This window comes from Bifidobacterium sp. ESL1133 (genome assembly GCF_058107325.1).
In genome coordinates this window covers 1-115343 of the sequence record NZ_JBYLUI010000004.1, presented here as the reverse complement: position 1 = coordinate 115343, position 115343 = coordinate 1, and the positions used below count along the sequence as shown (strand labels likewise).

At 57.6% G+C, this 115343-nt stretch carries 94 protein-coding genes, 3 tRNA genes, 1 rRNA gene and 1 pseudogene; 35 read left to right on the top strand and 64 right to left on the bottom strand.

Features of this window, described 5'->3' with window-relative positions:
* Window positions 1-25: 25 nt before the first annotated feature.
* Window positions 26-931, bottom strand: a pseudogene (locus AC3B5A_RS05215) (ABC-F family ATP-binding cassette domain-containing protein); the annotation flags it as partial.
* A 129-nt stretch (window positions 932-1060) separates the two neighbouring features.
* Window positions 1061-1726, bottom strand: coding sequence for a DUF4097 family beta strand repeat-containing protein (locus AC3B5A_RS05210; protein WP_489799400.1), 666 nt, complete (start codon window positions 1724-1726; stop codon window positions 1061-1063).
* A gap of 375 nt (window positions 1727-2101) precedes the next feature.
* Between AC3B5A_RS05210 and AC3B5A_RS05205 the strand changes: the two genes are divergently transcribed.
* Window positions 2102-2716: a PadR family transcriptional regulator gene (locus AC3B5A_RS05205; protein ID WP_489799398.1), complete on the top strand. Its 615-nt coding sequence runs from the start codon at window positions 2102-2104 to the stop codon at window positions 2714-2716.
* A 42-nt stretch (window positions 2717-2758) separates the two neighbouring features.
* Here the strand turns inward: AC3B5A_RS05205 and AC3B5A_RS05200 are convergent, their stop codons facing one another.
* Both AC3B5A_RS05200 and AC3B5A_RS05195 read right to left on the bottom strand, forming a co-directional pair.
* Window positions 2759-3478: a type 1 glutamine amidotransferase gene (locus AC3B5A_RS05200; RefSeq protein WP_489799396.1), complete on the bottom strand. Its 720-nt coding sequence runs from the start codon at window positions 3476-3478 to the stop codon at window positions 2759-2761.
* 383 nt (window positions 3479-3861) lie between these two features.
* A complete protein-coding gene (locus tag AC3B5A_RS05195; protein WP_489799394.1) occupies window positions 3862-5376 on the bottom strand; it encodes an MFS transporter in 1515 nt (504 codons plus the stop codon).
* 556 nt (window positions 5377-5932) lie between these two features.
* Here AC3B5A_RS05195 and AC3B5A_RS05190 point away from each other — a divergent pair.
* From AC3B5A_RS05190 to AC3B5A_RS05180, 3 genes are all read left to right on the top strand, one after another.
* Window positions 5933-7825: a cysteine--tRNA ligase gene (locus AC3B5A_RS05190; protein ID WP_489799392.1), complete on the top strand. Its 1893-nt coding sequence runs from the start codon at window positions 5933-5935 to the stop codon at window positions 7823-7825.
* 45 nt (window positions 7826-7870) lie between these two features.
* On the top strand, window positions 7871-9544 hold the full coding sequence (ffh, locus tag AC3B5A_RS05185; RefSeq protein WP_489799390.1) for a signal recognition particle protein: 1674 nt from the start codon (window positions 7871-7873) through the stop codon (window positions 9542-9544).
* Between the two features lie 158 nt (window positions 9545-9702).
* Entirely contained in the window at window positions 9703-10896 is a 1194-nt protein-coding gene (locus AC3B5A_RS05180) for an endonuclease/exonuclease/phosphatase family protein (RefSeq protein WP_489799388.1), read from the top strand.
* 19 nt (window positions 10897-10915) lie between these two features.
* Here the strand turns inward: AC3B5A_RS05180 and AC3B5A_RS05175 are convergent, their stop codons facing one another.
* From AC3B5A_RS05175 to AC3B5A_RS05150, 6 genes are all read right to left on the bottom strand, one after another.
* Window positions 10916-11554 carry an ABC transporter ATP-binding protein gene (locus tag AC3B5A_RS05175; RefSeq protein ID WP_489799386.1) on the bottom strand — a complete coding sequence of 213 codons (639 nt, stop codon included), beginning with the start codon at window positions 11552-11554 and terminating at the stop codon, window positions 10916-10918.
* A 157-nt stretch (window positions 11555-11711) separates the two neighbouring features.
* Window positions 11712-12395 carry a hypothetical protein gene (locus AC3B5A_RS05170; RefSeq protein WP_489799384.1) on the bottom strand — a complete coding sequence of 228 codons (684 nt, stop codon included), beginning with the start codon at window positions 12393-12395 and terminating at the stop codon, window positions 11712-11714.
* On the bottom strand, window positions 12392-13099 hold the full coding sequence (locus tag AC3B5A_RS05165; protein WP_489799382.1) for a hypothetical protein: 708 nt from the start codon (window positions 13097-13099) through the stop codon (window positions 12392-12394). The genes AC3B5A_RS05170 and AC3B5A_RS05165 overlap by 4 nt, the downstream gene beginning before the upstream one ends.
* Window positions 13089-13964, bottom strand: coding sequence for a hypothetical protein (locus AC3B5A_RS05160; RefSeq protein ID WP_489799380.1), 876 nt, complete (start codon window positions 13962-13964; stop codon window positions 13089-13091). Before AC3B5A_RS05160 ends, AC3B5A_RS05165 begins: the two co-directional genes overlap by 11 nt.
* A gap of 78 nt (window positions 13965-14042) precedes the next feature.
* A complete protein-coding gene (locus tag AC3B5A_RS05155; RefSeq protein WP_489799378.1) occupies window positions 14043-14447 on the bottom strand; it encodes a DUF2712 domain-containing protein in 405 nt (134 codons plus the stop codon).
* A gap of 305 nt (window positions 14448-14752) precedes the next feature.
* Window positions 14753-15763, bottom strand: a complete 1011-nt coding sequence (locus AC3B5A_RS05150) for a LacI family DNA-binding transcriptional regulator (protein ID WP_489799377.1) — start codon at window positions 15761-15763, stop codon at window positions 14753-14755.
* 211 nt (window positions 15764-15974) lie between these two features.
* Between AC3B5A_RS05150 and AC3B5A_RS05145 the strand changes: the two genes are divergently transcribed.
* The 6 genes from AC3B5A_RS05145 to trmD all read left to right on the top strand — a co-directional run bounded on the left by AC3B5A_RS05145 (window position 15975) and on the right by trmD (window position 22529).
* A complete protein-coding gene (locus AC3B5A_RS05145; RefSeq protein WP_489799375.1) occupies window positions 15975-17360 on the top strand; it encodes an SLC45 family MFS transporter in 1386 nt (461 codons plus the stop codon).
* A 157-nt stretch (window positions 17361-17517) separates the two neighbouring features.
* A complete protein-coding gene (locus AC3B5A_RS05140) occupies window positions 17518-19824 on the top strand; it encodes a glycoside hydrolase family 31 protein (protein WP_489799373.1) in 2307 nt (768 codons plus the stop codon).
* Between the two features lie 295 nt (window positions 19825-20119).
* Complete coding sequence (rpsP, locus tag AC3B5A_RS05135; protein ID WP_489799371.1) at window positions 20120-20590, top strand: 30S ribosomal protein S16; 471 nt, start codon at window positions 20120-20122, stop codon at window positions 20588-20590.
* 2 nt (window positions 20591-20592) lie between these two features.
* The gene (locus AC3B5A_RS05130) at window positions 20593-20826 is read left to right on the top strand and encodes an RNA-binding protein (RefSeq protein WP_489799369.1); all 234 of its coding nucleotides are present in this window, start codon (window positions 20593-20595) and stop codon (window positions 20824-20826) included.
* Window positions 20823-21509: a ribosome maturation factor RimM gene (gene rimM, locus AC3B5A_RS05125; RefSeq protein ID WP_489799367.1), complete on the top strand. Its 687-nt coding sequence runs from the start codon at window positions 20823-20825 to the stop codon at window positions 21507-21509. Before AC3B5A_RS05130 ends, rimM begins: the two co-directional genes overlap by 4 nt.
* A 159-nt stretch (window positions 21510-21668) precedes the next feature.
* On the top strand, window positions 21669-22529 hold the full coding sequence (gene trmD / locus AC3B5A_RS05120; RefSeq protein WP_489799579.1) for a tRNA (guanosine(37)-N1)-methyltransferase TrmD: 861 nt from the start codon (window positions 21669-21671) through the stop codon (window positions 22527-22529).
* A 252-nt stretch (window positions 22530-22781) separates the two neighbouring features.
* On the opposite strand, the gene AC3B5A_RS05115 is transcribed toward trmD, so the two are convergent.
* The 3 genes from AC3B5A_RS05115 to AC3B5A_RS05105 all read right to left on the bottom strand — a co-directional run bounded on the left by AC3B5A_RS05115 (window position 22782) and on the right by AC3B5A_RS05105 (window position 26696).
* Window positions 22782-23390, bottom strand: coding sequence for a nitroreductase family protein (locus AC3B5A_RS05115; protein WP_489799365.1), 609 nt, complete (start codon window positions 23388-23390; stop codon window positions 22782-22784).
* Window positions 23391-23516: 126 nt separating this feature from the next.
* Window positions 23517-24110, bottom strand: coding sequence for a 16S rRNA (guanine(966)-N(2))-methyltransferase RsmD (gene rsmD / locus AC3B5A_RS05110; RefSeq protein WP_489799364.1), 594 nt, complete (start codon window positions 24108-24110; stop codon window positions 23517-23519).
* 51 nt (window positions 24111-24161) lie between these two features.
* Window positions 24162-26696: an ATP-dependent DNA helicase RecG gene (locus AC3B5A_RS05105; protein WP_489799362.1), complete on the bottom strand. Its 2535-nt coding sequence runs from the start codon at window positions 26694-26696 to the stop codon at window positions 24162-24164.
* 726 nt (window positions 26697-27422) lie between these two features.
* Between AC3B5A_RS05105 and AC3B5A_RS05100 the strand changes: the two genes are divergently transcribed.
* The 3 genes from AC3B5A_RS05100 to AC3B5A_RS05090 are packed head-to-tail and all read left to right on the top strand — an operon-like array spanning window position 27423 to window position 30884.
* Entirely contained in the window at window positions 27423-28250 is an 828-nt protein-coding gene (locus tag AC3B5A_RS05100; protein WP_489799360.1) for a (Fe-S)-binding protein, read from the top strand.
* Entirely contained in the window at window positions 28247-30181 is a 1935-nt protein-coding gene (locus tag AC3B5A_RS05095; RefSeq protein WP_489799358.1) for a LutB/LldF family L-lactate oxidation iron-sulfur protein, read from the top strand. Before AC3B5A_RS05100 ends, AC3B5A_RS05095 begins: the two co-directional genes overlap by 4 nt.
* 1 nt (window position 30182) lies before the next feature.
* Entirely contained in the window at window positions 30183-30884 is a 702-nt protein-coding gene (locus AC3B5A_RS05090) for a LutC/YkgG family protein (RefSeq protein WP_489799357.1), read from the top strand.
* A gap of 634 nt (window positions 30885-31518) precedes the next feature.
* Here AC3B5A_RS05090 and AC3B5A_RS05085 read toward each other — a convergent pair.
* From AC3B5A_RS05085 to AC3B5A_RS05035, 11 genes are all read right to left on the bottom strand, one after another.
* Window positions 31519-32250: a hypothetical protein gene (locus AC3B5A_RS05085; RefSeq protein WP_489799355.1), complete on the bottom strand. Its 732-nt coding sequence runs from the start codon at window positions 32248-32250 to the stop codon at window positions 31519-31521.
* Window positions 32251-32257: 7 nt separating this feature from the next.
* A complete protein-coding gene (locus AC3B5A_RS05080; protein WP_489799353.1) occupies window positions 32258-33490 on the bottom strand; it encodes an SPFH domain-containing protein in 1233 nt (410 codons plus the stop codon).
* 99 nt (window positions 33491-33589) lie between these two features.
* A complete protein-coding gene (locus tag AC3B5A_RS05075; RefSeq protein WP_489799351.1) occupies window positions 33590-34057 on the bottom strand; it encodes a hypothetical protein in 468 nt (155 codons plus the stop codon).
* A 34-nt stretch (window positions 34058-34091) separates the two neighbouring features.
* Window positions 34092-34667, bottom strand: coding sequence for a tetratricopeptide repeat protein (locus AC3B5A_RS05070; protein ID WP_489799350.1), 576 nt, complete (start codon window positions 34665-34667; stop codon window positions 34092-34094).
* Window positions 34668-34713: 46 nt separating this feature from the next.
* Window positions 34714-35409 (bottom strand): hypothetical protein, encoded by a 696-nt coding sequence (locus AC3B5A_RS05065; RefSeq protein WP_489799348.1) that lies wholly within the window; start codon window positions 35407-35409, stop codon window positions 34714-34716.
* A gap of 396 nt (window positions 35410-35805) precedes the next feature.
* Window positions 35806-36495 carry an L-ribulose-5-phosphate 4-epimerase gene (locus AC3B5A_RS05060; RefSeq protein ID WP_489799346.1) on the bottom strand — a complete coding sequence of 230 codons (690 nt, stop codon included), beginning with the start codon at window positions 36493-36495 and terminating at the stop codon, window positions 35806-35808.
* A 265-nt stretch (window positions 36496-36760) separates the two neighbouring features.
* Entirely contained in the window at window positions 36761-38119 is a 1359-nt protein-coding gene (locus AC3B5A_RS05055; protein WP_489799344.1) for an MFS transporter, read from the bottom strand.
* Window positions 38120-38443: 324 nt separating this feature from the next.
* A complete protein-coding gene (locus AC3B5A_RS05050; RefSeq protein ID WP_489760710.1) occupies window positions 38444-39394 on the bottom strand; it encodes a sugar kinase in 951 nt (316 codons plus the stop codon).
* A gap of 295 nt (window positions 39395-39689) precedes the next feature.
* A complete protein-coding gene (locus AC3B5A_RS05045; RefSeq protein ID WP_489760711.1) occupies window positions 39690-40541 on the bottom strand; it encodes an L-ribulose-5-phosphate 3-epimerase in 852 nt (283 codons plus the stop codon).
* Window positions 40541-41215 (bottom strand): 3-keto-L-gulonate-6-phosphate decarboxylase UlaD, encoded by a 675-nt coding sequence (locus AC3B5A_RS05040; RefSeq protein ID WP_489799342.1) that lies wholly within the window; start codon window positions 41213-41215, stop codon window positions 40541-40543. Before AC3B5A_RS05040 ends, AC3B5A_RS05045 begins: the two co-directional genes overlap by 1 nt.
* A gap of 1 nt (window position 41216) precedes the next feature.
* Window positions 41217-42206 carry a phosphotriesterase family protein gene (locus tag AC3B5A_RS05035; RefSeq protein WP_489760713.1) on the bottom strand — a complete coding sequence of 330 codons (990 nt, stop codon included), beginning with the start codon at window positions 42204-42206 and terminating at the stop codon, window positions 41217-41219.
* Between the two features lie 204 nt (window positions 42207-42410).
* Between AC3B5A_RS05035 and AC3B5A_RS05030 the strand changes: the two genes are divergently transcribed.
* The 4 genes from AC3B5A_RS05030 (at window position 42411) to AC3B5A_RS05015 (ending at window position 44826) form a co-directional block, all read left to right on the top strand.
* The gene (locus AC3B5A_RS05030) at window positions 42411-43379 is read left to right on the top strand and encodes a sugar-binding transcriptional regulator (protein ID WP_489799340.1); all 969 of its coding nucleotides are present in this window, start codon (window positions 42411-42413) and stop codon (window positions 43377-43379) included.
* 223 nt (window positions 43380-43602) lie between these two features.
* A tRNA-Ala gene (locus AC3B5A_RS05025) sits at window positions 43603-43675 on the top strand.
* A 36-nt stretch (window positions 43676-43711) separates the two neighbouring features.
* Window positions 43712-44059: a hypothetical protein gene (locus AC3B5A_RS05020; protein WP_489799338.1), complete on the top strand. Its 348-nt coding sequence runs from the start codon at window positions 43712-43714 to the stop codon at window positions 44057-44059.
* A 329-nt stretch (window positions 44060-44388) separates the two neighbouring features.
* On the top strand, window positions 44389-44826 hold the full coding sequence (locus tag AC3B5A_RS05015; RefSeq protein ID WP_489799337.1) for a TetR/AcrR family transcriptional regulator: 438 nt from the start codon (window positions 44389-44391) through the stop codon (window positions 44824-44826).
* Here AC3B5A_RS05015 and AC3B5A_RS05010 read toward each other — a convergent pair.
* The 3 genes from AC3B5A_RS05010 to AC3B5A_RS05000 form a co-directional block, all read right to left on the bottom strand.
* The gene (locus tag AC3B5A_RS05010) at window positions 44724-46025 is read right to left on the bottom strand and encodes an adenylosuccinate synthase (RefSeq protein ID WP_489760717.1); all 1302 of its coding nucleotides are present in this window, start codon (window positions 46023-46025) and stop codon (window positions 44724-44726) included. The two genes, AC3B5A_RS05015 and AC3B5A_RS05010, sit on opposite strands and share 103 nt — an antisense overlap.
* A 103-nt stretch (window positions 46026-46128) precedes the next feature.
* On the bottom strand, window positions 46129-47232 hold the full coding sequence (gene fbaA / locus AC3B5A_RS05005) for a class II fructose-bisphosphate aldolase (RefSeq protein ID WP_489799335.1): 1104 nt from the start codon (window positions 47230-47232) through the stop codon (window positions 46129-46131).
* A 73-nt stretch (window positions 47233-47305) separates the two neighbouring features.
* Window positions 47306-47701, bottom strand: coding sequence for a DUF3073 domain-containing protein (locus AC3B5A_RS05000; protein ID WP_489760719.1), 396 nt, complete (start codon window positions 47699-47701; stop codon window positions 47306-47308).
* Between the two features lie 143 nt (window positions 47702-47844).
* Between AC3B5A_RS05000 and trpS the strand changes: the two genes are divergently transcribed.
* Window positions 47845-48948, top strand: a complete 1104-nt coding sequence (gene trpS, locus AC3B5A_RS04995) for a tryptophan--tRNA ligase (RefSeq protein WP_489799333.1) — start codon at window positions 47845-47847, stop codon at window positions 48946-48948.
* A gap of 27 nt (window positions 48949-48975) precedes the next feature.
* Here the strand turns inward: trpS and AC3B5A_RS04990 are convergent, their stop codons facing one another.
* The gene (locus tag AC3B5A_RS04990; protein ID WP_489799331.1) at window positions 48976-49482 is read right to left on the bottom strand and encodes a gluconokinase; all 507 of its coding nucleotides are present in this window, start codon (window positions 49480-49482) and stop codon (window positions 48976-48978) included.
* Between the two features lie 118 nt (window positions 49483-49600).
* Here AC3B5A_RS04990 and AC3B5A_RS04985 point away from each other — a divergent pair, with 118 nt between their 5' ends.
* Window positions 49601-50461, top strand: coding sequence for an HAD-IIA family hydrolase (locus AC3B5A_RS04985; protein ID WP_489799330.1), 861 nt, complete (start codon window positions 49601-49603; stop codon window positions 50459-50461).
* A 496-nt stretch (window positions 50462-50957) separates the two neighbouring features.
* On the opposite strand, the gene metG is transcribed toward AC3B5A_RS04985, so the two are convergent.
* Complete coding sequence (metG, locus tag AC3B5A_RS04980) at window positions 50958-52826, bottom strand: methionine--tRNA ligase (RefSeq protein ID WP_489799328.1); 1869 nt, start codon at window positions 52824-52826, stop codon at window positions 50958-50960.
* Window positions 52827-53145: 319 nt separating this feature from the next.
* Here metG and AC3B5A_RS04975 point away from each other — a divergent pair, with 319 nt between their 5' ends.
* Both AC3B5A_RS04975 and AC3B5A_RS04970 read left to right on the top strand, forming a co-directional pair.
* On the top strand, window positions 53146-54051 hold the full coding sequence (locus tag AC3B5A_RS04975) for a hypothetical protein (RefSeq protein ID WP_489799326.1): 906 nt from the start codon (window positions 53146-53148) through the stop codon (window positions 54049-54051).
* Between the two features lie 339 nt (window positions 54052-54390).
* Window positions 54391-56208: an MFS transporter gene (locus AC3B5A_RS04970; RefSeq protein ID WP_489799324.1), complete on the top strand. Its 1818-nt coding sequence runs from the start codon at window positions 54391-54393 to the stop codon at window positions 56206-56208.
* A gap of 169 nt (window positions 56209-56377) precedes the next feature.
* Here the strand turns inward: AC3B5A_RS04970 and rsmI are convergent, their stop codons facing one another.
* The 6 genes from rsmI to AC3B5A_RS04940 form a co-directional block, all read right to left on the bottom strand.
* Window positions 56378-57319 (bottom strand): 16S rRNA (cytidine(1402)-2'-O)-methyltransferase, encoded by a 942-nt coding sequence (gene rsmI / locus AC3B5A_RS04965; protein WP_489760754.1) that lies wholly within the window; start codon window positions 57317-57319, stop codon window positions 56378-56380.
* 1254 nt (window positions 57320-58573) lie between these two features.
* Complete coding sequence (locus AC3B5A_RS04960; RefSeq protein WP_489799577.1) at window positions 58574-59716, bottom strand: glycoside hydrolase family 172 protein; 1143 nt, start codon at window positions 59714-59716, stop codon at window positions 58574-58576.
* A gap of 241 nt (window positions 59717-59957) precedes the next feature.
* Window positions 59958-60833, bottom strand: a complete 876-nt coding sequence (locus tag AC3B5A_RS04955; protein ID WP_489760726.1) for a carbohydrate ABC transporter permease — start codon at window positions 60831-60833, stop codon at window positions 59958-59960.
* A 237-nt stretch (window positions 60834-61070) separates the two neighbouring features.
* On the bottom strand, window positions 61071-62009 hold the full coding sequence (locus AC3B5A_RS04950) for a carbohydrate ABC transporter permease (protein WP_489760727.1): 939 nt from the start codon (window positions 62007-62009) through the stop codon (window positions 61071-61073).
* Window positions 62010-62165: 156 nt separating this feature from the next.
* On the bottom strand, window positions 62166-63479 hold the full coding sequence (locus AC3B5A_RS04945) for an ABC transporter substrate-binding protein (RefSeq protein WP_489799322.1): 1314 nt from the start codon (window positions 63477-63479) through the stop codon (window positions 62166-62168).
* 205 nt (window positions 63480-63684) lie between these two features.
* On the bottom strand, window positions 63685-64725 hold the full coding sequence (locus AC3B5A_RS04940; protein WP_489799320.1) for a LacI family DNA-binding transcriptional regulator: 1041 nt from the start codon (window positions 64723-64725) through the stop codon (window positions 63685-63687).
* A 486-nt stretch (window positions 64726-65211) separates the two neighbouring features.
* Here AC3B5A_RS04940 and AC3B5A_RS04935 point away from each other — a divergent pair, with 486 nt between their 5' ends.
* From AC3B5A_RS04935 to AC3B5A_RS04920, 4 genes are all read left to right on the top strand, one after another.
* Window positions 65212-69516 (top strand): RCC1 domain-containing protein, encoded by a 4305-nt coding sequence (locus AC3B5A_RS04935; RefSeq protein WP_489799318.1) that lies wholly within the window; start codon window positions 65212-65214, stop codon window positions 69514-69516.
* 99 nt (window positions 69517-69615) lie between these two features.
* On the top strand, window positions 69616-69870 hold the full coding sequence (locus tag AC3B5A_RS04930; protein ID WP_489760731.1) for a type II toxin-antitoxin system RelB/DinJ family antitoxin: 255 nt from the start codon (window positions 69616-69618) through the stop codon (window positions 69868-69870).
* Window positions 69863-70135 carry a type II toxin-antitoxin system RelE/ParE family toxin gene (locus tag AC3B5A_RS04925; protein WP_489760732.1) on the top strand — a complete coding sequence of 91 codons (273 nt, stop codon included), beginning with the start codon at window positions 69863-69865 and terminating at the stop codon, window positions 70133-70135. Before AC3B5A_RS04930 ends, AC3B5A_RS04925 begins: the two co-directional genes overlap by 8 nt.
* A gap of 244 nt (window positions 70136-70379) precedes the next feature.
* Window positions 70380-71087, top strand: a complete 708-nt coding sequence (locus AC3B5A_RS04920; protein WP_489760733.1) for a DedA family protein — start codon at window positions 70380-70382, stop codon at window positions 71085-71087.
* Window positions 71088-71289: 202 nt separating this feature from the next.
* Here the strand turns inward: AC3B5A_RS04920 and AC3B5A_RS04915 are convergent, their stop codons facing one another.
* A complete protein-coding gene (locus AC3B5A_RS04915; protein WP_489799316.1) occupies window positions 71290-72795 on the bottom strand; it encodes a DHA2 family efflux MFS transporter permease subunit in 1506 nt (501 codons plus the stop codon).
* A 411-nt stretch (window positions 72796-73206) separates the two neighbouring features.
* A complete protein-coding gene (gene rpmB, locus AC3B5A_RS04910) occupies window positions 73207-73401 on the bottom strand; it encodes a 50S ribosomal protein L28 (protein WP_489760736.1) in 195 nt (64 codons plus the stop codon).
* A gap of 558 nt (window positions 73402-73959) precedes the next feature.
* Between rpmB and AC3B5A_RS04905 the strand changes: the two genes are divergently transcribed.
* Window positions 73960-75192, top strand: coding sequence for a TetR/AcrR family transcriptional regulator (locus tag AC3B5A_RS04905; RefSeq protein WP_489760737.1), 1233 nt, complete (start codon window positions 73960-73962; stop codon window positions 75190-75192).
* Between the two features lie 163 nt (window positions 75193-75355).
* Here AC3B5A_RS04905 and AC3B5A_RS04900 read toward each other — a convergent pair whose 3' ends face one another.
* The 4 genes from AC3B5A_RS04900 to AC3B5A_RS04885 form a co-directional block, all read right to left on the bottom strand.
* Complete coding sequence (locus tag AC3B5A_RS04900; protein ID WP_489760738.1) at window positions 75356-76837, bottom strand: CPBP family intramembrane glutamic endopeptidase; 1482 nt, start codon at window positions 76835-76837, stop codon at window positions 75356-75358.
* 91 nt (window positions 76838-76928) lie between these two features.
* Window positions 76929-78113, bottom strand: a complete 1185-nt coding sequence (locus AC3B5A_RS04895; RefSeq protein WP_489799314.1) for a D-alanine--D-alanine ligase family protein — start codon at window positions 78111-78113, stop codon at window positions 76929-76931.
* A gap of 140 nt (window positions 78114-78253) precedes the next feature.
* A complete protein-coding gene (locus AC3B5A_RS04890) occupies window positions 78254-79249 on the bottom strand; it encodes an NAD(P)H-dependent glycerol-3-phosphate dehydrogenase (RefSeq protein WP_489799312.1) in 996 nt (331 codons plus the stop codon).
* A 102-nt stretch (window positions 79250-79351) separates the two neighbouring features.
* Entirely contained in the window at window positions 79352-80275 is a 924-nt protein-coding gene (locus AC3B5A_RS04885; RefSeq protein ID WP_489799311.1) for a lysophospholipid acyltransferase family protein, read from the bottom strand.
* Between the two features lie 38 nt (window positions 80276-80313).
* On the opposite strand from AC3B5A_RS04885, the gene AC3B5A_RS04880 reads away from it, so the two are divergent.
* Window positions 80314-80628 carry a hypothetical protein gene (locus AC3B5A_RS04880; protein WP_489760742.1) on the top strand — a complete coding sequence of 105 codons (315 nt, stop codon included), beginning with the start codon at window positions 80314-80316 and terminating at the stop codon, window positions 80626-80628.
* Between the two features lie 291 nt (window positions 80629-80919).
* Here the strand turns inward: AC3B5A_RS04880 and murA are convergent, their stop codons facing one another.
* The 6 genes from murA to AC3B5A_RS04850 all read right to left on the bottom strand — a co-directional run bounded on the left by murA (window position 80920) and on the right by AC3B5A_RS04850 (window position 87227).
* Complete coding sequence (gene murA, locus AC3B5A_RS04875; protein ID WP_489760743.1) at window positions 80920-82245, bottom strand: UDP-N-acetylglucosamine 1-carboxyvinyltransferase; 1326 nt, start codon at window positions 82243-82245, stop codon at window positions 80920-80922.
* 153 nt (window positions 82246-82398) lie between these two features.
* The gene (locus tag AC3B5A_RS04870) at window positions 82399-82677 is read right to left on the bottom strand and encodes an Lrp/AsnC ligand binding domain-containing protein (protein WP_489760744.1); all 279 of its coding nucleotides are present in this window, start codon (window positions 82675-82677) and stop codon (window positions 82399-82401) included.
* 256 nt (window positions 82678-82933) lie between these two features.
* A complete protein-coding gene (locus tag AC3B5A_RS04865) occupies window positions 82934-84070 on the bottom strand; it encodes a glycoside hydrolase family 172 protein (protein ID WP_489799309.1) in 1137 nt (378 codons plus the stop codon).
* Between the two features lie 84 nt (window positions 84071-84154).
* On the bottom strand, window positions 84155-84916 hold the full coding sequence (locus AC3B5A_RS04860; RefSeq protein WP_489760746.1) for a carbohydrate ABC transporter permease: 762 nt from the start codon (window positions 84914-84916) through the stop codon (window positions 84155-84157).
* 49 nt (window positions 84917-84965) lie between these two features.
* Window positions 84966-85889, bottom strand: a complete 924-nt coding sequence (locus AC3B5A_RS04855) for a carbohydrate ABC transporter permease (protein ID WP_489799307.1) — start codon at window positions 85887-85889, stop codon at window positions 84966-84968.
* A 57-nt stretch (window positions 85890-85946) separates the two neighbouring features.
* Window positions 85947-87227 carry an ABC transporter substrate-binding protein gene (locus AC3B5A_RS04850; protein WP_489799305.1) on the bottom strand — a complete coding sequence of 427 codons (1281 nt, stop codon included), beginning with the start codon at window positions 87225-87227 and terminating at the stop codon, window positions 85947-85949.
* A 293-nt stretch (window positions 87228-87520) separates the two neighbouring features.
* Between AC3B5A_RS04850 and AC3B5A_RS04845 the strand changes: the two genes are divergently transcribed.
* A complete protein-coding gene (locus AC3B5A_RS04845; protein ID WP_489760749.1) occupies window positions 87521-88555 on the top strand; it encodes a LacI family DNA-binding transcriptional regulator in 1035 nt (344 codons plus the stop codon).
* Between the two features lie 41 nt (window positions 88556-88596).
* On the opposite strand, the gene leuD is transcribed toward AC3B5A_RS04845, so the two are convergent.
* A complete protein-coding gene (leuD, locus tag AC3B5A_RS04840) occupies window positions 88597-89286 on the bottom strand; it encodes a 3-isopropylmalate dehydratase small subunit (protein ID WP_489760750.1) in 690 nt (229 codons plus the stop codon).
* Between the two features lie 96 nt (window positions 89287-89382).
* Window positions 89383-90786, bottom strand: a complete 1404-nt coding sequence (leuC, locus tag AC3B5A_RS04835) for a 3-isopropylmalate dehydratase large subunit (RefSeq protein WP_489760751.1) — start codon at window positions 90784-90786, stop codon at window positions 89383-89385.
* Between the two features lie 289 nt (window positions 90787-91075).
* Between leuC and AC3B5A_RS04830 the strand changes: the two genes are divergently transcribed.
* Window positions 91076-91840 (top strand): IclR family transcriptional regulator, encoded by a 765-nt coding sequence (locus AC3B5A_RS04830; RefSeq protein ID WP_489760756.1) that lies wholly within the window; start codon window positions 91076-91078, stop codon window positions 91838-91840.
* Between the two features lie 71 nt (window positions 91841-91911).
* On the opposite strand, the gene AC3B5A_RS04825 is transcribed toward AC3B5A_RS04830, so the two are convergent.
* The 4 genes from AC3B5A_RS04825 to gltX form a co-directional block, all read right to left on the bottom strand.
* A complete protein-coding gene (locus tag AC3B5A_RS04825; RefSeq protein ID WP_489760752.1) occupies window positions 91912-93324 on the bottom strand; it encodes a metallophosphoesterase family protein in 1413 nt (470 codons plus the stop codon).
* Window positions 93325-93497: 173 nt separating this feature from the next.
* A tRNA-Gln gene (locus tag AC3B5A_RS04820) sits at window positions 93498-93569 on the bottom strand.
* A 36-nt stretch (window positions 93570-93605) separates the two neighbouring features.
* Window positions 93606-93678: transfer RNA gene (locus tag AC3B5A_RS04815), tRNA-Glu, on the bottom strand.
* A gap of 352 nt (window positions 93679-94030) precedes the next feature.
* On the bottom strand, window positions 94031-95617 hold the full coding sequence (gene gltX / locus AC3B5A_RS04810; RefSeq protein ID WP_489799303.1) for a glutamate--tRNA ligase: 1587 nt from the start codon (window positions 95615-95617) through the stop codon (window positions 94031-94033).
* A 729-nt stretch (window positions 95618-96346) separates the two neighbouring features.
* Between gltX and AC3B5A_RS04805 the strand changes: the two genes are divergently transcribed.
* The 3 genes from AC3B5A_RS04805 (at window position 96347) to AC3B5A_RS04795 (ending at window position 99631) form a co-directional block, all read left to right on the top strand.
* Complete coding sequence (locus tag AC3B5A_RS04805; RefSeq protein ID WP_489799575.1) at window positions 96347-97381, top strand: ABC transporter substrate-binding protein; 1035 nt, start codon at window positions 96347-96349, stop codon at window positions 97379-97381.
* Between the two features lie 187 nt (window positions 97382-97568).
* Entirely contained in the window at window positions 97569-98372 is an 804-nt protein-coding gene (locus tag AC3B5A_RS04800; RefSeq protein ID WP_489799301.1) for an ABC transporter permease, read from the top strand.
* A gap of 125 nt (window positions 98373-98497) precedes the next feature.
* On the top strand, window positions 98498-99631 hold the full coding sequence (locus tag AC3B5A_RS04795) for a DUF805 domain-containing protein (protein ID WP_489799299.1): 1134 nt from the start codon (window positions 98498-98500) through the stop codon (window positions 99629-99631).
* A gap of 249 nt (window positions 99632-99880) precedes the next feature.
* Here the strand turns inward: AC3B5A_RS04795 and AC3B5A_RS04790 are convergent, their stop codons facing one another.
* The 3 genes from AC3B5A_RS04790 to AC3B5A_RS04780 form a co-directional block, all read right to left on the bottom strand.
* Window positions 99881-100807 (bottom strand): hypothetical protein, encoded by a 927-nt coding sequence (locus AC3B5A_RS04790; protein ID WP_489760865.1) that lies wholly within the window; start codon window positions 100805-100807, stop codon window positions 99881-99883.
* Between the two features lie 102 nt (window positions 100808-100909).
* The gene (locus tag AC3B5A_RS04785) at window positions 100910-101566 is read right to left on the bottom strand and encodes a histidine phosphatase family protein (RefSeq protein WP_489799297.1); all 657 of its coding nucleotides are present in this window, start codon (window positions 101564-101566) and stop codon (window positions 100910-100912) included.
* A gap of 73 nt (window positions 101567-101639) precedes the next feature.
* A complete protein-coding gene (locus AC3B5A_RS04780) occupies window positions 101640-102176 on the bottom strand; it encodes a GtrA family protein (RefSeq protein WP_489760870.1) in 537 nt (178 codons plus the stop codon).
* 205 nt (window positions 102177-102381) lie between these two features.
* Here AC3B5A_RS04780 and AC3B5A_RS04775 point away from each other — a divergent pair, with 205 nt between their 5' ends.
* From AC3B5A_RS04775 to AC3B5A_RS04765, 3 genes are all read left to right on the top strand, one after another.
* The gene (locus tag AC3B5A_RS04775) at window positions 102382-102729 is read left to right on the top strand and encodes a phenylpyruvate tautomerase MIF-related protein (protein ID WP_489799295.1); all 348 of its coding nucleotides are present in this window, start codon (window positions 102382-102384) and stop codon (window positions 102727-102729) included.
* A gap of 527 nt (window positions 102730-103256) precedes the next feature.
* On the top strand, window positions 103257-103499 hold the full coding sequence (locus AC3B5A_RS04770) for an AbrB/MazE/SpoVT family DNA-binding domain-containing protein (protein ID WP_489799294.1): 243 nt from the start codon (window positions 103257-103259) through the stop codon (window positions 103497-103499).
* Window positions 103496-103891 (top strand): type II toxin-antitoxin system PemK/MazF family toxin, encoded by a 396-nt coding sequence (locus AC3B5A_RS04765; protein WP_489799292.1) that lies wholly within the window; start codon window positions 103496-103498, stop codon window positions 103889-103891. The genes AC3B5A_RS04770 and AC3B5A_RS04765 overlap by 4 nt, the downstream gene beginning before the upstream one ends.
* A 66-nt stretch (window positions 103892-103957) precedes the next feature.
* Here the strand turns inward: AC3B5A_RS04765 and AC3B5A_RS04760 are convergent, their stop codons facing one another.
* The 8 genes from AC3B5A_RS04760 to rrf form a co-directional block, all read right to left on the bottom strand.
* Window positions 103958-105568 carry a formate--tetrahydrofolate ligase gene (locus tag AC3B5A_RS04760; RefSeq protein WP_489799290.1) on the bottom strand — a complete coding sequence of 537 codons (1611 nt, stop codon included), beginning with the start codon at window positions 105566-105568 and terminating at the stop codon, window positions 103958-103960.
* Window positions 105569-105626: 58 nt separating this feature from the next.
* Entirely contained in the window at window positions 105627-107246 is a 1620-nt protein-coding gene (locus AC3B5A_RS04755; RefSeq protein WP_489799288.1) for a C69 family dipeptidase, read from the bottom strand.
* A gap of 110 nt (window positions 107247-107356) precedes the next feature.
* Window positions 107357-107944, bottom strand: a complete 588-nt coding sequence (locus AC3B5A_RS04750; RefSeq protein ID WP_489799286.1) for a YbhB/YbcL family Raf kinase inhibitor-like protein — start codon at window positions 107942-107944, stop codon at window positions 107357-107359.
* 43 nt (window positions 107945-107987) lie between these two features.
* A complete protein-coding gene (locus AC3B5A_RS04745; protein WP_489799285.1) occupies window positions 107988-109139 on the bottom strand; it encodes a DNA polymerase III subunit delta' in 1152 nt (383 codons plus the stop codon).
* Between the two features lie 125 nt (window positions 109140-109264).
* Window positions 109265-109873 carry a dTMP kinase gene (gene tmk, locus AC3B5A_RS04740; protein ID WP_489799284.1) on the bottom strand — a complete coding sequence of 203 codons (609 nt, stop codon included), beginning with the start codon at window positions 109871-109873 and terminating at the stop codon, window positions 109265-109267.
* Window positions 109874-109962: 89 nt separating this feature from the next.
* On the bottom strand, window positions 109963-112941 hold the full coding sequence (topA, locus tag AC3B5A_RS04735) for a type I DNA topoisomerase (protein WP_489799282.1): 2979 nt from the start codon (window positions 112939-112941) through the stop codon (window positions 109963-109965).
* Window positions 112942-113044: 103 nt separating this feature from the next.
* A complete protein-coding gene (locus tag AC3B5A_RS04730; RefSeq protein WP_489799280.1) occupies window positions 113045-114832 on the bottom strand; it encodes a phosphatase PAP2 family protein in 1788 nt (595 codons plus the stop codon).
* Window positions 114833-115238: 406 nt separating this feature from the next.
* Window positions 115239-115343 (bottom strand): 5S ribosomal RNA (gene rrf, locus AC3B5A_RS04725); the annotation flags it as partial.

Here is a 115343-nt window from a genome sequence, read left to right as displayed (position 1 = left end):
CAGCCGTTTGGCTTGACGCCGTTGTTCCCTGCTCATGCTCGAAAATCTGGGTGACATCGGTCAGGTCAACCACCTGTTTGCCCAGCCTCGATGTCGCCATCTGCTGCAGCTCAAGCGTATTGCGCATCGGCGGCACATCGTCGATGAGCGCATGCGCTTGTTTCACGTGAAACTTTTGCTTTGTGGCGCGAGCCCGAGCGCCACGGGTCAGCCAAGCCAGCTCCTTGCGAGCCAAGTTCCGACGCCGTTCCTCACGGATATCAGCCTGCCGGTCGCGCTCCACTCGCTGGAGCATGTAGGCGCTGTAACCACCCTCGAACGGGTCGATCACCCCGTCGTGCACCTCCCACATCGACTCGCACACCTCGTCAAGGAACCAGCGGTCGTGGGTGACCAGCAACAGCGCGCCTTGCCCTTTGCCCCAGCGGTTTTTCAGGTGTTCGGCCAACCAGTGGATAGTGACGATGTCGAGGTGATTCGTGGGCTCGTCAAGTGCCAGAATATCCCAGTCCTTAAGCAGCAACCGGGTCAAGTCCACACGGCGGCGTTGGCCTCCGGACAGCGAGCCGACTGTGGCTTCCAGGTTCAGACCGCCCAGAAGTGCCTCCACCACATCACGCGAGCGTGTGTCGGCAGCCCACTCGTAATCCTCACGCCCGTCGAGCGCAGCTTCGCGCACCGTGGCATTGTCGTCGAGCGGATCACGCTGGTCAAGCATGCCGAAAGTAAGACCGCCGCGCCGACTCACCTTGCCGCTATCTGGCTGGCGAGCGCCGGAAAACAGCTGCAGCAACGTGGATTTGCCGTCACCGTTCTTGCCCACAATGCCGATGCGATCGCCTTCGTTCACGCCGATGGTAACGTCGGTGAAGATGGTCTTGGTAGCGAATTCCAGCGAAACGTGTTCGAATCCCAAATCAAAAGTAGGCATAATAAGTTCATGCTACCGCCAGAGCAGGGCATTGCGCTCTTGGGAGCAGGACAGAACTCGCGCTGCCCCTCGATAGGTGCAAGCCACGATATCAAGAGAGACAACGCGGCAGCAGCAGATAGAGCCATCCTAGCGAAGCTCCAGCCGCGAAGCATTGCCGACAATGGAATAGAAGGGCGAGCCCTGCCGATCACGGGTTACGGTACCGGTCAGACGCTCGGCTCCCAGAGCCACCGAGCCGTTATTCGATACCACGTGGTACCCGGCTGAAGGAGTGAAGCTGTCATGCAAGGCTATACGTGCCGAGGAGGCCGAGAGCTTGCACCGTTCCCGGACCCGCAGAGACCGGGAAACGATGCTGCTGGACACGCTCGAAATCGCTGCATTTACGCAGGAAACATGCTGCATCCGCAACGATCCGCCAGTTACCGAACAGCGAAAGGTGTCAACTTCAACGTCCTCGACATAGGCAGCTCCTGAAGACGCCTCCACATTCAAGATATGAAGCGGCTTGAACGCGGGCAGCGCCACCACCAAGGACGGGGTCGTCCACAACCACGAAATCGAAAGCTTTCCCTGCTGAGACCTCTTCTTCCAAACTGAAGTTTTCTGGGTTATAGTCATCTCATGCGAGTCGTTCACGGTTACTGTGAAGCAATCTGAAGCGCAAAAACGAAGATATATGCCTGGCTGATTGGATTGCTTCACCATCAGTCGCACGTCCCCTGTAGACACCGATAAAGAGTCAATCGTATCCAGTTCCATGAGCTTGCCGTATCGTTCCAATCCGAGCATGGTCCTACTTTCTCACTGTGACAGTTCAGGCAGCTGGCACACCTGCCCATTCATATCGGGGCCACTTATCATGGCATCTTTTGAGCGGCTCTGCACCTCAAATATGGAATTATCTGCCATATAACCTGCCCTTACTGCTTCACCAAACGGTCTAAGGCCGTTCCGTCGAGGTACGAGAATCGAACAAATCTAGTGGAAAGGACTCCATCCAAATGAGAAATCCTCACCTTTTAAAATAGGTAAATTTTACTATATAGGGAAACGCTTCCTTTGTCAACAAACTGGATAAGCTATAATTATTTTCTATCATTTTCCCTATTTGATGGAGCAGGTATGGGCGCGCGCGATACTAAACTACTCGTCCTTGGAGTGGTCATGCTCCGCGAGCCAACGTACGGGTATGAAATCGAGAAGGAACTCAAAGCCTGGAACGCGGACAGATGGGCCGGCGTGGCCCGCGCATCCATCTACAACCAGCTCAAACACCTGAGTAAAAGCGGGATGCTGCAATTCGATTCCACCAGCAAAACCGAAAACAGGCCAACGCAATACCGCTACCGCATCACCGACAAAGGCCGGCAAGAGTTTCTGGCATTGGTGCACGAAAAGCTCGACAATCCACAACCCCAACCCGGCGATCTCATGCCAGTGCTGTGCTTCATCCCCTACATCCCCGAAGAAGACGTGACGCGCGCCTGCCGCAGACGGCTACAGAACAACACAGCATTTCTCGAAGCATTTGACGATGCCATGGAAACTTGGTTTCCAACAGCCGCTTCTGATGCCTCGTACGATTCGGGCACCGCAGACACTCCGGGCGTCTCGAACACCTCAAACGCAACTGCGTCAAATTCCTATATCCAAGAAATCTTCCACTACGAAAAAGCCGCCATCATGGCCGAGACAGCGTGGCTGAAAGAATTCCTCAAACGGCTGCCCACCTACTACAGCAAAGCATCAAAAGACAAAACAACTACAGTCTCATCGTGAGGTTTCACCGGCACCCACACTGCACTGACGCCCACCTCACAGTCATTCCATCGACTGCGCGTAGGTACTGCAGCGCGTGGCGAAGGCTGAGAACACCTGCTCGGCAAGTGGCTGCACCTCGCAGTCATAGCGCGCAAAATCATCACGAATTTGCGCAATCTGCGATTTCTTGAGGTTTTCCGTCATCTTCGGCTCAGCAAGCCATTCATCCAGCAACGTTGCCGTGACTTCCATATGAAATTGGAATCCGATGGCTGTTTTGTAGCAAAACGCCTGATTCTTCGTGTGCTCGGAGCTGGCGAGCAGCTGCGCGCCTTCGGGCAGTGAAACCTTATCGCCATGCCAATGCAAGACATTCAGCTTCTTGTTCCACATCGAAAAGTAGTCATTGCACGCCACCTTACTGATGGGAGCAAACCCCAGCTCAGCATGCTTGGCGCGTTCCAGTTTCGCGCCTAACGCAGTAGCGATAATCTGATGCCCCAAGCACACACCCAGCACCGGCATACCAGCCTTTACCGCCCGGCGCACCATTTTCGCCTCGGTCTTCAACCCTGGATAGGTTTCCGTGTCGGCAGCCCCCATTGGCCCGCCCATCAGCACCAAACCTGAGAAATCGTTGACATCGCTGTCTTCCATAGCCTCATCTTGTACCAGGTTGACCGTTTGAGAATTCACCCCGTAGTCGTCGAGACTATCGAGAATTCTCCCCGGTTTCTCCCAAGGCACATGCTGCACAATAAGCACTTTCGCCGTCGTCATACTACCATTATGCCATTTTGTCTTGCCATAGCCTGTGCATGCACTCAATATTGACTCAAACAGTCATTTTCATCTACAAAACTGTCGCAGTACTTCAACCACAAATCCAGCCACGCACATCCCTCAAGTGCCATAACAGTCGCGCATGATCGAGCACGACAATCACCCCCAACCGCCCCATTCATTCGCCTCTTTTCTGCCATACCCCCAAAAATATCCCCGCAAACCGGAAATCTGACAGTCATATCAGCATCGCAGTCATTCAGTAGGGACGATTTCGTCAAACTGACACAACCCCAAAATACAGAAACGTTGCAATTCCGCCATTCTCATATTCTTCAATTGCCAAGATATCCCAAATCGTCCCTACTGAACGAAATATGTTATCTGCGCAGCGAGCGCATGAGCACTGCATACTGCACCACGAGCACTGCCAGCAACGCAGAGAACGCTAGCACTGCGCCATTTACGGTTCCAGCCGCCAGCGTCTTGGCACCAGCTTGCCCAGCAGCAAGCAGCGTGGCACTTACCGACGTGCCCACTGCCCCGGCAAACTGCTGTGCTGTATTGAAGAAGGCGTTGCCCATGCTGCGTTGCTTGCCATCAAGTCGGTTGAGACCTTCAGTCATCATATTGCCCATGCACAAGCCAGTGCCGAGCATGTACAGCATATACAATCCCAGAATGGCAGCGTCGCTCAGATGATGTCCCAATACCAAGAACAGCGCAACGGAAATTATCGACAGCGCAGGCCCAGCCACCAGCGGCGGCTTCGGCCCAAAGATATCGAGAATACGACCGCCGAGAGGCGCGAACACCGCACCAAGCAAGGCACCCGGAAGCAGGCACAAGCCTGACACAAACGCCGAACTGTCGTTGACCAGTTGCATATAGTTCGGCAGAATCAGAGACATGCCGAGAGACGTGGCCTGAAACAGGAAGTATGCGACAACAAAGCCAGCAAAGTGCAGGTTACGCAGCAGACGGACATTCAACAAAGGATGCTCGATCTTGAGCTGACGCGCAACAAACAGAGCCAACGCAATCACTGCTACCAGCAACGCTCCGCCCACAGTGAGGCTGAAGAACGACGTAGTGGACATCGAACTGAACCCAATGACGAATCCAGCAAAGGTAATGGCAATCAGCACGATGCTACCGGCGTCGAAATGCACCTGTCGCAGCGTACTGTGCTGCCTGATTGACAACACTCCCATCACCAAAGACACCACAACTACAGGAACAAGGAAAGCGAAAATAAACCGCCAACTCATGTTCGATACCACCACACCACCGAATGTGGGCCCAATCGCTGGGGCAACAGCGGTGATGAGAGTTCCCCAACCCATCATCACACCGATTTTCTGGGCGGGCACTTCTTCCAGAATAATGTTGAACATCAGCGGCAAAGCAATGCCGGCGCCCAACCCTTGCAGCGCACGCCCAGCCAAGAGCAGACCGAAGTTCGTCGCAAAAATGCACACCAGAAGCCCCGCTAAAAAGCACAGATTAGCAGTGATAAACAGCGATCTGGCAGTGAAACGCTCCTTGAAATTGGCGCTCAACGGCACCACTACGGAGGCCACCAGCAGGTAGATGGTGGTCATCCATTGCACCGTGTCGGTACTCACGTCGAATTCGCGCATAAGCGTTGGGAATGCAATGTTGGTGGCGGTTTCAACGACCACTCCAGAGAGCGAAAGCAGGCCGGAAGCGATGAAGGCAGCAAAGACTCTGCCGGGAATGCGGACTTTCTCGGGGATGCGAGCTTTCTCCGGATTGCCCGAAGGCGTCTGTGACGGATCGCACCTGCGCTCGGCCTGATTGAGTTGGGCTGAGCCGCGCGTCGCGCCTTGATTGGAGATATGACTCACGGTTTGGGTTAAGCCTTGACTCATTTCCCGGCTTGAACTGTGGTTCGCGTTTTGGGTTGATCCGTGGTTCGAGCCTTGATTTGAATAGGTAGGGTTGTGCTGTCCTTGAGAAGGGGATGGCATGAAATTCCTTTGAAATGAACGCACGCTGACTGCGGTGTTTGTCTCATCGCCAATCGGCGACAACGCGCAAAGCGTACGCATCACATGCTGCTCAGCGGTATAGACAATTTCACCGGTCACAGGCAATTCGCATATCCGGCCGAAGCGCTTGCATGGCCATTTTCATTCTGTGAGTACTTTTGTGCAAAACCTGCCCCTACTGCGCATTTGCTCGCAACCAAGATCGTTGAAATTCCGCCATTCTTGCATTTCATCACAATCCGAGCTGCTTGAAAAAGTACTCACGGAACGCAATCGAGGCGATTATCGTGCTGCCCGAAGCTTGGCGCACTGCGGATTGTCTGACAAACATCATAGGGTGGGATAATATTGCAAAAGCTCACAAACCGCGACATTTCAAGGTTTTAGAGCAATCACGATGCATCAGTACAGGGCATGAACAGATTGGCGGCGCGATATGACCTCACCAAAGCAGCACAGCAGCAGGGCACCTGAGCCAGCAAAGCCCGCCGGTGTATCGGAAAATTGCACCACCGAACTTCATCAAGACTCAGCAGTTGTCGGCAAGCATCAACATGATCACAGGCAGGCAGCCGAGAACTGCTCCATCGCCGCCCGACTGGCCGTCTACAACACGGCCACGCACAGCGTAGAGCCGTTCGAACCAATCGTGCCAGGGCAGGTAGGGATGTACGTGTGCGGCGCCACCGTGCAGAGCTCACCGCATATTGGCCACATCCGTGCAGGAGTAGCGTTCGATGTGGTTCGCCGTTGGTTGGAAAAGCTGGGATTCAAGGTCACCTTCATTCGCAATGTGACCGATATTGACGACAAAATCCTCACCAAAGCGCACGCTGCCGGGCAGCAGTGGTGGGAGCGCGCCTACATCTACGAGCGCGAATTCACGCACGCTTACGAAACACTCGGCGTGATGGCTCCTACCTATGAGCCGCGCGCGACCGGGCACATCGGTGACATGGTGGAGCTCATCGAACAACTCATCAACAACGGGCACGCTTACGTTATTAAGGATGCGGATGGCAAGCCGACCGGGAACGTGTTCTTCGACGTAGCCAGTTGGCCGCGCTATGGCGAGTTGACGCGGCAGAAACAGAACGATGAGACTCACGACGCGCGCCCGTCCGAAGGCAGCGATGCGAGCGCCATCAATATCCCGACTCAAGCGGCGCGGCATACCGATGCCGCAGAGACAGGCGCAGCGGCCGGCACAGACGCAAACGCAGAGGTTAACACCGACAGAGACGCTGACACTGCGATTACTGATCAAATGGGCCCGAGTGTGGATCGAGCAGGAAACGACCGCTACAACCCCGCAGATCCAGCCGACAACGTAGACGGCAAACGAGATCCGCGCGATTTCGCATTGTGGAAGGCCTCCAAGCCCAGCGACCCGGCGACCGCACGCTGGCAAACCCCGTTCGGCGAGGGGCGGCCGGGCTGGCATATCGAGTGCTCGGCCATGAGTCACCGCTACCTCTACAACCCTGCACAACCGAGCCAAAGCATGTTCGACATTCACGGCGGCGGGCTCGACCTGCGCTTCCCGCACCACGAGAACGAAATGGCACAGTCTTTGGCCGCTGGATGGGACAGCGCAAACGTATGGATGCATTCAGCCTGGGTGACGGCCAAGGGCGAGAAAATGAGCAAATCGCTGGGCAACGGGCTCTCCGTGCCGGCGGTATTGGCGGAACACTCAGCTTGGGTGGTGCGCTACGCGTTAGGAACCGTCCACTACCGTTCGATGCTGGAGTGGAGTGACCAGACTCTGGCCGAAGCGCAGGCGGCATATGAGCGCATCAATAATTTCACCACGAGAGCCGGCGAGGCGCTGTCCGCCCAGCCTTCTCGCGACGAGGTGGCAGCAGTAAGTGCCACGGAGCTGCCCGAGGACTTCGTGACTTCCATGAACAACGATTTCAGTATATCTGGTGCGACCGCAGCGATATTTAGCGCCATCCGCGAAGGCAATGCACAGATGAGCGAGCTTGCCGAAGCACAGGCGGCAGGTAAGAGCACAACCGACGTCCAAGGTAGGCTGCACGCCACACTGCTTTCCGTGCGCGCCATGCTTGATGTGCTCGGTCTTGACCCGCTCGCCGAACCGTGGGCAGCGGGGGCGCATGGTCAGTCCGATTCGGCGCAGGCGGACGGAGCAGCCACCGAACATGAGGTGCTCGACGCCATGGTGCACGATTCGCTCGATGCACGTTCCGCCGCACGCGCTGCCAAGAATTTCGAGGCGGCAGACCGCATCCGCGACTATCTGACCGCCAAGGGCATCACCATCGAGGACGGGCGTGACGGTTCCACGTGGAGCCTCAAGTAGCGGCTCCTAAACTTTTCCCGCGCGCCCGCTAGAATTGTGGACATTATGGCAGCATTTAGTTCTTTAACAGACAAGCTCTCTAATGCCTTCAAACACCTGAAGAGCAAGGGCAAACTTTCCGAGGCGGACATCGACGGAACGATCCGCGAGATTCGCCGTGCCCTGCTCGACGCCGATGTGGCGCTCGACGTGGTGCGCTCCTTCACTTCCACCATCCGCGAGCGCGCGTTGGGCACCGAGGTTTCCGAGGCGCTGAATCCCGCCCAGCAGGTGGTGAAAATCGTCAACGAGGAGCTCACCAACGTGTTGGGTGCCGGCGTAGATCGCCCGTTGAATTTCGCCAAGAACCCGCCTACTGTCATTATGCTGGCAGGCCTGCAGGGCGCCGGTAAGACCACGTTGGCAGGCAAGTTGGGCTACTGGCTCAAGGATTCGGGTCATACTCCTCTGCTGGTTGCTGCCGATTTGCAGCGCCCGAACGCTGTGACCCAGCTGGAAGTGGTCGGCGAACGCGCCGGTGTGCCGGTATATGCTCCCGAGCGCGGCGTGCAGTCAGCCGGCGGCGAGGCTGTAGCAACTCCGGGCAGCACGTCCGGCGACCCGGTCAAGGTGGCACGGGACTCCATCGCATTCGCCAATGAGAAGCTGTACGATACGGTCATCATCGATACTGCGGGTCGTTTGGGCGTAGACGAAGAGCTCATGGCTCAGGCGCGCAACATTCGCGACGCTGTCAACCCCAACGAAATTCTTTTTGTAATCGACGCCATGATCGGCCAGGATGCTGTCAAAACCGCGCAGGCGTTCGACCAAGGCGTGGACTTCACCGGCGTGGTGCTCTCCAAGCTCGACGGCGATGCACGAGGCGGCGCAGCACTCTCTGTGGCGAGCGTGACCGGCAAGCCGATTCTCTTCGCTTCCAACGGCGAAGGCCTGAAGGACTTCGAGGTGTTCCACCCCGACCGCATGGCTTCTCGAATCCTTGACATGGGCGATATTCTCACGCTCATCGAGCAGGCGCAGAAGGAATTCGACGAGCAGCAGACGCTCGAATCAGCCAAGAAGATGGCGCAGGGCACGTACGGTCTGGACGATTTCCTCGAGCAGCTACAGCAAGTGCGCAAGCTCGGCTCCATGAAGAGCATTCTGGGTATGATCCCAGGTATGGCTGCTCACCGCAAGGAACTTGAGCAGTTTGATGAGAGCGAAATTGACCGCACAGAGGCCATTATCCACTCCATGACTCCTGAGGAGCGGCGCGACCCGTCCATCATCGACGGTTCCCGCCGTGCGCGTATCGCCTATGGTTCAGGAAACACCGTGTCGACGGTCAACGGTCTGTTGCAGCGATTTGAGCAGGCAGCCAAGATGATGAAGCGGGTGACCAACAAGGCTTCGGGCGGTATCCCTGGCTTCGGCGGCCCTGCCATGGGCGGAGGCAAAGCCGGCAAGAAGGGCAAAAAAGGCAAGAAGGGCAAGTCGAAGTCCGGCAATCCAATGAAGCGCGAGGCTGAGGAAAAGGCGTTGCGCGACAAGCTGTCCGGCAAGGGCGGCAGCAAGTCCGGCGGTTCGGCGTTCGCCAAAAAGCAGGATCCGAATGGTCTGCCACCTGAGCTCCAGGAGGCTTTGGGAGCAGGGAGTGGCGGTCAAGGCTCGCAGAACGGCGTGCCTGATTTGCCGCCGAACTTCGGTGGTGGACTGTCGGGGCTGCTGGGCTGACCAGTGCCAGTTGCCGCTTATTCGCCGCGGTGACTGGCACGTGAATGCCGCCAGTCACCGCACGACCTCAAACACCTACTACTTCTACTTATTGGCTCATTCGTACTCGTCCGTGAGATGAGTCATCTCATCCTTTGCCTGACGGAAACGGAGTCGTCATGATTGCTTTGAATATCGTGACGGGTCTACTCGCCGTTTGGACGCTGCTACGTTTCCTGCCGGCGGGCTGGGACGGCCGTGCGCCACTGCCCTATTTCATCTCGTTTGTGCGGTTTCTGTGGATTCCGGCGGCGGTGTGCTTGGTGCTGGGCGCTGTCACCGGTAGCACCTTTGCTACGTTGCTCAGCGCGGGCATCATGGTGGTGATTGCCTTCGTAAATTCGCCGTGGCATCGCAGGCGGGTGTCTCGCGCAACAGGGCGCGGCATACAGCTAGATAGCGGGGCGCGATCGCACACTGACGGTACCGAGGCCGCAACTGAAACTGCAGATGCAACTGTACCTACAACTGGTAGTAGCAACAACAATGGCACCAACAGCGATGACGATAACAAGACCGCCTGCAAAACTGCTAATTGCCTGTCTGCCAAGCTCAACGTTATGACGCTGAACTGCCGCTTCGGCAAAGCTGATGCGGGGGCGATTGTCACTGAGGTTCGGGAACGAAACATTGCCGTGTTGGCGTTGCAGGAGCTCACTCCTGAACTGGTTCGCGCACTGGACGATGCTGGCTTGGCGCAGCTGCTGCCCTACCGTCAGCTTGGACGCCACCAAGCAAGCGACAACGGCGGATTCAACGGCATTTGGACTGTTGACAAACCCGAGGACTCTGCTGCGCGCAGCGACGATATTGAAGCTGCCGACACCCCGTACGCCCAGGTTGGAGGCATCACCTTCGTCAGCGCTCACCCCAAGTCCCCCATGCGTGGGTGTCGTGAGTGGTCGGCCGGCATCCGCGCACTGGGAACACTGGCAGAACAGCCATTCGCTGACCGCGGCACACCCGCAGCACATGACGTTGCCGCAAGAGATACCGGCATGGCCAGCCGCAACAAGACTTCTACTAGCGCTGCTGCCGCCACCGCCGTACCCGCAGCAGTGGTGATTATGGGCGACCTCAATTCAAGCCTGTCGCACCCCAGTTTCCGTGCTCTGCTGCGGTCCGGCTTTACCGATGCCGGACTGGCCGAACATCACCGCACTGTGGCCAGCTTCCCTGCTTGGCTGCGCTGGCCACGCCTCGAACTCGACCATGTTTTGGCGAGTGCGCCACTCATTCCCACAGATGCCATGGCCGTATCGGTCCCCGGCACCGACCATCTGGCGCTGGTGGCTCGCGTGCGGCGGCGATAATGTACCACCGGCAACCGTCTCACACTGATTTTGCGCTCAGCCGCCCGTCAGCCATGGCATAGAGACAATCGGCAATCTGGTTCAGCTCATCACTGTGATGCGAGGCGATGACGATGGTGCGCCCCAATTCTCGCTGATGACGCATCTCATCGAGGAACAAGGCTACGGAACGCTCATCCAAACCGTTAGTAGGCTCATCAAGCAGCACCAGATTCTGATGTTCCATCAGCGCCTGCACGATGGCTAGCTTTTGCCTCATACCCAACGAATATGCCTTGACTTTCTCGTTTTCATGCCCCTGCAACCCAAAGTGCTTCAGCAACCGTTCCACCTCTGCCTGGTCAAACGCCTTATTGATGCCGGCGAGGTACTCGAGATTCTGCATGGCAGTCTCAGACGTGACGAAACCGGGATTTTCGATGATTACTCCAACAGAATCCGGCAGCTTTTCGTTGAATTCTACTGGTTTATCACCAATGAGAACCTCGCCTTCATCAAGCCGTATGAACCCGCATATGGCTCTCAGCAGCATGGTCTTACCCGAACCGTTGGGACCAACAATGCCATAGATGTGACCGCGTTCGAATTTCGCGGAAACATTGGTGAGCACCGGCTTCTTCTTGATGGTTTTCGAAATATTATTGACTTCAACGTACATGATAATTCCTTTATCGATTGGTCATCTGTAGGATGACTCCTGTTTTTCTGGTTGACGCATGTCTACACGGGATGAAATGCACATACCGGGTTTGCATATGCTGTATCACGGAAACGACGGTGCGTAGTAAAGATGCCTACCTTCGCCGCATCCCTGCTCACTCAATTTCATAGCGGTTGAACACAATTGCATTGCCCACCACCAGCAGCACCGTGGCCCCAGCCAGTACCGGTACCCAAGCCGGCACCGCGCCTACCGTTGCGAACGCGAACCATTTGGTGAAATTCGGAACGGCAAGAAGCAAACCGTAGAGCAATGCCGCAACGAAATACCCTATGGCTCGATTCCCCAACAGATAGCCTGCGTTGGCAGTCAGCATGAGCACCAGAAGCGTCCATGCCGCACACACGGAGGATACCAATATCCGAGCAGTGTACGAACTTGGAAGAACCATAACGGCAATCACCGTCTGCAACCCGGTGAACACCAGGCAATAGACAATCACCAGCGCGAGATAGCGAACGAAATGCATGATGCCGCGGCGCGCACGAACGTAGACATAGTAGTCAGGCACACTCAAATACTCTGACATCTGCTCCAGAGGTATCGCGACGCCGCAGGCCATGAAGCCGATGGCGGCCGCATTGACCATCAGGTCTGGTACTCCGACATCTTTCGAGAGGTGGTACATGCCAATGAACACGCCATTGTTTTGCCCGGAGAGTACACCCGTGTAGAACTGGAATGTCAGCAGCGCCAGCAGAACGAGTATGAGCAAGCGAATACCGGTGCGCCCGCTCAGTTGCTGCCAGGCACGATGAACTTGATGCACGGCAATCACCCGACTTTGTCGATGTAGTCAAGCCGCTCAAACGCCGTCTGGTTTGCCAAAATCATCAGCAGCCCATATCCGACGAACGGCACGACCTGATCGAAGAGAACTTGCCTCCAGTCCATGCCGACGGGATACCAGAAGTAGTACAAGTAACGTCCCATGGTGCCTGGGAATGCCAGCAGAAACCAGCCTCCCAACACAAAAATGATGGTGATCCACGGTACGACCTGACCGAACGAAAACCCGAGATTGATCAATAACAACACGAGCAGCTGCACGGCAACACCCATCATCACCAGCTGAGCGAACACCATTATGACCACCGACCAGCATTTGGCAACGGCAGGATTGCCGAACACGGCAAATTCCATGACCGCGAACAGAACCGCGCCGAGGGCTGCTTGCAGCACTGAGACCACCAGCACCCACGCCATATTGACGGCCAGCTCTCGTTTGGGTTGCTGTCTCACACGTTCGAAAGCCGGATATTGCGTGCTGCCAGCGGCTTGCAGTATCAGTATGGACGGCAACCATCCTACTACGGAGGCTTGCCTCATGTACGTGTCGTAGTCACCGGCAAAATCGGACTGCTGAGAGAAGAAGAACGAAGCAACTGAATACAGAATCGCATATACCAGCGCCACGGCAACCACGATTTTCTTCAGATTCGAGGACCTTCGCAGCGGTGCCAATACCTCACTAACTGACATCGCACTTCCTTTCGACAAACACGCAAAGCCACGACAAGAACGCCAAACCCAACACGGTAATCACAAAACCAGTCGCACTGTAATTGCGGCCTCCCGTGGCGGATTGTGCAGAAGCGATATTCAAAAACGTAACATGACTAAGTTCATTGGGAACAGCCCCAAGCGTAATATCCGGCAGTGCCCACCAAACCAGACTGACAACAAATGGAATCAGCAACTCCACAAACCGCTTTTTGGTAAAGAAGGAAACTCCGACGGCAAGGGTAGCGAAAAGCCCTGAAATAAGGAATACCATTAGCAGTACAGTTACAATGAGCAGCACCTGATTAGTTTTATATACATCATATAACCACGTTTTTGAATCAATCAAAATATATCGATAACATCCAGCCGCTTTATACTCAGCTTCTGTCATATACGTAGCAGCATCAGGCGCGCAATCAACTCCATCAATGAATGTCATGTGCGGATCTCGTACAGCTGCCACAAGCAAGTTCAGCAGCAAAGGCATCGTACCTCCTATGCCACCAAGCAGAAAGCCAGAGATCATCGATCCTCGAAGCACTGAGTTTCTGCTTTTACGAGTATACAAACTATTGATTCGCCCCGTAAAACGCTCAATAGAAAAAACACTGCCACCAATCAGCGCTGCAAAGAATGGCAGCAGCAGTAAATATATAGGACCGGACGAGCCATCTCGACTGAATAGCATTACTTCACGCAGAAAAGTCGGGGCACTCGCCGTCGGCATGAATCCTGCATGCCAGTACGACCAATGGTTAAAGAAAATAAGCACAGCAGATGCTGCGATGATAATTAGTATGCGCACACTGAACAGATTACGAATAAGCTGTCGTTTTATCATTGCCCACATGTATCCTCATTCACCTCTCTTCTATAAAAGGTGCGCAGCTATTGAACATAGCTGCGCACCCCAGATACATCACACAGAGTCGGGGCTCCACACACCATATCCGGTGTAGCCATTCCCACTGTTACTTTGGGTTCGCATATGAACTTGCTTTCGCCCGTACCGCTCGTAAGTAAAATTACTTACTTTTCGAGCTTGCCCAGAAGTCATATAAACCGTTGCCGAAGATACATCCTCATTGTGATAGCCAAGCATCCATGCACGAACAGTCTTGTTAGCATACTGCGTGCGAATATACCCAGATGAGGCATCCTGCTTCTGCCGATTCGGAGTATCAACAGTATTCCAACCGCTTGTGGTCGCCGACCAGCCAGTATCACCATGATTGTTAGCCATCGCCGGAGCAGCGAAGCTGAACATGGAGACTACAATAGCGAGCGAGGCCATAGCCTTATGCTTTATATTCATAGTCTTCATTTTTATTCCTTTATTTCGTGAGTACACCCCACATTGCTGTCGGGTCCACTCATGTGTGGGCTCAGACAGACAAAACACAACTTTGTGCTATCCGAACAGCTCCTACAACAAGCCGGAGCTGTTAAGAGAATAACAAAATATTTCTCACAGAGCAAATATGTATATGAAAATAGCAAATATTTTTTTGCTTCCACATGCTTAAAATATATGCAAAATCAGCAATCTCGGCGCGACACGCCGACAAGCGTTGCAGACACAACGACAGCACTCTCCAACGCCGGCGCCCACCAAATATCACACGCCGCTCACGCCCTGCCACGTACTGCGGTTGACTCGCGCTCGATGACGGTAAAGGGCACGTAGTGCGGGAAATTGCCCTGCTCCCCCGCGGCAAGTATGTCGAATCCGTCTTTGCCCATGCGGTCAAAATCTTGGGTCACGCTGGTCAGACTCGGCCGCACCATATCTACCAGTTCCGTGCCGTCGAAGCTCATAACACTCAAGTCCAAAGGCACATTCAACCCCAGTTCCGACGCGCGGTTCATCGCTCCGAATGCCGTCAAATCACTGGCTCCGACGACGGCGGTCACGTCCATACCGGCCCCGCTATAGGCATCGACCGCCGCCACACCGTCCTCATACACGCACGTGCCGTACTGAATCCACCGCCCCTCAACAGCAAGACCGTGGTCCTTCATGCATTGCCGGTAGCCATCCACGCGCAGCCGTACCGCGCCTTGGTCGGGAATACCGGCAAGACCGATCGCCGTGTGCCCACGGGAAACAAGAAATTCGGTGGCTTCGTAGCCCATCTTAAAATTGTCGGAGGTAACGAATGGCAGCGCGTTGTCCACCACTGGGGCAGACAGCACCACGCACGGTATGCCAGAATCGTGCAGCATACGTACGGTTTGCTCATCCAGTTCCAGAGAGACCAGCGCCACCGCACGCACCGCACGTTCGACAGCTGCACGAATGGCACGCTGCTGAGCCTGGGAATCATTGTTACCTACATGAATGACGAACACATCCAAGTTGTGCTGTGCGGCCTTGGCTTCAATCTCACCCACAATGTTGGTGCCGAAGTTCGATTTGGTACTCGACATGACCACCGCGATGATATGACTTTCGCGCTGCACGAGATCGGAGGCGGCCATGTTACGCACATATCCCATGCTTTTGGCCGTTTGCTTTACCAGTTCCACCGTTTTATCATTGTGCTCGCCTCTGCCTGAGAGCGCTCTGGATATGGTGGCGGTTGAAAGGTGCAGCCTCTCGGCGATGTCCTTGATCGTAACTCGCGATCGCATTGCCATGCCGCACATCCCCTTGCAGTAAACGTTTCCTCATTAACCGGCTCTTCTCATGCTCATTCTAGTGAAGGGTCGTTATCTCACGAATGGCAGGGCGTCAACGCGCGGATCGGTAGCACAGCGGCAGAGTTGCGCATCGACAAAAAAGGAGTACAGTAATGCTCTGTAAACGTCTACGGTAGACGTTTACATTACCCACTTCCGAAGGAGCAACGTGGCCAATACACCATCGGCGACAACCCACGCCAAACATCATTCCCTACCTGACATCACCTCCAAAATGATGTTCGCCCTCACCTTTGGCTACTGCGGCGTCAATATGGCATTCTCGCTACAGACCTCACAGATGAGCCGTATTTTCCAAACCCTGGGTGCTGACCCCAACAAGCTCAGCCTCTTCTTCCTTCTGCCTCCGCTCATCGGCATGATCGTGCAGCCCATCCTCGGCAAATTCTCCGATTCCTTCTGGTCACCAAGATTCGGCCGCCGCATGCCCATACTGCTCGTCGCATCTCCGCTGGCCGCCATCGTCATGGTATTGCTGCCCAACTCGGGATCTCTGGGATTCGGCTTCGGTTCCACCGCAGCGCTGCTCTTTGGCGCGGTAGCTGTGGCCCTCATGGATTTGTCCAACAACGCCTGCATGCAGCCATTCCGCATGATCATCGGCGACATGGTCAATGAGAAGCAGAAAGACAAGGCCTGGAGCTGGCAGCAGTCCTTCAGCAACCTCGGCGGTGTGCTCGCCAACCTCTGCCCGTTCGTGCTCACCTGGCTGGGCATCGCCAACGTCGACCGCAAAGGCGTCGTACCCATGTCCGTGCGTCTCTCCTTCTACATCGCTGCGGTGGTGCTGCTCGTCACCTCGATCTACACCATTCTCTCCGTCAAGGAATACGATCCCGAGACCTACGCCGACTACCACAACTTCGACTATGAGAAGTCCAAGAAGACCCCGAAGAAGTCCTACTGGACGCTCATCAAGGAGGCTCCGGCCACCTTCTGGCAGGTCGCTGTCATCCAGTTCTTCGCCTACTTCGGCATCCAGTACCTGTGGACCTACGCTACCGGCGCCATCGCCAAGAACGTGTGGGGCACCTCCGACTCCTCCTCCGCAGGATTCCAAGCGGCAGGCAACTGGTACGGCATCCTCACCTTCGTGCAGTCCATCGTGGGCATCGTCTACGGATTCCTGGTGCTCTCGCGCACCAGCCAGTACAAGCGCAAGTTCTGGTACCGCGTGGGTCTGCTGTGCGGCGGCGTAGGCATGATTTGGACGGCGTTCTGCCACAACCAGTACATGCTCATCGGATCGTTCACCCTGATCGGCATCTGCTACCTGACCATGCACGCCGAACCGTTCGCTATCTTCACCACTGAAACCGACGGCGAAAACGACGGCGCTTACATGGGCCTGTTCAACATCTTCATCTGCCTGCCGCAAATCGCGGCCTCGCTCCTGAGCTTCATCATCTTCCCGCTCACCGGCAGCTCCATGCCCACCATGCTCGTCATCGGCGGTGTCTCCTGGTTGCTCGGTGGTGCTTTCATGGGCATTATCAAGGACACGAAGGCCAAGGAACTCGCTGCCAAGGAGTAAACCAAAGCCTGGCTCTGCGCCCTGCGGCTCATCCGCGTCGCAGGGCGCAGAGCCACCAGCGCGCGTGAACCCCCGTCCATAATCGATACGGTGTTCATAACACCGACGATTTCAATACACGACCATCCACACACTGCACATAGGAAAGAACACCATCATGCAGACATTGAAACAGGCCATCAGCGGCCAAACCATCTCCCTAAGCTGCGAAGAGGGAAACCTCGAGCTGACCATCCTCACCCCTGAAATCATCCGGGTTTTCCAGGACCGAGGCCGTCACACCAACTCCTATGCCATAGAGGGGGATAAAAGCCAACTCACCCAGTTCACCACCACCGACCAAGGCGATCACGTCGAAATTCGCACGGACGCGCTCCGGGTCAATGTGGATGCAGGATTCAACGTGGATGTTTACGACGCGGATGGCAACCCGCTCGTACTCACTCATCGGCAAGGTCGCGGTGAGACCATCAACAAGACGCTCGATGCCGGCCATCAAAGCATTGTGCGCGCCGAAGGTCATGAGGTCTCAGAGGTCGGTGCCGGAACAAGCGAATATTACGAAATCATCAACCAGCTGGATGCCGACGAACACTTCTACGGCTTGGGTGATAAAACCGGGTTCCTCGACAAGCGCGGCTACGAATACGACAACTGGAACTACGACGAGCCGCGCCCGCATATCGAAAGCTTCACCAACCTCTATAAGTCAATTCCCGTCCTGCTGGGGTTGAAGCGCGGCCATGCCTATGGCCTCTTCTTCGACAACACCTATCGCAGTCACTTCGACTTGGGCAAGGAAAACAACGGATACTACTTCTATTCAGCAGTGGACGGCAACCTTGACTATTACATTCTGGGCGGAGCCGACCTCAAATCCGTGGTCTCCAACTACACGTACCTGACCGGCCGCACACCCCTGCCACAGCGTTGGATGCTCGGCTATCAGCAGTCACGCTGGGGCTACTCGATGAGCCAAGAGCGCGTGGAAGAAATCGTCGACAAGTTCGCGCAATACCACCTGCCGTTGGAGGCTGTGCACTTCGACATCGACTATATGGACGGCTACCGTGTCTTCACTTGGGACACCGACAAGTTCAAAGACCCCAAAGGATTCCTTGCCGACCTTAAAAGCCGTGGCGTGCGCGTCATCCCGATTCTCGACCCGGGGGTCAAACAGGACGAAGACTATGAAATCTACCAAGAGGGGGTCAAGGAAGGCTACTTCGCCACTGATCCCAAGACCGGAGAAATCTACATCAACCGCGTCTGGCCCGGCAAGTCGGCCTTCCCGGCGTTCGGCGACGAACGCGTGCGCACATGGTGGGGCAAACACTGCAAGTTCCTGCTTGATACCGGCGCCGCCGGCATCTGGACCGATATGAACGAACCCGCCACATTCGACGGTGACATGCCCGAGGACGTGGTCATGAGCGACGAAGGGCAGCCCAGCGACCTGCGCCGCATGAACAACGTGTACGGGCACAACATGGCCAAGGCCACCTACGAGGGCATCCGCGCCGCGAGTGACCGGCGCCCGTACGTCATCACCCGCGCCGCCTACGCCGGCACGCAAAAGTATTCCGCCGTGTGGACCGGCGACAACCAAAGCCTGTGGCAGCATTTGCAGATGTCCGTTCCGCAGCTGAGCAACATGGGACTTTCCGGATTCGCCTACGTGGGCGCAGACATCGGTGGATTCAGCGCCGACTGCACGGCTGAGCTACTCACCCGTTGGATTGAGGCCGCCATCTTCAGCCCCATGCTGCGCAACCATGCAGCATTGCAAGTGCGCGACCAGGAGCCATGGGTATTCGGTGAGGATGTGCTGAACATCTACCGCGACTACCTGCATCTGCGCTACCGGTTCATCCCTTACCTCTACGACTGCTTCGCCGCCGAACAGCATGACGGCCTGCCCATCATGCGCCCGCTCGTGCTCAACTACGAGGATGACCCACGTACACGCACCTGCAATGATGAATACATGGTGGGAGACAAGGTACTCGTCGCCCCGGTGGTGAACGAAGGCCAGGTGTCCCGTGCGGTCTATCTGCCGCAGGGTGAATGGATCGACTATTGGAGCGGCGAGCGCCATACTGGCGGCCGCGATATTCTGGTCGACGCACCGCTGAATGTACTGCCATTGTTCATCAAAGCGGACAGTATGCTGCCCGTGGGACCGGTGGTGGAGCATTTGAGCGACGAACCGGATACAGCGATGACCTTCCGTCTCTTCGGCGATGCCGGCAGCACCAATCACTATCAGGACGACGGTTTCAGCTTCGGATACGAGGAAGGCAAATACAACGTCTACCACGTCGAAGCCGACAGCGACAATTCCAGTGTTACACTGACCCACCGCGGTTTCGAGCCGGTCTACCAGCAGGTCACACTGGAGATGCCCGGCAGCAGCCTCACCTTCTCCTGGGATGAGGGAAGCGCCTCATACGTCGCGCAATAGCGCAGTAACGCAATGATACAGTCGCAGTAGCGCCTCATCACACAATCGGCTGGTACGGTAAGCAAACCGTGCCAGCCGTTTGCTATGTTACGCAAACCGGCTCAGGCATTGCTATTGTCAGCAATCAACCCCTCAATTTGCACCGAATTTTCTATCCACGCTGTGCGGTATAGTGGAACGGTTATTCGTGGCTGGGCGGGCCCTCTCAAACCGTTCGACCCGAGGAACGCGCGAAGCAAGCCGTTGTGCCCCACACATTGGCGGATGTCGCATTGCATTTACAAGGAGAGCCGTTATGGCAACCAAGATTCGTTTGAAGCGCCTGGGTAAGAAGTTCTATGCCTTCTACCGCGTGGTCATCACCGATTCGCGCAACAAGCGCGACGGTCAGTCGATCGAGGAGATCGGCATCTACGACCCGAACAAGCAGCCTTCACTCATCCAGATCAACTCTGAGCGCGCACAGTACTGGCTGGGCGTCGGCGCACAGCCGAGCGACCCGGTCAAGAAGCTGCTGCAGATCACCGGTGACTGGCAGAAGTTCAAGGGCATCGATGGCGCCGAGGGCACGCTGAAGACCGCTGAAGCAGGTCCGGATGCCGCCGCTCGCGTCGAGGCTGTTGAAGCTCAGGCACAGAAGCTCAAGGCCGCCAACTCCGAGGCGAAGGCCAAAGCTGAAGCCGAAGCCGCCGCTCAGGCAGCTGAAGCCGAGCAGCCTGCAGAAGAGGCCTCTGAGCCCGCTGCAGAAGAGGAAAAGGCTGAGTAGTCATGCTCGAGCAAGCTGTGGAACACCTCATCACCAACATCGTGGATTTTCCCGATGATGTTTCGGTGAAGTCGCACACTAACGAGCGGGGCGAACTGCTCCGCGTGCGCGTCAACCCCGAAGATATCGGCCGAGTCATTGGCCGCAGCGGTCGCACAGCCAACGCCATTCGCACTGTAGTGCAGGCGCTGTCCGACCACAAGGTGCGCGTCGACATCATGGACGTGCGCCGGTGAGCGCGGCAAGTTCCCAGCGCAGCACAGACCCGCAGCAGCTCGACCTGCTGCGGGTCTGCCGTATCGGCCGCGCACAAGGCCTTAAGGGCGAGGTCACCGTGCAGGTCTTCACCGACGACCCGGAACGCCGCTTCGAACCAGGTGCGCAACTCTTTTCCAAAGATGGCGAGCACGAATATACTGTAGCGTCGTCTCGCACGTTCAAAAACCGCTGGATACTGCGGCTGGACGGCGTGAACAACCGCGACGCATCCGAAGCACTCAACGGTACCGAGCTCTATACCCCAGCCGACAGCCGTGAAGAGCTGGAGGAAGAAGACGCTTGGTACCCTAAGGACCTTATCGGCCTGACAGCAGTGCTTGCCAAAGATAATGCTGTGGGAGCGCCGGCCGGCCGCACGGTGGGTACCGTGGTTGATGTGATTGACGGCGCTGCACAAACACTGCTCAAAATCCGTCTCGCGCAGCCCATGCTTGAGCAAGCAGACGGCAGTTTCCTGCCTGAACCCGCGCAGCCTGCAGAGGATGCGGCACCAGCTCAATCCAAAGATGCGGCAAGCGCAAATGGACGCCGCGTAGCCACCGCCCTGGTGCCTTTCGTGGACGAAATCGTGCCTGACATCGACCTAGACGCGCGCACTCTCACCCTTGACCCGCCCGGAGGCCTGATTCCCGGGCTGTGATTGATGGGAAGGCAAAAGCCACTTCAGTCACTTACACCCTTGTTATGCTTTGCGCGCGCCATAGTGCAGCCTCTGCTTACAATTATCCTGCCGAGGCTTTGCTGGGCAATATAATCGTTTTCAATTTAGGGGACCAGAGTGACACACGAATCACGCGCTATGAACATTGACATCGTTTCCGTGTTCCCGGAGTATTTTGGTGCGCTCAGCTTGGGGCTGTTCGGCAAAGCGCAAGAGCGCGGGCTGGTCAACGTCACCACGCACAATCTGCGCGACTGGACTCACGACGTACATCACTCGGTCGATGACACTCCGGTCGGCGGTGGTGCCGGCATGGTGATGAAGCCGGAAGTGTGGGCCGAATGCCTCGACGAGCTGCTCGGACTGGAAGCGCACGAGTTTCATGCGCAACCAGACGTTGACGGCAATTCGGCCAGCATTGCCGCAACCGCTGCCGTCGTTCCCTCCTCTGACGCGGTGCTTATTTTCCCGAACCCCTCGGCACCGGTGTTCACCCAAGCCGACGCCACCGAACTGTCCCATGCTCAGCACCTTATCTTCGGCTGCGGCCGCTACGAAGGCTACGACGCCCGCATACCGCAGTATTACCGAGCTCAGGGCGTGGAAGTGCGCGAATATTCGATTGGCGACTACGTGCTCAACGGCGGCGAAGTGGCCACATCAGTCATGCTTGAGGCCATTACCCGGCTCATCCCTGAGTTTATGGGCAATCCGGACTCAATTGTTGAAGAGTCATACACCGGCGCGAATGCGCTGCTGGAACACAGGCAATACACCAAACCGGCAGTATGGCGCGGTATGGCAGTACCGGAAGTGCTGACCAGCGGCGATCACGGCAAGGTCGATCGGTTCCGCCGCGATGAGGCACTGCAACATACCAGCGATATTCGTCCAGACATTATCGAGCGACTTGACTGCAGCGAGCTCACTAAACCCGACCGTAAAACACTGATGGCACTCGGCTGGGAGGTCTCCGGAGCTCACCCCAAGCGCCTCTGATTGCTGATTCAGCGGCAATACTGATGGGTCCCACCGATGACCGTCATACTCTCATATGCGTTGTGACGGCTCTAAACGCAATTGCCGGAAGAACACCAAATACCACACCGCAACGCAACAACCACCACATCGCGCACCACAACAACGCAATGCACCGCAACACACCCAAACAACACAACACAAAAAGGGTGCCCACCCGCAGGCAGACACCCTTAATCGTGCAACGGTAAGCAGCAGGCCATACACCTCTAATTACAGGCCGCGCACCTTCACACGCTCGGCCACGTCAACGCGCTCAGGCATCTGAGCCTCAGCACCCTCGACGATGCCGCCGAACGGCATCTGAGCACCCAGCTTCCAGCTTGCCGGCAAAGTGAACGCGTCACGCACCGCATCGTCGATCAGCGGGTTGTAGTGCTGCAACGAAGCGCCGAGACCTGCCTCAGACAGCGCTGCCCACACGCTCAGCTCAAGCATGCCCAACGACTGCTCAGCGTAGGTCGGGAAGGACTCGGCGTAGCTGGGGAACTGCTCGGCGAGCTTGTTCGTGCCGTCAACGTCATCAAAGAAGAGCAACGTGCCGCGACCGGCCGCAAAGGAGTCGATCTTCGCAGAAGTCTTGGCAAACGCTTCTTCACTGGCGGCCACCTTGTGGAGCGCATCCTTGACGATGCCCCACAGCTTCTGGTTTTCCTCACCGAAAAGCAGCACCACTCGCTGGGTCTGCGAATTGAACGCACTCGGCGTGGCTACGGTGACGCGGTTCACCATGTCGGTGATCTCCGCATTGCTCAAATTGGACTCAGCATTCAACGCGTACTGCGAGCGGCGCGATTCCAGCGCCTTCACGAAATCGTTCATAGATAACTCCTCTATTCGCGGCCGAACCGCAACGTATGGTCTTCGCTTCGACCGGCGAGTGGCCGGGAGCGCATGGTGCCACCATAACCAGAGCACATGCGCCCGGCAAGGAAAAGGCCGCGATTTTCACCGAGAGGTGTTGTGATGTATGGCACACTCAATGAAGTACACGGCGGTTTCCCCATAGTCGCGCCGCTCGCTTATCTCCCAGCCTTCAGGCGGTGTGAGCGGTGCGGAACGGGTGGAACGCTCGATGATCATCATCGTGTCACCGTCTGCCGCACCGGCACCCACCAGAGCCGCCATGAGTGCATCACATGCCGAAGTTTCGAAGGCGTACGGCGGGTCGGCGAAAATAACGTCGAAAGCTGGGCCGTGGTAACTTTCCGCGAATCGTTCAGCCTTCTGCCTGCGCACTTGCGCCACCATGCCCGACTTCCATGATTGCTGGTGTTGCAACGACGAAAGAGTGCGAGACAACACTCCCCCTGCCGCACCGGCACTTTCCACCGACACCAGTTCCCGTGCTCCGCGGGAGAGCGCTTCTACGCCGAGCGCCCCAGTGCCCGCAAACAGGTCAAGCACCCGCGTATCGTCAAAAGCACCGCGGGCATCGAGCCGCGAGAAGATCGCTTCTTTGGTGCGATCGGTGGTAGGCCGGGTGCCAGGCTTGGCTTGGGGCAAGGCAAAACCTTTGAATCTGCCGGAAATAACACGCATATGGCCACTGTAACCGTTCTCCCGGCCAATGGTTGCACACACAGGATTCCATCAGCTGCTGAGAATCTGCGTTTCACCCCCTCGCGTGAAGTCCAAGACCGCGCCGGCTAGTTCAGGTTCACCGTTCAAGTCAGGGTTGGTTTCCAGCAATGTTTCTGCCGCAGCACGCGCGTCGGCGATAATCTTCGCATCTTTGACCACGCGCAGCAGCTTCAAGCCCGATTTACCGCCCGACTGACTGTCTCCGGTCACGTCTCCCGCACCGCGCAGCTCCAAGTCGGCCTGAGCAATCTGAGCGCCGTCAAGCGAATCACGAATCACGCCAAGCCGTTGTTCAGCGATACTGCCGGGCTCAGCTCGCGAAACCAAAAACGCCCAAGCATTGGTACCGCCGCGGCCCACACGACCTCGCAGCTGATGCAGTTGCGAAAGGCCGAACCGGTCGGCGTCGAAGATGACAATGCAGCTTGCCTGCGGCACATCCACACCAACCTCAATGACAGTAGTGGCTACCAGAATCTGCGTATCGCCGGCCTTAAAACCGGCCATGACCCGCTGCTTATCCTCGTCGGTGTCACGCCCTGTGAGCGTATCGAACGCAACGCCTTGGAATTGGGGCAGCGACGACAAGCGCGCCGCAATCTCACTGACCGCGTGCAGCGGCGGCTTGGGTTCGCTTTCTTCCCTCTCGTCCAAGTCCGCATCCACCTCAACGAAATCAGGCTCTTCCTCATCCTGATGCACAGAGGCACGCCGGCCGCGCTTCCTATCAGCCACACTGGCAGCCCCAACTCCCATGCTGCCAACCACCTCTGCCTGCGCCGCACGTTCCTCATCGGTTTCGATACGCGGGCAGACCACGTAAGCCCTCTCTCCTGCATTGATGCGCGCACGAAGATGAGCAAACATACGCGCCATAGTGGCATTGTCCGCCTCGGGCACCACCACTGTGCGAATCGGCTTGCGCCCCCCGGGCAGTTCGGTAAGCCAAGAAATCTCGAGATCGCCAAACCAGGTCATTGCAGCGGTACGTGGGATGGGGGTAGCAGTCATGACCAACAGGTGCGGAGTCTTCTCGCCCTTGGCTTTGAGAGCCTCGCGTTGCTCCACACCAAACCGGTGCTGTTCGTCGATGACGGCGAGCGCCAGGTTCGGCATCTGCACATGCTTTGAGAACGCAGCGTGCGTGGCGACGGCTATGCACGGTTCGCCGCTGGCCAGTTGCGCCAAGGCTTGGCGACGTTCGGTGAGTTTCATGCCTCCGGTGAGCAGCACCACCGGCACGTCTTGCTCACCATTGCCGCTGCCTGCGGCATCTTCACCGTCATCGCGCGCGCTGCCCTCATGTGCACTGCCTGCCATCGCTTGCACCAGCGCGGCGATGGTGTGCATATGCTGTTCGGCCAGAACCTGGGTGGGAGCCACGAGCACCGCTTGCCCGCCCGATCCCACGGCTTGCAGCATGGCAGCCAGAGCCACCACCGTTTTGCCGGAACCCACCTCGCCTTGCAGCAGCCGTTGCATCGGGTAGTCGCGCTGCATGTCTTCGCCCATCTCATCGATGACCTCGCGCTGCCCGGCGGTCAATGCGAACGGCAGAGAATCGATGAAACGCTCCCGCAGGCCGGTATTGGCGCACATAAACGCGTCAGCCTGCCGCGAGGCAAGCCGCGCCTGCAGCACGGAAACCTGTGAAACAAACGCTTCCTCGTAGCGCAAGGCCTCAAGACCTTCTCTGAACTGGCCGGTGGACTGCGGGTTATGCACGGCCGCGAAGGCTTGGGCACGGTGCAACATCCGACGTTCATCGATTATTGAAGCCGGCAGTACATCAGCAATGGCATCAGCGTCCTGCACCGTTTCAAGCATGCTGAGAATCGACTCATGAATGTGCTCACTGGAGATGCGGGAGTTGGCATGATAGACCGGGCGTGGGCGGCATACTCGCCCCAGCGCTTCTTCTTCGGTGTTTGCGTCGAACTTAAGATTCGAACCGCTGGCCGGCAGGGACGTGGCAGACATGGCACCTGCGGAGTCGAGCGTAAAAGCATCAGATTCATTTCCCTGCACAGTGCCCTGCCCCTTGGCCGCGCTGCCAAGTATGCCATCAAAAGCACCGGCACCGTCAGCATGCGGTGCGATGGTGAGGACTTCGGGGTGGGTGAATTGCAGTTGCCCGTTGAACTCACTGGGGCTGCCGGCCACCACCACATGCGATCCGCCCCGCAGCCGCGCACTCATCCAGTCCATATACGGCTTTTTATGAGAAAAGAACACCAGCCTCGCACTCGACGGCGCAACGTGACGAGAGGCGGCGAAATCCTCATCGCCCACGACCGCTTCCAGCCGGAAACCGCGTCTGCCCCCCATCGGCACCACGCGCACCATCTGCGTCACGCCGGCAAACGCCATAGCCTCCCCAGCACGCGCTTCCCTCACTGCACGTAGCGGTACCGGCTCAGTGACACGGAACGGATAATAGGTAAGCGCATCGCCCACACTCACTATGCCTAAAGCCTTGAGCGCGCTCACCCGCCGTTTGTTGGTGAGCAGCGAGGAAATCGGAGTGTCAAGCGAAGCGTCCATGCACCTATTGTATGGAGCAGACCGGTCTTATTGACGGCGCGAAGAGCGATGCCTACCGGCAGGGCTGCGATCCGCCCTCACTCAGCGCATCAGACACCACTGGGCGCACCGACACACCGCCTATCGGCGGTCGACCCACCAAGCGCACCCAACCCCCGCCTGCGCAGCACTCAACCCGCCAAATGCACCGACACCGGCCTGCGCAACAGCCCACGCGTTCCTTGCCACATGCCGGCACAGCAAGCACATGCTTGGCAACATTGACACAGATATCGACAAAAATAGCCCGTTTTCTGTCGATATCTGCGTCAATGTCCATATATGTGTCAGCTCAATCAATGCTGTGGCACGCTCCTTAAGGTCAAATTGCGCGCGGACGGCATTCGCATCGTGTACCAGCTCAACCGAACCGCACACTGCATGGAGGTGATTGTCGTCAGCGTCCGCGACGACGGATTTGTATACGCACGGGCAGCGGAGCGCATCTAACCCCAGCAAGCGTGCTCAACCCCACAAAATGTAATCAATATCACATTGACATTTAGCGGAAATGAGCAACACGCCGCCGCACAATCAACGCAAAGGCTTACCCTAAGGTTGTAGTGAAGTCGTATGAAACGGCTTGTTACGCGGCATATGGCGTCTTCCAGTTCGGCCTTTCAGTCTCACCGATATGGGTCAGCTCCACCACCTCGCGCGGCAACGCCGAAGACGCAAGGAGCAGAAATGAAAGTCGTCATTTTCTCAACCTGCCTGGTCGACCTGATGTTTCCGAACGTCGGCAAAGCCATGGTCGAGGTGCTGGAACGGTTCGGATGCGAGACGTTCATGCCCATGCAGCAGATCTGCTGCGGCCAGATCACCTACAACAGCGGCTACGTCAAGGAATCCAAACAGACCATGCACAACGAGGTCGACGCCCTGCTGAGCGTGGATGCGGACTACATCGTCGGCCCTGCCGGTTCTTGCGTCAATATGCTCAAGGAACTGCAGTTCCACATCAAAGACGACCCCGAATACCAGGCCAAAGCACATGAGCTGGCCGGCAAGGTCTACGAGTTCTCGCAATTCATGTACCGCGTGCTGGGCGTGCTCGACGCCGGCGCCGAACTCAACGTGAACGCCACCTACCACCGCTCCTGCCACATGACCCGCCTGCTGGGCGAGCGCGAAAGCCCCTTCATTCTCATGGAGCACGTCAAGGGTCTCAACCTGGCGCAACTGCCGCACATCGAGAACTGCTGCGGGTTCGGCGGCATGTTTTCCATGAAGATGCCGGAAATTTCGCGCCAGATGGTGGACGAGAAAGTAGCCGACGTGGAAAGCACCGGTGCCGACGTACTCATCTCCTGCGATCCGGGATGCCTGATGAACATCGGCGGGCGCTTCAACCGTGAAGGCAAGCCGATTACCATCATGCACTTGGCAGAAGTGCTCAACAGCAACGTGGACATGAGCCGCGTGCGCTATATCAGCGCCGAGGAACGCGATGCACTCGACCGCGAATACCTCGCCAAGTCCAACGCGCAGGAAGCACAGGAGGCAGTGGCATGAGCACGACAGCATTCTCGAACGACACAATGTTCAAACGCACCGGCAAGAAAACCGGCACCATGATCCGCAGCAGCGAACTGCCCTTCGCTCAGCGTCTGGAAGAAGCCGAACAGGACACCTTCGGCCAACGCGCCGTGGCCAAAGCACAGGACGCCCAGTGGGTCAAACGCGAAACCGCACGCGCCGAACTGGGCAACTGGGAAGGTTGGCGCGACCTGGGCGAGCAGATTCGCCAGCAGGTGATCCGCTACCTGCCCGACTATCTCGAACAGTTCAGCGACAACGTCGAGAAGCGTGGCGGGCATGTCTTCTTTGCACAGACAGACGTGGAAGCACGCGATTTCATCGTGAACCTGGCGCGCGAGAAGCAGGTCAAGCACGTCGTCAAATCCAAGTCCATGGTCACCTCCGAAATCGGACTCGACCCTGCGCTGCTTACCGTGCCGGGGCTCAACGTCACCGAAACGGATTTGGCCGAGTTCATTCTCGAAGAGGACGGCTGGGACGAGCCCACGCACCTTGTGTTCCCCGCCATCCACAAGGACCGCGACCGCGTACAGCAGGTGTTCCACGACAAGCTCGGCTACGAAGGCAGCAACGATCCGCAAGAAGAGGCGCGCTTCTCCCGCAAGGTGCTGCGCGAACGTTTCCTCGAGGCCGACATGAGCATCACCGGCTGCAACTTCGCCGTGGCCGACACCGGCATGGTCAACATCGTCACCAACGAGGGCAACGCCGATCTTTCCATGGCCATCCCCAAAACCCAGGTGGTCGTAATGGGCATGGAGCGCATGGTACCCAGCCTCAAAGAGGCCGAAACGATGGACAACCTGCTGGTTCGTTCCGCCGTCGGCTCCAAGCTCACCTCCTACTGCACGTTCACCTCACCGCAGGTAGAGGGCGAAAGCGACGGGCCGGAGGACTTCTACGTGGTCGTGGTGGACAACGGCCGCAGCAACGCCTTGGGCACCGTCTTTGAGCCAATCCTGCAGTGCATCCGCTGCGCCTCATGCCTCAACGTGTGCCCCATCTACCGCCACATCGGCGGCAAAGGCTACGGCTCCATCTACCCCGGCCCCGTGGGCGCCGTGCTCTCCCCGATTCTGCAGGGCGACTACGAGGACTTCCACGACCTGCCGTACGCGTGCAGCCTGTGCGCCTCATGCACGGCCACCTGCCCGGTCAAGATTCCGCTGCACGAGCTGATTTTGAAGCACCGCGAAATTCAGATGAACGACAACCATCAGGCCGATCTCATCGCCGATACCGTGATGAAGGTGGTGGGTATGGGCACCGGTCATTCCTCGCTGTTCCGCACCGCGCTCACGTTCGACCACGTGGCCATGAACGCGCTGGCCAAGAAGGGCCACAAGGCCACCGATGCCGCAGGCAACACCACGCGTATGCCCGACACTGCCAAGAACTTCGACTCCAACGGCAAGCACGAGGAATGGATGCCGTTCGTGTTCGGCGGCTGGACCAAGGTGCGCGACCTGCCCGAACCTCCCGCCCACTCCAAGAACTTCCGCACCTGGTTCAACCAGCGCAAGAAGGCGCAGGGCTCGGCCGAGGAGTTCAGCCGCACCCAAGCTGCGGTGCTGGCCAAGAACCCGAATGCCGCACCGTTAAGCGAGCGCAGAACCAGTAACGGCGGCGATGCGCGCAACAGCTTCGGCTCGTACGACAACAGCGTTTCCAAGCGCCGCGAAGGAAACGACAAGACCAGTCCGCTCAGCGCCGACACAGTGCCAGTGTCGCTCGGTTCCATTGAGGCTGAGACATATGGCAAGCGCGCTGCCGACGTGGTGCGCGAAGAGATGAGCGGGCGCGCGGTTCAAGCAGACCGCACCGCCTCGCAGCCGAACTCCGGCAATACGCAGAACCGCAGCACCGGAACCGATAGTGCCTCATCCCAAGGAAAGGACGCCTGAGATGACTGATCGCGAAACATTCCTCAACTATCTAGCCGAGAAAAGCGGCCGTCCACGCCACCAGCTGGCCGACAATCCGCTGGTGCCGGTCAACGACCTGCCTGATTCCACGCTCTCCGGCCACACGCAAGACGAGCTGCTGGAAATCGCTCGCAAAAATGCGCCCGCAGTGCACGTGGACTTTCAGACGTGCAGCAAGGCCGGCCTGCCTGCAGCGCTGAGCAGCTTTGTGGACGACAAGGCCGACGGGCACCTCATGCTGCCTACGGACGACAAGCGTTTTGCCGACTATGGGCTCAATGAGTGGCGCGAATCTCTCGACCCGGCACCCACCTATTGGACTCCGGGGGCCGGGCGCGAAGCAAATGTGACCACAGCGTCCGAGGCACAGGCCGCCATCGGGTTTGCGGATTTCCTGTGCGCCGAAAGCTGCACCATCACTGCACCCACCACCCCTGGGCAAGGTCGCGCATTCCATTTCCTGCCGGTGCACTACCTGAGCGTGATCAGCAAATCGAAGATCGTGCCGCGTACCCGCCAGGCGATGGACTATTACGATGCGGAAATCAAGGCCGGCAGGCTGGAGACTTCCAACCTCAACTTCATCACCGGCACCTCCTCCACTGGCGACATCGAAATGGTGCTGGTAGTCGGCGTGCACGGCCCACTGGAGATGACCTACTTGGTTGTGGAGGATATGTAGGGCGGAATCGCTATCACTACTGTGGCACTACGCACCTAAACCGACGCTCACACCAACTCAGCGACGGTTTGGGTGCGTACCACTCACTTTTCGCAGCGTAACCGACGCTTAGATTCGCTCAACGTCGGTTACGCTGCACACCACTCACTTTTCGCATCACAACCGTCGCCTACATTATCTCAGCGTCGGTTATGTTGCGTTACTACTCAGCCAAGTTGGACATCACTAAGCCATACGACGATTACGGTACACGGCAAGCACGAGCACGAGCGAGGGCGAGGGCGAGGGCGAGGGCACCGAAAAGCTCCACGAAGACAATTTGTTTGCAACAGCAAAACAGCGAATCGCTGAATGAATGGCCTGTTTATGTTGCGTTTGTAATTAGAATTTGCTAAATTGACCCTTGCACGTAGAGCAACTTTGGTTCGTCCGAGGTGGCTCGGCAGAAGGCCCTCGTACGGAGTCTTTCTGTAGGCGGTGGAATTCGTTTCACCGCCATTTTGAGGTAAAGCAATTACCATAACAACTTAGCAGGTTAAATGTCTGCCGCATCGCAGCACTGTTACATACCCCAGACAATAATCGGTGGTGCGTCCGTCACCATAACAGCCGCACCACCGATTACCGTGTCTTTCTACCGCACGCGCGCAATATTGTCGCGAACGCTTTGCACTAGTTCTGCACTGGCAGGATCTGACTGCATAGACATTTCTTGCAAAGCCTGCACGGCTTGATCGTAGTAAATCTGCGTCGCAGGATTGATGTTGAGCGGCAGCGCGGACACTTTCTGCGCAATAAACTGCATGTTCGCTACAGCCGCCGGATTGGACTCGTCAACATGAGACTGCGCCATAGTAACTAGCGAAGCAATCTGCTGATTGTGCGCAACTTTCTGCTGCCTCACCTGCTGTACTGCAACGGTATGACGATTGGCCTTATCATTACCAACCCACAAAACCACCACAACAACAGCAAGCACCAATTCAATAACCAATGGCACAAAAATGCCTGTTGGTAACACACGTCGGAATACCAGCCCCATCGCATTATCAGCTGGTTGATCCCAAGCGCCAAGGTAGAGCGAAGCTATCACAAACTGAACCATGAACGCAACGATCGGGAACACGCCGTTATCAGCAATCACTCGGTAATACAAGTTGTTGCTGTCCGGCTGTGCAGGATCGGCCTTGTCGCGATGGAGCTGGGCCGCCCACACCAGCGCTGTAAACACCAGCAAAAATACCATAACCACCATTTGGGCTGGCGGAACAAAACCGTACGTAGAAATCTGCATAACGAATGCAACAACATCCACTAGGCAAAATGCGCTGACCACTATAGAAGCCAAATACTGCATACCAATCACCTTCTCCTTACAAGCTCTTCAGAATCTCTGCTTTTTTCGCATCAAACTCTTCTTGCGAAATCAACTCTGCATCAAGCAGTTTCTTTAACTGGCCAAGACGTTCCACTGGAGAGTCCTCAGTCTGCGGTGCCACTGCCTCGGCGCTTGCTTGTGCCGATTGCTGACCTTGCGCACCCGCTTGTGTACCAGGCATCCCGGAAGCAGGACCGCTGGCGGCTTGCATGGTCTCGTTCAACATACCGGGAACAACCTGCCCCAAGCCAGCGCCCATCGTAAGACCCATACCAGCACCCAGCAATGCTGACCCATCTGACCCGGGATTTGCTGCGGTCTCGTTCATCGCGTTAAGCACTTCTGCCTGCTGATAATTAGTGCCATATGTCTGATACGCCTGCTGCTGACCTTGCGCAAATGCCGCATTCCCAGCACCCTCAGCCATTTTCCCGAAGTAGTTGCGCCTGTTTTCAGAAGCAAGATCCTGTGCTTCTCTACGCTGCTCATTATCAACGATTTCCAAAGCGGAAATGGAGAAGTTCAACATCTGCAGACCATAGTCAGCAATGATGGGTGCCAGCGCCTGCTCAATCTGAGCCGCATACGTCACCGCATTGGCAGGAACCGCCAGAAGCGGGCCATTCCACGCGGTTAACTCTTGGGTAAGCAACGAAACAATATTGCCTAAGAACTGGCTGCGGAAGAAATCTCGCAGCGATTCCTGCTGCGTCAGATCATAATTGCTGCCTATCAGATTAGTGAGTAAGACGCCGGCATCACTCACTTTTACGCGGTACGCTCCTCGCGCTCTGACCTCAGTTTCGATGCCGATACCGGTAAATTGATCGGCCAACGCTTTGTCGTATACCTTGATCGGCGCATCAGTACCCCACTTGATTTCATGCCCAGACGCTGTGCGCACGAAGAAAACGAGGCAGTGAAAACTCGAAACCGCTCCAGAAAGAGCATTACGAAGACGCGAAATAAAGGGATAATTTTCGGAAAGCAGCGTATATGTTCCCGGGTCAAATACCTGTTCGATCCGTCCCTCATTCATAAATATCGCTTGCTCACCAGGTTCGACGACCAGCGTACTGCCGTTGTTAAAGTCTTCCTCGGGATTTTTGAAAATCAACGTATCGTTGGTGGAACGATTTTTCAGCACATCTGCAATGTGCTTCTGCTCACCTTCATACGCCACCTCATTGGGGTTCTTTCCAAATAATGACATCAGTCCTTCTTCCATATGGTAGTGCCGTACGCTTTAGAGAGGCCCCATCAGCCAAGCTGTTTTCGCCTGACACTAATGGGGTCGCTCGCTGCCGTAGCGTAAGTGAAGCGCGTACTACTTTGCCTGCTGCAGTGCTGCAACAAGCGCTTGAATGTCGCTCGCACTCATCGCCGGCTTGTTGACATATTCACGCCACAATGCCGAAAGTCCATTTGCCGAAGCTTTGAACGATTCCACACCTTCTTGGCTGTTGGATTTAAGCTCGATTTTTTTGCCGCCATTCAAGCAGATGACGCATCCATAGTCATCAACCTTGATGGAATCCACATTCTGGAACAGATATTCCTCAATGAAGGCTCCTTGAGGCTTGCCCATGGAATCCAGCTCGGCCGTCAACTCGAACATCGCAGAAAGAATGCGGTTGTTGCCAAACATCCATACCGTAACGAAATCGCGGGCACCGGCCGGTTCAATATAGGTGATTGGCGCAATGTCGCCAACCTCTTCTTCATCAAAGATATTGCACGCGGCCATGGCCCGTTGTCTCATGGCCTCAAGAATTGCTGGTGAGGTACCTGACATTGTTGTTCCTTCCCTTTATTTGCGTGGTATTTGCTTAGTCTGCGAGTATCGCGTCCATCTCGGCCCGATCGTCTTCCGTCAGACTTCCTGCTTGAGCCAGCACATCATTCGATCGCTCACGATAATTCAAATACCGTTTTTCAAACACTTCTCGAATGATCACCGCTTTCGCGTAGAAATACTGCGGATCCGGGTTCATTGTTATCGCAGAATCTATGGTCGAAATAATCGATTTGCCTTCTGCCAATTTGATCTGGAACGGTTTCTTGCACTTATACCGCGCTAAGGCAGCATGAAACACGACATCAGGATTGTCCGAGCCGTTGCTCATGGCGCGTTCCAGCTTTGCAGCAGCCTCCTGATATTGACCACGCCCCATCAGCACCAAGCCAAGCGAAGCCAGCACCTGCGGATTATCAGGCGAATCCTTAAGCGCACCTTGGTACGTTTTAAGAAAGCGCTCGGATTCGCGAAGCGTGGCTTTGCGCATGCTCTTGAACGTCAGCGCCGTAACGGTCAATTTACGACCGCAATATTCACAGACTTTTTGCTCTTTTTCAATGGCTGCCCCACAACCGGGGCAGACCATTTCGTCATCAACAATTGGCATAGTGCACCATACCGCCAGTTTTGCTCGTACTGTTCATGAACAGAGACTACTTCTTCCCAAACACTGCCTTCTGGGCATCGTTCATCTCCTTCAGCTGCTCCATCTGAGCAGTAGCCAGTGCCTGTGCTTGGGCAGCTTGCTCAGCTGAAGCCGCCATCTGCCTATTCATTTGCCTATTTTGCTTTTCGAAACCACGCTCCTGCTCCGTCATACTGTCCAGATACAAATCGTCAATCTCTTTATAGAGACCAGTAGCGGGCTCATGAAGAGTCTCCTCGTTGCCAAACTTCGCTATATAAGGTTCAAAAAACCCTGCCCACTCAGCAGCCAGTGCCTTAGCTGCCCCATCTGTAATCGCCTTGAATACAAAAGCACATACAACACCTGCTGCACACACAGTACTACCAATTTCCCTAGCAGCACCGTCAAATAGCGCAATCACGAAACCTACAATAATCAATCCCCACTCAATCATTAAATATTTTGAACGCTTTTTTGCAAGCTCGCCCTTACGCTTTGAAATTGACGTTTTCTCAGCTTCTAGCTTCTGAATAAAATCAGTATTCAAATCCTCAAGGGTACTTTGCAATTGACTTGGCCTAGCTCGGTCGATACCTTCTAGGTTTTGCGTGTGCACGTTGGCCAGCTTACTTTTAGCAAGCTGGTACTTTTCATCAAATTGGGCAGAGTGGTCGATATCTAACGACTCAATAGATTCTATATAAGTACCCATCCCTATCATCTCTCCTATATTTCTCAACTACGAGAAGTAGGAAGGTGATTACAGCCTAAATGCCTAGAAACGCCCCACCTCCCGCAATTCTGCAAGTTGAGAGCAGCACTGACTGTATGCGTCATAGCCGACTCCTTCATTATTTGTATAGACAACACGCCTATATCATCGCTAATTTTAATCTCAAGGCGATACAAATTTGATGCAAATAACATTCCGCGACATAGAATGATGACCTTCACCGCTCCAAATTGTTGCCCGCAGCAAACAGGCCGACCGGCAACACCACATGGCTACCGGTCGGCCTGTATATTCAGTTCGTGCTCATTCCACGGTTTGCACGTGCAAACTCACGCTGCGCCAAGCAACCTACTTGCGTTCGTTGCTACTGACCTAACGGCACACTCACTGCCCGTACACGTTCTGGTAGCGGTCGTTGAGCTTGTCGATGTCGACTTGAGCGATGGGTTTGGCACCGCCGAGCTGCTCAGCAGCCCACATGGTGCGCGCCACTTCCTCGGTCATGGCGGCGGCTTTTACCGCGCCTTCCGCGTCCTTGCCGACGGTGAAGGGCCCATGGTTCTGCATGAGTACCGCCGGCGAATGCGGATACTCCTTCAATGTCTCCACCACGCCTTTGCCGATCTCCTCGGAGCCGATGAGCCGGAACGGACCGACCGGGACAGGGCCACCAAACTCGTCGCCCATCATGGTCAAACCGCAGGGAATATTCCGCCCAGTAGCCGCCCACGCGGTGGCGTATGTGGAGTGCGTGTGCACCACACCGTACACGTCCGGCATGTGGCGGTAGATGTAGCCGTGAGAAGCCGTGTCGGAGCTGGGTGCTTCGGCACCGTCCACCACGTTGCCTTCCAGATCGGTGACCACCATCGACGAGGGGGTCAGGTATTCATAGCGCAGACCGGAAGGTTTGATCACCATCAAATCGGCAGAATGAAGCCGTTGCGAGACGTTCCCAGCCGTCCACACCACCAAATCCCATTTAATGAGTTGGTCGTGCAGCGCGGCTACCTGCTCGCGCACCAGTTTCACTTCGGAGCGCACTTCGGGAGAAAAATCAGATAAAGAAGCCATAAGAAACACCTTTGTTTTTGTACGTGTAAAGTCACCTCGTCAGCCAAACAAATGTCAATGTTGCCACCGAACACTGCGACACAGCTGCTCGACTGCCGAAGAAGAAAAAGGAGAATGAGTAGGTACTAGCTACCGCTACTGCACCATCGAATGTGATATACGCACACATATTCTCGTATGTATGCAGGTTTCTGGCACAACGTGCTTGTTGCATCGGCTCTACTGTTGCCGAGCCGATGCAACAAGCCCAGTTACCAAGCCCTGTTTACAGGCTTTCCAGATCCTTGCCACGGGTTTCCTTGGCAAAGAGGTACACAATCGCACCGATAACCAAGCAGATACCGAAGAAGGAGAACGCCGTGGTGACCACGGAGATGTCGATGTGCGTCGCGACGAAGCTGCCGCCCACCAGAGCACCCATGAGCGCCGGTCCCACTACCTTGGCCAGCGCGCCGATGCCATAGCCCAAGCCCAAACCTGTGGAGCGCACATCGTTGGGGAACTGCTCTCCGCCGAACGCGTTGAGGATGCCGAAGGCACCGTCCGCAAAGGTCATGATGATGAGCACGGCGATGTAGAACGCCCAGCCGGAGGTGTGGAAGAAGGCGGCATAGAAGCAGCCAGCTGCACCGATCATACCGAAGATGAAGAGTGTCCAGCGACGGCCGATGCGGTCGGCAAGCCAAGCGGAGCCGAAGCGACCGATGCAGTCAGCCACGGAGACGCCCATGAAAAGATACGCCACCATTTGGGTGGAGAATCCGAACGCATCCTTGAGCAGGGTCTGGCCCCAGGACTGGATGGCGAAGCTGCCGAGAATGAAGCAGAAGGAACCGACGCTGATGATGAGCAGCGACTTTGTATGCCCTTGGATCAACTCGCGGTAGCCTGCCTTCTCCTCGACCTTCAGCTGAGGCAGTGTGCCGACCTCTTCGACCGGAATTTCCATGGCCCAAGCCAGAGACTCGCGAGCCTTGGTATCCTCGCCGATGCTCTGGTAGAAGCGGGGCGATTCAGGAACGTAGTGCAGCCAGACGAGCAGCAGGACTGGAATCACGCCGATGGCAACCAGCACACGCCAGTTGTCGCCGACGAGGCTTTGGGAAATGGAGCCGAGCAGCAGGCCGAGAGGGATGAACACGGAGGTCAGGCCGGAGAGCATACCGCGGTTCTTGCTGGGCACGAACTCCTGCACGTACGGGATAGAGGTGATGTTGAGGCCGCCAACACCGACACCGACGCCAATACGCAGTATGGCAAGCAGCACCCAGGCACGGTCGGGCAGGAAGACGGAGAGCGCGGTGAACAGCACGAAGCAGATGACGCACCACTGGAAAGCGGTCTTGCGGCCAAAGCGATCGGCCAGACGGCCCCACATAATCGACCCGATGACAGTGCCCAAGCCCGAGCAAGCCAGGATGACACCGGCCTCGGTACCGGTCAGATTCCAGGCGGAGGTGAGCAGAGAGACAACAAAGCCGATGAGGAACATGTCAAAGAATTCCGACACGTTACCCAAGATAGCCAAGGTCACCAAACTTTTCTGATGACCGGTCAGCGGGCGGGCGTCCATCTGTTCGTACGCGGCGACCGGTGGCGCCACGGCATTAGCGGTATTACTCATGATATTTCCTTAGTATTCCATAGGGTTCGACACAGCGGAAGCATGAAGCTGGAAGATCTTCACCCTTCCGCTGTGACATTTGCAGTTGTTTCACGTGAAACATGCTCATTGACACATACCGTGCAAGTCTGCATGCCCACGTGTGGCCGGCCCTCCCGAAACCGCGCCAGCAGACGCAGATGGGACGAAGCGGAGGAGATAGAGCGGATAAATGGCGACCGTCAGCAGCGGCACGGACAGTCGCCATCGGGATTACCAGCCAGCGTTCATCGGTCGATACTTACCGACTGACATCTACCGGATTGATGATCACCGGCTTAATATTTACCGGTCGATGTCTGCGCCGAGCGGGATGTGCAGCTCGTCGGGACGAATACGGGTCAAGTCACCTTTGTGAGTGAGCGCGAACTCGGAAGCACGCTGCCCCCACTTCACGCCCTCAGATACCTCGTCGGAGAGATACCCGTGCAGTGTGGCAGCCACGAACGAATCACCCGCTCCAGGCCGGTCGATCACCGGCACCTCAGTGGTGTGGTACTCGCTGAAGCCCTCATGGGTGCGCAGGTACGGCCCCTCCATATGGTTGGTGGACACCACATATTCCGGATTGAAGCGTTTCATCAGCTCATCGGTCACCTCTTCGGGCGTACCTTCGATGCCGAACACCTTCTGCGCGTCGGAGATAGAGCAGAAGAGGATGCTGGCCTGCTCGGCAATGGGGGTCAGCACTTCGCGCGCCTTCTCCCCGCTCCACAACTTACGGCGGAAGTTGACGTCGAGCGCCACCTTCGCACCACGTTTGATCGACTCATCACAGGCGTAACGCACCACTTCAGCGGTGGTGTCCGTCAACGAGGCGGTAATGCCGGTGAGGAACATGATGCGCGTATCGAGCATGGTGTCCCAGTCGTAGTCCTCCACCCCGGTCTCACGGAAGGCTGTCCAGTTGCGGTCATAGATGACGTTGGCGGGCATGGGGCCGGCACCCGGCTCCATGAAATAGAGTGCCGTGCGCCCTTCGGGCTTGCGCACCATGGTGCTCATATCCACGCCGACCGAACGATACTCGGAGAGGATGTAATCCCCCAAGTCGCCCTTGGGCAGCGAACTCGTCCACAGCGTGCTGCGTCCCAGTTGCGAGAGCAGACCAGCCACGTTCGCTTCGGAACAGGCCGGGTTCATGTGTACGGAACGGGTGAACATGAGGCGTTCGCCATTCTTCACCGTGAATCGAATCTGGCCTTCGCCAATAGTAGAGACATCATATTTTGCCATGAGTTTACACTTCCTCGTGTGTGGCGCGCGGGCGCCATGCGTGTGCATATCGCTATGTCTGCGCTGCCGTTCGGGGCATCCATGTTCCGAACAGCAGCGCAATCGCCGTGCTACCGCTGCGGTGCGCGGCGATTGATACGGTTTTTGAGTTGTGGTTGTGGTTGATACTGGTTGATTGGTAACAGCACAGGCTCATCAAGCCTAGGGCCGCAATGCTTGTGCCGGTACGGAAGCCACCGCACCGCCATCCTCACGGAAAGGCGGCGGCACAGCGGCAGCCTGCAGGCCATGCCAGCTACGGTCGTTCGATCTCAATGCCGGCCTCATCAAGCCAGCCTTCGACCTTACGCCGCGCAGCTGCGGAAATCTCACTGGAGTCGGGTGCGTCATCGTTCCACATCTCGAGCATCATGCGCCCCGACCACTCCTGCCGCTTCAGCTCGGCAAATGCGGCCTTAAAGTCAGCCGTGCCTTCTCCCATAGGGACTCGGCGCGGCTCTCCCGGGCGAACGTCTTTGACATGAATGGCCAGCATGCGCCCCTGCCCTGCCTTGAGTTCGGCCACAGTATCGAGTTCCTGCTCGGCCAAGTTGCCGATGTCGGGGTACATGGTGAGCCATGCAGAACCGACCTCGTCGCAGACTTCCAACCCTTTGGAGATGGAAGTCACGTCGTTGCCGTCCACATTCTCGATGCCCAGCATCACGCCGGCTTGAGCCGCATAGGCGGCCGCGCGGCGTAGCGAATCCACGTAGCGCTCACGTTGACCTGAATCAGGGGTTTCGTAGTAGGCGTAGTACCCTGCCACCTGCACCACTGGGATGCCGGCTTCGTGGCACAGGTCGATGGCCTTGCGGAAGATGTCATCCGCTTCCTGCCGCACCTCCGGATCGGCGGAACCAGGCCCTACCTTGCGGTGGCAACTCAGGCACATGCCTCCCACCTGTACCTGCTGCCGGTCAGCAGCCTCGCGGAACTGACGCGCCTGCTTGGCCGTCCAGTCGAGCCGCGCCATGCGCTCCGGGGTCTCATCCACAGACAAATCCATGAAGGAGAAGCCGCCTTGACGCACGCCGGAGAGGAACGAATCCCAATCATCGGCGCGTTTCAGAGCTTTCTCGTAGATGCCGAGCCTCACGCTGCTCATCAGGCCCACACCTCACCAATCACGTCCTGCAGATGCGTGGCTGCCGCCAGCGGGTCGTCCGCCTTGACGATGCCGCGCCCAGAGATGATCACACCCACCGGAGCCCCCTTGAAGAAGGGCAGATCCTCAGCCTTCACGCCGCCAGTGACGGTAACCATGAAGCCCATATCGTGCAGCTCCTTGATCCGGGCGATGTCGTTGGGACCCCAAGTGAGCTTTCCTGCCACCTCGGCGTCACGCGAACGGTGCACGATGACCTGCTTGGCCCCCAGCCGGCGCCATTCGCGCGCCTGCTCCGGGTCGTAAGTCTCACCGAGTTCGATCTGCACCTCGCCGCCGAACTCGTCAGCGACTTTCACCACCTGCTCGACAGTGGTCATGGAGGCCCCGGCCACCACGGAAACCCAGTTCGCACCGGCTTCGAAGCAGTTGCGGGCAATGAGCGCACCTGCCTCGGCAATGCGCACATCCGCCAGAATCGTCTTGTTGGGGTACAGCGCGCGCACTTCACGCACTGCTTTGAGCCCTTCGGCAATGATGAGAATGGTGCCGCACTCAATCACATCGATCTGATCGATCGCTTGGTTGAGCGGGCGCAGCGCACTGGGCATGTCGGTGGTGTCGAGCGCGATTTGCAGCTTGGGACGTTCCGGACTCGTAATGTTTCCGCTCATCTCAGGCATCCTTACGCATAGTGAAGAAGGTCTGCGCGTTCTTCATGAGCAGCTTGTCCACATACTCGGGGTCGAAGCCTTCGGCAATCATGCGCGGGCCGTCCACGGCGGGGTTGTAGTCCACACCGGTCACCGAACCGTACGCCTTCTGGTAAGAGCGCTTGCCGGAGTCGGTACCCAGCAGGATGCGATCCTCATAGCCGTCCTTCTTGAAGGCGGCAAGCTCGTTGATGCGGTTCACATCCGGCTGATACTTGATGCGGTACGTGCCGTCGATCTCAAGGTAAACACCAAGATCGAGAATCTGCTCCAAATAGTAGACGTCGGCGTTGCGCTGAATGTGGCCGATGGCAATCTGGTCTGCAGGCACGCCCAACTTGATGAACTCCTGCGCCTGCTCCAAGCCGCAGGTACCGAAAGTGGTGTGCGTGTTGATCGGGGCGCCGGTCTCGATGGACGCGATGGCTGCGGCCTCAAGGCACTTGTGCTCAAACGGGGTGATCTTGCCGTATGCGGTACCCACCTTGATGACACCTGCCTTGTACTTGCTGCGGTTAACGACCGGACCGGAATAATCGTTCTGGTCAATGCCCTCGCGAATGTCCGCGATGACCAGCTCGGCAATCTGGTCGACAGAATAACGGTTGATCCAGTGGGACTGCGTCTCCAGGTAGACGTGCTCACGGTGGAAACCGGTAGCGGCGATGACCTGCAGCCCGTCAACGTCGCGAGCCACCTCGGCCAGCTTCTCCGGGTCGCGGCCGCAGTTGATGGGGCACATGTCAACCACCGTGCCGCCGTTCTTGCTCCAGTTCTTGGAAGCGTCCACAAAGCGCGTGGCCTCTTCTTCGGCCTTGGGCACGGAATCGAGCTGATGGTCGCCATCGATGTAGACCTCACCCGCACCGACGCGGATGAGGTGGTCGTGGCAATCCACCACGCCAAGGGTACTGGGATCTACGTCTCCGAGAATGGTACGTGCAAACGCCATTGCTGCTCCTTAGTATTGACTTCTTCATTGAAGGCTTGGCACCTGTTGCGCCGCCTGTGATTGTCAATCTAGCGCCTCGAGAAGCGGTTGGCGACACCCTCCGTGAACAAATGTTCATCGTCGAAGTGTGACTTTTCGCGGAACAATGGCGTTTACCACTTCGCGAGCGCTCGTCATCCGGAAAACCGGCGATAGAATGAACACATGTTCAACGATGAATCATTAGCGTCCAGTACGTCACGCGATCATGTGGAACTCATGCTGCGTGTAGCGCGCTCCTACTACGAAGACAATAAGACCCAGGCGCAGGTGGCACGCGAGGTCGGCTACTCACGCCCCAGCATTTCCCGCCTGCTGGAGGAGGCTCGGCGCACTGGCATGGTGCGTATCACCATCAGCCATAGTCTGGAACGCCTACGCGAACTTGAGCAAGGACTTACCGACAAATATAAGTTGAAACATGTGCGTGTGGCCGAGGTGCGCCCAGGTGAAAGCACCAGCCAAGTGGTACCCGGGTACGCCGCTGCGCTATTCAGTGAACTGTGCCAGCCCAACTCGCTGATCACGGTTTCCAACGGTCATGCCGTAGCGGCCACAGTGCGCGAAGTTCCGGTGAGCGACTGGCCTAAAACGAACGTGACGCAAATGATAGGGGCGTTGAGTCCTACCAATTCCATGATTGATTCACCGGACATATGCCGGCTGCTTGCCAGCCGTCTTGGCGGCACATGCACCACACTGCCGGCGCCTATGATTCTCTCCAACGTAGCACTGGCCAAGAGCATGCGGCACGAGCAGCAGATCGCCACCACACTGGCGCTGGGCGGAGCTGCAGACGTGGCCATCGTCGGCATCGGTGCCGTTACCGACCAACGCCTTGGCCACATCTTCGATGCGTACGTGGACCAGCCTACTGTGCGCGATATGCGCCAGCGCGGCGTGGTGGGCCATATTTGCGGGCATTTGCTCGACGCCCGCGGCCGACATATCCATGGTGATTTGTGCGACCGCACCATCTCTGTGGATATGGAACGACTCAAACGCATCCCGCTCGTCATCGGTGTGGCGTGGGGGCAAGTCAAGCTCAAGGCGATTCGCGCATGCTTGCTGGGACATTACGTTTCTGCGCTGGTCACCGACCAGAATACCGCAGAAGCGCTGTTAGACATGTGAGCGTACGGCGCCGGGTCACATATGTTGGGCGACATACCCGACTTGGGTGTTTGGTTGAGGTTGAAGATTTCCTGAGGATTGAGCACACGTTGCGTGGCAATCCGCAAGTGTTCGACTGCGCTAACTTGAAGCCCTGTGAGTGTCGAGCTCTACTGTAACCCGCAGGTGTTGCGCTTGTACTTCGGCAGTATTACAATATGTGATGTTGTCTCTGTGAGACACTGGGGCTGTAGCTCAGTTGGTAGAGCGCTTCGTTCGCATCGAAGAGGTCGTGGTTTCGATTACCATCAGCTCCACTTTACATATGGGTATACGAGGGAGTATTCACACAGATGAGTAACGTTAAATACGTTGCAGATATAATAGACTGGCGAAAGAAAGAGATAGGCATTAACGACGTCTGCTCCCACGAACACCTTTTCATGGCGTGGCCAACATACAAGGTGCAGAAAAAATCGGACGAAACTGACGACCAGTATGAAGACAGAATCGCAGAAGAGACTGAAGTCGAGGCTGTCGAGATAGTAGAAAGTGACAAAAATGAGATTTCTTTCCGCCGCTTCGCTGGTGACAATTCTCATACCGAGTCAGTTAAATCATTAGAGCAAGCAGATGCACGATTTTTTGATGAGCCTTCTTTAGATGCGGCTACTTGGAGAGAGCTGACTCGAAAATTCTAATCAACGTTATACTAGGTGCAACGCCGCAGCTTTTGCACGGCGTCGATGGGAATCATCCCCATCACCAGCGGCAGGACAACTGTCAAACAACTTGCATGATCGGCGAAGTAATTGACTCACGAAACGTGGTTTATCTCTGCTGTTATCCCTTTCATCCCAGCAGAAGCAAATCCTCGGAGGCCAATTAACTGAACACATAAAACCATGTATTTGCACACGCAAAACCTGACGCGGCAAAACCGTCGCTAACAAGCTCTCAACGACGGAAACAACGCAACATCATTACCCAACGCAGCAAAAACGTCACTTACCGCTCGTCAGCGACGGAAATGACGCGACACCACTGTCTCACGCAACAAAAACGTCACTCACAGCCCAACAATGACAGAAACGACGCAATACAACCATCTAACGAAGAAACACAGGTCATTAAACGCGAGACCACACCGTACCAAAACATCACAGTCACTCAGGTCGCCGCAGCCGCGCACATCACTCGCACAACCTTCTACCGTCACTTCACCAACATCGACGATTTGGCGGATGCCGCCATCGCCGACGAGGTGGGACGCAAGGAGGCAGTGCGCATGTCGGCGCATTGCTGGAGTAGAACCCGCTCACCACTGGTTCTTGGCTGGTGCATTGATGCTCAGGCTGTGTGCAATTACTCCACCAGCGAGCGCACCTCGATGATGTGGTCGCGGGCCGGGCCGGTACCGATGGCGGAGATGCGGCAGTTGGAGATCTCTTCGAGCCGCTTCACATAGGCTTGCGTGTTGGCGGGCAGGTCTTCGAAACGGTGCACCTGTGAGATGTCCTCACTCCAGCCGGGCATGGTTTCGTAGACCGGAGTGGCGCGGGCGAATGCATCTTGATCGATGGGCATGTCGTCGTAGCGGGTGTGGGTGCCGTCGCCGTTATCCACGTCGTATGCCACACAAATCGGGATTTCGCTCAGGCCAGTGAGCACGTCGAGCTTGGTGAGCACGATGTCGGTCAACCCGTTGACTTGAGTAGCATAGCGCGTCACTACCGCGTCAAACCAACCACAGCGGCGCGGCCTGCCGGTGGTCACGCCAAACTCGTGACCTTGGGTGCGCAGCCACTCGCCCGAGTCGTCATTGAGTTCGGTAGGGAATGGGCCTTCGCCCACGCGGGTTACGTACGCTTTGGCCACGCCGATAACACGCGAAATCTTGGTGGGCCCAACGCCGGTGCCTGTGCACGCACCACCAGCGGTAGGGTTGGAGGACGTGACGAACGGATAGGTGCCGTGATCCACGTCGAGCATGGTAGCCTGACCGCCCTCGAACAGCACGGTCTTGCCCTCGTCTAGCGCCTGGTTGAGCAGCAGCGACGTGTTTGCCACGTACGGGCGCAGGCGTTCACCGAGCTTGAGAAGTGTTTCGGTGGTCTGGCCGGCATCGATGGGGCGGCGGTTGTAGAGCTTGACCAACTCCTGGTTCTTTTGGTGCAGGCTCGCTTCCACTTTGTCGCGCAAACGTTCGGCATCGAACAGGTCGTGCACACGCAAGCCAACACGGTTGATCTTGTCCGCATAGGCAGGGCCGATGCCACGACCGGTGGTACCGATTTTGTGCTTGCCCAAGAACCGTTCGGTCACCTTGTCGATTACGCGATGGTACGGGGCGATGATTTGCGCCGATTCGCTGACACGCAGCTTCGAGCAGTCCACTCCCCTGGCTTCCAGCCCATCGATTTCCTCGAACAGAACTTGCGGGTCCACCACCACGCCGTTGCCTATCACCGGAGTGGCATTCGGGTTGACGATACCGCTCGGCAACAAGTGCAGCGCATAGCTCTCGTCACCCACCACCACAGTATGGCCGGCATTGTTGCCGCCGTTGAACCGCGCCACATAATCCACTTGCGTACCGATGAGGTCGGTGGCTTTGCCTTTGCCTTCGTCTCCCCATTGGGTACCGATAAGAATGATTCCAGACATAGCAGACCTCCAAACGCCCGAATTTGGCCGTTCCTAGCCTACTCGCAACCATACCTACAGCCCATGCCTGCCCGGCGGAGCTCACTATGGTGGAAAGAGAAGGTTATTTCAGAGCTTTGCCGGCGCTGCCGAGCATCTCGCAGGCCTCTACCACGCGCGCTGCCATGGCAGTTTCCGCTTCTGCTCCCCAAGAACGGGGGTCGTAGTAGCGTTTATCGCCCACTTCGCCGTCCACTTTGAGCACCGCATCATAGTGCGCAAACATGTGGCCGGCAGCGGCGCGCGTGAAGGCATACTGCGTGTCGGTATCAATGTTCATCTTGACCACGCCGGCGCGAACCGCATCGGCAATCTCCGCCGCACTCGAACCGGAACCGCCATGGAATACCATGGAGAATGGCTTGTCTGCCGGGAATGAACCGGCCGAACCATTCAAGCCCTTTGCGACGAATCGACCAACCGGCGAGCCACCTTCCAAGCGACCGGACGCGACCGCATCGGCCACAGTGTGTTGAATCTCACCAAGCAGTTCCGGACGTAGCTTGACCACTCCAGGCTTGTAAGCACCGTGCACATTGCCAAATGTGAATGCCGCCAGGTATCGTCCACGCTCGCCCAGACCAAGCCTTCTCGCCACTTCCAACCCATCTTCAGGCGTGGAATAAAGCCGTTCATCAATGTCTGCACGGTGGCCGTCTTCTTCGCCGCCAACAGCACCGATCTCAATCTCCAGCACTGTGCGTGCCGCCTGTGAACAGTCAAGCAGCCGCTGTGCAATATCCAAATTGTCCGTCAACGGCAACGTCGATCCGTCCCACATGTGCGACTGGAACGCAGGCTCTTCTCCACGCTTCACCTGCTCGGCCTCATGCTCCAAGAGCGGCAACACCCACTCGTCAAGGTAGGGCTTGGCACAATGGTCAGTATGCAACGCCACAGCAATATGCGGGTATTGTGCAGCAACGCGGCGAGCAAAGTCTGCAAAGGCAAGTGAACCGACCACACGGTTTTGCGCGCTCTGCCCCGACAGATAGGAAGCGCCACCTACCGAAACCTGAATGATGCCATCTGACTCGGCCTCGGCAAAACCTTGCAGCGCAGCGTTAAGCGTCTGCGTGCTGGTCACATTGATGGCAGGAAACGCGTAGCCGCCTTGCTTGGCTGCATCAAGCATGTGCGCGTATCGTTCCGGGGTCGCCAACGTCATGCGCCCATTATATGCACCGACCCTATAGCGGTATGCAACTCAGTCCAGCTGCGCCAGCTACTCCTAGTGCCAGCTACTCTCCGGACTTGGCTCGGCGCAACGCACCCGGCACCGGCATGGGGAACGGTTTACGAGGCTTCACCGCTTTGGGAGCAGCCTTGGCTTCGGTGCTGGTGGCCTTTGCAGCAGCTTCAGCCGCCCATTGGGCATACTCGTCCAAATCGTCCTGTGACAGCGCATCATCGGCGTTTGCTCCCGCAGCGACCCCCTCGGACTCGACAGCCTCAGTGCCAGAAGTCACGGCAGACTCCTGCGTTCCCTCGATCTGCTCGAAAGGATCCACCAACCCTGAACCCGGCTCCTGCTCGTTCAACTCTTTGGCGAGCTCGTCATAATCGGTATCGGTTGTCAGATACTTCAACTTTCGGGCTATTTTCTTTTGTTTAGCCTTCTGACGTCCGCGGCCCATTTGACCCCCTGCATGCTCTTCTACCAGTGACATTTCATTGCCACCAGAGTATCACTTGGTATGCTCGTTTCATTGTCGGCTCAGACTTTTAGCATGAAATCATTATTATCCCGCAAGGTTTGCGGCGCTGGAAAAGGATCACCATGACAGACGCAGAGCACGAAGAACACCAGGTTACCGCCGCTGGGAACGAGATGAGCGCCAGTTTCCTCGCCGCCAAGGAGCGCTCGGAGAAGACACGCGCGAAGCTCGAAGCCAACCCCGGCAAGTTCACCATGCTCACTGGAGACCGCCCCACCGGTCGCCTGCACCTTGGCCACTATTTCGGTTCCATCAAATCACGCGTGGAAATGCAGAACAAAGGCGTGCACACCAACGTGGTGATTGCAGACTACCAAGTGATCACCGACCGCGACACCACCGATCACATTGGCGAGAATGTGCTGAATATGGTGCTCGATTACATGGCCGCCGGCATTGACCCGACCAAAACCATGATGTTCACACACTCTTCGGTACCGGCTGAAAACCAGCTCATGCTGCCGTTCCTCTCCCTGGTTACCGAAGCCGAGCTGGAACGCAATCCCACCGTCAAGTCAGAGAAAGAAGCATCAGGCCATGCGCTGACCGGTCTGCTACTCACCTACCCGGTGCATCAGGCGTGCGACATCCTCTTCTGCAAAGCCAACGTGGTGCCAATCGGCAAAGACAACCTGCCACACGTGGAAATTACACGCACCATCGCCCGCCGTTTCAACGAGCGCTACGCCAAAAAGAACCCCGTGTTCCCCGAGCCTGCGGCGATTCTCTCTGAAGCTCCCGAGATTCCCGGGCTCGACGGGCGCAAGATGAGCAAATCGTACGGCAACTCCATCATGCTGGGCGCCAGCGCCGAAGAGACCGCGAAGCTGATCAAGAAAAGCCCCACCGATTCCGAACGCCGCATCACCTTCGACCCTACCAACCGCCCTCAGGTTTCGGCACTGCTCACCACCGCAGGGTTGGTCACCGACCGCGACCCCGCTGAAATCGCCGAGGAGATTGGCGATGCCGGCGCCGGCGCGCTCAAAGCCTATGTGATCGAATCCGTCAACAACTTCTTGGCACCACACCGTGAACGACGTGAGGAGTTGGCGAAAGATATGGATTCCATCCGTGACATCATTCGCGACGGCAACAAACGCGCCAACGCAATTGCCGAAGAGACGCTCGGCGAGGTACGCGAAGCGATGGGTATGCAGTACTGATTCCATACAGTCCCACCCCTTACCGCCTTACCGCAATGCTGCAATCACACGGTTCAGCACATCTTGCGGCGAACCTTCCACCGGAATCTGGCAGCCGGCTTCGTCGCTCTCCAACGGCTCTATAGTGGCAAGCTGGCTGCCCAACAAGCTTAAGGGCATGAAGTGTCCTTGACGAGCCTCCATACGGGCCGTCAACAACTCGCGGCTTGCCGTAAGGTGCACAAAGTACATCGGGCAGGCGCTGCGCAGCATGTCTCGATATGCACGCTTCAACGCCGAACAGGAGACCACTGTGGACACTCCTTGCGCAGCCCGCTCAGCCGTCCACTCGCCCACAGAGCGGAGCCACGGCCACCGGTCGTCATCGGTCAGGGGGGTTCCAGCGCTCATTTTGGCGATGTTGGCAGCCGGATGAAAGGCATCACCCTCGGCAAAACGGTAATCTAAATATTCCGCCAAACCTGTTGCCACAGTCGTTTTGCCACAGCCGGACACTCCCATCACCACAATATGCCGTGTAGCACGTTCACTCATGACTTCCCCCCTTCTCACTGCACTGACCTCAACCATCATGCACCCGTTCCTCTGATTTTCTCATTGAAATTTTCCATCAGAAGGCGCATATGCGCGCAAAATAGAGTAGTCTGAAAGTATGGCACATGCACAGACAGAACATATTCAAGCTTGGCTCACCGACATGGACGGTGTGTTGGTTCACGAGAACGAGGCACTGCCCGGAGCCGTGGAATTCATTGACGCGCTCAAGAAGGCCGACGTGCCTTTCCTGGTGCTCACCAACAATCCCATTTTCTCGCCGCGAGATCTCAGTTGGAGGCTGCACGCCAGCGGCATTGATATTCCGGAGGATCACATCTGGACCAGCGCCATGGCCACCGCGAATTTCGTGAGCCAGCAGATTCCCCGGGGACGCGCCTATGTGGTGGGCGAGGCCGGTCTCACCACCGCCCTGCACGAGATGGGATACATCCTCACTGACCAGGATCCGGATTACGTGATCATCGGAGAGACGCGCAATTATTCCTTCGAAGAGCTCACCACGGCACTGCGTCTCATCCAGCACGGCGCACGATTCATCTGCACCAACCCGGACTACACCGGTCCCTCCTCAGACGGCGATCTGCTGGCAGCCGGCGCCGTGGCTGAGATGATTAAGACGGCAAGTGGCTTCGAACCATATTTCATCGGCAAACCAAACCCGGTCTTCTTCCGCACCGCGCTCAACCAGCTGGGTGCACACAGCGAGACCACAGCGATGATCGGAGACCGGATGGATACGGACATTCGTGCAGGTCTTGAGGCCGGCGTGGAGACGTTCTTGGTAATGACAGGTATTTCGACCCGCGAGTCTATCGACAAATACCCGTTCCGCCCCTCGCACGTGGTCGAAGGCGTCAAAGATTTGATTCCCTACGTGCAAACCGCCAAGAAGCCGGGCGTAGTGAACGCTTCTCAGGCATCCACCAATCCGTCCGCCAAGCACGCAGCAAAGTAACCGGAACCAAGCAGAAACTCGAGCTAGCATAGTCTGTTCTTGGGGTTCTCTGTCTCGGTGGCGTGTGCAGTGTGGCCCTGTCGTGTTCGCGGCAGGGCCACACTTTGTTATATCGCCCCATTCGGCAGATACCGCGCTTCATATGAATTCCCACGCCTGCCTTTGCAAAGTCCGACTCATCGGCACAGTCATGACCCATTGCCTTGATTCAAAAGCCAACATCTAAAGTTAAAACGGTCCAACATCTAAAGTTTATTCCGCAAAGTGTCCAGAATTCAAGGAATAACACGCATGGGCAAGAATCGGGTTGAACATAGACAAGAGAAAACCCGACGGGGTTTACCCGCCGGGCTGAGAGAGAAGAAATTCAGTTATGAAGATCCCGAAGAAACTCCATCACCGGTGTTACCCGCTGACAAGAACCATATAACCTCATAGTTCTTGGAAAAACGATGGTCACACCTCAAAAATCTCTGAAAGAACCTTCAAGGTTTACTTACTCTGCTTGATCAAGTTTGGCTTTCGCCTCTTCAAAGCGCTTCGCTTCATCTTCTTGACGTTTAGCGAGATCAGCCTCAAAACGAGCCAATTCCTCTTCCACCGCCTCTTCCGGAATCTTTTCAAAGATGGGAGTCGGCTGCGGCACGGGGGTACCTGCCATCAACGTTTCACTGCGCCATGGGTGCACCGTACGGCCCAGCTCATAGTCTCCGGTGATGATGGGATAGGTGAAGCCCGGCTTATCGAGATCCTCCACCTCTTCGATTCGCGGCAATGGCGAGAAGACACCGGTACCTCCCAGCGCTTCCCATACCTTCTGGCTGGCATGCGGCAGGAACGGCGCCAACAAATGGTTCGCATCAGAAACCGCCTGCGCGCAGGTGTGCAGCACCGTGCCCAAACGCTTGTCATCGTCCTTAATCTTCCAAGGTTCGACGGCGGAAATGTATTTGTTGATGTCGCCCACCACACGCATCGCTTCATTCAATGCGTTCTTCTGACGGTGCCGCTCAATGAGACCGCCGACCGTGTCGAAGGCCGAGGCGCTCTCTTCAAGCAGCGCACGGTCTTCGGGAGTCATGGAATCCTCATCAAGCTCCGGAATCTCACCGAACTTGCGATAGATGAGGTTAGCCACACGGTTAACCAGATTGCCCCAGCTGGCAGCCAGTTCCTCGTTGTTGTGGCGCACAAACTCCGACCAGGTAAAGTCAGCGTCGCTGGTCTCAGGGCCGGCTACAGAGATGTAGTAGCGCACTGCGTCCACGGGGTACCGTGCCAGAATGTCTTTGACATAGATCACGATGCCGCGAGACGAGCTGAACTTCTTACCTTCCATAGTCATGAACTCGCTGGCCACCACCTGCTCAGGCAGATTCAGCTTGCCGAATTCACCAGGTTCTCCGCCCTTGGAGCCTTCGCCATTGTAAGCCAGCATCTCGGAAGGCCAAATCTGGGAATGGAAGGTGATGTTGTCTTTGCCCATGAAGTAGTAGGACAGCGCCTGCGGGTCGTTCCACCACGCTTTCCACGCATCCGGTTCACCTTTGCGGCGTGCCCACTCCACAGAAGCCGACAAATAGCCGATCACCGCGTCAAACCATACGTAGAGCTTCTTGTTGGGATTGTCAATCCAACCATCCACCGGCACGGGAATACCCCAGTCGATGTCGCGTGTGATGGCGCGGGGTTTGACCTCTTTAAACAGGCCTATGGAGAAGTTGATGACGTTGGTGCGCCATCCTTCACGTGTCTTGAGCCAAGCCAGATTCGCCTCGGCGAGCGCCGGCAAGTCAAGGAAGAAGTGCTCGGTCTCTTCGAAACGCGGGGTCTCGCCGTTGATTTTGGATACCGGATTGATGAGCTCATCTGGGTCAAGCTCGTGGCCGCAGTTGTCGCACTGATCCCCGCGAGCGCCGTCAGCACCGCAGATAGGGCAGGTGCCCTCAATGTACCGATCAGGCAGCGTGCGCCCGGTGGAGGGTGAAATCGCAACCTTTTGCGTGCCTTTGTAGATGTAGCCGTTCTCTAGGCACTGCTTGAACATCTCCTGCACCACCTGCTCATGATTGCCGGTAGTGGTGCGAGTAAAGAGGTCGTAGCTCAGACCAAGGTCGCACAAATCCTGCGCTATGACACGGTTGTAGCGGTTGGCCAGCTCTTGCGGCCCCACACCTTCTTTGTCTGCTTCGACAAGAATGGGGGTGCCGTGCTCGTCAGTGCCCGAGACCATGAGCACGTCGTCGCCTTTCATGCGCTCGTAGCGCGCGTACACGTCAGAGGGCACACCGAAGCCCGCGACGTGTCCGATGTGGCGAGGGCCGTTCGCGTAGGGCCAGGCAACATTTACCAAGATATGAGTCATGTCCCGATTATCGGGCCGAGCGAGGACAGCCAGACCGGCTCTACCGCTGACCAAACTTCATCGGAACAATGGTAAACAGTGCGATGCACCTATATCAGGGCCGTTGCCGACCAAGTTGTTCGCAGTGTCGTCCACAAATCTTTTTTGCTCGCAGAAGTTATCCACATATCCACGGATTTGCAAAACCGGCTGGCGCACTCCTGTCGCAGCGGTTACAGTCGAGCGCAATCCCTCTGGCATCCAGCGGAAGGATACAGCCAATCCATACCGACGCGCACCAACCGCACTGACCGGCAAACTACTACGTTTAAGGAGCACCATGCAGACCACATCCAACACGGAAACCCTTACTCCCACTGGTTCGACAGCTTCTCCGCTTACTGTCGCTTCCCACCACCACACACAGCACCAGCGGTTCGCAATGCCTTCTTCGCCGCTTTCCACTCCCAACGTACCCAACAGCAACCCCTCAATTCATGGCACAGAACAGGCTCATGGCACCGGTTTACACACCAAGATTCCTCATACAAAAGCGGTAGGAAACCTTTCTGCCCCCGCTTTCCCCGGTGAGGCAAGCATTGCGCCGACACTGCTCAAGCTGAAAAGTCTGCCCGGCCCCATGAGCATGAATATATTGGGAGATTCCGGAACCTTGCATCGTCTTGACGATATCAATGCCTACCTGTCGCAATATGCCGACACACTGTTCGGGCGCGGCATCATCATGGCAAATCTGGTTCCTCCACGTGCTACCGCTTGTGCAGGCACAGCTGCATGGGTGTGGTTGGGAGGCGAGTTCCCTGAGACTGTGGATGTCATCTCGACCTCCCACTACCGCACGCTCGCCTACGGGCGCAAGGTGCACAGCTGCGAACGTAATGCATGCGCGTCCGAAATCAGCAACATCGCCGGGTTGAACATCACCACTCCTGCGCGTACCGCAGTAGATATCGTGCTGGCGTCATGCGTGGAGATTGAACAAGACGACAAGACGGAACCATTACGAGACATGGAGAACATGCCTGGAGGAATGGGCAAAGTACGCCATGCATGTGCCGCCAAGACCGGGACGATAAGTGCGGCAGCCCGGGAAAACGCCTGCGCACTGATCCAGGAATATCATTTCGATCCCGCAGATTGCTTGCACATTCTTGAAGAAAATCGGTTCTGGTCCAATAGCGGGCAAGCAAAGGAGTTTTTCAAAACCATACGGTATTGCTTCTAGGCGGTCTCGTGACGGTGCAACATCGTCACCATCCAGCCTTCGACAGCCTTCCGACGCATGATCAACTCTCAGATGCAAGATCAGCTCTCAGAGGAGACAACGAAAAGCCTGTGAGAACAGGCTATTGGAGCAGAAAATTGCGCTGTGCCAGCCGGCATTCCACGATTATCGCAACATAACGGTGATAGACTCACCCGTACCGTTATGTTCGAGTTGAAAGTGGAAAGTCGCCATCGACATTAAGGAGGGAGCCGTCACGGCGCTGCTTCCCAACCCGAGTTCACTAAGAGAGTCCGATTATTCCGGATGATCGACAAGGACAGAGGAGTGACAGCAGAAGTGCAGAACACACATCGCAAATATCACAATCAACGCGCCTTCGCAGGTATAAAAACGAGTGCCAAGCCAAAGAAAAAGACGCGCCGCATCCAAATTCGCAGGCTGTTCCTGCGCAAAAAGGACGTCACCATCGTCGAGCCCACAGTGCTCAAGCAAGCCATCGCTGGAACCGTGGTCGGCAATTTCATGGAATGGTATGATTTCGGCGTCTACGGGTATCTCGCCGTCACCATGAGCAAAGTGTTCACTGGAGATATGCCGGAGAGCATGGGGCTGCTCGTCATGTTGCTTGGCTTCGCCATCAGTTTTCTGGTACGCCCGCTTGGCGGTATTGTGCTCGGCCCCATCGGAGACCGCGTTGGCCGGCAAAAAGTGCTGATGGTCACGATGAGCATGATGGCCATCTCCACTGGGCTTATCGGCTTGCTGCCCACCTCCCAGCAAATCGGCGGCTGGGCTATTCTGCCGCTCTACCTGCTCAAGATGGTGCAAGGCTTTTCCACCGGCGGCGAATACGCAGGCGCTACCACATACATCTCCGAATTCTCACCCGACCGCAAGCGCGGTTTCTACAGTGCATGGCTTGACTTAGGTTCCTATCTCGGCTCCGCGTTCGGCGCCGCAACTGTAGCCATCACCACAGTCGTCACCAACCATGTGGCAGGCCCGAACTCCATGGTCAACGGCGGGTGGCGCATCCCCTACCTGCTCACCATCCCCTTGGGTATCTTGGCAATTCTGCTGCGGTCAAGAATCCCCGAGACTCCGCAGTTCTCCGAACACGTCAAGCGCGAGGAGACCGCCAAGGCCCAGCAGGCCAGCGGAACGACCGGTTCCAGCACACGCACCACATCGCAAGCGCAACCGCAGCCGCAAACCAATGTTTCCGCGTGGGACCGCACCGGCACAATGCGGTATGTCATCAAACATTATTGGCGCCGTCTACTCATCGCAGTCGCCATCGTCGCCGCCACCAACACGGCGGGATATGTGCTCACCAGCTATATGCCCACCTATCTGGAAGAAGAAGTTGGCACCAGCACCACCATGGCAGCCGCAGCCACCGTGCCAGTGCTCATCGTCATGTCGCTGTGCCTGCCTCTGGTGGGCGCGCTTTCCGACCGCATCGGCCGCAAACCGATCTACCTCGCTGCCTCAATCGCCACGCTCATACTGGTCTATCCGGCATTCCAGCTGCTGCACCAGGGCACCTTCTGGTCGATTCAAGCAGCCTTGGCCATGATTGCGGTTCCCATCGCCCTGTACGCTGGTGTCTCCGCCAGCACACTGCCAGCCCTCTTCCCTACCGAATCGCGGTTCTCCGGTATGGGACTGTCCTACAACTTTGCCGTCTCCCTGTTCGGCGGCACCACTCCGCTGGTGGCGCAGGCGCTTATCTCAGTGACCGGCAACCATGACATGCCAGGTTTTTACATCATGTTCTTCGCATTGTTCAGCGGCATTGCGGCACTGTGCATGAAGGAAAGTTCCCGCTCACCTCTACCCGGCTCCATGCCTACTGTGGAAAGCGAGGCCGAAGCCAAACAACTGGTGCGCACACAGCGAGAGAACCCGCTTATCGACACCAGCACCATGCCCATGCCGCTGGTAACGGTAGAGATTCCCGCCGGACAGATACTGCCACAACAGCCCGAAAACGTACGATTGGCGCGAAAACCTGAAACCCGCGCCGAAGTCAAACCCGCGAATGGCGATGAAACGGCGGCTCAACGGCAGATATCCAATACCACACAGCCACCAAAACATGAGGAGTCTGGGCCAGCTGTTTCACCAACCAAGGAGAAACCACACCAATAATCAGACCAACTTGGAACTAGCCAGTGCGGAAAAGGAGGCCGTACACAACGGTAGAGCATGCCAGACTTGCGTATATCGTACCTTCGATACACGCGATTACCAGCCAGACGCTGCCCTACATAGGCAGCACATACACCCGGTTGCCGCTGAAATTCGCACTGCCTGATGCCTACTGCTGCTTGAGTTCAAGTACCGCCTGGTATATCTCCTTGCGTGCCGGCATTGAACCGTCAGCCAGAAGATGTTCCTTCGCCACTTCGGCGATGGCATCCTTGACGCGCACCCCACTCGCCTGCGCACGTTCCATCGCCAACTGCGCCAAATCAACGATGCTCAGCGAACCTCCCTGGGCATCGGCGGCCTGCTGCGCCTCTTCATCACTTGCACCGGCGACCACCAACACAAGCTCACCACGCGGCGGGTCCTGTTCCACACTGCTGCGAATCTGCGAGACAGTACCTCGCCGAATCTCCTCGTGAGTCTTCGTCAGTTCTCGGCATAACGCCATGGCACGATCCGAACCGAACACCTCCAACAGGTCAGCCATCGACTCATCAATGCGATGCAGCGTCTCATACCAGACGATGGTGCGACGCTCTGCGAGCATAGTACGCAAATAGCGCACACGTTCGCTGTGACGGCGCGGCAGAAAGCCCTCATAGCAGAACTTGTCGGTAGGCAGGCCAGACAACGCCAGCGCGTCAAGCACCGCGCTTGGTCCGGGCGCACAGGTGGCGGGAATGCCACGCTCGATAGCGCGGCGCACAATCGCAAGCCCTGGATCATTGATGGTAGGCATGCCGGCATCTGACACCACTAGCACGGTGGCACCAGATTCCACCTCATCCAGCAGACCGTCTGCACGGTTGCGCTCGTTATGATCGTGGTACGCCACCACACGACCGTTGACATAAACACCCAGTCGACGTGCTAAATCGTAAAGACGCCGCGTATCCTCGGCAGCCACAATGTCAGCATGTTCCAGCAAGGCTTTCAGCCGGTCGGACGCGTCGCCAGTATTGCCAATGGGCGTGGCCGCAAGCACCACCGTGCCGCGCGGGATCATATCGGTGTTCGTCGTATTACTGTCCGTCATATCAGTATCAGCCATATCAGTATCGTCATCAGCAACGCGAGAGTGATCAAAATCGGCACTCACCGCAGCATCAGCCGCATCGTTGCCAGTCGCATCTGCCCCAGCATCAGCTATATCGTTGCCAGAAGCAACCATATCAGCCGCATCGTTGCCGACCACATCCGTATCACCATCAGCAACGCAAGAATGTTCGGTATCAGCACTCACCGCAGCATCAGCCACATCGCTGTCAGCCACATCCATACCAGCCATACCGGTGCCAGACTCATCAACATCAACATCAACATCAACATCAGACATACCAGTATCACCACCGGCACCGCAAGAGTATTCGGTATCCACACTCAACGCAGCATCAGTGCCATACTGATGACCCTTGGTTACTTGGCTGTCAGGCTCAGCAACAGCAGGTTCCCCATCCATCTTATCTGTCATCCCGTGCTCTATGTCCCCGAAATCATGCGTCATATCCCCAGTATCGCGCGAGACCTGTAAAACCCACCTGCACACCTATTTGAATAACGCGCCATGCAGTCTAAGCACTGCTTGACCATCTCCTGCGCCACCTGCACAACCATTGAATAGCAAGTCATGCAGCAAAACCGTCACTAACCCGTTATCAGCAGCGATTGCACGGATCCAACAACTCCCAATCACCGGGGCACACATGATTATGCCGCCAACAAACCACAACCGAACACTCAACGCAACAAAACCGTCACTGACTTCACCTCAGCGACGGTTTCGCCGCTTCACCCATACTCAACACGTCAGAAACGTCACTGACACCATCCCAGCGACGATTCAGCTGCTGCACGACCACCCAACGCAACAAAACCGTCACTCACATCACCTCAGCAACGGTTACGCTGCTTCACTGCCGCCCAACGCAACCAAACCGACGCTCACGTCCAACAAGCAACGGTTTCGCCGCAACCACGTCACCCAACGCAACCAAACCGTCTCTGACATTCGATAAGCGACGGTTCTGTTGCGATAACATTCAGGTTAACTGCGCACCACCGGGGTATACGTCGGTTACGCGTTACGCCACCTACTAGCCACACCCCAACGCGCAACAAAACCGTCACTGACACCATCCCAGCGACGATTCAGCTGCTGCACGACCACCCACCGCAACCAAACCGACGCTAGCATCGTCTCAACGACGGATTAGTTGCGACTCTACTGCCGAACGCAACAAAACCGACGCTGAGCGGGCGCTAGCGACGGTTTTGTCGCGCAGCCGGCAGTACCGTGGCAGCACCATCACCGCGGCTGGCGGAAGTGGCGGTCACCAATCGGCCCGAAGGGGGTATGCGGCTCAAGCTGATACCAGTAGGCCACACTGGCCACATCGTCGCTGCGCTCGAACAGCCCCGCCTCCTGACTGCCGATCTGCTGCATGGTAACGCGCAGGTCGTGGTCAAAATAGATGGGGTCAGGCAGGTGCCAACGGTACAGTCCGCGCATCACCGGCGTGGCCAGATCCCAATAGTCGCTGCTGCGCCCTTCCAAACGTTGCGAATAGAATGGGAAGCCAACGAAGGGGCTGCAGTAGGTCTGCTCGTACATCTGCCCGCGTGCAGGAGTGGGTGACCCCGGATGCGTGGGCGCGCCCAAATCGCAGCCGGCCGCACCGTTCCCCTCACCCCCGTCGCCGAACGCCCCATAGCTCCATGCGCCACCAAAGTAGTCTTCACTACCCGTACTGCACCACGTGGGATAGTCGCCGTCACCGTCGATGTACATTTTGATTTCGCCCTCGCCCCACCAGCGGCTTTCGAGCGCCGTGAGCGCCACATACGTGCCCACATACGCCCCCTTGCCGCGCACGCCATCGAGAATGGTGTAGTCGCGCCCAAGCTCAGTCACCCGCTCGCGCCGCCACTGCGCGTGGAAGCGCATGGCGCCCACGGGCAGAGCGTCGTACTCGGTGTAGTCGATTTGGTAGAAGAAGGCCGGCACGTCCTCGTTATGGTCGCTGCGCAGTACGATTTTGGCGTGCTCGAACGGCATGGAGAAGTAGGAGTTGAAGCCGCGCTTAGGCGCCACCATGATGGGCAGCGAGTTGACGCGGCAGTCCTGTGCATGCCCGCAGCAGAAGAAGTCGCCGATCGGCGCCACCACGGAGGGGCTTTCCTCGCCATCCCAATAGAATTCGAGGATCAGGTTGCGCAGCACGTTCGGCCCGGTGGGCGAGGTTTTGTCGGTCACTGTCATCCAGATATGGCGGATCACCCCCGGCCCGTCCACGTCCATGAGCGTCACCGAAGCGCCGGCCGGCACCGTGCCCAGGCACGGCGTGCCTTTGCGGCTGGGGCCAAGTTTGCTCGCGCTCATGGCCCCCTTGCCCTTCTGCCCGCGCGGGTTTTCGGCATTGACGCACCGCGAGCGAGCGCTGGAGGCCATGGCGACGCCGTCGAGCAAACCTAAGCCGAAGCCGCCCGCGGAGCCAAAGCCACCCCCGGAGCTCAATCCGCCACCAAAGCCCAAGCCTAGGCCGGAACCGCCTGTCGTGTCCGTTGTGGGTCGCGATTCTTGTGCTCGCTCGTTCATTGATATTCCTTCCTTATGTTTCGCTACCACCGACGTCGCCGATGTTGCTTACGCTACCGATGCGCTTACTTCCATACTTACGTCACCGACGCGCTTACTTCACCGAACCGGATACAATGCCTTGGTTGAGCTTGCGCTGGAAGATGATATAGAAGATGATCGTAGGCGCAATACTCAGCAGCGAGGCCGCAGCCAGCGTGGTAGCATCCATCGTATGCTGCCCCTGCAGCGTGGCAAGGGCCAACGGCACAGTCTGCACTTTGTCGTCCATAAGGAACGCCATCGGCATCATGTACTCGTTCCATGTCCAGACGAAGAAGAACACAAAGAGCACGCTGATGGTCGACCACGAAACCGGCAGCACCACCTTGATGAGCGTCTGCCAGCGTGTGGCGCCGTCCAGCGTTGCGGCTTCGAGGATGGCCTGCGGGAAGGTGCCGTAGACCGACGACAGCAGATAGGTTCCATAAGCACTTTGAATTACCGAGAAGATGACGATGATGGCCAGCTGGGAGTTATAGAGCCCCACTCGCTTGAACATGGTGTACAGCGGGTAGAGCAGGGCCTCCTGCGGCATCATATTGGCCAGCATGATAACCAGGATGATCCACCGGTTGCCCTTTACCTTACCGATTCCCAGCGCAAAGGAGTTGAGCACCGCAAGCAGCACCCCGAAAAACGCGACGACCAGTGAGATGACCAGGCTGTTCACGAATTTCGTCGGGAAATGGCTCGTCTTCCAGAACGAGACGATGCCGCTGACGGTAAAGTGCGCCGGCCAGGAAAGCGGGCCAGTGGAGTTGTAGTCGCTGATGGTCTTGAACGCGTTCATCGTCAGGATGATGAGCGGGCTGAGCATGACGACTGCCCCGACGATGAGCAGGATGAGCACCAACCAATCGCTCCAGGAGCGGATGCGCTGCGCCTTCAGCGGAGCCTTCGTCCTGTTCTTTGGATGCGACTGTGCCACTGGCGTCGGCGTTGGCGTTGGCGTTGGTTGTGACACTGATTTTGGTTGTGCCTTTGACATCGATATTGATACCGCCGTTGATGCAGACACAGGCACAGACGCAGAAGCAGACGCCACCTTGGCATGTGCCGCGCCGCCACGCGTCAATGGTGAAACTGCGGAAGTTGCCGAAGCCGTTGAAATCGTTGAAGCTATTGCAGTTGTTGCAGCCGTTTCTTTTACCATGATGAACCCCTTTCAATCCATGTTCTTTTCGACGTGCCCCTGCACGAGCGTGAACACCACGGAGAAGACAATGATGACCACCGTCAAAGCAGTCGAAATAGTCGCACCGTAACCTACTTGCTGCACTTGGAAGAACTGGTTGTAGGAATAGTACGACGGCACGATAGTGGAGGTGCCGGGCCCGCCTTTGGTGAGCAGATACACCGGGCCGAAGGTTTTCAGGGCGCCGATCGTGGCGGTGAGAATCACCACCAGCAGTTCCGGCATGATGGCCGGCAGGGTGACGACGCGGAACTTCTGCCACCAATTCGCGCCGTCCAAGCTGGCGGCTTCGTACTGCTCGGGGTCAACTCTTTGCAGACCTGACATGAAGATGACGATTGGGTAGCCGAGCTGAATCCAAATGAGGATGAACATGAGCACTGGCAGCGCCGTTTTCTGGCTGCCCAGCCAGTTGCCCTGCAGCATGCCAAGGCCGATTTTTTCTAGCAATGCGTTAAAAGCGCCATCGTCCGGCCTGAAAATCCAGCCCATAATGATGGATGCGACCGCGACGGGCAACAGTTGGGGAAGGTAGTAGAGCGCTCGGATGAACGAAGCGATGCGTGGCCCGAACTTTTTCTGTATTACATCGGTGAGCAGCGAGGAGATAAACAGGCCAAGAATCGTTGGGATGATAACGATGGCAACGATAATCCACAGCGAATTGGCGAAGGACTTCCAAAACATGCCGTCTTGGAACAGGCGCTGCCAATTCGTCGTCCCGATGATTTTCACGGGGCCCACGCCACGCCAACGGGTGAAGCTCAAGAAGACGTTCCACAGTGCAGGAACGACGATGATCACCAGCAATGAGAGCAATCCGGGGATGAGGTAGGGGATAAATCGGGAAGATTTGTTGCCCGGCAACCGGGAATACGTGACTCCTGATTTTGCGTTTCGTTTAGACATACAAGCCTCCTATGCAATGCGCAGTTTTCCAAACGGATACGGTAATGATGTGAGCCGCGGTGGGCACGTGCTGTGCGCATTGGCACCCACCGCGGCGGGCCTCTTGCCTTCCGATCCTGCAATTGCGCATAACCGGAAGGCAAGTAGGGAGAGCGGTTAGTCTTTGACACCCATATCTTCCACGCCGGAGTTGTAGGCCTTCTTGAGATCCTGCAAAATCTGGTCGGGCTTCTTGGTGCCGTTGACCAGTTCCTGGAACTCGGCGGACATGGCGTCCGTCAGGCTCGAAGCGGGGTAGTCAGGATAGTAGGAAAGAGCGCTCTCGGACGAGAAGCTTTGATACTCCTCGATCATCTTCTTGTTCTTCTCATCGGTGATCTTGCTCATGTCGGCGTTGAGCGGCACGTTGCCGGCATTGCCGATACCGGTCTGCACGTCCTGGGAGATCACTTCGTTGAGCAGCTGGGCGGACCAGTCCTTGTTCTTCGAGCGCTCGGGAATGACCAGCAGGTTGCCGGTGCAGCCCTGCAGCATCTTGGTGCCGGGCATGACGGAGGCGTCCCAATCAAAGTCCTTGATCTGGCTGTTGAAGCGGCTTTCCGTCCAGGTACCGGTCTGGTAGATCGGACTTTCGCCCTTGATGAAGGACACCGTGGTGTCCTCGCCCTTCAGGCCGGTGGCGTTGCGAGAGATGTAGCCCTTCTGCAGCCATTCGTCGATTTTGTTCGTCGCGTACGTCAACGGTTCGGAATTCCAATCGACGGGTTGCTTGTACATCTGCCAGGCGTCGATGAATTTCTTATCGGCCTTGGTGCCGACCAGCGACCACCAGAGCCAGAGCACGCCGTAGTCCTGGGCATCCGCGGCGATGGGGGTGATGCCGGCGGCCTTGAACTTCGCGCAGGCGTCTTCGAATTCCTCCATGGTGGTCGGAATCTTGATGCCTTGCTTGGCGAACATGTCCTTGTTGTAGAACACGCGCTGGTATTCGGCGTAGCTGGGCAGGCCGACCCACTTGTCGCCTTCCATCACGCCTTTGTCGTCGTACTTGGCGATGGTGGCGTCACCCTTGGAGATGTCCTTGTCCCAGCCGTACTTCTCCACGTACGGGCCGAGGTCGGAAAGCAGGTTCATGGATGAGAGCATGCCGGCGGAACCGTTGCCGCGGTTGGATTCCATGATGTCCGGCGCTTCGTCGGAGTTAAGGAACTGGCTGGCGTTCTGCGCGATCTGGGTGAACGATTTGGTTTCGAACTTCACCTTGATGCCGGTCTTCTTGGTGAACTTGTCCGCGGCCTTCTTCCAGGCTGCGGTCTCGGCGGAGGTCGGATCCTCGTAGTACCAGAAGGAGATCGACTCGGGCTTGGCCCCCGAGTCACCCTCCTGCGCATCCGTGCCGCCGCAGGCCGCCAGTGGGCTCAACATCGTCACGGCCGCGACGATGGCTGCTATTTTTTTCTTCGCATTCATTGCTTTGTCCTTTTGCTTTGTCCTTGAGCCGCACGGTCTGCGGTGTCACAAACGCGCATTGCATGCATAATGCGAAACGTTTCGACAATCGGCAGAGTTGCACGCCTCGTTGCGTTTCACTGTTGATTGCATCGGCTCTTGTGCTCAGAGCCTGACATGGTTACGATGTCCTCATTGACATACCTTGCTGAGTGTTGACATTGCTTTACATACGCCGCCCCCTTCCGCTGCGTCGTGGAACCTCGGCCAGCGAGCCGCGATCGACAAACACCGGCTGATGCAGCTCCACCAATCCGCGGATGTCCTCATGCCGCTCGATGGAGTCAAGCAGCATGCGCATGGCCCGTTCGCACAGCTTTGCAGGGGTGATAGGCATTTCGGATATGTTCCGGTTGGGCAACTGACTTTCCAGCAACGTGCCACACGAAATCACGGATACGTCCCCCGGCACCCGCAGACCCTTGGCGTCCAGGGTTGCAAGCACTAGGGAAAGCAACGACCCATCGGCCTCATTGACCATGGCGGTCGGGGCATGCGCCCCGCAGAACACATCGTCAACGAACCGTTCGGCATCAAAATCAGCGTAACTTACCAGCTCGGGAACCACGACTTCGATGTGGGCACTGCGCGCGGCGCGCAAGAACGCATCGCGGAACAGCTCCATGTATCCCGGAATGGGTTCGTGAATGTCAACCACGCTGCGCAGCAACGCCACCCGGTCATGCCCGGCATCGTGCAACATGCGCACAGCCTCCACACCCATGGCCGCAAAATCGATGTCAACGCATGCGCAGCCGCCATGATTGGCCGGATATCCGATCGCCACGCACGGTTTCCCGTAGTTCGCCGCCGCGGCGGTGCGTGCGTCGTCCTCTTCCACATCAAGCAGCACCACCCCGTCCGCAAGGTTGCTGCGGGTCACCCGTTCGATGTCGGCCACGGCATCCTCGCCGGTCAGCAACAGAACGTCGTAGCCGGCGGCTTTTGCCTGAAGTGCGGTCTGCATGAAGTACACGCTGAAACGCGCCTGCTTGACCTCACGACGCCCAGGGGCGATGGCGATGATGTGGTTGCCTCCACCGCGCAGCTTTTGCGCACTGGCATCGGGGATATAGCCCAGCTTCTCAATGGAGGCCATGATGCGGTCGGTTGTCTTTTTGGAAACGGAGCGCTTTCCCGACAGGGCATACGAGACGGTACTGACCGAGACACCGGCGTCTTGCGCCACATCCTTGATGCCAGCCATGTCATCTCCTCTCCACTGCGAGAGCCTGCAGCCTCGCTCGCAGTGCGCCGAACGAAGCCAGTGGTACGCGTGACGTTCATCGTCGAAACGTTTCGCTTTTGTTATTTTAATCACACTATTTCCGGTTTGTCAACTTGCCACCCGTACCACCGACAGAGCACAGCGCCACAAGGACGCTAGGACTACACGACATACAGCACAACTACGAATAGTCACAAGCACCCATCAAGGCATATCCCACCGCCTACTGCATATTGCCCACACCGTACGTTTCCATCTCCTTGGCAAGGCACAGGCCAGATGACAGCCATTGTAGCTGCGCAACATCTGTAACCCATATCACACAATATCGATACTTTAGTAGATAATATTCACATATTTGCAGAGTACGAGTGCGATAGGTACATACATGAGACATGGACGCCAACGACAGCCACAACACACCACCGCCCAGCTCAACAACCGGCTGGCACTGTTCCTCGCCGCATGCACCGTCATCGCCTCGATGTTCACATTGACCCCCCCCGCGCGTCAGCCGCGCTGGAGCCCGAGAACAAACAAGGCTTCTCGATAACCCCTGCTTCCGGCCCGGACACCGGCTCCGACGTGTCCATCATTCCCCCTCCGCGCACCATCAAATTCAAACAGGTTGTTCAGTACCAGTACATCACCCGAGCGGCACTGACTGAGGACGGAGACATTTACGCCTGGGGCGGCAACGGCCAGGGTCAGATCGGTGACGGCACCCATACCAGCCGCCTCGCACCAGTGAAAGTGCACACACCTGCCGGCGTCAAATTCACCAAGATCTTCGGGGGCGGCTACAGCGCAGCCGCACTCGCCACTGACGGGACCATGTACGCATGGGGAGACAACAGTGACGGGCAGCTCGGCACCGGTGACTACGCTGGTCAGAGCGAACCGGTCAAAGTACGCACGCCCTCGGGAGTCTCTTTTACGCAGATCAGTTTTGGCACGGGCATTTATGGATATCAGAGTTATGCTCTCGCCTTGGGCAACGACGGACGTATCTATGCGTGGGGCAGCAACAGCTCCGGGCAGCTCGGCGACGGCACACAGACCAGCCGCCTTGACCCAAAGCCGGTGAACACGCCTGCAGGCGTGACCTTCACCTCGGTCAGCGCGGGCACCGAGCATGCCATGGCGCTCAGTTCCGACGGCTCCATATACACCTGGGGAAGCAATTACATGAACGGCATCAACTACCCCTTCGAGCACGGTGAATGCGGCGTGCCAGAAGGCGACGGCCTGCCTTCGTGGTACTGCACTTCACCTGTTGCCGCCCAGACCCCAGAGGGTGTCACCTTCAAGCAGATCAGCGCCGGCACCCGTCTCTCGACAGCGCTCTCCACCACCGGCGAGGTCTATACGTGGGGCGCGTATGACCAGTACGGACAGTATGGCGACGGTCTCGTCATAGGTGACCCCAACAGCTGGATGCAGGAGGGTGATTATGTCCGCCATAAAGCCACCACACCTGCCGGCATCACGTTTACCTTCGTTTCGGCCGGCTTCAACGGCGTGACGGCGCTAGGCACCGACGGCAACGCATACTCATGGGGATACAACGGTGACGGTCAGATTGCAGATGGCACCACAACTCATCGCGCCTTGCCCACCAAGGCCCTGGCCCCAGCCGGCGTCACGTTCGCCCAAGCATGCAACGGCAGCACTGCGCTCGATGCCGACGGCAACATCTATGTGTGGGGATCCATTGCCGGTTCGAATTCAAGCAATGGCACCAAAGCCACCACACCCGTCCAAGTCGAAAGCCTGCAAGACGCTTCCACCATCGTCGTCACCGGCATCACGTTCGACGGCGTGCCCGGCTCGACGCCGCAACTCAGCCAGGTCGACGGTGCCTGGCACACCAACGCCCCGGCGCACACTCCCGGCACGGTCAACGTGAAGGCGAGCTGGACGAAGGACGGCGTGGCGCAACCCGACCTCGTGCTCACCTACGCCTACGAATACAGCAAGGACTTCACCGTCACCTTCGATCTCAAGGGAGGCAAGGCACCGGCGGGAGTCACTCCATGCGTGGGCTCGACGACCACGTTCTGCCAAAGCGTGCACTACGGCGGCACGGCATCCAACCCGGGCAGCCCCACCAAAGCGAACGCGGTGTTCGCAGGCTGGGACGACGCGAACGGCCACCCGTACGACTTCTCCACGCCCGTATCCAAAGACATCACCCTGCAAGCCCGCTGGAGCGGATTCTCCCTCACCCCAAGCACCGGTCCGGACACCGGCGGCACCGACGTGCACATCACCCAGCCGGCGCTCAGCACCACCTTCGCGCAAGTCAGCGCAGGCGGGTATTGCCATTCCCTCGCCCTCACCAACGACGGCAAGATCTACGGCTGGGGCTCGGACAACATGTACGGCCAAATCGGCAACGGCAGCACAGACATGCAGCTCACTCCGGTTCAAGCAGCAACGCCCGCCGGCGTCACGTTCAAGCAAGTCAGCGCCGGATATTCGCATTCCGCAGCGCTCGCAGCGGACGGCACCATCTACACGTGGGGAAAAAATATATACGGCCAGCTTGGCAACGGCAGCACTGCCAATGCGCTCAAGCCCACGGCCATCGCGGTCCCTGCGGGCGTCACCTTCACCCAGGTCAGCGCCGGTACCGACCATTCCATGGCCCTCGCGGCGGACGGCACCGTATACACGTGGGGAACGAACTATGCGGGCCAGCTCGGCAACGGCACCTTGGACGACAAACTCACGCCGACCGCCATCGCAGCCCCTGCGGGCGTCACCTTCAGCCGCGTCAATGCAGGCAAATACCAGTCATTCGCGCTCAGCACCACCGGTGACGTCTATGCTTGGGGCAGCATCGGCCGCCTGCCCGGAGACGGCAGCAGCGCTGATCGGAAAGAACCTGTAAAGCTGAAACCTGCGAACAACATGACGTTCACTCAATTGGCTCCCAGCTCCGACAGCTACGTGGTCGCAGCGCTAGGCAAGGACGGCAAAGCCTACATGTGGGATCCGTCCGGCGGCAATGCAGGTGTGCCCACAGCGGTGGATGCTCCCGCAGGCACCACATTCACCAGCATCGCTTCCGGTGTGGGGCACACGCTGGTGACTTGTTCCAACGGCAAGACGTACGCGTGGGGCTACAACGACAAGGGGCAGCTCGGCGACGGCAACCAGACCTTCGACGTAATCAACACGCCGGTTGAGGTGCAGACCCCGAGCGGCGTCACCTTCACTCACGTCAGCGCCGGAGAGCGGGATTCCTTTGCCATCGGCAACGATGGTTCCCTCTACGGTTGGGGCGGCCAGGATTTCGAAATCGGCAGCGACACCGTCAAGAACAGCACCACACCCATCAAGATCTCCGCACTTGCCGACAAGAAGGACACCACCGTCACCGCAGTCACGTTCGACGGAACACCGGGCAAGAACACGCATTTCGACACCATATTCGGCAACTGGGTCACCACCACGCCTCCTCACGCCGAAGGCGCAGTGGACGTGCGCATCAGCTGGACACTCGGCGGCACAACCCAGCCGGACATGGTGCTTCCGTTCACCTACACGCCCTACCACACCGTCACCTTCGAGCTCAAAGGCGGCACGGCACCAGCAGGCATCTCGCCCTGCCCGACCGGAGACTCCGGCACCTTCTGCCAAGGTCTCAACCAGGGCGACCAGGCCCGCAACCCAGGAGAGCCCACCAAGTCAAACTTCATCTTCGACGGATGGTTCAACGACGCTGACGGCACCGGCGCACAATATGACTTCACCAAGCCCGTGACCGGCGACATCACCATCACCGCGCACTGGAAGCAGTTCTCGCTCTCCGCCACCTCCGGCACGACCGCAGGCGGCACCACTGTGAACATCACCGCTCCCACGCTCAGTTCCGGAGCCGCAATAACCGTCAAGTCCGTCACCTTCGACGCCGTTGCCGGCACAGGTCTGGCGCAAGACCCCACTTCGGGAGTATGGAGCGTCACCGCGCCGGCGCATGCCGAAGGCAACGTGACCGGAACGATTGCTTGGAGTCTTGAAGACGGTGTGGAGCATACCAGCACATTCGCGTTCACCTATGTTGCACCTCCCGCCACCGTGCACACCGTCACCTTCAACCCCGATGCAGACGCGCCGCCGGCCGGCACCACACCCTGCTCCCCCGGCTCCTCCACGTTCTGCCAGAGCGTGACCGACGGGAGCACAGCAACCGACCCTGGGGAACCTGCGAAAAGCAACTGGGTGTTCACCGGCTGGTTCACCGCAGCGCAAGGCGGCCACCTCTACGATTTCAGCAGTCCGGTCACCTCCGACATCACGCTGACCGCTCACTGGGAACAGTTCACCGCCATCCCCAGTTCCGGGTCCGAATCCGGCGGAACGGCCGTATATGTGTCCGCACCTTCGGGCGGACTGCTGCACGGCGCCGACCTGCAGGTTCTTTCCGTAGCCTTCGACGGCACCCCTGGCACGGCTCCCGTCTTGGACGCCGCTTCAGGCACCTGGCGCACCGATACCCCGGCCCACGCGGCTGGCGCGATTGACGCCACCGTGACCTGGACACTCAACGGAGGAGCGACTCGCACCAACACGTTCCAGTTCACCTATAAGGCCGCCACTGCACCCACACCTCCATCAGATGCAGCGAGCGCACTACCTATGGCCGGTGGCACCGGTGGCACCTTGGCTGCGGCATGCGCCACCATAACCGCCGCGATGCTCATCTGCGTCGCCGTGGCGCTGCGCAGCAGACAACGGCGAGCACGGCACACCGCACGCTGAGCGTTCATCCTCGATGCGCGTTGACTTGGAGCAGCGTTTTCTTGTGACCATTTTGTAGAGTACAATGACCTTACACTGTGATTCCACATGGAGGCCATTATGGAGATGAACACACGCGTGCAAGTGCGCAGCAACCAACTACTCAAAGATGAAGCCGCAGCGCTGCTTGAAGACATGGGGCTCGACATGACCACCGCAGTCAACATGCTGCTCAAGGAAATCGTGAACGAACGCAAGTTCCCATTCCAACCGAAAGCCCCATCTTTTGAGTCCGCTGTACTCACATCACTTGACGAGCCATCAATCGATGTGGAAGATGACACCATGTTTGCCGAAATGATCGCTCATGCGTAAAGTACAGGTCAAACCCGCATTTCTGCGGGACATCAAAAGACTCAAGCAAAAGCACTACGACATGCAGCTGTTGCTGGAGGCCGAGGCTGCGCTGCGCCGCAACGACCGAGCATTGCTTACCACCCGGTACCGCGACCACCAGCTCAAAGGCAACCTCAGCGCGTTCCGCGAACTTCACATTCAAGGCGACTGGCTCCTGGTCTACTTCGTGGAGGGCGAGCAGGTAACCCTCGCGCGCACCGGCACCCACGATGGGCTGCTCTAGTCAAATTGTGTCAACCACTACGCAACAGGTCTTGAACGCATACATCAAATCGAAAGTGTCTACAGTCCACCGGCAATTACATGCGCCAGTGAGGCACGACTGCGGGAGCTGGTAGAGTGTGGGCAGACTTACGCGCGGCCGAAACCAACGGAACCGAACCGGCGGAGCTGTACCAGCAAACCGGGCAGCCTGCCCGCAAGCGACCTGCCGCCGCCACGCATCGAACGATAGGATTTAGGAACTTATGGGCTTTATCACCTTCCTCATCGAACTGCTGAAGGATCCGCGCACCATCATCGCCGGATGGATCTCGATGGGAGTGACACCCACGCTCGCGTTCATCTTCCTCATCGTTTTCGTCGAGACCGGTGTGGTCTTCTTCCCGTTCCTACCCGGCGACTCGCTGCTCTTCGCAGCCGGCTTCTTCGCCGCACCGGACGCCACCACCGGCAAGTCCGCCCTGCCCCTTGCGGTCCTGCTGCCCATCGTCTGGCTTGCCCCCATCATCGGCGACCAGTGCAACTACTTCATCGGCCGCTTCTTCGGCCGCAAAATCGTCGCCTCGGGCAAGGTGAAGGCCATGACCCCCGAGCGTCTTGCCAAGACGGAGGGGATGATTGACAAGTGGGGACCTCTGGCAGTGTTCCTAGGGCGCTTCTTCCCCTTCATCCGCACGTTCATGCCGTTCATCTCCGGACTTTCGGGCATGCACTGGGCTCGATTCACCCCGTTCTCCGTGCTGGGCGGCCTGATCTGGTCCACGCTGTTCACCCTGCTCGGCTACTTCTTCGGCGGTATCCCGGTGGTGCAGAACAACTTTGAACTGGTCATCGTGGCCATTCTGCTCGTCTCGCTGCTGCCCACCATCATCGGCCTGGTCAAAGCCAAGTTCGGTAAGAAAAAGCCCGCCGCAGACACCGACGAGACCAGTACCAGCAGCATCGACCGCTGAGACTGCGCTTCAGACCACTGACACCGCTACACGGTACGGTTACACTGTTGCCGCGACGAGATGTACAACTGCCCACCAAGTTCAACAAAATCTAACCATCGCCTATATACCACAATGAGGGTGCGGAAGACGAATCTTCCGCACCCTCATGTGCGTTATTAACAAGTACCAGCGCAACCGCGGCTGCGCTACCTCACGTAGCTCAGGCCTTGTCCGCGGTGTTCTTGCGGCTCATTGCGAAGGAGACCACAAAGGCCACCACCGCAAGCACCAGAGCAAAGATGAAGCCCCAACGTGAACCGCTGACGAACGACATCGCCGTGCTGGCACCGCCCTTGCTGGCCGACTGCTGGCCGGCGTTGAGCAGCACCGTGGTAACGGCCGTGATGACCGCACCCAGCACCTGCTGCAGCGTGTTCAGAATCGTGGAGCCGTCGGTGGACAGATGCTCAGGCAACGCACCGAGTGCGGAGGACTGTGCCGGGCTCATGGCCATCGGCACGCCGATCATGAGCACCACGTGCGCCAGAATAATGTAGGCGATGGAGCTCTTGGGGCCGGCGAGCATGAGCAGTACCAGGCCGACCATGGAGAGCACCAGGCCGACGCGCACCAGCCACTTGGGGCCGATGCTGTCGTAGAGCCTGCCGGAGATGAGCGAGACGAGCGCGTTGATCACACCACCGGGCAGCATAACCAAACCGGTCATGGCCGCGGCGATGCCCATGCCCTTCTGCAGTTCCTGCGGCATGAGGTACATCGAAGCGAGGGTGATGCCGAAGTTCATCATGACGATGAGCGCGCCGACGGTGAACTGGCGGATACCCATGGCGTGCAGGTCGATGATGGGGTTGGTCATGTGCAGCTGACGGTAGCTGTACCAAGCGATCGCAGCCACGCCCACCACGAGGATGACAATGACCGGCCAGCTGAAGCCGAGCTCGCTGATGAGGCTCACGCCCAGCACCAGACCGCCGAAGCCGAGGATGGAAGTAATGACGGAAAGCGCATCAATCTTTGGCTTGGTGAGCTCATAGGGGTTTACCATCCAGATAGCCGCGCAAACCAGTGCCACAAAGGCGATGATGGCAAAGAAGAAGAAGATGGCGCGCCATGAGAGAGCGCCGATGAATGCGCCGGCAAGGGTGGGGCCAATGGCCGGAGCAAACATGATGACCAGGCTCGCGGTACCCATGGCACCGCCGATCTTACTGAGCGGGAACACCTCAAGGATGACGGAGAACATCATCGGCAGCACCAAGCCCGTGGAGATGCCCTGAATCATGCGGCCGATGAGCAGCACGGCGAACGACGGCGCGAAGCCGGAAAGCAGGGAGCCAATGAAGAACGCGGACAGCGCCACGAAGAGGATGTTACGTGCCTTGAACCACTTGAGCAGCAGTCCGGTGAACGGCAGCACGATGCCGATGACGAGCATGTAGCCCACCACCATCCACTGCGCCACGCCTGCGGAGATGTTGAAACTCTGCATCAGGTCGGGCAGTGCGATGTTCATGGATGTTTCGGAAAGCATGCCCAGGAATGCGCCCAAGTAGAGTCCGAGCATGGTGAGATTCGGATGCTTGACACCGAAGCGTGCCTTCATCGGATTCGGTGCACCGGCAGGCACACTCCCCGACTCATTGTGATTGTGCGCCGCGTTCCCGGCGCCTCCGTTTGCCTTTTCGGGCATGGTAGTTTCAGACATGGTGGTCCCCATGACTTCCCTTCTCTAATTATTTTGGTAGAGTTCGCATCGATTTTCGGGCGCGCAAAAGCTGCCTGTCCCGCGGCGACGCATTTCATTATCGAGAGTGACGCACTCGGCGTCCGCTTACATACAGGAACCCCTCAATTCCTCAAGCAAGTTCCCTATTATTAGCGCCCCGGCAGACATTCGAGCGGATGCATACGCGGAAAGTCACGTACGACGCATACCAAAGTGCACGCCTCTACCAGCACATCTCTTGCTAAATCACGATTACCGCCGTGTGCAGCATCACGCATCACGAACCCTCACTCCCGCTTGCCCTCGGGTACGAAAAAGCCTCCGGACGGAACCATCCGGAGGCTTTACAACGCTGTAGCTATCAGCGCTGCTTCGTGTTTATGCGAACATTCACGCGGCTGCGCGCTGAACCTTGCCAGCCTTGAGGCACTTCACGCACACGCGCACGTGGCGGTTGTGGCCGTCAATGGTGGTGCGCACCGACTGCAGGTTCGGCGAGAACGTGCGCTTATTGCGGATATGTGAATGCGAAACGCTGTAACCGGTGCGAGGTCCTTTGCCGCACACTGCGCAACGAGCTGCCATGATGAACTCCTATTACTATTGACTTAAACGTTTGAGTCTTTCTGCACCACACGCGTTGCATGCAGCCAGAACATAACTATTGCAGTAGTATAGCAAGGTAGCCTGACGTACGTTTTCCACAACAAGCAGAAATGCAATATTTGTGCAAAGGTACTAAATTCATGCAAATTTTTTAAAGCAATTCACAACGATACGCCTGTACCTGACCGGTTGGTAAGTGATGCACGACACGCCGGGCATTTATTTGCCTAAATATTTAGGTTTTCCACATACTTGTGCTTAGTTATCAACAAAGCAAATAACCAATACAATATTTCAACCTTGTTTCTTTTCCTCTTCAAAATCGCCCCATTGCCGGAAATTCGGGCTTACCTCAGCAATATCGCGTCAAACCCTTACTATACAGTTGCAGCAGAAATGACCAGTACATAATTACGCATTGTACATTCTGCAACGTTTTCTATAAACTTGTTGATTTTTTCTCAACCGATTCAACTAGAATTATGCACTTGAGACAAGTGTTGCATCTGTCGAAACAACATGTGAGGAGAGTGTTAGATGTCACGACCTCGGCAAAACTCCAGCCAGCCTACCGCCACCCAGCGCATGCAGAACGCCTTCTGGGACATTCTCAAAGACACCCACTACACCAAAATCACAGTCACGGATGTCGTCACGCGCGCCAAGATCAACCGCAACTCCTTCTATTATCATTACGACAAGCTGCCCGACCTTGCCACCGCCGCGGTCAAATCGACCGTGGACGCCATTGCGAAAGCCATGCCGGAACTCGTCGAAGACCCTACTGAATCCTGGCGGCGCATTGTCAACCAACTGTTGGGCATACCGGCACACCGCATTCACATCGATCATCTGTCACTCGTCTTGAGCCCCAACAGCGACCCGTTCCTGCTGACGCTGGCGCGCGACTCCATCCGTGCCGCGTTCATCAAAGGGCAGCATCTCGACGAAAACAACATGTCACTCACTTCTGACGTACTGCTGGAGTTCTCCACAGGTGGCCTCATAGCCCTCGTAGGCATGTGGCCGCGCCTCTCTCAGAACATCACACTGGACCAGCTCGTCACTGTCGACGGCGCCGTGCTGGCTCGCACGCTCTACCTTTCCATCTCAAACCAGAACATGCCTGATTTCTGGATTCGACTCTTCCGCGCCTCCATGCGCAGCCAGGACCATTCCTCGCTCGACGCTCTGACGCAAATCGAAACCGAGAACAACAATTTCAAGGCTCAGGTGCAGGCTCTGCTTGATCAGGTGAACGCTGCCGCGAATGGCACTGCGCTGCCTCAGTCCGCCTCGCACATGCAGTACGGTGCCATCCCATCCGCTTACCCGCATTCCGACGCTTATGGCAATACGGAACCGTACAACGGACAGCAATATGGCGGCAGCCCGGTTCCAGGTGCATCACCCTACGGCGCTCAGTACCCGACCATGCAACCGCAGGGTGGTGCGTACACTCACGACGGCATGGATCAGTACGGGCAATATGGCGGTCAAGGATATGGCGCCCCGCAGTACAACGCCCCTGCCGACGGGCGATACTACCCTCCGCAGCAGGTTCCGACGTTCAATCCAGGTCAGCCGGCTTACGGAAGTCAGCCGTACAATCCCAACCAGCCACTCTCAGGTGCACCACAACCCGGAGGCGCACCGAACATCGCCGGTAACGCCAGCAACGGCACTGCTCCCGGACAGCAGGAGCAACCGGACAACAGGCCACAGCAGACAGGAGATGCGCCAGAACACACCTCTGGCAACCAGCACTGATGCTAAGCAGCAATGACGCCAGCCAACGCTGACAGCCAACTAGTGCTGACAACACAACGCGAGCGTAAATAATTTAGGGGCCTTCCAGATTTACCGGAAGGCCCCTAAATTTTAATATCCGATGCTCACAGGCGTCTCAGCCATGAGATTGCGCATAGCCGCACTATGCCCACACCATCGCAAACGTCAAGGCCGTAAACATGACCAGCGCTGCAATCACACCAGGGTTGGCGAGCACCACACTCACGCGAGCCCCCTTCGGCAGTTCATCGGGGGCACGATGGAACCGCAGCTTGCGATAGTTGACAATCGCCACCACAATGCCGACCACGAACATCACCACGTTGAACAATTGGAGCAATATCAGCATCACGGCCGCAAAACCACCGACACTGACGGCAGCTTGCATGCGAGCAAAATTACCGCTCGACAAATCATCCATCACCGAAGAGGACAAGCCCATCTGGCACAGCTGAGGCAACGCCCCGCCGAACAGGTTGAACAGCATGTGCAGTCCCACGTTATAGCGCATCTTGCCGGTACGCACGTAGACATATCCCATCACCAAGCCCAGGCCTGTCGCGTAGAAGAACTGGTACAGGTTGGCATGGTAAAGACCAAACGCCAGCGCGGAGAAGACGATGGCAGTCTTTTCGCCATACTGCTGCGTGTGGTCGATAATCTGCTTGCGGAACAGCCACTCCTCAACAAGCGGCGCAAAGACGACCGTAGTGAGCACCATGAGCACGGGGTTCGTGCCGGTGATGGCATCCTGCAGGCGATCGGAAGACCTCCCGGAAGACAATGCGTCGGATATCCAGCTGCCGAGATCGCTGCCAATCACACTGATGGGGAACGTGAGCGAGAACATGGCAAGGAACGCACCCGGCTTCATACTCGAGGTCTTGCGCTTCACTTTGGGCAGTGTACGGAAAACCAGCAATGCAAGCGGAGTGGCGATGAGATAGTTCGGTACATCGCTCAGCAACGTACTGATATCGCCCTCGCCCATACCCGCGTTGCTCAATACCGGTTCCAGCCAGCCGTACAGTGCGCCAGTCAGCACATTCCAGACCAACGCCACCATAATGAGCGCAAACCCGATACGAGAGAACACTTTGCGATGCTCCCTCAGATATCGCAACCATGCCGGATTACGACTGGCACCATAAGCTGCCGGCCCCAAAGGAGCAGGCTGACCGAACGGAGCGGGATTGTGCCCCGGCATCTGCCCGAATGGCTGCTGCATGGGCTGATACCCGTACTGGAACTGTTGCTGATATTGAGGCTGCTGCGGCTGAGACTGCTGAGACTGCAGCTGGGACGTCTGGCCTGCCGGCGGCACCTGGCTTGGAACCTGAGGAGCTTGCTGATATCCATATTGCGGGTACTGCTGGTATTGCGGCTGCGCATACTGGCCGGGTTGTACCGGCTGCCCCGGCTGCGCTACCTGATCAGGCGCTCCCGAGAAGGATTCCTGCACATGAGGTGCTTGCACCCCCACCGGCAGCCGCGCATCACCCACCGATTCCGACGTGTCTAATCCCGACTCGGCTTGGCTATCAGCCGGGCTCGTATCAGGCGTCACAGCGTCATCCAGCAGGCTGCCGTCTGCGTGCTCATCATGTATCTGCTCGTCGCTCATGACCCTCCCCAAGTTGGTGTATATCGGATTTCAATGTATCGCTCCAACCTGAGCGCCGCCTTAATCCATCTCCAGGAAGCGCTCAGAGACACTATTTCACTGCGCCATCAAGCAGTGCGGTAATCAACTCGCGATAGCTCATCCCGGAAGCCTCCCACGCTTTTGAATACATGGAAATCGGCGTGAAGCCAGGCATGGTATTGATCTCGTTGACCAGCACCTCACCGCGCGGTGTCACAAACGTGTCCACACGGCTCAAACCCGTGCCGTCAATGGCCTTAAACGCCTTCACCGCAACCTCTTGCACCCGGCTCAGCGTGTCTTGCGGCAAGTCGGCCGGAACCTGCACGTGCGAAGCCTCGGCATCGGTGTATTTGCTGTCGAAATCATAGAACTGGTCGGCACCATCAGCCTTGCGATCAAGCACAATCTCGCCCGGCATACTGGCCTGCGGTTCACTGCCGGCCGAAGGGGCAAGTATCGGGCACTCGATTTCTCGTGCGTCAACACCCTGCTCCACCAGCACCTTCCAGTCATGCCGGGAAGCTTCCTGCAACGCCGCAGCAAGCTCGGCAACGTCTCCCTTGCGCTCCACTCGCGTTACCCCGAAGCTCGAACCGGCACGAGAAGGCTTGACAAACAGCGGATAAGACAGCTTCGCCTTACGCACGCTTTCCATCACCGTTGCCGCGTCATCGGCGAACCCGTCCTCGTTGTCAAAAGCGCGCGTATCTACAGTGATGCCCGGAACCACTGGAATACCGGCCTCGCGCAGCAGCACCTTGGTGTAGTGCTTGTCCATCGCCGCAGCCGAAGCAAACACACCGCAGCCCACGTACGGCACGCCCATCATTTCCAGCAGGCCCTGCACCGTACCGTCCTCACCGAAGGGACCGTGCAATACAGGGAACACCTCGTCAATGTAGCCAAGAGAGGTGAGTGAACCGTCCTCTTCGCGAACATAGAAGCCATTGTTGCCCTGCGCCATATTGAGCACTACCGGTCGGGCACCTTCAGCATCCACCTGCGGCATGGCCGAAGCCTCGGCGTTCTCGCCAGCGCCGGAGGCAACGGCGCCGTCAGCAGTGCCGGTCAGAGAAAAACTGCGGGGATCGGCACCACCCATCACCCAATCACCGGAGCGAGTGATGCCAATCGGCACAGGGGCGAACCGCTCAGTGTCGATGGCGTTCAGCACCCCGGCCGCAGATACACAGGAAATCGAATGTTCATCGGCTTTACCGCCGTACAGTACCACAACGCGTTTTTTCCGCATGATCTTCCTCCAGTAGCATGTGCCAAACGGCACCAACCATAGGGGCCTCGCAGCTGCCGACAGCGTAGAATCACACCGTTTCCAACCACCCCTGTCGTGCCCTCAAGCCTACACGAGGAAGGAAACATGAACGCGCCGTTTCACTCCTCGCCAACGGTCTCGCCGAGCAGCTCGGCAAGCATCTGATCGCAGGAGATACCCTCGTTCAGCACACGACCCATGGCGCTGGCCAAGGGGGTGGGCACGCCGAGTTCACGCCCCATACGTTCCACAGCACCGGTGGTGGGAACCCCTTCTGCCACACCGTTGCTGGCCTGCGTGGCCTCCTCAACGCTCATTCCGCGACCCAAGTTGGCGCCAAACGTGTAGTTGCGGCTCAACGGAGAGCCGCATGTGGCAATCAAATCACCCACACCGGCAAGACCGGAGAACGTTTTGGGGTCGGCGCCCAAAGCCTGTCCAAGCGCAGTGAGCTCTGCCAGACCACGAGTCTCGATGGTTGCCGCAGTGTTCTCGCCGAACCCGGCACCTCTGGCCATACCTACGGCAAGCGCCACTACGTTCTTGAGCGATCCGCACATTTCCACTCCCACCACATCAGTGGTGATGAACGCGCGGAAATACGGGGTGGAGCAGGCCTCGGCCACCATTCTGGCCGCGCTGATACTGTGCGACGCAACCACGGTGGCGGAAGGCTCGCGCGCAGCCACCTCGCGGCTCAAGTTAGGGCCAGAAACAGCGGCGAACCGCGTGTCCGGCAAGTTCAAAGCCTCGCTGACCACCTCGTCCATCCGCTTGCCCGAGCTGCGCTCAATGCCTTTCATGAGAGAAACGACAATAGCGCCCTGGTCTATGAGCTCGCGGAACGGTTCCAACGCCTCACGGGCATGCTGGGCTGCGATGGCCACCACCACGATGCGAGCGCCACGTACCGCTTCTTCACGGTCGCCGGTGGCGGTCATGGACTGCGGCAGACGGTCTACGCTAGGCAGACGCGCCTCGTTGCGGTGCCTGTCACGAATGTCTTCCACGATAGACGTTTCACGCCCCCACATCGTCACGTCGTTGCCGGCATCAGCCAGCACCTGGCCAAATGCCGTACCCCATGCTCCGGCTCCCAATACTGCTACCTTCATGGTTCCTCCTGCGCTGTGTCTATGTATCTGTTATATCTATTGTCTCTATTGCCTGTTGGGCTCTATTATCTATTGACTATCATGCCTGCGTACTGTTGCCGCTCACCGCACCATAGTATTGCGCCGGTCTGCCGGCAGCACGCGCCTAGGCACGCGCCGCATGGTACGGAAATCCCAGTACCCTTCTTGCGGCGGCTCCTCACCGCGTATCTCGGCCATCACGGTTTCCAAACGTTCGCGCACACGTTGCGTCAGCTCGTCCACGGCTTCTTTCGGGGGCTCCTCGCCCCATTGATCCATGCCTTCCAGCAAATCAGCGTAATCGAGCCGCTCGTCGAAACACATCACCACGTTCTTCCGCGGCCACGGCCACCAATGGTTGATGCTGGCAGCACCCCAGGTCGCCGCACAGAACAGTGGCACCTGGTAGCCCAGCCGGCGCGAAGCTTCAAGCGCGATGATGCCCACGCCCTCTTTCAAGCTCATCGGCCATTTGAGCGGGTCGCGCGACAGCGTACCTTCGGGCCAAATGGTGAGCGGACGACCCGAGGTGAGGATATTGATCGATTCCTCTTCGATCTGGTGCGCCTTGCCGCTGTTGCGCGGCACGGGCTGCATGCCGACCAGCTGGAACCATTTGCCGATAATAGGCCATTTTGCCATCTCGGCCTTGGCCATGTAGCGCGGGCGGCGCCCCATGTGGAACAGGGCGGACATCGGCACGAACACATCGTACAGCGTCACGTGCGTGGCTGCGGTGATGAACGGACCGGTCTCAGGCACCCGTTCCAGCCCCCATGCCCGCACTTTGCTGTGCGCGCGCAGCACCTTTGAGACTCCTTCGAGCAGCCGTTCGGTGGCTTTGGGGTTCTGCGCCTCAATTTCGGCGGTGTTGGGCCGTTTCACTCCAGTGGGATAGTAGTAGGTGGAATCCACCAAATGATGGCGCTCCCCCAACTTAGCCACTTGTTCGTCACTCAGCGGCTTCACAGCGGAACGCGGCGACGGTTTGCCTTTAGAACTCATGCATCCATTGTGCCGCGAGGCTTGGAACGTGAGTCGACGTGTACGGGTACAGCGACGGCATACTCGGCATCGACTTTACCAACGTTATGCTCAGCCCAAGCATCATGGCACTCACGCCCGACCATATGATGGGCAAGGTCGGCGGACTTGCCAACACCCTCGCTATATGTGCCGCACCGTTGGGGCAATTTGTCTACGGCCTACTCTTCGACCATCTGCATGTCTCGGCAATCATGGCCGGAACCGCCATCTGCCTGTCCCTTATGGCTGTAGCCCTAGCCCCGGCCGCCCGCAGCCTCTCCACCGCTCTCAATCTCCCCAACACCACATCTCATACATCACCCACCTCATAAACCACCAAACCCCACGAATTTCAGCCCGCAACCTCAACTCGCATGAGCCTCTTCCCACTAATACGACACCTTCATCGCCTCCCATTTCGTTCCGTGAGTACTTTCTTGTCGCACTTCGACAAACCCGCAAAACAGGAACGTTGGAATCCCGTCATTCTCAAATTTCCACCAACCACAATACCCAGCAAAAGTACTCACGGAAGGCAGCGACAGTGAAAATATAGTGCTTATGACAGGAAATGGCTCCAAATCGCATTGATTCGGAGCCATTTTTACTGAGCAACACTGAAATCAGTCGATGTTCGCACCGAGGGCGGTGAGTTTGGTACGGAAGTCCTCGTAACCACGATCAATAAGGCTGATACCCTGCACATTGCTCGGCCCCTTGGCAGCGAGCGCTGCGATGAGATGGCTGAATCCACCGCGCAGATCGGGCACGTCAATGTCGCGGCCCTCAAGCGGAGTGGGGCCGAAGATGACCGCGGAATGCTTGTAGTTGCGCTGCTGGAATCGGCATGGCAGGCTACCCAGGCACTCACGATAGAGCTGAATGGTGGCGCCCATCTGCACCAACGGCTTGGTGAACCCGAAACGCTCCTCATATACCGTCTCATGCACAATGGAAAGCCCTTTGGCCTGAGTGAGCGCAACCACGAGCGGCTGCTGCCAATCGGTCATGAAACCAGGGTGCACGTCGGTCTCGATGGCCACGGGCTTCAGATCGCCGCCAGGATGCCAGAAACGGATGCCTTCATCGGTGATGTCGAACTCGCCGCCGACCTTGCGGAACACGTTGAGGAAGGTCATCATCTCAGGCTGGGTGGCACCTTTGACAACAATGTCACCGTGCGTGGCCAATGCAGCACTGGCCCAAGAGGCAGCCTCGATGCGGTCGGTAAGCGAGGTGTGACTGAATCCTTTGAGATGTTTCACACCTTCGATGCGGAAGGTACGATCCACATCCACCGAGATAACAGCGCCCATCTTTTGCAAAACGGCCACCAAATCCATGATTTCCGGCTCAGTTGCCGCGCCGGAAAGTTCGGTCTTGCCCTCGGCCTGCACCGCGGCCAGAAGCGTCTGCTCGGTGGCTCCCACTGATGGATAAGGAAGGTGAATCTTGGCACCATGCAAGCCGTCGGGCGCGGTGATGTGAATGCCATCGGCGTGCTCTTTATCCACGTTCGCGCCCAGCTTGCGCAGAGTCTCCAAGTGGAAATCGATGGGCCTGCCGCCGATGTTGCAGCCACCAAGCTGCGGAATGAACGCCTCACCCAAACGGTGCAGCAGCGGACCGGAGAAGAGAATCGGAATGCGCGAGGAGCCGGAGAGCGTGTCCACATCGGCCACGTCGGCCAGCTGTACGTTGGTGGCGTCAATGGTGAGCGTACCGGCGACCTTGTCGAAATCAACGGTGGCACCGTGCAGGCGCAACAGGTCGGAAACCACACGCACATCGCGAATCTCAGGCACATTGCGCAGCACCGAGACCCCTGGTGCCAGCAGCGCCGCCACCATGGCTTTACTCACGAAGTTTTTCGCGCCGCGCACCTGAATCTCACCGCTCAGCGGCTTGCCACCCTCAACGTGCAGCACATCTTGCGTTTCTTTGGCCACTGTCAACCTCTTTCGTCACCGTGAAAGCTCTCGTCCAAGCTTAACTAGCAGCATGCACAGCGACACACGCTTATGCTTGCAGCGCCATGCCTTCCAGCCTCATCCGCGCATGCTGCGGCAATCTGTCAATCCAGCGTATGAGCAAGAAAGCACTCAGTCCATACCCAAATCGAACGCCGCGGCGTCGTCGGCTGCGGAATACTGGCGGAACGCCATCAGCGTCTGCGTAGACTCCACACCCTCGACCTTGGAGATGCGGCCAGGAATGATCTTCGCCAAATCGTCGAAGTCGGGAGTGGACACGAGCGCCACGAGGTCTACGTCGCCAGCCACCGAATACACACGCGTCACACCGGGGATTTCGGTGATGGCCTGCGCGGCATCGGTAATTTTGCTTGCTTCGGTGGTAATCAGTACGACAGCGTCAGCCATGTTCGCTCCTTTAAGACCGTTTGCCAATACACCCTAACTATACCTGCTCTTGCAAGCCGTAAGCAACGTTGCACCGCCCCGCGCCCTCACCCCAGCAATACAGCCCACAGGATGCCAGACCCCGGCCCGATCCTCGCTCAAAGACGGGCCGAAGTCGAGGGCTACCGCAGACAGACAAGCTACCACAGGCTGGCTGCTGGCAGACCGGCTGGCAGACAGCCAGAGCCAGGCAGCCAGCCCGCGGTATCACAGCGGCTTACTCAAGCCACGTCTCCACCGGCAGCGGCTCCAACTGCTGTTCGGGAGAGTCGACATAGAAGTAAGCACAGGAAGACCAGTCATCCTGACGTTCGAACAGTTCAGGCTGCACGATCTTGGGATTGATCGCCGGAATATCGATCATGCCGCCGTTGACTGAAGGATACTCAAAGCCGGTCTGCAGCTGGTGCCAGTGGAACAATGCCTTATTGAGTTCATCGTTCGTGTCAAAACCACCAATCTGCTGAATCGTCATCCGAATATCCTTGTGGAAGTACACAGGATCTGGCACATGCAAACGATAGCAGCCTACAACCATGTTCTCACTGTCATAGTATTGGCTGCCGTGGTATTGCGAATAGAATCGGTCCTGCCCCCAAGCGGTCGAAACGTAATCCTCCACTCCGGTGCCGCACAGCGTAGGGTAATCTTCGTCTCCGTCTATATAGCCTTTGACCTCGCCCTCACCCCACCAGGCTTGGAAGTACCGCTCTGTGTCGCAGACGATACCCAGGTTGGTGCCCAAGAAACGGCCTTCTCCACTGATCTTCGGCAAAATCTCAAAGTCCTCGCGGTACTGTGTGGGATTCTGCCTGTTAAAGAAGGCGTGGAAGTACAGACCGGATTCATCGACATCATCACCGACCGTGTAATCGACCGCATAATAGAAGTGCTTGATGTCCTCTCCCGAACAGTTCTCGACGGTAATTTTCATACCATGAGCAAACGGCATAGGAATCATGCACACGAAGCTACGCCCTTCAGGACTGGAGAACAGCGCGTTGTCAAACGTAGCCATGTGCTTGGGACCGTGGCAGAAAAAGTCTCCGAGCGGAGCCACAACGGCCGCGGTGGTGGCACCATCCCAATACATCCTGAGAATGGTGCCACGCTGCACTTGCGGGTCGAGCGGATCGACGGTAATCCAAATGCGGCGCACCACACCAGAGCCTTCACCGACCTGAGCCAGCACAGACTCCTCTCCCTGATGGAGCGTGAACCACGCCGAACCTTTCCTGCCATTGCGTGCTTTGCCGCCCTTTCCTTTCTCTCCGAACGGATTCTCATGCGTGGCCCAACGCGTCTCTACTTTTGCAGGCACTGAGCAGAGACTGGCAACATCGTACGATTTCATATTGTTATAACTCCTTGAGATATCTCACATCATTTGCAGCCTGTGCAGCCGCTTTCACACGCTGTGGTTTCAGCGCTACATTTACTACTTGATTCCCACGGTTGCGTCCCCCTCCTTGAGTTGCTTCTGCACGAAGAAGAACAAGACGAACACAGGTAGCACCGACAACGCGGCAGTGGCCAACAAAATATTCCAATCCACGGAATATCCCGATACCAAATTCGCCAGGTATACCTGCAGCGTGTTGAGTTTGTCATTCTTGTTGACGATCAACGGCCACATATAGTTGTTCCAGGACGCAAGGAAGAAGGATATGATCAGCGGCACGACCATGGGGCGAGACAGTGGCAACACAATGGTGAAGAACCTTCTGAACACTCCGCATCCGTCAAGCTCTGCAGCCTCTTCCAACTCTTTGGGGAAGTCCATGTAGAACTGCCTGAACAGGAAGATGCCGTAAGCGTTGAACAGCTGCGGGATGATGAGCCCCCAATACGAATTCGTCATGCCGAGCATTTTCGTCACCATGAACTGGGGAATCAAAATCGCGGAAAGCGGCACCATCAGTGTTGCAACGATGAGACCGAACACCAATTTCCGCCCGGGAAACTCGAGGCGTGCGAGCGCATACCCGCACATCGAGTGCAGAATCATGGCCAGCAACGTGACCACTATCGAGATAAACAGGGAATTACCCAGCGCCCTGAGGAATTCTGGCGTAAGGGCATCCCGGTAGGAATCGAGCGTGAAGGGATGGGGAATCAGCGATATGGTGAACACATCGCCGCTCGTCTTGAACCCGCTGATGAACAGGATAATGATGGGGAAAATAAAAGCGACCGCCATCACTATCAAGAATGCGTATACGAGAGTCTTAGCGATTTTTGCGTGCATTTCAATCCTCATCCTTGTCTTGTGTCAGCTTCATCTGGATAAGCGAGATAACCAGCAGTATCAGGAAGATGATGACCGACATCGCCGAGCCATAACCCATCTTGAGCATGCCGAACGATTGGTCGAATATGTACAGCACACCAACCTGGGTGGATTCGTTCGGGCCGCCGTGCGTCATGACCAGGATGATGTCCATGATCTGGAAGGCGGTAATGGTGGTGGTCACCAACACGAAAACGCTGGTGCGCTTGATCAGCGGAATGGTGATTTTGAAGAACTGCTGAATCTTGGAGGCACCGTCAAGCTGTGCCGCCTCGTAATATTCAGACGGGATGTTCTTAATCGCCGAGTTGAACAGAATGGCAACATAACCAAGGTTGATCCACACCATTACCACGACGATGGAAACCAGCGCCTGCTTGGTGGACCCTATAAACTGCTGGTCGGGAATGCCAAGCATGTTGAGCAGACTATTGAGGTATCCGTTCTTCTCGCTGTACAGGAACATCCACAACGTGGCCGCCACTACGGAAGTCACCGAGAACGGCAGCAGGAAAGACGTTTTGATGAAACTGCCCAAATGTTTGGGAAGATAGTTCACCACTGCGGCGAGAATGAGCGAGAACACGAACACCAGCGGCACATATTCCAGTGCGAGCACCAGTGTGCGCCATAGTGACGCCCACCATTTTTCGTCGCCGAACAATTTCACATAATTGCTCAGCCCGGCGAACTTCGGCGTCTGCACCATATTCCAGTCAAAGAAGGAATAGTAGAACGCGAAGAGTATCGGCACGACCACGAAAATGGCGAGGCCGATGACGTCAGGGAGTACGAACAGTATCCCGGCCCTGGCATCATGCTTTGCGCGTGCGTGCACAGGTTTGCCACCCTGAACCGATGATGTTGAGGAAAACGATTTCATAACGTATCCTCCTTTCTTGTTTGCAGAAATGTCCTTTCGTGAGGTGAAGTCTTCATGTCATTGCTCGATTCTCGACCCGATGGATTTCTCTATGACCTGTTGGGCGTGATCGGCGGCGCTTTTGCCGCTTTGCCCGGCGAACATGACACCTTGCAAAGCATCACCCATCGCGTCGGTCGCCTCTGCCGGCAAGCTCAATTCCGGTTTGGCTCCGTCGTACATTTTGGTGAACTCCGCACGCAGCCCTTTGTTGTACAGCTTCTGATTGCGCTTGATGATGGAACGCCTGGCCGGGTACGCAAACTTGGCTTTTGTCACCCATTGCGAGGCGAAATCCTCGTTTTCGGTATCGCCGTACAGACTGAAGATAAATGCGGCAGCCTCTTTGATGTGCTTCGACTTCGAGCTGACGGCCAATTTCTGGCCGCCGGCGACGGTCACCTGATGCTTGCCGTCGGGAGTGGGAAGCGGCACTACGCCGATATGAACGTTGCTGTATTTGGTTTCCAAATCGTTGATGGCGAACGAACCGGATACCTGCATCGCCGAAGTGTGCGTCGACAGGCTGCTACTGTCCCAAGGGCCGATCTGCAAGGATCGCGGAGCTGTCTTGTCTTTGAAGAATGACCCCCAGAAGTCAAGCGCTTTGACCATGCCCGGCGAGTTGACGGTCACGTTGCCCTTCTCGTCGGTCACACCCGCATTCTGCATCCACATGAACGGGTAGAAATCGTACAGTGTGTACCCTGACTTTTCAACAGGAAGCACGAGGCCGTATCGCTTGTCATTGGTCAGTTTCTTTGCGTCTTCCTGCAGCTCTTGCCACGTGGTGGGCGGAGAGATCCCCGCTTCGTTCAGAACGTCTTTGTCGTAGTAGAGTCCAAGCAGATCCATCTCAAAGGGAAGGGCCATCTTCTTCCCTCCGAATTTAGCCGACTCCAGCATCGAAGGGAGGATGTCCTTCTCTAATTCGGGGCTGTAGTACGGATCGAGGTCGGCCAGCATGCCGGCTCCTGCAAACTTGGTGAAGGTGGCAGGCTCCACATAGAAAATGTCAGGCGCCGCACCGTTGGCAAAGGCTATGGTGATGGCTGTAGTGCTGTAGTCGCTCTGGTTGATCACTTTATGATCAATATGAACATCCGTGTGTTTGTTGTTATAGTCCTTCACCGCTTTGTCGAGATACTCGCCTTCAGATCCAGTCTGAAAACTCCAGAACTCGAGCGTGATGGGGCCTTGTGCCGCACTCGCTCCGCAGCCAGCCACTCCTAGAGTGAAGGCGATTGCGGAAAGAATGCACAACAACCGTTCGGGAAGAGCCCATCTGTTTCTCTTCATTTTGCCTCCTTACAAAATGCGATATCCTGCTCGGAAATGCGAAATCCGCAGCGTATTGCGGGTTCGATCAAACGAGTCAATCTGCGATGATGACGCGCTTTACATAAATGATAGCGCTTACACTTTAGAAAACAAAATCGGGCGCGTTGCGGAGAGTTACCGAAACTCTTCGCTGTTTTAGCAACGTTTTTCAACGCTCGTGCTATCAATTTGGAGACATAAATAAAGAAAGCGCTTTCTTTAGTACAGAATATAATAGTGTTAGGTACACATCGCGAACCAAAGGGGAACCTATGACCACACTCCACGACGTAGCTCTCACCGCAGGAGTGTCAGACGCCACCGCCTCCCGGGCACTGCGCGGGGTCGGCAAAGTAAAAAGCGAAACCCGGTCGAAGGTCATGCAAGCCGCCCGCTCCCTCAACTTCACGCTTTCCCGCAACGCTTCCTCACTGGCCACAGGCAAAACCATGCGCGTCACCATCCTCTTGGGAACGCCGCTCAACTCATGGTTCAGCGCCAACTGCATGGAAGGCGTTTACGAAGTACTATCGAAAAACGGATACGACCCCGTACCCAACATTGTGCGTACGGAGCAAGATCTGCATACCTTCTTGGCAAATCTGCCCACCAACAAACGCAATATGGACGGCCTCATCATCACGTCGATTCGAATCGACAACTATGCGGACACCAACCTTGATTCCTTCGGCATTCCCGTAGTTGGGCTGGACGCCATGAACTCCGAGCTGCTTGACGCCAGCGTATCGGTAGATAACGAGCATTCCATGCTCAACGCCGTGAGGTTCCTCAAAAGGCTAGGGCACAAGACCATCGGCTACGTACAGCATCCGCACCCGAATCTCTTCCCGTCAAACTCCGAACTGAGGGAAGCGTATTTCGTCGCAGCCGCTAAGGAGCTCGGCTACAGCGAGCAAGACACCGTGCTATTCAAAACAAACCGACGGCTCGCAGATTCCAACATATCGTTCGAAACCGCTTCGGCAGAACTGGCCGGTCGAATCACGTCCTCAGACGTTCAACCTACTGCCATCTGCGTCGAGACCGATGAAGCGGCGATTGCGCTGACACAGAACCTGCGCAGCCTGGGCATCCGAGTGCCAGAAGACATATCGATCATCGGATTTGACGACGACAGCAACGCCAAACTCGCCAACCTGACCACCATTCACCAAGACCCGGTAGATATGGCACGAACCGCAGCACAACAACTGATCTACCTGATGAATGGTGCGGAAATAGAGAATCCGTCAATCCGTTACCGCACCACGCTCATCCCCAGAGGCAGCACCATTCCACTACGCTAGCTGTTCTTTATTCTGCAGTACCGCACAAACGCGGATGCCACCTACGCTGCCGTCGTAGCCCCAATCGGCCCTGCCCAGTCACTGTCGTCCACCGCAGGAGCCGACGCCACCGGTTCGGCGGACAGGCTCCTGGCAGGCAACGTGGTCGGCTTGAAGGGGAAACGCTTGGCACGCTCTGCCTCATAGGCCGCGATGTCGTCTTCATGCTGAAGCGTCAGGTCGATATCGTCATATCCGTTCATCAGGCGCCAACGCGTGTAATCATTGACTTCAAAAGGCAAGGTGAGATCGCCGCAAGTCACGGTACGATCCTCGAGATTCACCGTCATCTCACGTCCGGGCTGCGCCTCGAGTGCCTGCCATAGCTGCTCCACATTCTCCTGTGGCATGATGGCCGCAAGCACACCGTTCTTGGCGGTGTTGCCGTAGAAGATATCAGCGAATCGCGAGCTGATGACCACGCGGAAACCGAAGTCCCGCAACGCCCAAACGGCATGTTCGCGAGAGGATCCGATGCCGAAATCAGGTCCGGCCACCAGCACACGCGGGTTGGCATACTCGGGCCGGTTGAGGATGAAGTCAGGGTCGCGCCGCCAAGCATGGAACAGCGCATCCTCGAAACCGGTTTTTGTGACTCGCTTCAAAAACACCGCAGGAATAATCTGATCGGTATCGACGTTTGCGCGGCGCAACGGCACCCCCGTGCCCGCAATGGTGGTAAGTTTCTCCATAATATATCTCAATTCATCATGTACGTGTCTACAATAATCGTCTCAGTGCTCGCTTGCCTGCCGATGCGCGGCAGCGGTTTCCCTCGGCCGGGCACATCAGAGGTCTGCCGGGCTGGAAATGGTTCCGCGAATGGCTGTGGCGGCGGCTACGAGAGGCGAGGCCAAGTGTGTGCGAGAGCCCTTGCCCTGCCGTCCTTGGAAGTTACGGTTCGACGTGGAAATCGAACGTTCTCCTGCCACCAATTTGTCTTGGTTCATGCCCAGGCACATCGAACACCCGGCGTTGCGCCATTCGGCACCGAAGTCCTTGAACACTTGGTCAAGTCCCTCTTTTTCGGCCTGCAGACGGGCGCGAGAGGATGCTGGAACCACGAGCACGCGGTGGATGGAATCGGCCTTGTGATGCCCTTTCATCACCTGCGCCGCAGCGCGCAAATCGTCAATGCGCCCATTGGTGCACGATCCGATGAACACCGTGTCAATGGGGATGTCTTTGATACGCGTCCCCGGTTTCAATCCCATGTAGTCCAGTGCAGACACTACGGATTCGCGCTCCTCGGGATCGCTGAAGTCCTTCGGATCCGGCACCTGAGAGGCAATGGGAGCACCCTGCCCCGGGTTCGTCCCCCACGTCACATACGGGGACAGCTCAGAGGCATTGATGGTTACTTCGCTGTCAAACTTCGCACCCTCATCGGTACGGAGCGTCTTCCAGTAGGCAACCGCCTGATCCCACAGCGCACCGGAAGGGGCGTGCGGCCGGCCTTTGAGATACTCGAACGTAGTCTCGTCGGGAGCTATCATTCCAGCGCGCGCACCGGCTTCGATAGACATGTTGCAGATGGTCATGCGCTCCTCCATAGAGAGGCGTTCAATGGCCTCACCGCGGTACTCGAGCACATACCCTTGGCCTCCGCCGATGCCGATTTTGGCAATGATGGCGAGGATGATGTCTTTGGCCCCCACTCCCTCGGGCAAGGTACCTTCCACGTTGATGGCCATGGTTTTGAACGGCTTGAGAGAGAGGGTCTGCGTGGCCATGACGTGTTCCACCTCGGAGGTTCCGATGCCGAAAGCGAGCGCACCGAACGCGCCATGGGTGGACGTGTGAGAGTCCCCGCACACAATGGTCATGCCCGGTTGGGTCAGTCCCAGTTCCGGCGCAAAGGCGTGGACGATGCCTTGGTCGGCGTCTCCAAGCGGGTGCAACCGCACACCGAATTCTTGGCAGTTGCGCTCCAGTGTGGTGAGCTGGACCGCTGATATTTCGTCGGGGTTGGGGCGGTCAATGGCGAAAGTCGGAGTATTGTGGTCTTCCGTGGCGATGAGCTGGTCAACATGGCGCGGCTTGCGCCCTGCCAAACGGAGCCCTTCGAAGGCCTGCGGGCTGGTGACTTCGTGCATCAGCATCAGATCAATGTAGAGCAGGTCTGGCGCGTCCTGCTCACCTTTGCGCACCAGATGGTCGTCCCATACTTTCTGAGCTAATGTCTTAGCCATATCTCCTCCATTCAGACTCCACGTCGTCTTTCTGCCATGACGAGCGGAAGCATCACCGCAGAACTGCTCGGCGGCTGTATGTTCAGTATCATCGTGAGCTCTTAATATGGACGCTTCTGTATCAATATGTGAGAAAACACTGTTGTGACATGCTGGAAACAGGTACGCGTATAATCAACATATGGACGCTTCACCCTCTCGCACTTCGGTTACCAGGCCTGCCGAAGACACAGATGCGAGCCAGCGCGCCAACGCGTGCACCACAGGCCGTTCCAACGAGCGCGAAGCCATGCCTCCCATCCATCAGGAAGCCTTGAATCCACTGAAAGAGGAGATTCATTCCGGCGTTGGCGTGCTCGACAAGACCATTAAGATCATTGATGCCTTGGAATCCGGCCCTGCCACACTCGGCCAACTGGTGGAACTGACCGGCTTGGCACGCCCCACCACACACCGCCTGGCCATCGCTTTGGAACGACACCGCTTCGTAGTGCGAGACAGGCATGGTCGGTTCGTGCTGGGCTCACGCTTCGCTGAACTTGCCACGGCTGCGGGAGAAGACAGACTGCTTACCGCCGCCAATCCGGTGCTGCAAACGCTGCTGGACCGCACCGGCGAGTCCGCGCAAATTTTCCGCAGGCAGGGCGATCAGCGAGTCTGCATCGCCGCCATGGAACGTTCCACCGGCCTGCACGATTCCATCCCCGTTGGCGCGTTGCTGTCCATGCGCGCAGGGTCCGCCGCGCAAATCCTGCTCGCCTGGGAAGAGGAAGACCGCCTGCATGAGGGATTGCGCCACTCAAAGTTCACCGCTTCCACACTGGCCGCCGTACGCCGGCGCGGATGGTCGGATTCAGCCAACGAGCGCGAGCAAGGTATCTGCTCGGTTTCGGCACCTATCCGCAATGCGTCCAATCAGGTGATTGCTGCGATTTCCATCTCCGGCCCTTCCGGACGCATGGGGCTGACACCCGGCAAACGCTATGCACCATACGTGATGGCAGGCGGCAGATACTTGACCGAAGCGTTACGCAAAGCCAGCGCAGGGCACTGATAGACGGCACTGATTAGAGAACCCTGATAGAGGGCACTGGCGCAGGTACTGATTGCCCGTTGTTCAGAGGACTATTTGAGATGCAGTTTGTGTAAAGCTCGCGCAATGAGGCGCGGGCGACGTAGCAGATTCGTTCCTTCGCGCACCGTGTTTCTTGCACCATTCAAGTCATAGGTATAGGCGCCATGGGCATTGGGTTTGCCTACCAACTCGCCGAACTCCAACAACTGTGTGCGGGGCTGATACGGGTGGCGAATATCAAATTCCAACAAACGCGAGGCTCGCTGGGTGGGTGCCGGGCCGTAAGAGCCAAAACCACACGTGGGAGTGGCGAACATGGTCAGCCCGTCAGACTGCCCCACAAACCTGTTGCGATGGTCATGCCCAGCCAACATGGCAAAGTAGCCCCGCTCGTCAACGTCATCTTCAAACTTCAGTTCCTCGCGGTCGCGATGGTCATATCCAAATGCCGCACGAGTGAGTATGTCAAACTCGCCGCTATCGGCATCAGGACAGCTGATTCCCTCGCCCAAGAAACTGCCGGGCACGGTTTTCTTATCGTCGATCACATACGTGTGGCCGGCAAAGGTGCGGTACCCCTCCACCGCGTGGGCGGCCGTTGCCGGAACTTCCTTGAGCAAACGGTAGTACTGCGGCATGGGAATGTGCTGGAACACCATCGACTTGGAATGCACCATACCTGGCACCGCGCCGAGAAACTCCAGCGCACGAGTGCTGGGCGCACCGTACCCGCCCAACTTGCCATAGTCGCCAGAATTGAGCACCACCAGCGAGAGCACATCTCGCTTGTGATCCACGCTGGTTACAGGAAGCGCGAATGTGCCCGGTTCACAGGGGAAGATCGGTTGATCTGGCAAACCGGAGCCAGGCTGATGGCGTGACTGGTCAAAATGCTGCACTCCAGCCGAGCCCATGCCACCGGGCGTCGCCGACGGCTCAGGGTTCAGGCATCCCGGAAATTCGCGATATATGGCGTCTTGTTCAGCATTGCTCAGGCCGCATTGGAAATCATGGTCACCATACGTCACCGCCCAAGGGACGCCGCGTTCTACCAGCGGCTCAACCAGCTGCGCAATATAGCTACGCACTGTCTCGCGCAGCTTTGCCGTGCTTTCCTCGCGTCTGCGAGCCGCATCTGAGTTGAAAGCCCAGCCTTGCGGACTCCACGTACGCTTGCGGAACGTGGATGCATAGGCCTCGTCATATCCCGCTATCTGGTTACCGGTAAAAATCACCACATCCGGGCGCGCCACATCCAGTGAGGCGGAGACGAGACGGACAGTGTCAGCGTTGAGTTTCGGGCCGTCCTGCACGTCGGAGAACACCAGCACGCGGAATTTTCCGGACTCGTGAAACTGCAGACGGCCAAGCCGTGCCGAGACCGATAGAGGTTTCGCCACGCGGCCAGACTGTGGCGCCTTGGCACGCGCCTTCAGTTGTTCCGAAGTTCCGTATTCACTCATGGCTCTATGGTACCAGCAGGAAGGCAGGGGCTCACGACCGCTGCATAAGCCGCATATCAACAGGTATGCAGCTGCGTATTCGTTTGTTTATTCATAAGTTCCTGCGCAAGGGGTTCTGCAGCACACCTGAAATACAGAAAAACCGCGGAAATCCGCGGTATCTTCTTGCTGAGCTGGGGTACCTGGACTCGAACCAAGAACAACTGAACCAGAATCAGCCGTGTTGCCAATTACACCATACCCCAATGGATAGCGCATCAGCCCTAAAGCTGAACGCGTTGTACCCCCGACCGGATTTGGACCGGTGTTGGCGCCGTGAGAGGGCGTAGTCCTAGACCGCTAGACGACGGGGGCCAATTAGCCTGTCACTCCTTGCGGAGCAACAGATACATAGTATATGTAAGATTGGAGCATAGCGCAAGACGGCGTGTCGCCGGACGAGACGCGATGCAATCTGCTAGTTAGTTACCTGCAATCTCGCAGCGCCCGTAGCACTCATAGCACCCAGCACCCAGTAAGCCACATCAGATAGCACAGCCCAGCAGCGCCTTTATCTTAAGCGTCAACTTAATTCAGTAGGGACGATTTGTGAGTATCACCTCCAAAAACGAAATCAGGAATGGCAGAAAATAGCCATTCCTGATTTCAGCATCAGCATTTTATTGGAAAATAATCCCTACTGAATAACGCTGCTGCCATTCTTGCGCTAGTTGAGCTCGCTCAGGTGCTCCTTGAGACCATTGAGACGCGCGAGCGTCAGGTCTTTACCGATGATCTCCATGGATTCGAAGAGCGGCGGGGAGACGCGACGGCCGGAAAGGGCCACGCGCACCGGGCCATACGCCAGGCGCGGCTTGTAGCCGGCATCCTCCACGAGCGCCTGGTCAAGCAGGGCGTGCAGGGGCTCGGCGGTCCAGCTGTTGCTGCCATCAACGCCGTTCTCGCTCACGCCTTCCAGCGCGGCTATGGCCTTGGCCAGCACGTCGTCAGAGGAATCCTTGAGCTGCTTCTTGGCGTCGTCCTCCGGCGCCAGGTAAGCCTCACCGCTCAGCAGGCTGCCCACCATGCCGGGCACCTCGCCCAGCAGCCGCACGCGAGACTGTACCAGCGGCGCGGCGGCGGTCAAAATCTCACGCTCGCGGTCGGTGAGGGCGTCCCAGCTGTCGGCCGAAACCAAGCCGTCGCGGTGCAGGTAGGGCACGGAACGGTTCAGGAAGTCCTGGGGCTCGAGCATGCGGATGTGCTCGGCGTTGATGGCGATGGCCTTGTCGATGTCGAAGTGGGCCGGGTTGGCCTTCACGTCGCGGATGTCGAACTTCTCGACCATCTCGTCCATGGAGAAGACGTCGCGATCGGGCGCGATGGACCAGCCGAGCAGCGCCAGGTAGTTCAGCAGTCCTTCGCGGATGAAGCCGTTGTCGCGGTGGAGGAACAGGTTCGACTCCGGGTCGCGCTTGGAAAGCTTCTTCTTGCCCTTGCCCATCACGTACGGCATGTGGCCGAAGAGCGGCATTTCGCGCGCGATGCCGAGCTCGATCAGGTAGCGGTAGAGCACCACTTGGCGCGGGGTGGAGCTGAGGAGATCCTCACCGCGCAGCACCACGTTGATGCCCATCATAGCGTCGTCCACCGGGTTCGTCAGTGTGTAGAGCGGGTCGCCGTTCGGGCGGACGATGACGTAGTCCGGCACGGAACCGGCCTTGAACTCGATGCGGCCGCGAATGAGGTCGTCGAAGGCGATGTCCTCGTCCGGCATTTTCAGGCGTAGCGCAGGCTTGCGGCCCTCGGCGCGGAAGGCGGCCTTCTGTTCGTCGCTCAAATCGCGGTCGAACCCGTCGTAGCCAAACTCCTTGGGACGGCCCGCGGCAACGTTGCGCGCCTCCACCTCTTCAGGCGTGGAGAAGGACTCATAGGCGTAGCCCGCCTCAAGCAGCTTGGCCGCCACGTCGCGATAGATTTCGCCGCGCTCGGACTGGCGGTAGGGGCCGTTGGGGCCGCCCACGTCGATACCTTCGTCCCAGTCCAGGCCAAGCCAGCGCAGGGCGTCGAGAATCTGGTGGTAGCTCTCCTCGGTATCGCGCACGTTGTCGGTGTCCTCGATGCGGAAGACGAACGTGCCGTGCGTGTGGCGCGCCTCAGCCCAATTAAACAGCGCCGTGCGCACCATGCCCACGTGGGGGGTGCCGGTGGGCGAGGGGCAGAAGCGGACGCGGACGCGCTCGGGCAGCTTGGGGCGATTGCCGGACTTCGCTGCATCGGCAGCATCAATATGGTCAGCAGTGGTTTCATTCATGCATCCATTGTGCCGCGCAACTCGGACGTGGGAGAGCGCACGCGGAACAGACAAATCACCCCCAACCGTGCCGCCGACCACACAAACCGCACACTCCCACGCTCGGACCAACCTCGCGCCAACCATGTACCCCACTGTTCGAACCAACCGCGAACCAACCGTCCTCGCCGGCCATCATACCGATTACAAACCTCAACCCACACCCTTAAGAATCTTGTCCAAAACGTACCCACTTCCCTATCACAACCGCAAAATGCGTACAAACCGTTCAAAAAACCAGCGAATCCCGACCGAAACGTACCCACTTTTGCACCGAACCGTGCGACTTGGGTACAAAACGATCAAAACCCGCACTGCTTCCGACCAAAAATGCCCCACTTGCACCGCTGCGACCAAGCAGATTGAGTATATTCGCACAATGCACGGCCCACTTTATATAATGGTGCCGTTCGCGCGGTTGGTGGCAGCAGCTGCGCTACGAAACATCGAAAGCAGGGCGAAGCGTGCCCTGCGACCCGATGCGCGGCGCGGACTCCTCACCTTTCCGTCTCCCGCGTGCCGGGTCCGAACAGAAGGCAAGGTGAATAGGTGAACAGGTTCCGCACACATTTCCGCGCATTTGCAGGGCGCCCCTCAAACACGGCACATGCAGCACAGACAACATACGCAACAGGCAAACCAGCAGCACATACCTCGCGCGGCAAGCATTTACTGCGCGCCGCGGCAGCCATGACAACCGCCGCGGCGCTTGGGTTCTCGCTGGCAGCATGCGGCGGCCATGCCGACGACAATCCCAGCAAAACCAGCGGCAACGGCACCCCCACCATCAATTTCATGCTGGACTGGACGCCAAACACCAACCATATCGGACTGTATGTGGCGCAAAAACTTGGGTATTTCAAGGACGCCGGCATCAATGTGAAGATCCTGCCGACCGCTCAGGCCGGCGCCGAGACCAGCGTGAACTCCGGCGTGGCCGATATCGGCTTCTCCAAACTCACCGATCTGGCCAATGCCGACGCGCAAGGGGCCGACCTTGAGCTCGTCTTCGACCTGACGCAAAAACCCATCGCCCGCTGGTGCTCGCTGGCTTCCCGCAGCGACATCACAACCCCCAAGGACTTCCAAGACAAGACCTTCGTCAGCTTCGGATCGGCCGAGCAGAGCGCTTCCGTACGGCAGATGATCAAGTACGCGGGCGGCAACGGCGAGTTCAAGACCGCCACCGCCGGCACCAATACCTTCCGCACCCTGACCTCCGGCAAGGGCGATTTTGCGGGATTCTACGCCAACTGGGAAGAGGTGGAAAGCAAACTCAACGGGCCGGCGCTCAACTGTTTCGCCGCCGACCAGTGGGGTGTGCCCGGCAACCCCGATCAGCTTGGGTTCGCGGTCAAACGCTCATGGGCAAAGGACCCGGCCAACGCAGCTAACATCAAGAAGTTCGTGACCGCAGCGCTCAAGGGCTACAACTACGCGCTCGCCAACCCCGACAAGGCAAGCGATATCTTGGTGGAAGAGACCCGCACCTCGCACTTGGACCCCAAGCTGGTGAAGACCTCTATGCAGACCATCATCGAGAACAACTTCTGGACCGACGGCGATTCGAAGACGCTCCCAGGCACGGTGAACGTGGAGGAAGGCCAGAAGTACCTCGACTTCCAGCAGGCCGCCGGCACCTACACCGACAAAGCGCACCAGAAGCTTGCCAACGCCCCGCAAGCCGCTGAACTCTCCACCAACGAGTACGTGCTGACCCGGTAACTCGCAATAAATCTCAATACAAACCCCAATATGGGCCTTCGAGGCGTTCCGTGAGCACTTTTTTGAGAGCAACGCAATATGCGGCATTACAGAATGGCGGAATTTCAACGTTTTGGAATTTGCTGTTCGTCGCATTCTCTGGAAAAGTACTCACGGAATGAAATCACGATTCGAATAGGGATGTGGCATGCAGAACCTCAAACTCACACGGCGATGGCTAAACGTTGCAATTCCGCCGATTCTTGCCGTCGGTGCAGTGTTGGTGCTTTGGCAGGTGGCAGTCAGTGCCGGTTGGGTGAATGAGCAGTCGCTCGCCTCCCCCGCCGATATCGCGGTCTCCATCGGCCAAACCTGGGGCGATTTGGCGGATGCGGCGACCATTACCGCCATCGAGGCGGTCAGCGGGTTCCTGATCTCCATCGTCGTCGGCATCCTGCTGGGCATCGGGCTCTACATCTCCAAGACTTTGCACCGCGCCATATACCCACTGTTGGTGGCCGCCCAGACCATTCCCATCATCACCATCGCCCCGCTGTTCATGATTTGGTTCGGATTCAACATCGCCGGCAAAATCGTGCTGGTGGCTGTGTTCAGCCTCTTCTCCATCGCCGTGGAAACCGCACGAGGTCTGGCCGCCGTGCCGGATTTCTATGAAGCGGTGGCGCTCACCTGCGGTGCCGGGCGCGTGTGGACGCTGTTTCATGTCAAGTTGCGCGTGGCAGCGCGCCAGATTTTCAGCGGCATTCGCATCAGTGCGGCCTACGTGTTTGGCACAGCGGTGACGGCCGAATATCTAGGTGCCACCAACGGTCTGGGCGTGTGGCTGCAAGGCGCGTTCAACTCGTTCCAGACCCCTATGATTTTCTCGGCCACACTCATGATTGTTGCAGGAACCGCGCTGCTACTGGCTTTCGTGGCACTGGTGGAGCGGATGATGTTAGGCCCTGCCGGCGAGGATGAGGCGCTCTCTCTCGACAGCAGCGAGGGGTGAGAATTCCACCATAGGAAGACCGGCACACGTCTGACACCAAATTTCTACCCGCCTCCAGCGCAATATATGCAGACCACATCCACGCTGAACGTTACTCTGTAAGCATAGATGCGAAAGAGGTACCCATGACAGACATCAGGCCAGATTCCACGCAACCCAACCAACCAAGTCAACCTACACAGCCCAGCCAGCCAAATCAAATGCCGCCGTTTGCACAGGCGCCACAAGCACCGCAAGTGCCCCAAGTGCCGCTCGATCAGCCGTATTACGGCATCACATTTATAGAGGCCATCAAGCGTTTCTTCCGTAAGTATGCCGTCTTCACCGGGCGTGCCTCGCGCAGTGAATTCTGGTGGTCAATCCTGTTCACCGGTCTTGTCTCCCTCGTCATCACGGCGGTACTGCCCGAGTCGATGGATAGTACCGTGTCCCGCATCTGGGACTTGGCTGTGTTGATACCGACCTTGGCAGTGGCCGTACGGCGCCTGCACGATTCCAACAAGTCCGCTTGGTGGATTGTGCTGCCTTATGGTCTCGAAATCGCTGGTTTAGCCACACTGATTATCGGCGTGCTTGGCACCGCTACATCACTGTCATCGCTCAGGTATTACGGAACATCCACAGGCGACCTGTCCACGAGCTTTATCTCCGGCCTCATCATCTTCGTCCTGCTGTTTATCGCTGCAGTTGTGGCTGCTGTCATACTGATGACGGCCCAAAGCAATCCCGCAGGAGTGCGGTTCGACGCACAGCCAGTCGGTTCATTCTCCGGTTATGTTCCTATGGGTCCGGGCCAGACGATGCAGCCCGGACAGCAGAACTGGAACGGTCAGACGGGACCAATGAGCCAGCCGATGCAGCCTGGGCAGCCCATGCCACCAGCACAACCCAACAACATGCCGCAAAACCAGACTTGGCAGCCGCAATACGGACAGAATGCCTCACCGACCTCACCCGTGATGTTTGGTTCCGCGCCGATGAATCCGTCCGTTCCCAACAGCGGAGCACCGCGAGCCAATGCATATGGCGTGTCTGCACCAACCAATGAGACGCCTCAAGCTGCAACGCCACAGGCTTCTGCGATGCCTGCCGATGGGGTCATAGCACAGCAACCTCCGATGAATGGGTATGACCGCCCACAGCCCGCTCCGGTTGAGCCTGACCAGCCGGCACCTCTCTCCTCCCGCGCTGACGATTCAACAAACAACGGGTCGTCTAACGACGAGTCTGCGGAATCGCAAGCGCCGACGGCAGCATAATCGCACACCAGAAGAGAACCTAAACAGCTGCGGCAGGAGCATCATACATGGCTCCTGCCGCAGCTGTTTTATAATTGGCTGCTAACACCAACACCTGTAATAGTTGAACCGCAACGCTACAGCAAATAGATATAGCCCTATCAATGCAGCGCAAGCGCAGCAACGCACGTCCGCATATCCGCCGTCACTGCCATCCGAAGCACACGGCAAAACCTCGAATACGACCGTCCTTAACGCAAACGCAAACAATCAGAGTTCCACTGGTTTTTTGTTAGGATCTTCAGGAATATCTGCAAATTTGGCAGCCAATTTAGCTTTCTTTTGCGCTTCCTCCGCGCTCTTTGCTTCGCGTTTGGCCGCAATAGGGTCAAAGACGAGTGCATCATAGTGTTTCTGCCATTCTTTGGCCGCCACCGGAGCCAGCACCGATGCCACAGCACAGGCCATCGCCTCATCACCGTGCGGCTCCTCGTCGCTCAGCACCGACAGCAGCGACTGAACGTCATCCTTGTTCAACACCATACGCGGTATGGAAAGACGCTCACATAGCTCGTTGACATACAGCAGCACCGGAGTGCAACGGCAACCCAAGTCATTGTTACTATCCTCTTCGGTGTTCTCATTGCTCATGATGTGCAGCAACCCAGCAAGGGCCACCACAATCAGCGCAAGCCGTTGGGCCACGCTTTCCGGGTCCTGACTCACCTCACCGCGAGCGCCGTCTGCAATTCCCACTCCCACGGCGGCTTCGATACTTTCGAGTGCCTCAGCTATCTCGCGCACGATATTCTGATCCCATTGCACACCGAGCAAGCCGGCTGCAGCCATCACTTTCGTCGTGTCTCCGGTCTCGGAGTAAGCGTCCATTTGCTCGTATGCGTCGTTGACGATAAGCAGTGCCTGCACCACAGCATCGGGGCGGCCGGGGATTGATTCCGCCCCCTCATACACGAATTCAGCATCGGCAAGAGTGATGTTTTCTCCGGAAAGCAGCTGTGCCACGGCGCGCGTGACTCTCACTTGCAGATTTTCCGCGTATTTTACGTCGTTATCGAGCTGTTGCGCGTCGTTGAGGGGCCATAGCGACACCAATTTGGCGCCTACTTCTGCGGCATGGCGCACTTCCGGTTGAATGGCAACCCTTGCCAGCACGCCTGATTCAATATGGAATGTCATGTCACAGCCTCCCTCATTGGTGTACTCCATCGTACACCGAGCGGTGGGGCAACCGCTGCATCTCAAGCGTCACCCCTACCAGCACAACCTATTGCACCAACTTTATTGCACGTCTTTGGCCGGATTCGCGTATGCGATGTGCTCGACGTGCCCGCTGCCGTCGTAGGTGATGGAGGTGATGGATGCAAGGTCGGTGTGCCGCAGCAGCATGTTGTGCTCTGGGCGGCCGGTTTCCAGCAGGTGACGGTAGCTCCAGATGGGCGATTCGTGGCTGACCACAATCACTTGCTCCCCCTCATGGGTTTGCACCATCTCTTGTGCGAAGTCGGAGACGCGGGAAGCGATTGACCGGTAGCTTTCTCCCCAGCTGGGCCGCCACAGGTTGCGGATGAGTTTGAGATTGCGCGGCCGCCAGAGCGCACCCTGCCCATACCCGATGCGGGTACCGCGAAAATCATTGCCCGCTTCAATGATGCGTTCATCGGTATGCAAGTCCAATGCAGCCTCGCCGCGTGCAGCACGTGTTTGGTTGAGTTCGTTCAGCACGGCTGCCGCGGTTTCGCGCGTGCGGTCAAGGGGTGAAGAATACACCGCTGTCACCCGATTCATCTGCGAATTGGCGACGATATACCTTGCGGTGGCTTGCACTTGTCGCTGGCCTAACTGCGACAGGTGAAACCCCGGAAGCCTCTCATAGAGCACCTTCCCCGGGTTTTCCACCTTCCCATGGCGCACAAAATGCAACGTAGTAGACGACATGCTATGTTCTCCTCGGTTTTCTGCGGTTATGGTGCGCAGTGTGCGCGGTTCGATTCCCGACCAGCTTCCGCCGCTATTTCCAGCCTTTAGGGCCGTGCTCGAGCGACCACACACCAAGTTTATGCGAGAAGGTATCGCGCTTGGCTTCGACGTTTAGCGCGCTGTCACGCCCGTCGGCAACGTTACCGTCGCCACCAGCAACGGCACCGCTTTTCTCCCCGGCGTCGAGCAGCCACTTGCGGATAATAAAGTTCCATACGGCCACCACTACCGTCGCCACCAGCTTGCCCACGTTGGTGCGCAACATATAGGCTCCATGCTGCGTCACCATGGCATCTGCGGACATGCCGAGGGTACTGGCCCAGATGATGGCGTCGTTGATGAGCAGACCGATTACCGAGGACACCAGGAAGATGAGCACCTCCATCCATCTGGCCATGTCGTCGCGGTGGACGAACACAAACTTCATACTCGCCAGGTAGTTGAACACCAGAGAGATGAGGAATGATGTGGTGCTGGCTATCACGTTGTGTACGTGCACAAGGAGCAACAGGTTCATCACCGCCTCGTCAATGACGAACGCGATGGCACCGACCATGCCGAATTTCACCAGTTGAGCAAACAATTTCTTCACGCTTCCCTATTTAACCCCACCCCACTGTCAGCGGGCTTCGAGGCGCTTTATCGCACACTGCCGGGCTCATTTTCGGCAAACAGCCAGCCAGCGAGATGTCCGCCCAACCACGCCCCACCTGCCGATAGTATGGAGTCACCGTGCGGCCGCGCAGCCGCACACCAATGTAAAGGAGTATCCTATGCCAGTCATTCACACCCATGTGTCCACGTCCACCACGCCCGCTCAGCGAGATGCGCTCAAAGCAGCCTACGGCAAGGCAATCACCGCCATTCCCGGCAAGACCGAAGACTGGCTGATGTGCCCGTTTGAGGACAATGTGCCGATTTATTTTGCCGGCAACGAGGACGCTCCCGCAGCCTACGTCGAGGTGAACGCGAAGGGCGACGGCGAAGATCGCGCAGTCTGGGAATCAATGAGCGAGCAGATCATGGGCGCACTGGATCGTGAGCTCGGCATTCCCGCCGACCGCACCTACATCCGTTACACCGCTACACAAGACTGGGGATGGAACGGTTCCCAACTCTGAACGCTGCGCCGAGGCAGATTTGCAATACACGCATATTCGCATTTCTCATACCTCGATATTCAAAAACATGTGTTTAGTGTGCGCGTCAAATCTCCGCGCACACTAAACGGGCCAGCACATGGTACCCTTCTCATTGCAGTAACTCCACATTCGGCTCACCGTTGCGCCACAAATCCTTAAGACTGCGCCACACCGCGCTGCACAAAATCAAAGCATCATCACACCGCGACACGGTTATCCACATTGACGTAAATTCGCCGACCTTCCGTCCACATTACTTCAATCCCCCTTGGCTCAGCGAACATCTCTGGCATTCTTGGTACATCCAGCCACTAGCCAAGGAGTTTATTTAGATGAGCACTTCGCACCTATCACGCACAAATCACAGCCAAGCTATGGCACATAAGACCGCCCCACCTCGCCGCCATCATCCTCGCACACCCGCAAACCGGTCACGGCAACCAAATCACACCCCTGATGATACGGTATACAAAGTATATACTTCACTGCTTTCATCAGGAGCACATATGGCACACACTTCACTTGTCACTTGGGGCAACGGCCAAGGCATACGCATACCCAAACACATCATGGACGAAGCAGACTTACACATCGGCGATCAACTCAATATTGCCGTACGCAATGGTTCCATCACGCTCACCCACGTGCACGATGCGATAACCATCCCAGATTTTGCCGCAATGTTCGAGAACTACCACGGACCGCAACCCAGCGAGGACGACTGGAAGCCAGTCGGGAGGGAAGCATGACAGCACAGTTCCACTACGGTGATATTGTCTGGATGGATTTCAAGCCCTCTGCAGGGCACGAGCAAAATAAGCGCCGTCCCGCAGTGGTCATCAGCAACGACGATTACAACCGATACAACAACCTCGTTATGGTAATACCCATCACGTCAACGCAATCAGAGTATCCCCTGCACATTAACATCGGCACCATACCAACCGAAACCACCAACGGCAAGAACTTGCGGCAGCACATAACAGGCTGGGCTGAGATTGAGCAAATCAAATCGCTCGATCTTCAAGCACGTAATGCAAGATACGTAGCCGCCATGGACACTCAGCCGCTCACCTCCATAACCGATATGGTACTGGGGTGCCTCATGCAGCCTGATATGACCATGCGCAGACTCGCCTGAACGGCACCACACAAGCGCGGCTGAGCATCACCAACATGCCCAGCCCTCCTGCATCACGCGCCTGCGCTACACAATCTTGGGCATGGGAGTGGTCAGCGAGGTAGTGAGGTTGACATGCAGCACACCGGCGCCGAAGTGCGGTTCCACTTTTTTGAGCGTCACCGTGCGCTCCTCGGCCACGGCTGCATCATCGTCGGTCATGGTAGCCGGAGATTTGACCGCCACGATCGCCAGATCATCGATATTCACCCCGGCTTCAGCGCACAGGTTGCGCGCCTGAGCCAGAGAGTCTTCGAATCCTTCTTTGAACAGCACCCGTTCAGCCGGCACCCCATAGGCACTGCGCGCAATCCAGCGCACGTTCTCGACTACATCCATGCCCTTGTGGCTGGTGGCAGCACCAACAATACCGGAGGTCGCCTCTGCATCGGAGACACCATCTACACCGTCTACGCCGCATGAGCAAGGCCGCCCGTCCGCACCGGAAAGCATCTCGCCGCCGCGCGCGTCCTCAAGCACCCGCACCAATTCGTTCATCTGCCCTACCAGCGCCTGCCCGCCGTCTCGGAACAAGTTACCCATAATCGGCCGACGCAAGTCCAGAGACTCGGCGGTAGCACGAAGGTCCTGCACCTGGCCATCCTCGCCATCCCACAGGTTCACCAGCGGGAACGTAGGAATGCCAAGTCCTTCCAGACGATTCACGTGGAACGGGTATCGCCAGGCCAGCTTCGGATCGTCGCGCCACGTTGAGGCACGCGTTACGACCACGCAGGCCGCAGGCCACGACGCTCCATATTCACGGCAGGCAATGTCGAGCCACTTCTGCGCCCCGGCATCGGCTCCATACCCGGCTTCAACCACCACAACGTCGTGCAGCGCACATGCCATCTCCACCGATACCAGCGAGGGAATCCCCAGAGAAACGTTAGCAAAAGGCCCGCCGTGCACATACACGGGAGAGCCGTTGAGCGTCTGCGTAAGCGCTGGTTTCACTGCATCTGCCAGAATGCCGGTGATGCGCCACAAATCAATAAAGTCACCGAATTTTACAGGATGCCCGTCTTTGGTACCGGCCACCATGGCAGCCACACGCTCCTCGATTTCTTTCATCGAACGCGACAGCACTACGATCTGCATCATCTCGCATGTAGGCGTGAGCACCACGCGCTCGGGCACGTCGCCTTTTCCACGATCCACTGCGATTTGCCTCAACGCGCGCGAAGGCACTTCGCTGACTCTCGGCACAGCAATCGTGTCAAGCTTACCTTCGTCAACAGCCTTCTCGGCAAAGGAAACAAGCAGGTTCTGAGCAGCTTCGATCGCACCCATCTCGCCGGTCAATCCCCAGTCGATGAGCTCAGGATGCGTGAGCGAGGCCTTGCCACCGCCCGAAGCGCCGCCTTTAGACCCCGCCGCGGTAATCCCCATGCTCGGCTGACGCAGCACAGCAGCCGCATCCACACCGCGCGTGCGCAGGGCGTCGATGAGCGCGATGGTGGTGGTGGTCTTGCCTTCGCCTCGCGAGGCCTTGAGCGGGGTGTCAGCGGTGACGAGCACCACGCGCCCATGCTTGCGCCGCTCCCCCGGGCGGGCGTTCAGCCGCTCAAGGTAGCCGAACGCGTCAATTTTCCGCACCAAACCGTACTGCGTGGTGAACTCATCAATAAGTGCCATGAACGTCTCCTGTCGTCAAGGCCCGAAAGCCGTTGCCACTGCTATTGCGTACTACTCATCAGTTATCAGATCGGTTGAACCCGTTCGCCATCTCCATGCTAGCCTCGTACAGCACCGCGTCAAGCAGATTGTCAGTCTCAACCTTGATACGCTGCGCAAGCGCCTCATTGGCATCTGCGAGCGCCTCGCGCACGTCCTGGTTGCGTGTTGCCGCAATGATTGCTTCAGGTTCCATTGGTTCCACATCGCCGTCAGCGTTGCTCACGTCAAACTCAGCTTCGACCAAATTCTGTGTCCCTATGCCGTCCTTGCCGCTCAACAGCTCAGCGATGTGGGCATCGGTACGCGAGATTGACTGGTGCGCCAAGCCCCCGGTCTTCTCTTGGTAGCGTTCCACGGCATTTGAGGTCCTCGCGAACGCACCGCTGCACAGCGCGGCGATGATCCGGTTCTCCCAGTAGAAGTTCTCGGAGGTCACGCGGTTGGTGGTGGCTTCAAGGTATTCGGGAGTACGTTCCACGTTCGGATAGAACGGTACGAGCGTGTTGAACGGGTTGGAACCGTAGGCCATCCATTGCAGCGCGCGTGACGCCTGCGGGCGGTAAGGACGCAGTTGGATGACGGCAAGCTGGCTTTGACGGTTGATGCCTATGGTGCGGTACATGCCGCGCGTGTGCTCGTCACCCCGGTGCCCATACGGATCGTATGGGGTGCCCTGATAATGCGAGCTGAGCACGTATTTCACGTCTTCGATGGTGATTTTGCGCTCCGGCTGGCGGGCCCAAGGAATGTTGTCGGATTCCGGCGTGTGGTCGGCGTCCGGCCCGTCCCACACTTCGTCGTACGGGTTGAGGTAACGCTGCATATACCAGGCGCGTGGGGTGTTGTAGACGTGGTCGGAATCGGAGTGGGAACCGAACGCGTCGCGCGGGTTGAAGGGCGTGGTGGACTCCACGGCCAAGTCGAGGTGGTTGGTCTCGATGAACTGCGCAAGATCGGCTGAGCACATGTGCTCTTCCTGCTCTCCCAGAGCATCTTCAAGGTCGAACTCGTCGATGCCAAGCTGGTTGGGCATGGTCACGTACGCTTCGTCCGGCACGCGCTTGGCGATCCAATGGTGACCGCCCACCGTCTCCAGCCACCAGATTTCGTTGACATCGGAGAACGCCACACCGTTCATCTCATAGGTGCCGTAGCGTTCGAGCAGCTCGCCCAAACGTTCCACGCCCTCGCGCGCGGTGCGCACATAAGGCAGCACGATGGTAAGGAAGTCTTCTTCGCCGATGCCGCCAGCGCTGGCAGGCTCGTAGCCCGCCTCGCCTTTGGTGCCGCGCGCCTTGGTGTATTCCACCATCGGGTCGGCGCCCAGCACACGCTCGTTCGTGGTCAGCGTTTCGGTGGCGCTCATCGCCACGTTCGCCTCGTTGACGCCAGCTTCTCCCCACACGCCTTCTTTCAGGTCGGCGTTGGGAACGGCAGAATACTGCATCGGGTCGCTCGGCAGGTCGATCTCCACATGGCTGAGCACGCTGGTGTAGTGGCTCGGCTGCTCTTCGGGCTTGACCACCACAAACCGTTTCGGTGTGAATTCGCCGTTGCCTGAGTCTTCGTTGCGGGCGATGATCGTGGAGCCGTCCCAGCTCGCGTCTTTACCGACCAGAATCGTGGTGCACGCCATGTTTACCTCCCTGATACGCTTCGATAAGCCGCACCGAACGTATTGTCACGCAGGCACCGCACATCAGCATCGTTGAATTGTTCTCAGTCTACCCGAACGGGGCGCACAACCTACGCCTTGTCAGTGCGCACAGCGCCGGCAGCTGGCGCAGGCGCGGCATTGAGGGTAATGGAAGCGGCACTGACCAGCGTACCGCAGGCGGCGAGCGCATGCTGCATCTCGTTGAGCCAGAATCCTTCCGACAGGCCGGGCAGAGGTTCTGCGCTGGCCCAGGCTTGCAGCACATAGCCGTGCATCTTGTCGGGCGGAGTGGGACCGTTGTATCGCATAGTCACGGCTGGGTTGGTTGAACCCACGAATTTGCTGGCGGCAGAGTTGCGCCCTTGCACCGCTTCGGGAATCATGGACGGCAGCGAACGCGAGAAATCTTGTGGCACAGCGAGCGCATGCGCATCGTTGAAGTCAAACATGAGCGCGTCCACCGGCACGTTGACCACGGCCCAGTGAATCCACTCGAACCCGCACACTGGTATGGAGTCGGGATCGGTGAGCTGCCAGTGCAGGTAGTGCGCCCGCGGGTCCAGAGCGTCAATATAGAAGGGGAAGGAGACCACCGGTTTGCCGTCCACCTTGTTTTCCGGTGGGGCGGCAGAGGCGAACGCGTCGGGAATGGTGGTGAAATCTGCGGAAATCTTCATGCGACCAGTATCTCGCGGCGCTGTGACTTGGCCCCTTCGGCATTCATGCCAGCAGCGCGCAGAACAGCGCTTCGAACACTAACGTCTGGTTGCCGTTGCCGTTAAGCCTTCTCCGTGCGGTAGCAATGGCTTCCTGCCGCCTCACCGCTTCCTGCCGGCTCAGCCGCCCGGCGAGCGCGACCAGTGCGCTGCGATGCTCGCGGTTCACCAATCCCACAGCCCCTTCGGCATTGTTCTGCACTACGGCCACATCTCGGTACACGCTCGACACCGTGTTGAGCGCACGGTCAAGCACATCCCTGCTGCGACGGGTTACTTTTCGTTTCACATCGGCTTTTTTGCCGATGGCATTGAACGCACCGCGCAGCGCCGGAGGAATCCGCTCCCCTTCTGCCAGACCGTTGACCCTGCGGAAGTCAGCCTCGGCCGCTGCCACTTGCCGGTCAACGTCGTCACCGGCCTGCGATTTGGCGCTGTCGATAAGCCCTCCGGCCAGCAGCACGGCATCCGAAGCACGGTGCAGTCCAAGTACGCCTGCCACCAGTTCGTTCCGGTCGCTCATCACCTGCTCGTTGAGCGCATAGAGTTTGGCCACACCCACGTGCCCTTCGGCCAGTCGCGCAGCGCGCTCAGCCAGCTCGGGCTCCACCGAGCATGACGACTGCAACCACCCGGCAACTGCATCGGTACTGGGCACGGCGAGGTTCACAATGCGCGTGCGGGAACGGATGGTGGGTAGCACATCTTGGGCACTGGGCGCACACAGCAGCCATATGGTATGCGGGCTGGGTTCTTCGATCTCCTTAAGCAGCACATTGGTGGTGCGCTCCAGCATGCGATCCACGTCTTCGATGATGATAATGCGCCACGGCGAGATGCTTGGTGTCTGTTCCGACGTTTCAATCAGCCCGCGCACTTCGTCGATGCCGATAGTCACCTTGTCGGTGGCCAGCACGGTCACATCAGGATGAGATCCACGCAGCACCTGCTCGGTAATGCGCGTCGGTGTCTGTGACTCACCACGGTCAGGACTTTCCAGTGCTGCCGCAAACGCCCTCGCCACATTCGAGCGCCCCGACCCGGGAGGCCCGCAAATAAGCCACGACTGTGCAATGGCTTTGGGGTCTCCACACGCCACGGCACGCAATTGCTCAGCCACACGCCCCTGGCCTACCATCGCATCCCATACGCTCATCCGCGCCTCCTTACCGTCACCGTCCGCTCACGCTGTACCATCGCTGTACCCAATATACGTCGCCTCGCCCACTCGTTGGGCGGACATGGCATCGCCATTGATAACGCGCCGCTACGTGCAGCGAGTCACCGCAACAACTGCTGCACATCCTCCTCGATGATGCTCCACACATCAGCCTCACTCAGCCCTGCATCAATGGTCACAAACCGCTGCGGGTCGGCTTCGGCCAAGCTCACAAACGCGTTTCTCGTTCGCTCGCTAAACGCTGTCCCAGCGGATTCCATACGATCTTCACTGTGCGTCAAGCGTGCGTGCGCTGCCTGCGGGCTCATGTCAAGCAAATAGGTGCGCGCCGGCCACAGACCGCCCGTAGCCCATTCGCTGAGCGAGCGCACATCCTCTGCCGTCAGCTCACGCCCGCCAGCCTGATAGGCCAGAGAAGAGTCGATGTAGCGATCCGAAATCACCACTGCCCCACGCGCCAAAGCCGGAGCGATTACCTGTGCCACATGCTGCGCACGATCGGCAGCGAACATCAACGCCTCAGCTCGAGGAGCCACCTGCCCACCATGCAGCAGCAACTGGCGCAGTTCAGCGCCCAGTTCGGTGCCGCCAGGCTCACGGGTCACCACCACTTCGTGCCCGTGCACTTCAAGCCATGCGCGCAGCCGTCCAACCTGCGTGGTCTTGCCCACGCCGTCCACACCTTCAAAAGAGACAAACAGCCCGCTCATCTGTGCTTCTTTCCTTACATGCTCCTATGCTGCCACCTACGCCTTAGCTATGCTTTGGCTGTGGTCTGGGGTGCAGCTTTCGCAGCCTGCTACTTGGATGCCGGTTTCTTTGCAGCAGCCGTTTTGGTGGCAGTAGCTTTTGTGCCGGTCTTGCGTGCGGTGGTCGTTTTCTTTGTTGTGGCCTTCTTGGTCGTGGTCTTCTTAGTGGCAGTTTTCTTAGCGGTCGTCTTCTTGGCCGTTGCAGTTTTGCCCGCAGCTTTCTTCGCTGTGGTACGCCTCTTACGCTTTACCGGACCTGCCGCGCGCTTCTCAGCCAGCAAGCGGAACGCCTCCGCCGGGTCGATGGACTCAGGAGTGTACTGCTTGGGCAGTGTACGGTTGGTCTCGCCGTCGGTAATGTAGGCACCGTAGAAACCATCCTTGATGGTCACGTTCTTGCCGTTCTCCGGATCGGCTCCCAGGTCGCGCAGCGGCGGCTTGGCAGCTCCCCTACCACGCCCCCGGCCGTATTTGGGCTGAGCGAACAGCGTCTCCGCCTTCGCCACATCGACCGTGAAAATCTCATCCTCGCTGGCCAGCGAGCGCGTTTCACTCTTGCCATCTGCCCCAGTCTTGGTGAGATATGGGCCATAACGGCCGTTATTGGCCATTACGATGGCTTTGGAGACCTCACCTGTCTCCTTGTTCGTCTCTTCGATTTCACCCACCTCACGCGGCAAGCTGAGCAGCTTTAATGCGTCTTCAAGTGTCACCGTCTCTGGAGTCATTGTCTTGAACAGCGAGGCCATCTTGGGCTTGGGGGCTGCATCCTTCTTGGACTTCGCGGTTTTTGCCGTTCGTGCCTTGGTCTCACCGGCAGCCTCACCCTCAGCCGGCGTTTCCTGCGGTGCCACCAGAGCCACATACGGACCGAAACGACCGGTTCGTACCTCAACCGTGCCACCGGTCACCGGGTCTTGTCCCAACTCGCGTGGGCCACCGGCGTTGCTTTCAATAAGCTCGTGCCCTGCTGCCACGGTCAGCTCGTCGGGCGCCATGGTGTCGGGAATGGACGCATGCTTCGCGTTGCCTTGCGCATCCAAGCTCTTGGTGTCTTCCAGGTACGGCCCGTAGCGGCCTACGCGCACCTGCAACCCGTCACCGATCTCGATGGTATTGATGGCTCGGGCGTCAATCTCACCGAGTTGCGCCACCTGCTGCTGCAAACCCTCGTGCGCCTCGTCCTGAGATTGCGCAGCACCGTCGCCGGAGCCGAAGTAGAAGCGGGTAAGCCACTCGTTGCTGGTCTCCTCACCATGGGCAATCTTGTCGAGACCGTTCTCCATGTCTGCCGTGAACTGGTAATCCACGTATTGAGGGAAGTTCTGTTCAAGCAGTTTGGTGACTGCGAACGCCAGCCACGAGGGGATGAGCGCGCGGCCTCGCTCGTACACGTACCCACGGTCGATGATGGTGGAGATGATGCTGGCATACGTGGAAGGACGGCCAATCTCCTTGGCTTCGAGCGTCTTGACCAGCGATGCTTCGGTGTAGCGGGCCGGCGGCTGGGTCTCGTGCCCATCCGCTTCCACGTCAGACGCGTCGAGCACATCACCGGTGTGCATAGGAGGCAATGCCACGTCCGCATCAGCGTTCGCTTTGCCGTTCTTCGTGTCGCCGTCCGCTTTTGCTGCGGTGCTTGCCGCAGCCTTGCGCGGCCAGCCGGAAGCTTTGAGGAAGCCGGGGAATTCGATTACCGTTCCCGAAGACTGGAAGATGGCTTCGCCCTGCGCACCAGCTGGGGCAGAGAGCCTCACTGTGGCGGTAGAACCGGTGGCGTCAGCCATCTGCGAGGCAAGCGTGCGCTGCCAGATAAGCGTATACAGTTTGAGCTGATCCGGCGGCACTTTGGCGGCGATATCCGCAGGATTGCGGAATGTCGAACCGGCGGGGCGGATGCACTCGTGCGCTTCCTGGGCACCGGCGGTTTTGGTGGCATACTGCTTGGGCTTGTCAGACAGATATTCCTTACCGAAGTTGCGCGTCACCGAGTCGCGGGCGGCAGCGATGGCCTCCTGCGAGAGCGTGACCGAATCGGTACGCATGTATGTGATGAAACCATTCTCATACAAACCTTGCGCAGCCCGCATGGTCTGGCGTGAACTCATGGAAAGACGGTTGCCGGCAGCCTGCTGCATGGTGGAAGTAGTAAACGGCGGCACCGGACGACGACGATACGGCTTCGACTCCATTGAAGCCACCGTAAACGGTGCTTGTTGCAAGGCCTTCGCCAGCGCGTTGGCTTGCGCCTCATCCAGCTGCACCACATTCTCTTTGGCACCAGCAGCGGTGAGCTCACCGGTCGAGGTGAAATCCTTCGACCCAGCCAGCCTGCGGCCTGCCAAAGACACCATACGCGAAGCGAAACTCACCTGCTCGCCTTGCGCGTCAGCGGCGGACAGCGTGGCGGTCACATCCCAATACGGCGAGCGCACAAACGCCATACGTTCCCGTTCGCGCTCCACAATCAGGCGCGTAGCCACCGACTGCACACGCCCTGCCGAAAGCCCAGGGCCCACTTTGCGCCACAGCACCGGGGAGAGCTCATAGCCATAGAGCCGGTCGAGCACGCGCCGTGTCTCCTGTGCCTCCACCATATCGGCATCCACGTCACGCGTATCGTTCAGCGAGGCTTTGATGGCTTCTGGGGTGATCTCGTGGAACACCATACGCTTCACCGGAACCTTGGGCTTGAGCGTTTGCACCAAATGCCACGCGATGGCTTCACCTTCGCGGTCCTCATCAGTGGCGAGGTACAGTTCGTCGGCGTCTTTGAGCGCGGTCTTCAGTTCGGCGACGGTTTTCTTCTTGTTTGCGCCGACAATATAGTACGGTTCAAACTTGTCGTTGACGTCCACGCCAAAGCGGCCGAACTTCTCTTTCTTGGCAGCCGGGACTTCGCTGGGCTGCGCCAAATCGCGGATATGACCGACCGACGCTTTGACGGTGTAGCCCTTACCGAGATACCCACCGATTTTCTTCGCCTTGGTGGGAGACTCGACAATGACAAGCTTGGTACCAGTCGCCATAACCACTCCTTAACAGTTACGCGGCAATGCGCCGCCAGTGCTCATACTAACCGCCCCCTCGGCACATTACGTACGATTTGGCGCGGCGCGCAGCCACAAAACGTTACCGTAACCCCGCAGCAGCCGGTGAAGCCACCGTGACTTCGGGGCCATCCCCCAGTTCAGGCAGCCCGGTTTCATGTGGAGCTGCACTGTGCGGCGGAGTCGGCGGAGCACCGATCAAGCCCAACCGAGTGAGCGGAGATGCGGTGACATGCCGCATGGCCAATACCAAGCCAAACGCGAGCGACGCCAAACCGATCACGCACACCACAGTCGCTGAGTAGGCCCCAGACTGCGCCCATTCGGCGCTCAAGTCAAGCCCCGGCGCAATATTCCACAGCACATACACGCCATATAGGCAGAACAGCACACCAAAGGTGATGAGCACGCTCGCAACAATTTGCACGCTTGCACTGGATTTACGTGCCTTGGGAGCGTCCATGCCCGAAGCGCGAGTAAAGGCGAGCGTCAGTAGGGCAATGCCTGTGCCTATGAGCACTGACATCACCACATCGGTGGGGCGGTGCCAGCGTTCCACCACCAGGGATAGCGCCACCATGACGGTATATGTGCCTCCGATGGCCGCTACCACTGCACGCCATGCCAATGGCACCGCGAACAGCAGCACCAGACTTGCGCCCACGGCCAACATGGTATGCCCGGAAGGTGCTGTGTTGGAAGCGCTTGACATCTGGTGAATGAGGAAGGGACGGGGCAGCAACCGCTTCAGCCATGCCGCCGCATAGCACAGCCCGCCAAAGATGAGGCTCTGGCCGAGCAGCCACCACCGCTTACGTACCGCGATGACAATGAACGCGATCACGGCCATCGTGATGCTAATGGCTGGGATAACCACACGGATGGAGAGGAACGAGCATATGGAACGGAACCATCCCGGTACGCTGTCGCGAAGTCCGGTCCACACCATGTCGTCGTAGCTTTGGCCGATAGAAGTCTGCACGCCCAGCCAATACACGCCAGCAGCACCGGCGAAAAACAGTAGCGCCAAAACCACACACCAAGCCACAGCAGCAAGACGTGGCGCAGATGCAGCCAATCCTGCACCTTCGTTGTCTGCATCGCTCTTGGCCCCGCTGGCGAGCCTCTGAAGCCCTGCTGAGCCGGCACCGTGCTTATTCACGTTGGAAAGGCCGTCGGCGCTTCCTAGACTATCGTTTACTCCAGCAGCACCACTACTGCTCGCAGCAGGCTGCGCTGCGGCAGATTTTTTGTGCTTGCGCTTATTATGTTTGTTCTTACGTTTATGCGATTCGCGCTCTTCGGGTTCATCAGCCAGCAACGCCACACGGGCAGATGCCGCCTGCGGCATGTCACCAGAGGCACCTTGGCCTGCAGTATCCATCGCCGCACCGGCGTCCATGGCATCGGTGCCTTGCAGCTCCGCCTGAGGTACGCTGAAGGGTGCGCTAAAGTCTGTTGACACCCAAGTAACGCTCTCGCCAGCTGGTTGTTCTTCCATAGGCTGCGCGTCACCTACCCAGCCTGCAAGTTGACTCACCTCGGGCCATTGCGATGATGAAGAATCAGAAGTCTCCTCAGTGGATGCTGGCTGTTCAGCAGATACAGTTTCTTCAACAGACACAGCCTGTTCAGCGGGAGTTGCCTGTTCGGATTCAGAATGATAAGTTTCAAACTGCACTGCTGCTTCTTCGCCAAGTACATTACTCCCAGATACACGGTCTGGGGCGTCGTTCGTTGTCGGTTCCGCGGGCATGCCATCGCCGCGTTCCTGCGCTGTGGGTGCACTCATTGCTGCGTCACGCATCTCATCGCGCTCAATCCCCCAGTCGGTGTTGTCGGTGTTGTGCCTCTCGAAGTCTTCGCTCATACCCCAAACTGTATAGGGGGAGTATCGACAGAAAGTGCGACTCGGGTATCGGAGTCGGTCAGACCGTTCCGGCAGGCCCGAGCGTCTCGAACAACAAGCACCGGCACCAACTATGCCCAGACCACCTGCACCCAACACCGCAGAAAACCATTACTCCAATACCCGGCAACACGACACGGCACTAGCATCAAATCATGCTCAGTCCGCCTGCATCCAACACACCAACCTGGCGAACGACACAGTATCAGCAGAGGGAATCTCTTGAACATCAGCGGCAGCGGGTGCACGATTCCCGGCAAAACACCCACGCACCAGCACACCCGAACCCCGGATCCCAACACTCCATGCCGGAATATGAAAAAGTGAGGGGCAGGAAACCGAAGTCCCTACCCCTCACAGAAAAGTAATGTGGCGGTGCGCTACTCTCCCACACCCTCCCGAGTGCAGTACCATCGCCGTGCCAGGCCTTAGCTACCGGGTTCGAAATGGGACCGGGCGTTTCCCCTGGGCT

Excerpts from the sequence above, each read along its gene's own strand:
- AC3B5A_RS05210 (WP_489799400.1), bottom strand. The coding sequence starts at position 1,726 with ATGCTCGGATTGGAACGATACGGCAAGCTCATGGAACTGGATACGATT.
- AC3B5A_RS05205 (WP_489799398.1), top strand. The coding sequence starts at position 2,102 with ATGCTCCGCGAGCCAACGTACGGGTATGAAATCGAGAAGGAACTCAAA.
- AC3B5A_RS05200 (WP_489799396.1), bottom strand. The coding sequence starts at position 3,478 with ATGACGACGGCGAAAGTGCTTATTGTGCAGCATGTGCCTTGGGAGAAA.
- AC3B5A_RS05195 (WP_489799394.1), bottom strand. The coding sequence starts at position 5,376 with ATGAGTCAAGGCTTAACCCAAACCGTGAGTCATATCTCCAATCAAGGC.
- AC3B5A_RS05190 (WP_489799392.1), top strand. The coding sequence starts at position 5,933 with ATGACCTCACCAAAGCAGCACAGCAGCAGGGCACCTGAGCCAGCAAAG.
- ffh (WP_489799390.1), top strand. The coding sequence starts at position 7,871 with ATGGCAGCATTTAGTTCTTTAACAGACAAGCTCTCTAATGCCTTCAAA.
- AC3B5A_RS05180 (WP_489799388.1), top strand. The coding sequence starts at position 9,703 with ATGATTGCTTTGAATATCGTGACGGGTCTACTCGCCGTTTGGACGCTG.
- AC3B5A_RS05175 (WP_489799386.1), bottom strand. The coding sequence starts at position 11,554 with ATGTACGTTGAAGTCAATAATATTTCGAAAACCATCAAGAAGAAGCCG.
- AC3B5A_RS05165 (WP_489799382.1), bottom strand. The coding sequence starts at position 13,099 with ATGTCAGTTAGTGAGGTATTGGCACCGCTGCGAAGGTCCTCGAATCTG.
- AC3B5A_RS05160 (WP_489799380.1), bottom strand. The coding sequence starts at position 13,964 with ATGATAAAACGACAGCTTATTCGTAATCTGTTCAGTGTGCGCATACTA.
- AC3B5A_RS05155 (WP_489799378.1), bottom strand. The coding sequence starts at position 14,447 with ATGAAGACTATGAATATAAAGCATAAGGCTATGGCCTCGCTCGCTATT.
- AC3B5A_RS05150 (WP_489799377.1), bottom strand. The coding sequence starts at position 15,763 with ATGGCAATGCGATCGCGAGTTACGATCAAGGACATCGCCGAGAGGCTG.
- AC3B5A_RS05140 (WP_489799373.1), top strand. The coding sequence starts at position 17,518 with ATGCAGACATTGAAACAGGCCATCAGCGGCCAAACCATCTCCCTAAGC.
- rpsP (WP_489799371.1), top strand. The coding sequence starts at position 20,120 with ATGGCAACCAAGATTCGTTTGAAGCGCCTGGGTAAGAAGTTCTATGCC.
- AC3B5A_RS05130 (WP_489799369.1), top strand. The coding sequence starts at position 20,593 with ATGCTCGAGCAAGCTGTGGAACACCTCATCACCAACATCGTGGATTTT.
- trmD (WP_489799579.1), top strand. The coding sequence starts at position 21,669 with ATGAACATTGACATCGTTTCCGTGTTCCCGGAGTATTTTGGTGCGCTC.
- AC3B5A_RS05115 (WP_489799365.1), bottom strand. The coding sequence starts at position 23,390 with ATGAACGATTTCGTGAAGGCGCTGGAATCGCGCCGCTCGCAGTACGCG.
- rsmD (WP_489799364.1), bottom strand. The coding sequence starts at position 24,110 with ATGCGTGTTATTTCCGGCAGATTCAAAGGTTTTGCCTTGCCCCAAGCC.
- AC3B5A_RS05105 (WP_489799362.1), bottom strand. The coding sequence starts at position 26,696 with ATGGACGCTTCGCTTGACACTCCGATTTCCTCGCTGCTCACCAACAAA.
- AC3B5A_RS05100 (WP_489799360.1), top strand. The coding sequence starts at position 27,423 with ATGAAAGTCGTCATTTTCTCAACCTGCCTGGTCGACCTGATGTTTCCG.
- AC3B5A_RS05095 (WP_489799358.1), top strand. The coding sequence starts at position 28,247 with ATGAGCACGACAGCATTCTCGAACGACACAATGTTCAAACGCACCGGC.
- AC3B5A_RS05090 (WP_489799357.1), top strand. The coding sequence starts at position 30,183 with ATGACTGATCGCGAAACATTCCTCAACTATCTAGCCGAGAAAAGCGGC.
- AC3B5A_RS05080 (WP_489799353.1), bottom strand. The coding sequence starts at position 33,490 with ATGGAAGAAGGACTGATGTCATTATTTGGAAAGAACCCCAATGAGGTG.
- AC3B5A_RS05075 (WP_489799351.1), bottom strand. The coding sequence starts at position 34,057 with ATGTCAGGTACCTCACCAGCAATTCTTGAGGCCATGAGACAACGGGCC.
- AC3B5A_RS05070 (WP_489799350.1), bottom strand. The coding sequence starts at position 34,667 with ATGCCAATTGTTGATGACGAAATGGTCTGCCCCGGTTGTGGGGCAGCC.
- AC3B5A_RS05065 (WP_489799348.1), bottom strand. The coding sequence starts at position 35,409 with ATGATAGGGATGGGTACTTATATAGAATCTATTGAGTCGTTAGATATC.
- AC3B5A_RS05060 (WP_489799346.1), bottom strand. The coding sequence starts at position 36,495 with ATGGCTTCTTTATCTGATTTTTCTCCCGAAGTGCGCTCCGAAGTGAAA.
- AC3B5A_RS05055 (WP_489799344.1), bottom strand. The coding sequence starts at position 38,119 with ATGAGTAATACCGCTAATGCCGTGGCGCCACCGGTCGCCGCGTACGAA.
- AC3B5A_RS05050 (WP_489760710.1), bottom strand. The coding sequence starts at position 39,394 with ATGGCAAAATATGATGTCTCTACTATTGGCGAAGGCCAGATTCGATTC.
- AC3B5A_RS05045 (WP_489760711.1), bottom strand. The coding sequence starts at position 40,541 with ATGAGCAGCGTGAGGCTCGGCATCTACGAGAAAGCTCTGAAACGCGCC.
- AC3B5A_RS05040 (WP_489799342.1), bottom strand. The coding sequence starts at position 41,215 with ATGAGCGGAAACATTACGAGTCCGGAACGTCCCAAGCTGCAAATCGCG.
- AC3B5A_RS05035 (WP_489760713.1), bottom strand. The coding sequence starts at position 42,206 with ATGGCGTTTGCACGTACCATTCTCGGAGACGTAGATCCCAGTACCCTT.
- AC3B5A_RS05030 (WP_489799340.1), top strand. The coding sequence starts at position 42,411 with ATGTTCAACGATGAATCATTAGCGTCCAGTACGTCACGCGATCATGTG.
- AC3B5A_RS05020 (WP_489799338.1), top strand. The coding sequence starts at position 43,712 with ATGAGTAACGTTAAATACGTTGCAGATATAATAGACTGGCGAAAGAAA.
- AC3B5A_RS05015 (WP_489799337.1), top strand. The coding sequence starts at position 44,389 with ATGACGCGACACCACTGTCTCACGCAACAAAAACGTCACTCACAGCCC.
- AC3B5A_RS05010 (WP_489760717.1), bottom strand. The coding sequence starts at position 46,025 with ATGTCTGGAATCATTCTTATCGGTACCCAATGGGGAGACGAAGGCAAA.
- fbaA (WP_489799335.1), bottom strand. The coding sequence starts at position 47,232 with ATGACGTTGGCGACCCCGGAACGATACGCGCACATGCTTGATGCAGCC.
- AC3B5A_RS05000 (WP_489760719.1), bottom strand. The coding sequence starts at position 47,701 with ATGGGCCGCGGACGTCAGAAGGCTAAACAAAAGAAAATAGCCCGAAAG.
- trpS (WP_489799333.1), top strand. The coding sequence starts at position 47,845 with ATGACAGACGCAGAGCACGAAGAACACCAGGTTACCGCCGCTGGGAAC.
- AC3B5A_RS04990 (WP_489799331.1), bottom strand. The coding sequence starts at position 49,482 with ATGAGTGAACGTGCTACACGGCATATTGTGGTGATGGGAGTGTCCGGC.
- AC3B5A_RS04985 (WP_489799330.1), top strand. The coding sequence starts at position 49,601 with ATGGCACATGCACAGACAGAACATATTCAAGCTTGGCTCACCGACATG.
- metG (WP_489799328.1), bottom strand. The coding sequence starts at position 52,826 with ATGACTCATATCTTGGTAAATGTTGCCTGGCCCTACGCGAACGGCCCT.
- AC3B5A_RS04975 (WP_489799326.1), top strand. The coding sequence starts at position 53,146 with ATGCAGACCACATCCAACACGGAAACCCTTACTCCCACTGGTTCGACA.
- rsmI (WP_489760754.1), bottom strand. The coding sequence starts at position 57,319 with ATGGCTGATACTGATATGACGGACAGTAATACGACGAACACCGATATG.
- AC3B5A_RS04960 (WP_489799577.1), bottom strand. The coding sequence starts at position 59,716 with ATGGCCTCCAGCGCTCGCTCGCGGTGCGTCAATGCCGAAAACCCGCGC.
- AC3B5A_RS04950 (WP_489760727.1), bottom strand. The coding sequence starts at position 62,009 with ATGTCTAAACGAAACGCAAAATCAGGAGTCACGTATTCCCGGTTGCCG.
- AC3B5A_RS04945 (WP_489799322.1), bottom strand. The coding sequence starts at position 63,479 with ATGAATGCGAAGAAAAAAATAGCAGCCATCGTCGCGGCCGTGACGATG.
- AC3B5A_RS04940 (WP_489799320.1), bottom strand. The coding sequence starts at position 64,725 with ATGGCTGGCATCAAGGATGTGGCGCAAGACGCCGGTGTCTCGGTCAGT.
- AC3B5A_RS04935 (WP_489799318.1), top strand. The coding sequence starts at position 65,212 with ATGCACCGTCATCGCCTCGATGTTCACATTGACCCCCCCCGCGCGTCA.
- AC3B5A_RS04930 (WP_489760731.1), top strand. The coding sequence starts at position 69,616 with ATGGAGATGAACACACGCGTGCAAGTGCGCAGCAACCAACTACTCAAA.
- AC3B5A_RS04925 (WP_489760732.1), top strand. The coding sequence starts at position 69,863 with ATGCGTAAAGTACAGGTCAAACCCGCATTTCTGCGGGACATCAAAAGA.
- AC3B5A_RS04920 (WP_489760733.1), top strand. The coding sequence starts at position 70,380 with ATGGGCTTTATCACCTTCCTCATCGAACTGCTGAAGGATCCGCGCACC.
- AC3B5A_RS04915 (WP_489799316.1), bottom strand. The coding sequence starts at position 72,795 with ATGTCTGAAACTACCATGCCCGAAAAGGCAAACGGAGGCGCCGGGAAC.
- rpmB (WP_489760736.1), bottom strand. The coding sequence starts at position 73,401 with ATGGCAGCTCGTTGCGCAGTGTGCGGCAAAGGACCTCGCACCGGTTAC.
- AC3B5A_RS04905 (WP_489760737.1), top strand. The coding sequence starts at position 73,960 with ATGTCACGACCTCGGCAAAACTCCAGCCAGCCTACCGCCACCCAGCGC.
- AC3B5A_RS04900 (WP_489760738.1), bottom strand. The coding sequence starts at position 76,837 with ATGAGCGACGAGCAGATACATGATGAGCACGCAGACGGCAGCCTGCTG.
- AC3B5A_RS04895 (WP_489799314.1), bottom strand. The coding sequence starts at position 78,113 with ATGCGGAAAAAACGCGTTGTGGTACTGTACGGCGGTAAAGCCGATGAA.
- AC3B5A_RS04890 (WP_489799312.1), bottom strand. The coding sequence starts at position 79,249 with ATGAAGGTAGCAGTATTGGGAGCCGGAGCATGGGGTACGGCATTTGGC.
- AC3B5A_RS04885 (WP_489799311.1), bottom strand. The coding sequence starts at position 80,275 with ATGAGTTCTAAAGGCAAACCGTCGCCGCGTTCCGCTGTGAAGCCGCTG.
- AC3B5A_RS04870 (WP_489760744.1), bottom strand. The coding sequence starts at position 82,677 with ATGGCTGACGCTGTCGTACTGATTACCACCGAAGCAAGCAAAATTACC.
- AC3B5A_RS04865 (WP_489799309.1), bottom strand. The coding sequence starts at position 84,070 with ATGAAATCGTACGATGTTGCCAGTCTCTGCTCAGTGCCTGCAAAAGTA.
- AC3B5A_RS04860 (WP_489760746.1), bottom strand. The coding sequence starts at position 84,916 with ATGGCGGTCGCTTTTATTTTCCCCATCATTATCCTGTTCATCAGCGGG.
- AC3B5A_RS04855 (WP_489799307.1), bottom strand. The coding sequence starts at position 85,889 with ATGAAATCGTTTTCCTCAACATCATCGGTTCAGGGTGGCAAACCTGTG.
- AC3B5A_RS04850 (WP_489799305.1), bottom strand. The coding sequence starts at position 87,227 with ATGAAGAGAAACAGATGGGCTCTTCCCGAACGGTTGTTGTGCATTCTT.
- AC3B5A_RS04845 (WP_489760749.1), top strand. The coding sequence starts at position 87,521 with ATGACCACACTCCACGACGTAGCTCTCACCGCAGGAGTGTCAGACGCC.
- leuD (WP_489760750.1), bottom strand. The coding sequence starts at position 89,286 with ATGGAGAAACTTACCACCATTGCGGGCACGGGGGTGCCGTTGCGCCGC.
- leuC (WP_489760751.1), bottom strand. The coding sequence starts at position 90,786 with ATGGCTAAGACATTAGCTCAGAAAGTATGGGACGACCATCTGGTGCGC.
- AC3B5A_RS04830 (WP_489760756.1), top strand. The coding sequence starts at position 91,076 with ATGCCTCCCATCCATCAGGAAGCCTTGAATCCACTGAAAGAGGAGATT.
- AC3B5A_RS04825 (WP_489760752.1), bottom strand. The coding sequence starts at position 93,324 with ATGAGTGAATACGGAACTTCGGAACAACTGAAGGCGCGTGCCAAGGCG.
- gltX (WP_489799303.1), bottom strand. The coding sequence starts at position 95,617 with ATGAATGAAACCACTGCTGACCATATTGATGCTGCCGATGCAGCGAAG.
- AC3B5A_RS04805 (WP_489799575.1), top strand. The coding sequence starts at position 96,347 with ATGACAACCGCCGCGGCGCTTGGGTTCTCGCTGGCAGCATGCGGCGGC.
- AC3B5A_RS04800 (WP_489799301.1), top strand. The coding sequence starts at position 97,569 with ATGCAGAACCTCAAACTCACACGGCGATGGCTAAACGTTGCAATTCCG.
- AC3B5A_RS04795 (WP_489799299.1), top strand. The coding sequence starts at position 98,498 with ATGACAGACATCAGGCCAGATTCCACGCAACCCAACCAACCAAGTCAA.
- AC3B5A_RS04790 (WP_489760865.1), bottom strand. The coding sequence starts at position 100,807 with ATGACATTCCATATTGAATCAGGCGTGCTGGCAAGGGTTGCCATTCAA.
- AC3B5A_RS04785 (WP_489799297.1), bottom strand. The coding sequence starts at position 101,566 with ATGTCGTCTACTACGTTGCATTTTGTGCGCCATGGGAAGGTGGAAAAC.
- AC3B5A_RS04775 (WP_489799295.1), top strand. The coding sequence starts at position 102,382 with ATGCCAGTCATTCACACCCATGTGTCCACGTCCACCACGCCCGCTCAG.
- AC3B5A_RS04770 (WP_489799294.1), top strand. The coding sequence starts at position 103,257 with ATGGCACACACTTCACTTGTCACTTGGGGCAACGGCCAAGGCATACGC.
- AC3B5A_RS04765 (WP_489799292.1), top strand. The coding sequence starts at position 103,496 with ATGACAGCACAGTTCCACTACGGTGATATTGTCTGGATGGATTTCAAG.
- AC3B5A_RS04760 (WP_489799290.1), bottom strand. The coding sequence starts at position 105,568 with ATGGCACTTATTGATGAGTTCACCACGCAGTACGGTTTGGTGCGGAAA.
- AC3B5A_RS04755 (WP_489799288.1), bottom strand. The coding sequence starts at position 107,246 with ATGGCGTGCACCACGATTCTGGTCGGTAAAGACGCGAGCTGGGACGGC.
- AC3B5A_RS04750 (WP_489799286.1), bottom strand. The coding sequence starts at position 107,944 with ATGAAGATTTCCGCAGATTTCACCACCATTCCCGACGCGTTCGCCTCT.
- AC3B5A_RS04745 (WP_489799285.1), bottom strand. The coding sequence starts at position 109,139 with ATGAGCGTATGGGATGCGATGGTAGGCCAGGGGCGTGTGGCTGAGCAA.
- tmk (WP_489799284.1), bottom strand. The coding sequence starts at position 109,873 with ATGAGCGGGCTGTTTGTCTCTTTTGAAGGTGTGGACGGCGTGGGCAAG.
- topA (WP_489799282.1), bottom strand. The coding sequence starts at position 112,941 with ATGGCGACTGGTACCAAGCTTGTCATTGTCGAGTCTCCCACCAAGGCG.
- AC3B5A_RS04730 (WP_489799280.1), bottom strand. The coding sequence starts at position 114,832 with ATGAGCGAAGACTTCGAGAGGCACAACACCGACAACACCGACTGGGGG.